This is a genomic window from Amycolatopsis melonis (genome assembly GCF_040064235.1).
GTDB classification, from domain to species: domain Bacteria; phylum Actinomycetota; class Actinomycetes; order Mycobacteriales; family Pseudonocardiaceae; genus Amycolatopsis; species Amycolatopsis melonis.
This window is the reverse complement of record NZ_JBDZYD010000009.1, coordinates 265,337-379,020: the sequence shown is the minus strand read 5'-3', so window position 1 is coordinate 379,020 and position 113,684 is coordinate 265,337. Positions and strand designations below refer to the sequence as shown.

96 protein-coding genes, 1 tRNA gene and 1 pseudogene (1 of these 98 cut by a window edge) are annotated in these 113,684 nt (G+C 71.1%); 38 read left to right on the top strand and 60 right to left on the bottom strand.

Annotation, left to right across the window (positions count from 1 at the left end):
• Nucleotides 1-1,674, bottom strand: partial view of a phenylacetic acid degradation bifunctional protein PaaZ gene (paaZ, locus tag ABJI51_RS25500; RefSeq protein ID WP_348953933.1) — the 5' portion only. 354 nt of this gene lie to the left of the window's left edge; 1,674 of the gene's 2,028 nt are visible here — the first part of the coding sequence; its start codon is at nt 1,672-1,674; its stop codon lies off the left edge, out of view.
• A 165-nt stretch (nt 1,675-1,839) separates the two neighbouring features.
• Here paaZ and paaI point away from each other — a divergent pair, with 165 nt between their 5' ends.
• The 3 genes from paaI to ABJI51_RS25485 are packed head-to-tail and all read left to right on the top strand — an operon-like array spanning nt 1,840 to nt 4,117.
• Entirely contained in the window at nt 1,840-2,256 is a 417-nt protein-coding gene (paaI, locus tag ABJI51_RS25495; protein WP_348953932.1) for a hydroxyphenylacetyl-CoA thioesterase PaaI, read from the top strand.
• Entirely contained in the window at nt 2,253-3,530 is a 1,278-nt protein-coding gene (gene paaK, locus ABJI51_RS25490) for a phenylacetate--CoA ligase PaaK (protein ID WP_348953931.1), read from the top strand. Before paaI ends, paaK begins: the two co-directional genes overlap by 4 nt.
• Nucleotides 3,527-4,117 (top strand): TetR/AcrR family transcriptional regulator, encoded by a 591-nt coding sequence (locus ABJI51_RS25485; RefSeq protein WP_348953930.1) that lies wholly within the window; start codon nt 3,527-3,529, stop codon nt 4,115-4,117. Before paaK ends, ABJI51_RS25485 begins: the two co-directional genes overlap by 4 nt.
• A 48-nt stretch (nt 4,118-4,165) precedes the next feature.
• Here the strand turns inward: ABJI51_RS25485 and ABJI51_RS25480 are convergent, their stop codons facing one another.
• Together ABJI51_RS25480 and ABJI51_RS25475 are read right to left on the bottom strand one after the other, a co-directional pair.
• Complete coding sequence (locus ABJI51_RS25480) at nt 4,166-4,549, bottom strand: VOC family protein (RefSeq protein ID WP_348953929.1); 384 nt, start codon at nt 4,547-4,549, stop codon at nt 4,166-4,168.
• A 23-nt stretch (nt 4,550-4,572) separates the two neighbouring features.
• Nucleotides 4,573-4,884, bottom strand: coding sequence for a hypothetical protein (locus ABJI51_RS25475; protein WP_348953928.1), 312 nt, complete (start codon nt 4,882-4,884; stop codon nt 4,573-4,575).
• A gap of 191 nt (nt 4,885-5,075) precedes the next feature.
• Between ABJI51_RS25475 and ABJI51_RS25470 the strand changes: the two genes are divergently transcribed.
• A complete protein-coding gene (locus ABJI51_RS25470) occupies nt 5,076-5,747 on the top strand; it encodes a TetR/AcrR family transcriptional regulator (RefSeq protein WP_348953927.1) in 672 nt (223 codons plus the stop codon).
• Here the strand turns inward: ABJI51_RS25470 and ABJI51_RS25465 are convergent.
• A complete protein-coding gene (locus ABJI51_RS25465) occupies nt 5,668-6,723 on the bottom strand; it encodes an AraC family transcriptional regulator (RefSeq protein ID WP_348953926.1) in 1,056 nt (351 codons plus the stop codon). The genes ABJI51_RS25470 and ABJI51_RS25465 overlap by 80 nt on opposite strands.
• Before the next feature lie 79 nt (nt 6,724-6,802).
• Here ABJI51_RS25465 and ABJI51_RS25460 point away from each other — a divergent pair, with 79 nt between their 5' ends.
• The gene (locus ABJI51_RS25460; RefSeq protein WP_348953925.1) at nt 6,803-7,900 is read left to right on the top strand and encodes a winged helix DNA-binding domain-containing protein; all 1,098 of its coding nucleotides are present in this window, start codon (nt 6,803-6,805) and stop codon (nt 7,898-7,900) included.
• Nucleotides 7,901-7,986: 86 nt separating this feature from the next.
• Nucleotides 7,987-9,447 carry a flavin-containing monooxygenase gene (locus ABJI51_RS25455; RefSeq protein ID WP_348953924.1) on the top strand — a complete coding sequence of 487 codons (1,461 nt, stop codon included), beginning with the start codon at nt 7,987-7,989 and terminating at the stop codon, nt 9,445-9,447.
• A 60-nt stretch (nt 9,448-9,507) separates the two neighbouring features.
• Here the strand turns inward: ABJI51_RS25455 and ABJI51_RS25450 are convergent, their stop codons facing one another.
• Nucleotides 9,508-10,980 (bottom strand): chitinase, encoded by a 1,473-nt coding sequence (locus ABJI51_RS25450; protein ID WP_348953923.1) that lies wholly within the window; start codon nt 10,978-10,980, stop codon nt 9,508-9,510.
• Between the two features lie 145 nt (nt 10,981-11,125).
• Between ABJI51_RS25450 and ABJI51_RS25445 the strand changes: the two genes are divergently transcribed.
• Both ABJI51_RS25445 and ABJI51_RS25440 read left to right on the top strand, forming a co-directional pair.
• On the top strand, nt 11,126-13,480 hold the full coding sequence (locus ABJI51_RS25445; RefSeq protein ID WP_348953922.1) for a Tex family protein: 2,355 nt from the start codon (nt 11,126-11,128) through the stop codon (nt 13,478-13,480).
• 128 nt (nt 13,481-13,608) lie between these two features.
• Nucleotides 13,609-14,163, top strand: a complete 555-nt coding sequence (locus ABJI51_RS25440; RefSeq protein ID WP_348953921.1) for a dihydrofolate reductase family protein — start codon at nt 13,609-13,611, stop codon at nt 14,161-14,163.
• Between the two features lie 13 nt (nt 14,164-14,176).
• Here the strand turns inward: ABJI51_RS25440 and ABJI51_RS25435 are convergent, their stop codons facing one another.
• The 3 genes from ABJI51_RS25435 to ABJI51_RS25425 form a co-directional block, all read right to left on the bottom strand.
• On the bottom strand, nt 14,177-14,587 hold the full coding sequence (locus ABJI51_RS25435; RefSeq protein ID WP_348953920.1) for a hypothetical protein: 411 nt from the start codon (nt 14,585-14,587) through the stop codon (nt 14,177-14,179).
• A 133-nt stretch (nt 14,588-14,720) separates the two neighbouring features.
• Complete coding sequence (locus tag ABJI51_RS25430; RefSeq protein WP_348953919.1) at nt 14,721-15,479, bottom strand: 2-keto-4-pentenoate hydratase; 759 nt, start codon at nt 15,477-15,479, stop codon at nt 14,721-14,723.
• A 32-nt stretch (nt 15,480-15,511) separates the two neighbouring features.
• Nucleotides 15,512-17,218 (bottom strand): acyl-CoA dehydrogenase family protein, encoded by a 1,707-nt coding sequence (locus tag ABJI51_RS25425; RefSeq protein WP_348953918.1) that lies wholly within the window; start codon nt 17,216-17,218, stop codon nt 15,512-15,514.
• Between the two features lie 235 nt (nt 17,219-17,453).
• Between ABJI51_RS25425 and ABJI51_RS25420 the strand changes: the two genes are divergently transcribed.
• Nucleotides 17,454-19,010: a DEAD/DEAH box helicase gene (locus ABJI51_RS25420; RefSeq protein ID WP_348953917.1), complete on the top strand. Its 1,557-nt coding sequence runs from the start codon at nt 17,454-17,456 to the stop codon at nt 19,008-19,010.
• Between the two features lie 60 nt (nt 19,011-19,070).
• Here the strand turns inward: ABJI51_RS25420 and ABJI51_RS25415 are convergent, their stop codons facing one another.
• The 3 genes from ABJI51_RS25415 to ABJI51_RS25405 all read right to left on the bottom strand — a co-directional run bounded on the left by ABJI51_RS25415 (nt 19,071) and on the right by ABJI51_RS25405 (nt 21,869).
• Nucleotides 19,071-19,955, bottom strand: a complete 885-nt coding sequence (locus ABJI51_RS25415; RefSeq protein ID WP_348953916.1) for an ABC transporter permease — start codon at nt 19,953-19,955, stop codon at nt 19,071-19,073.
• On the bottom strand, nt 19,942-20,733 hold the full coding sequence (locus ABJI51_RS25410) for an ABC transporter ATP-binding protein (RefSeq protein WP_348953915.1): 792 nt from the start codon (nt 20,731-20,733) through the stop codon (nt 19,942-19,944). Before ABJI51_RS25410 ends, ABJI51_RS25415 begins: the two co-directional genes overlap by 14 nt.
• Nucleotides 20,734-20,810: 77 nt before the next feature.
• The gene (locus ABJI51_RS25405) at nt 20,811-21,869 is read right to left on the bottom strand and encodes an ABC transporter substrate-binding protein (protein WP_348953914.1); all 1,059 of its coding nucleotides are present in this window, start codon (nt 21,867-21,869) and stop codon (nt 20,811-20,813) included.
• A gap of 219 nt (nt 21,870-22,088) precedes the next feature.
• On the opposite strand from ABJI51_RS25405, the gene ABJI51_RS25400 reads away from it, so the two are divergent.
• Nucleotides 22,089-22,469 (top strand): hypothetical protein, encoded by a 381-nt coding sequence (locus ABJI51_RS25400; protein WP_348953913.1) that lies wholly within the window; start codon nt 22,089-22,091, stop codon nt 22,467-22,469.
• 142 nt (nt 22,470-22,611) lie between these two features.
• Here ABJI51_RS25400 and ABJI51_RS25395 read toward each other — a convergent pair whose 3' ends face one another.
• From ABJI51_RS25395 to ABJI51_RS25385, 3 genes are read right to left on the bottom strand one after another with little or no spacing between them, the layout of a single operon-like run.
• A complete protein-coding gene (locus ABJI51_RS25395) occupies nt 22,612-23,613 on the bottom strand; it encodes an S-adenosylmethionine:tRNA ribosyltransferase-isomerase (protein WP_348953912.1) in 1,002 nt (333 codons plus the stop codon).
• On the bottom strand, nt 23,610-24,281 hold the full coding sequence (locus ABJI51_RS25390) for an SDR family NAD(P)-dependent oxidoreductase (protein ID WP_348953911.1): 672 nt from the start codon (nt 24,279-24,281) through the stop codon (nt 23,610-23,612). The genes ABJI51_RS25395 and ABJI51_RS25390 overlap by 4 nt, the downstream gene beginning before the upstream one ends.
• 45 nt (nt 24,282-24,326) lie before the next feature.
• Nucleotides 24,327-25,694: a purine-cytosine permease family protein gene (locus tag ABJI51_RS25385; protein ID WP_348953910.1), complete on the bottom strand. Its 1,368-nt coding sequence runs from the start codon at nt 25,692-25,694 to the stop codon at nt 24,327-24,329.
• A gap of 134 nt (nt 25,695-25,828) precedes the next feature.
• Between ABJI51_RS25385 and ABJI51_RS25380 the strand changes: the two genes are divergently transcribed.
• The gene (locus ABJI51_RS25380; protein WP_348953909.1) at nt 25,829-27,379 is read left to right on the top strand and encodes a sensor histidine kinase; all 1,551 of its coding nucleotides are present in this window, start codon (nt 25,829-25,831) and stop codon (nt 27,377-27,379) included.
• A gap of 59 nt (nt 27,380-27,438) precedes the next feature.
• Here ABJI51_RS25380 and ABJI51_RS25375 read toward each other — a convergent pair whose 3' ends face one another.
• Nucleotides 27,439-29,370 (bottom strand): S53 family peptidase, encoded by a 1,932-nt coding sequence (locus ABJI51_RS25375; protein ID WP_348953908.1) that lies wholly within the window; start codon nt 29,368-29,370, stop codon nt 27,439-27,441.
• A 246-nt stretch (nt 29,371-29,616) separates the two neighbouring features.
• Nucleotides 29,617-30,768 (bottom strand): ROK family transcriptional regulator, encoded by a 1,152-nt coding sequence (locus ABJI51_RS25370; protein WP_348953907.1) that lies wholly within the window; start codon nt 30,766-30,768, stop codon nt 29,617-29,619.
• Between the two features lie 59 nt (nt 30,769-30,827).
• On the opposite strand from ABJI51_RS25370, the gene ABJI51_RS25365 reads away from it, so the two are divergent.
• Complete coding sequence (locus tag ABJI51_RS25365; protein ID WP_348953906.1) at nt 30,828-32,060, top strand: amylo-alpha-1,6-glucosidase; 1,233 nt, start codon at nt 30,828-30,830, stop codon at nt 32,058-32,060.
• Here the strand turns inward: ABJI51_RS25365 and ABJI51_RS25360 are convergent.
• Complete coding sequence (locus tag ABJI51_RS25360) at nt 32,039-33,820, bottom strand: alpha-L-fucosidase (protein ID WP_348953905.1); 1,782 nt, start codon at nt 33,818-33,820, stop codon at nt 32,039-32,041. The genes ABJI51_RS25365 and ABJI51_RS25360 overlap by 22 nt on opposite strands.
• Before the next feature lie 344 nt (nt 33,821-34,164).
• Between ABJI51_RS25360 and ABJI51_RS25355 the strand changes: the two genes are divergently transcribed.
• On the top strand, nt 34,165-35,349 hold the full coding sequence (locus tag ABJI51_RS25355; protein WP_348953904.1) for a glycoside hydrolase family 88/105 protein: 1,185 nt from the start codon (nt 34,165-34,167) through the stop codon (nt 35,347-35,349).
• Between the two features lie 174 nt (nt 35,350-35,523).
• Here the strand turns inward: ABJI51_RS25355 and ABJI51_RS25350 are convergent, their stop codons facing one another.
• From ABJI51_RS25350 to ABJI51_RS25335, 4 genes are all read right to left on the bottom strand, one after another.
• Nucleotides 35,524-36,993, bottom strand: a complete 1,470-nt coding sequence (locus tag ABJI51_RS25350) for a glycoside hydrolase family 28 protein (protein ID WP_348953903.1) — start codon at nt 36,991-36,993, stop codon at nt 35,524-35,526.
• A gap of 234 nt (nt 36,994-37,227) precedes the next feature.
• Entirely contained in the window at nt 37,228-37,854 is a 627-nt protein-coding gene (locus ABJI51_RS25345; protein ID WP_348953902.1) for a TetR/AcrR family transcriptional regulator, read from the bottom strand.
• 24 nt (nt 37,855-37,878) lie between these two features.
• Nucleotides 37,879-39,450 carry an alkaline phosphatase D family protein gene (locus ABJI51_RS25340; RefSeq protein ID WP_348953901.1) on the bottom strand — a complete coding sequence of 524 codons (1,572 nt, stop codon included), beginning with the start codon at nt 39,448-39,450 and terminating at the stop codon, nt 37,879-37,881.
• Between the two features lie 31 nt (nt 39,451-39,481).
• A complete protein-coding gene (locus ABJI51_RS25335) occupies nt 39,482-40,138 on the bottom strand; it encodes a hypothetical protein (RefSeq protein ID WP_348953900.1) in 657 nt (218 codons plus the stop codon).
• 111 nt (nt 40,139-40,249) lie between these two features.
• Between ABJI51_RS25335 and ABJI51_RS25330 the strand changes: the two genes are divergently transcribed.
• From ABJI51_RS25330 to ABJI51_RS25320, 3 genes are all read left to right on the top strand, one after another.
• On the top strand, nt 40,250-43,204 hold the full coding sequence (locus tag ABJI51_RS25330; RefSeq protein WP_348953899.1) for an AfsR/SARP family transcriptional regulator: 2,955 nt from the start codon (nt 40,250-40,252) through the stop codon (nt 43,202-43,204).
• A 196-nt stretch (nt 43,205-43,400) separates the two neighbouring features.
• Nucleotides 43,401-44,627, top strand: coding sequence for a DUF8814 domain-containing protein (locus tag ABJI51_RS25325; protein ID WP_348953898.1), 1,227 nt, complete (start codon nt 43,401-43,403; stop codon nt 44,625-44,627).
• Nucleotides 44,628-44,874: 247 nt separating this feature from the next.
• On the top strand, nt 44,875-46,095 hold the full coding sequence (locus ABJI51_RS25320; RefSeq protein ID WP_348953897.1) for a glucuronyl hydrolase: 1,221 nt from the start codon (nt 44,875-44,877) through the stop codon (nt 46,093-46,095).
• A gap of 3 nt (nt 46,096-46,098) precedes the next feature.
• Here ABJI51_RS25320 and ABJI51_RS25315 read toward each other — a convergent pair.
• A pseudogene (locus ABJI51_RS25315) lies at nt 46,099-46,556 on the bottom strand (DUF4396 domain-containing protein).
• Nucleotides 46,557-46,812: 256 nt separating this feature from the next.
• On the opposite strand from ABJI51_RS25315, the gene ABJI51_RS25310 reads away from it, so the two are divergent.
• Nucleotides 46,813-47,829 carry an autoinducer 2 ABC transporter substrate-binding protein gene (locus ABJI51_RS25310; protein WP_348953896.1) on the top strand — a complete coding sequence of 339 codons (1,017 nt, stop codon included), beginning with the start codon at nt 46,813-46,815 and terminating at the stop codon, nt 47,827-47,829.
• A 4-nt stretch (nt 47,830-47,833) separates the two neighbouring features.
• On the opposite strand, the gene ABJI51_RS25305 is transcribed toward ABJI51_RS25310, so the two are convergent.
• Together ABJI51_RS25305 and ABJI51_RS25300 are read right to left on the bottom strand one after the other, a co-directional pair.
• Entirely contained in the window at nt 47,834-49,069 is a 1,236-nt protein-coding gene (locus tag ABJI51_RS25305; protein WP_348953895.1) for a DUF6923 family protein, read from the bottom strand.
• Entirely contained in the window at nt 49,066-49,833 is a 768-nt protein-coding gene (locus ABJI51_RS25300) for a bestrophin-like domain (protein WP_348953894.1), read from the bottom strand. Before ABJI51_RS25300 ends, ABJI51_RS25305 begins: the two co-directional genes overlap by 4 nt.
• A 412-nt stretch (nt 49,834-50,245) precedes the next feature.
• Between ABJI51_RS25300 and ABJI51_RS25295 the strand changes: the two genes are divergently transcribed.
• From ABJI51_RS25295 to ABJI51_RS25285, 3 genes are all read left to right on the top strand, one after another.
• The gene (locus tag ABJI51_RS25295) at nt 50,246-51,661 is read left to right on the top strand and encodes a family 2B encapsulin nanocompartment shell protein (RefSeq protein WP_348953893.1); all 1,416 of its coding nucleotides are present in this window, start codon (nt 50,246-50,248) and stop codon (nt 51,659-51,661) included.
• Between the two features lie 172 nt (nt 51,662-51,833).
• Complete coding sequence (locus ABJI51_RS25290; protein WP_348953892.1) at nt 51,834-53,225, top strand: family 2B encapsulin nanocompartment shell protein; 1,392 nt, start codon at nt 51,834-51,836, stop codon at nt 53,223-53,225.
• A complete protein-coding gene (locus ABJI51_RS25285) occupies nt 53,222-54,241 on the top strand; it encodes a family 2 encapsulin nanocompartment cargo protein polyprenyl transferase (RefSeq protein WP_348953891.1) in 1,020 nt (339 codons plus the stop codon). The genes ABJI51_RS25290 and ABJI51_RS25285 overlap by 4 nt, the downstream gene beginning before the upstream one ends.
• 128 nt (nt 54,242-54,369) lie before the next feature.
• Here the strand turns inward: ABJI51_RS25285 and ABJI51_RS25280 are convergent, their stop codons facing one another.
• Nucleotides 54,370-55,497 carry a CapA family protein gene (locus ABJI51_RS25280; RefSeq protein ID WP_348953890.1) on the bottom strand — a complete coding sequence of 376 codons (1,128 nt, stop codon included), beginning with the start codon at nt 55,495-55,497 and terminating at the stop codon, nt 54,370-54,372.
• 360 nt (nt 55,498-55,857) lie between these two features.
• Between ABJI51_RS25280 and ABJI51_RS25275 the strand changes: the two genes are divergently transcribed.
• From ABJI51_RS25275 to ABJI51_RS25255, 5 genes are all read left to right on the top strand, one after another.
• Nucleotides 55,858-56,832: a substrate-binding domain-containing protein gene (locus ABJI51_RS25275; RefSeq protein ID WP_348953889.1), complete on the top strand. Its 975-nt coding sequence runs from the start codon at nt 55,858-55,860 to the stop codon at nt 56,830-56,832.
• A gap of 67 nt (nt 56,833-56,899) precedes the next feature.
• Nucleotides 56,900-58,435: a sugar ABC transporter ATP-binding protein gene (locus tag ABJI51_RS25270; RefSeq protein WP_348953888.1), complete on the top strand. Its 1,536-nt coding sequence runs from the start codon at nt 56,900-56,902 to the stop codon at nt 58,433-58,435.
• Entirely contained in the window at nt 58,432-59,457 is a 1,026-nt protein-coding gene (locus tag ABJI51_RS25265) for an ABC transporter permease (RefSeq protein WP_348953887.1), read from the top strand. Before ABJI51_RS25270 ends, ABJI51_RS25265 begins: the two co-directional genes overlap by 4 nt.
• The gene (locus ABJI51_RS25260; RefSeq protein WP_348953886.1) at nt 59,454-60,104 is read left to right on the top strand and encodes a FadR/GntR family transcriptional regulator; all 651 of its coding nucleotides are present in this window, start codon (nt 59,454-59,456) and stop codon (nt 60,102-60,104) included. The genes ABJI51_RS25265 and ABJI51_RS25260 overlap by 4 nt, the downstream gene beginning before the upstream one ends.
• Nucleotides 60,105-60,175: 71 nt before the next feature.
• A complete protein-coding gene (locus ABJI51_RS25255) occupies nt 60,176-61,240 on the top strand; it encodes a glycoside hydrolase family 88 protein (protein ID WP_348953885.1) in 1,065 nt (354 codons plus the stop codon).
• Between the two features lies 1 nt (nt 61,241).
• Here the strand turns inward: ABJI51_RS25255 and ABJI51_RS25250 are convergent, their stop codons facing one another.
• The 6 genes from ABJI51_RS25250 to ABJI51_RS25225 form a co-directional block, all read right to left on the bottom strand.
• Entirely contained in the window at nt 61,242-62,558 is a 1,317-nt protein-coding gene (locus tag ABJI51_RS25250) for a DNA polymerase IV (RefSeq protein ID WP_348953884.1), read from the bottom strand.
• A 1-nt stretch (nt 62,559) separates the two neighbouring features.
• Nucleotides 62,560-62,871, bottom strand: a complete 312-nt coding sequence (locus tag ABJI51_RS25245) for a winged helix-turn-helix domain-containing protein (RefSeq protein ID WP_348953883.1) — start codon at nt 62,869-62,871, stop codon at nt 62,560-62,562.
• Entirely contained in the window at nt 62,871-63,482 is a 612-nt protein-coding gene (locus tag ABJI51_RS25240) for a hypothetical protein (RefSeq protein WP_348953882.1), read from the bottom strand. Before ABJI51_RS25240 ends, ABJI51_RS25245 begins: the two co-directional genes overlap by 1 nt.
• 45 nt (nt 63,483-63,527) lie before the next feature.
• Nucleotides 63,528-64,259, bottom strand: coding sequence for an ABC transporter permease (locus ABJI51_RS25235; protein WP_348953881.1), 732 nt, complete (start codon nt 64,257-64,259; stop codon nt 63,528-63,530).
• The gene (locus ABJI51_RS25230) at nt 64,256-65,155 is read right to left on the bottom strand and encodes an ABC transporter ATP-binding protein (RefSeq protein WP_348953880.1); all 900 of its coding nucleotides are present in this window, start codon (nt 65,153-65,155) and stop codon (nt 64,256-64,258) included. The genes ABJI51_RS25235 and ABJI51_RS25230 overlap by 4 nt, the downstream gene beginning before the upstream one ends.
• Nucleotides 65,156-65,285: 130 nt before the next feature.
• Complete coding sequence (locus ABJI51_RS25225) at nt 65,286-66,872, bottom strand: alpha/beta hydrolase (RefSeq protein ID WP_348953879.1); 1,587 nt, start codon at nt 66,870-66,872, stop codon at nt 65,286-65,288.
• Nucleotides 66,873-67,144: 272 nt separating this feature from the next.
• On the opposite strand from ABJI51_RS25225, the gene ABJI51_RS25220 reads away from it, so the two are divergent.
• Entirely contained in the window at nt 67,145-68,317 is a 1,173-nt protein-coding gene (locus ABJI51_RS25220) for a macrolide family glycosyltransferase (RefSeq protein ID WP_348953878.1), read from the top strand.
• Here the strand turns inward: ABJI51_RS25220 and ABJI51_RS25215 are convergent, their stop codons facing one another.
• Genes ABJI51_RS25215 through ABJI51_RS25190 form a run of 6 tightly spaced genes read right to left on the bottom strand, consistent with a single transcriptional unit; the run spans nt 68,318 to nt 74,597 of the window.
• Nucleotides 68,318-69,880 (bottom strand): caspase family protein, encoded by a 1,563-nt coding sequence (locus tag ABJI51_RS25215; RefSeq protein WP_348953877.1) that lies wholly within the window; start codon nt 69,878-69,880, stop codon nt 68,318-68,320.
• The gene (locus ABJI51_RS25210; RefSeq protein WP_348953876.1) at nt 69,873-70,253 is read right to left on the bottom strand and encodes an effector-associated constant component EACC1; all 381 of its coding nucleotides are present in this window, start codon (nt 70,251-70,253) and stop codon (nt 69,873-69,875) included. Before ABJI51_RS25210 ends, ABJI51_RS25215 begins: the two co-directional genes overlap by 8 nt.
• Before the next feature lie 53 nt (nt 70,254-70,306).
• Nucleotides 70,307-72,025 (bottom strand): aminotransferase class V-fold PLP-dependent enzyme, encoded by a 1,719-nt coding sequence (locus ABJI51_RS25205; RefSeq protein ID WP_348953875.1) that lies wholly within the window; start codon nt 72,023-72,025, stop codon nt 70,307-70,309.
• Nucleotides 72,022-72,789 (bottom strand): amino acid ABC transporter ATP-binding protein, encoded by a 768-nt coding sequence (locus ABJI51_RS25200; protein WP_348953874.1) that lies wholly within the window; start codon nt 72,787-72,789, stop codon nt 72,022-72,024. Before ABJI51_RS25200 ends, ABJI51_RS25205 begins: the two co-directional genes overlap by 4 nt.
• Entirely contained in the window at nt 72,782-73,660 is an 879-nt protein-coding gene (locus ABJI51_RS25195) for an amino acid ABC transporter permease (protein WP_348953873.1), read from the bottom strand. The genes ABJI51_RS25200 and ABJI51_RS25195 overlap by 8 nt, the downstream gene beginning before the upstream one ends.
• Nucleotides 73,647-74,597 carry an ABC transporter substrate-binding protein gene (locus ABJI51_RS25190; protein WP_348953872.1) on the bottom strand — a complete coding sequence of 317 codons (951 nt, stop codon included), beginning with the start codon at nt 74,595-74,597 and terminating at the stop codon, nt 73,647-73,649. The genes ABJI51_RS25195 and ABJI51_RS25190 overlap by 14 nt, the downstream gene beginning before the upstream one ends.
• A gap of 98 nt (nt 74,598-74,695) precedes the next feature.
• Here ABJI51_RS25190 and ABJI51_RS25185 point away from each other — a divergent pair, with 98 nt between their 5' ends.
• Nucleotides 74,696-75,679: a Gfo/Idh/MocA family protein gene (locus tag ABJI51_RS25185; protein WP_348953871.1), complete on the top strand. Its 984-nt coding sequence runs from the start codon at nt 74,696-74,698 to the stop codon at nt 75,677-75,679.
• Here the strand turns inward: ABJI51_RS25185 and ybiA are convergent.
• Nucleotides 75,640-76,221 carry a riboflavin biosynthesis intermediates N-glycosidase gene (gene ybiA, locus ABJI51_RS25180; RefSeq protein WP_348953870.1) on the bottom strand — a complete coding sequence of 194 codons (582 nt, stop codon included), beginning with the start codon at nt 76,219-76,221 and terminating at the stop codon, nt 75,640-75,642. The two genes, ABJI51_RS25185 and ybiA, sit on opposite strands and share 40 nt — an antisense overlap.
• 44 nt (nt 76,222-76,265) lie before the next feature.
• Nucleotides 76,266-77,471 (bottom strand): family 8 glycosyl hydrolase, encoded by a 1,206-nt coding sequence (locus tag ABJI51_RS25175; RefSeq protein ID WP_348953869.1) that lies wholly within the window; start codon nt 77,469-77,471, stop codon nt 76,266-76,268.
• A gap of 155 nt (nt 77,472-77,626) precedes the next feature.
• On the opposite strand from ABJI51_RS25175, the gene ABJI51_RS25170 reads away from it, so the two are divergent.
• On the top strand, nt 77,627-78,028 hold the full coding sequence (locus ABJI51_RS25170) for a PPOX class F420-dependent oxidoreductase (RefSeq protein ID WP_348953868.1): 402 nt from the start codon (nt 77,627-77,629) through the stop codon (nt 78,026-78,028).
• 277 nt (nt 78,029-78,305) lie between these two features.
• On the opposite strand, the gene ABJI51_RS25165 is transcribed toward ABJI51_RS25170, so the two are convergent.
• The 5 genes from ABJI51_RS25165 to ABJI51_RS25145 all read right to left on the bottom strand — a co-directional run bounded on the left by ABJI51_RS25165 (nt 78,306) and on the right by ABJI51_RS25145 (nt 84,761).
• Entirely contained in the window at nt 78,306-79,007 is a 702-nt protein-coding gene (locus ABJI51_RS25165) for a class I SAM-dependent methyltransferase (RefSeq protein WP_348953867.1), read from the bottom strand.
• Nucleotides 79,007-80,560: an acyl-CoA synthetase gene (locus ABJI51_RS25160; RefSeq protein WP_348953866.1), complete on the bottom strand. Its 1,554-nt coding sequence runs from the start codon at nt 80,558-80,560 to the stop codon at nt 79,007-79,009. The genes ABJI51_RS25165 and ABJI51_RS25160 overlap by 1 nt, the downstream gene beginning before the upstream one ends.
• An 87-nt stretch (nt 80,561-80,647) precedes the next feature.
• Nucleotides 80,648-81,850, bottom strand: coding sequence for a GTPase (locus ABJI51_RS25155; RefSeq protein WP_348953865.1), 1,203 nt, complete (start codon nt 81,848-81,850; stop codon nt 80,648-80,650).
• Nucleotides 81,847-83,634, bottom strand: a complete 1,788-nt coding sequence (locus tag ABJI51_RS25150; RefSeq protein WP_348953864.1) for a P-loop NTPase family protein — start codon at nt 83,632-83,634, stop codon at nt 81,847-81,849. The genes ABJI51_RS25155 and ABJI51_RS25150 overlap by 4 nt, the downstream gene beginning before the upstream one ends.
• A 101-nt stretch (nt 83,635-83,735) precedes the next feature.
• The gene (locus ABJI51_RS25145; protein WP_348953863.1) at nt 83,736-84,761 is read right to left on the bottom strand and encodes an IniB N-terminal domain-containing protein; all 1,026 of its coding nucleotides are present in this window, start codon (nt 84,759-84,761) and stop codon (nt 83,736-83,738) included.
• Nucleotides 84,762-85,064: 303 nt separating this feature from the next.
• Here ABJI51_RS25145 and ABJI51_RS25140 point away from each other — a divergent pair, with 303 nt between their 5' ends.
• Nucleotides 85,065-86,621 carry a molecular chaperone DnaK gene (locus tag ABJI51_RS25140; protein ID WP_348953862.1) on the top strand — a complete coding sequence of 519 codons (1,557 nt, stop codon included), beginning with the start codon at nt 85,065-85,067 and terminating at the stop codon, nt 86,619-86,621.
• A gap of 9 nt (nt 86,622-86,630) precedes the next feature.
• Nucleotides 86,631-89,039: a helix-turn-helix transcriptional regulator gene (locus tag ABJI51_RS25135; protein WP_348953861.1), complete on the top strand. Its 2,409-nt coding sequence runs from the start codon at nt 86,631-86,633 to the stop codon at nt 89,037-89,039.
• 322 nt (nt 89,040-89,361) lie between these two features.
• On the opposite strand, the gene ABJI51_RS25130 is transcribed toward ABJI51_RS25135, so the two are convergent.
• The 3 genes from ABJI51_RS25130 to ABJI51_RS25120 are packed head-to-tail and all read right to left on the bottom strand — an operon-like array spanning nt 89,362 to nt 91,310.
• Nucleotides 89,362-90,105 carry a ferredoxin reductase gene (locus ABJI51_RS25130; protein WP_348953860.1) on the bottom strand — a complete coding sequence of 248 codons (744 nt, stop codon included), beginning with the start codon at nt 90,103-90,105 and terminating at the stop codon, nt 89,362-89,364.
• A complete protein-coding gene (locus ABJI51_RS25125) occupies nt 90,075-90,674 on the bottom strand; it encodes a sulfite oxidase-like oxidoreductase (protein WP_348953859.1) in 600 nt (199 codons plus the stop codon). The genes ABJI51_RS25130 and ABJI51_RS25125 overlap by 31 nt, the downstream gene beginning before the upstream one ends.
• A gap of 27 nt (nt 90,675-90,701) precedes the next feature.
• Nucleotides 90,702-91,310, bottom strand: coding sequence for a pentapeptide repeat-containing protein (locus ABJI51_RS25120; protein WP_348953858.1), 609 nt, complete (start codon nt 91,308-91,310; stop codon nt 90,702-90,704).
• 411 nt (nt 91,311-91,721) lie between these two features.
• Here ABJI51_RS25120 and ABJI51_RS25115 point away from each other — a divergent pair, with 411 nt between their 5' ends.
• Both ABJI51_RS25115 and ABJI51_RS25110 read left to right on the top strand, forming a co-directional pair.
• On the top strand, nt 91,722-91,976 hold the full coding sequence (locus ABJI51_RS25115; protein WP_348953857.1) for a hypothetical protein: 255 nt from the start codon (nt 91,722-91,724) through the stop codon (nt 91,974-91,976).
• Nucleotides 91,977-92,058: 82 nt separating this feature from the next.
• A complete protein-coding gene (locus ABJI51_RS25110) occupies nt 92,059-92,889 on the top strand; it encodes a hypothetical protein (RefSeq protein WP_348953856.1) in 831 nt (276 codons plus the stop codon).
• A 106-nt stretch (nt 92,890-92,995) separates the two neighbouring features.
• Here ABJI51_RS25110 and ABJI51_RS25105 read toward each other — a convergent pair whose 3' ends face one another.
• Genes ABJI51_RS25105 through ABJI51_RS25085 form a run of 5 tightly spaced genes read right to left on the bottom strand, consistent with a single transcriptional unit; the run spans nt 92,996 to nt 99,066 of the window.
• Nucleotides 92,996-94,489, bottom strand: coding sequence for a carboxylesterase/lipase family protein (locus ABJI51_RS25105; protein WP_348953855.1), 1,494 nt, complete (start codon nt 94,487-94,489; stop codon nt 92,996-92,998).
• Entirely contained in the window at nt 94,489-95,910 is a 1,422-nt protein-coding gene (locus ABJI51_RS25100; protein ID WP_348953854.1) for an ATP-binding protein, read from the bottom strand. Before ABJI51_RS25100 ends, ABJI51_RS25105 begins: the two co-directional genes overlap by 1 nt.
• Nucleotides 95,907-97,559, bottom strand: coding sequence for an FAD-dependent oxidoreductase (locus ABJI51_RS25095; protein ID WP_348953853.1), 1,653 nt, complete (start codon nt 97,557-97,559; stop codon nt 95,907-95,909). The genes ABJI51_RS25100 and ABJI51_RS25095 overlap by 4 nt, the downstream gene beginning before the upstream one ends.
• Before the next feature lie 9 nt (nt 97,560-97,568).
• Nucleotides 97,569-98,495: a ribonuclease Z gene (locus ABJI51_RS25090; RefSeq protein WP_348953852.1), complete on the bottom strand. Its 927-nt coding sequence runs from the start codon at nt 98,493-98,495 to the stop codon at nt 97,569-97,571.
• Nucleotides 98,496-98,508: 13 nt separating this feature from the next.
• Nucleotides 98,509-99,066 carry an HdeD family acid-resistance protein gene (locus tag ABJI51_RS25085; protein ID WP_348953851.1) on the bottom strand — a complete coding sequence of 186 codons (558 nt, stop codon included), beginning with the start codon at nt 99,064-99,066 and terminating at the stop codon, nt 98,509-98,511.
• 211 nt (nt 99,067-99,277) lie between these two features.
• On the opposite strand from ABJI51_RS25085, the gene ABJI51_RS25080 reads away from it, so the two are divergent.
• A tRNA-Ala gene (locus ABJI51_RS25080) sits at nt 99,278-99,350 on the top strand.
• On the opposite strand, the gene ABJI51_RS25075 is transcribed toward ABJI51_RS25080, so the two are convergent.
• The 8 genes from ABJI51_RS25075 to ABJI51_RS25040 all read right to left on the bottom strand — a co-directional run bounded on the left by ABJI51_RS25075 (nt 99,342) and on the right by ABJI51_RS25040 (nt 107,125).
• Nucleotides 99,342-99,986: a hypothetical protein gene (locus ABJI51_RS25075; protein WP_348953850.1), complete on the bottom strand. Its 645-nt coding sequence runs from the start codon at nt 99,984-99,986 to the stop codon at nt 99,342-99,344. The genes ABJI51_RS25080 and ABJI51_RS25075 overlap by 9 nt on opposite strands.
• On the bottom strand, nt 99,983-100,189 hold the full coding sequence (locus tag ABJI51_RS25070; RefSeq protein ID WP_348953849.1) for a hypothetical protein: 207 nt from the start codon (nt 100,187-100,189) through the stop codon (nt 99,983-99,985). Before ABJI51_RS25070 ends, ABJI51_RS25075 begins: the two co-directional genes overlap by 4 nt.
• Before the next feature lie 199 nt (nt 100,190-100,388).
• On the bottom strand, nt 100,389-102,788 hold the full coding sequence (locus ABJI51_RS25065; protein WP_348953848.1) for a CBM35 domain-containing protein: 2,400 nt from the start codon (nt 102,786-102,788) through the stop codon (nt 100,389-100,391).
• A 626-nt stretch (nt 102,789-103,414) separates the two neighbouring features.
• Complete coding sequence (locus ABJI51_RS25060) at nt 103,415-103,585, bottom strand: hypothetical protein (protein ID WP_348953847.1); 171 nt, start codon at nt 103,583-103,585, stop codon at nt 103,415-103,417.
• 339 nt (nt 103,586-103,924) lie between these two features.
• Nucleotides 103,925-104,866 carry an NADP-dependent oxidoreductase gene (locus ABJI51_RS25055; RefSeq protein ID WP_348953846.1) on the bottom strand — a complete coding sequence of 314 codons (942 nt, stop codon included), beginning with the start codon at nt 104,864-104,866 and terminating at the stop codon, nt 103,925-103,927.
• A 137-nt stretch (nt 104,867-105,003) separates the two neighbouring features.
• On the bottom strand, nt 105,004-106,035 hold the full coding sequence (locus ABJI51_RS25050) for a hypothetical protein (protein ID WP_348953845.1): 1,032 nt from the start codon (nt 106,033-106,035) through the stop codon (nt 105,004-105,006).
• An 11-nt stretch (nt 106,036-106,046) separates the two neighbouring features.
• Nucleotides 106,047-106,601: an RNA polymerase sigma factor gene (locus ABJI51_RS25045; protein ID WP_348953844.1), complete on the bottom strand. Its 555-nt coding sequence runs from the start codon at nt 106,599-106,601 to the stop codon at nt 106,047-106,049.
• 113 nt (nt 106,602-106,714) lie between these two features.
• A complete protein-coding gene (locus ABJI51_RS25040; RefSeq protein WP_348953843.1) occupies nt 106,715-107,125 on the bottom strand; it encodes a hypothetical protein in 411 nt (136 codons plus the stop codon).
• Between the two features lie 221 nt (nt 107,126-107,346).
• Here ABJI51_RS25040 and ABJI51_RS25035 point away from each other — a divergent pair, with 221 nt between their 5' ends.
• From ABJI51_RS25035 to ABJI51_RS25015, 5 genes are all read left to right on the top strand, one after another.
• Complete coding sequence (locus ABJI51_RS25035; RefSeq protein ID WP_348953842.1) at nt 107,347-108,180, top strand: alpha/beta fold hydrolase; 834 nt, start codon at nt 107,347-107,349, stop codon at nt 108,178-108,180.
• 728 nt (nt 108,181-108,908) lie between these two features.
• On the top strand, nt 108,909-109,256 hold the full coding sequence (locus ABJI51_RS25030) for a VOC family protein (RefSeq protein WP_348953841.1): 348 nt from the start codon (nt 108,909-108,911) through the stop codon (nt 109,254-109,256).
• 126 nt (nt 109,257-109,382) lie between these two features.
• Entirely contained in the window at nt 109,383-112,061 is a 2,679-nt protein-coding gene (locus ABJI51_RS25025) for a glycoside hydrolase family 9 protein (RefSeq protein ID WP_348953840.1), read from the top strand.
• Between the two features lie 67 nt (nt 112,062-112,128).
• Entirely contained in the window at nt 112,129-112,842 is a 714-nt protein-coding gene (locus ABJI51_RS25020) for a GntR family transcriptional regulator (RefSeq protein ID WP_348953839.1), read from the top strand.
• On the top strand, nt 112,835-113,684 hold an 850-nt coding region (locus tag ABJI51_RS25015; RefSeq protein ID WP_348953838.1), incomplete at its 3' end, for an arginase family protein. The genes ABJI51_RS25020 and ABJI51_RS25015, both read left to right, overlap by 8 nt.

Below are 113,684 nucleotides of genomic sequence, written 5' to 3'. Positions count from 1 at the left end.
GGCGAAGTGGTCGATGTCGGCCTGCGTGACCGTGCGCGGCCCGGCCACCACCGAGTCCCCGATCTTCAGCTCGGCCAGCGACTTGCGGAACGGGTGGACGCCTTCGGCGCGCGGCGCGCCGGCGACCCAGCGGCCGGTGACCGCGCTCAGCACCGCGGGCGAACCCTGGACGGCCGTGCGCTGCATGTGGTGCAGCACGCCGCGGACGCCGCCCATCTCCTCGCCGCCGCCCGCCCGGCCCGGGCCGCCGTGCACCAGCTGCGGCATCGGCGAGCCGTGACCGGTGGACTCCTTCGCGTCGTCGGCGTCCAGGACCAGCAGGCGGCCGTGGAACGGCGCCGCACCCAGGACGACCTCGCGGACGAACTCCCGGTCCGCCGACACCACCGACCCGGCCAGGCTGCCGCCACCACGCGCGGCGAAGTCGACGACCTGCTCGGTGGAGGTGTACGGCATCAGCGTCGACACCGGGCCGAACGCCTCGACCTCGTGCGGCTCGGAGCGTTCGGGGTCGGCCTTGAGCAGCACCGGCGAGATGAAGGCGCCGCGCTCGGCATCGGCGTCCACGACCTCGACGCGCTCGGGGTCGCCGAACACGACGCTCCCGGCGTCCAGCAGCGCCTTCAGCGACCGCCGGACCTCCTCGCGCTGCTCCAGGCTCGCCAGCGCGCCCATCCGGACGCCCTCGGACGCCGGATTGCCGATGGTGACCTTCGCCAGCCGCTCCGACGCCGCCTGCGCGACGTCGTCCAGCAGCTCGACGGGGACGAACGCGCGGCGGATGGCGGTGCACTTCTGGCCCGCCTTGACCGTCATCTCGGTGACCAGCTGCTTGACGAAGAGGTCGAACTCCGTCGTCCCGGGCCGCGCGTCCGGGCCGAGGATCGAGCAGTTCAGCGAGTCGGCCTCGGCGTTGAAGCGGACGGCGTTGCGGACGATGACCGGGTGCGCGCGCAGCTTCTGCGCCGTCGACGCCGAGCCGGTGAAGGACACCAGGTCCTGCGCGGTGACGTGGTCGAGCAGGTCACCGGCGCTGCCCGCGACGAACTGCAGCGAGCCCTCCGGCAGGATGCCCGACCCGATGATCAGCTCGACCAGCCGCGCGGTCAGGTAGGCGGTCTGGCTCGCGGGCTTGACCAGGCTCGGCACGCCGGCGAGGAACGCGGGCGCGAACTTCTCCAGCGGCCCCCACACCGGGAAGTTGAACGCGTTGATCTGGACGGCGACGCCCCGCAACGGCGTCGCGATGTGCTGCGCGACGAAGGTGCCCCCGCGGCTCAGCGGCTCGACGTTGCCCTCGACGTAGACGGTGTCGTTCGGCAGCTCGCGCTTGCCCTTCGAGGCGTAGCTGAACAGGACGCCGATGCCGCCGTCGACGTCGAACTTCGAGTCGCCCAGCGTCGCGCCGGTCCTGGCGGAGAGGGCGTACAGCTCCTCGCGGTGCTCGCGCAGGTGCGAGGCCAGGGCCTTGAGCAGGGCCGCACGCTGGTGGAACGTCAGCTCGCGCAGCGCCGGGCCGCCCACGCGGCGGCCGTACTCCAGCGCGGCCGCGAAGTCGACGCCCCGCGACGAGATCCGGGCGACCTCCTCGCCCGTGGCCGCGTCGTGCAGCGGGACGCCCTCGTCCGCCGCCGTGTGCCACCCGCCCGAGACGTAGCTGCGCAGCAATGCCATCAGGTCCGACCTCTCCCGCCGAATTACCTACCGGACGTTCAGTTAATCGCATGGTAACCGCTGCCGCCGAAGATCGGAAGGCCGCGCGCTTGACACCGGCCCGGCCCGTGCCTTTACTGAGCGGCACCGCGAGGTGACCGTCCATTCGGTCAGGACGGAGGATGGATGACCAACGCCGCGCACACCATGTTCGCCGCCGACGAGGCGTCGCGTGCGCTGGGCATCGAACTGGTCGAAGCGAGCGGCGGCCGGGCCGTCGCGACCATGACGATCACGCGCGCGATGGTCAACGGCCACGACATCGCCCACGGCGGGTACGTCTTCCTGCTCGCCGACACCGCGTTCGCCTGCGCCTGCAACACCCACGGCCCGGTCACCGTGGCCGCGGGCGCGGAGATCTCCTTCGTCGCGGCCGGACGGCTCGGCGACCGCCTCGTCGCCACGGCCACCGAGCGCACCCGCTACGGCCGCAACGGCATCTACGACGTCACCGTGCACCGGGAGACCCCCGGCGGGCCCGAGGTCGTCGCCGAATTCCGCGGCCGCAGCCGCGTCCTCTCCGCGAAACGGGACCAGGCATGATCGAAACGGACATCGGCGCGGACGAGCTGGCCGCGCTGCAGCTGGACCGTCTGCAGTGGACACTCCGGCACGCCTACGCGAACGTGCCCGCCTACCGGAAGAAGTTCGACGCGGCGGGTGTCCACCCCGACGACTGCCGGGAACTGGCCGACCTGGCGAAGTTCCCGTTCACCACCAAGCAGGACCTGCGCGAGAACTACCCGTTCGGCATGTTCGCCGTGCCGCAGGAGCAGGTCCGCCGCGTCCACGCCTCCAGCGGCACCACCGGCAAGGCCACCGTCGTCGGGTACACCCAGCAGGACCTGGACACGTGGGCGTCGGTGATGGCGCGGTCGATCCACGCGGCGGGCGGGCGGCCGGGGCACAAGGTGCACGTCGCCTACGGCTACGGCCTGTTCACCGGCGGGCTCGGCGCGCACTACGGTGCCGAAAAGCTGGGCTGCACCGTGATCCCGGCCTCCGGCGGGATGACCGCGCGGCAGGTGCAGCTGATCACCGACTTCCGGCCCGAGATCATCATGGTCACCCCGTCGTACCTGCTGACCCTGCTCGACGAATTCGAACGCCAGGGCGTCGACCCGCGGTCGAGTTCGCTCAAGGTGGGCATCTTCGGCGCCGAGCCGTGGACCGAGCAGATGCGCGCGGAGATCGAGGAGCGGTTCGCGCTCGACGCCGTCGACATCTACGGGCTGTCGGAGGTGATGGGCCCCGGCGTCGCGCAGGAGTGCGTCGAGACCAAGGACGGCCTGCACATCTGGGAGGACCACTTCTACCCCGAGGTGATCGACCCGTACTCCGAGGAGGTGCTGGGCGGCGGCGAGACCGGCGAGCTGGTGTTCACGTCGCTGACCAAGCAGGCACTGCCGATCATCCGCTACCGCACGCGCGACCTGACGGCGCTCTCGCCGGGCACCGCGCGGCCGGCGTTCCGGCGGATGGCCAAGGTCACCGGCCGCACCGACGACCTCATCATCCTGCGCGGGGTCAACGTCTTCCCCACGCAGATCGAGGAGATCGTGCTGCGCACGGCCGGGCTGAGCCCGCACTTCCAGCTCGTCCGGTCCACGCGCGGGCGGCTGGACCACCTGACCGTCCGGGTCGAAGCGCGCCAGGACGCTTCCGCCGCGGACCGCGAGCAGGCCGCCGCTTCGCTGGTTTCGCAGGTGAAGGACGGCGTCGGGGTGAGTGTCGAGGTGGACGTCGTCGACCCGGACACCCTGGAGCGGTCGATGGGCAAGATGCGGCGGATCGTGGACCAGCGGGAGAAGCCGTGACCACACCCCGCCGCGGGCGCCCCGGCTACGACCTGGAATCACTGCTGATGGTGGCGGTGAAGCTGTTCAACGAGCGCGGCTACGACGGCACGAGCATGGAGGACCTCTCCCGCAAGCTCGGCATCACGAAGTCGGCGATCTACCACCACGTGCCCAGCAAGGAGGAACTGCTGCGGCTGGCGGTCGACCGGGCACTGGACGGCCTGTTCGAGGTGGCGTCGGAGACCGCGCAGCTGGACGGCCGCGCGATCGACCGGCTGGAGCACCTGGTGCGCGGCAGCGTGCTGGTGCTCGCCGACCGCCTGCCGTTCGTGACGCTGCTGCTGCGCGTCCGCGGCAACACGAAGGTGGAGCGGGCGGCACTGGCCCGGCGGCGCGAGTTCGACCGCCTGGTGACGGACCTGGTGAAGCAGGCCGAAGCCGAGGGCGACATCCGCCCCGACGTCGACCCGGCGGTGACCGCGCGCCTGCTCTTCGGCATGGTGAACTCGCTGATCGAGTGGTACCGCCCCCGGCGCGGCTCGGCGGCCGAGGTCGCGGACGCGGTCTGCAAGGTGGCCTTCGAAGGCCTGCGCACCGGCTCGTGAGTGGTAATTGGGGTTAGAACGCGAATTACCACTCACGAGGCGGTGCGGTCAGTCGAGGCAGAACTCGTTGCCCTCGACGTCCTGCATCACGATGCACGACTCGTTCTCTTCGTCGGCGAGCAGCACCTGCACCTGAGTTGCGCCCAGCGCGATCAGCCGGTCCGACTCTGCTTGAAGCGCGGCGAGGCGCTCCTCCCCTGCCAGCCCGGTGCCGACGCGCACGTCGAGGTGGACGCGGTTCTTGACGACCTTGCCTTCGGGCACGCGCTGGAAGTACAGCCGCGGCCCCGCTCCCGTCGGGTCACTGGCCGCCGCCGACGGGTCGTCGTCCTTCGCCTCCGTCACATAGCCCAGTACCTCGCACCAGAAGCGCGCGACCCGGCCGGGTTGCGCACAGTCGAACGTGATCTGAACCTGCCTGACCGTCCCCATGGGCCCCACCCTAGGCGACGCCGTCACTCCTCGGCGATCTGCGGGGGCCGTCCCGCCTGCCACAGCAGGGCCTCGCGCAGCTGCTCGATGAGCCGCTCGTCGTCCGCTTCGGACGGATCGACACCCAGCGGGATCCAGCGCTCGGAGATCTTCTCGCCCCGGTCGTAGCTGGTGATCACGATGCCGGAGTAGGACAGGGACGCCTCGTCCGCGCAGTCGCCGTCGGGCAGCGGCTCGTCGGCTTCGAAGCCTTCGTCGAAACTGACGTGGCGATGCTGCAGGCGGACGCTCACCCAACGGCCGGACGGCCGGCTCGGCGCGCCTTCGTCGTTCATCCTGCTCCTGCACGGTCGCGGGTCCCTGCCGTCTCGTCGCATCCGGGCCGCGGGAAGTTACCGGCGGGTTGTTCCGGTTGCGTAACGACAAAGGTTGACGCGAAACACCCCTTGCCCGCCACCGGAGCCACTCTTTGACGCAGAGTCAACTACTTGTTGACACCGCGGCACCGCCCCGCGAGGCTGAGCGCATGACCAGTGGGACCCGGCCGCGGCGCCGCCGGCTCGAACCGGCCGAACGGCGCGCGGAGATCCTCGCCGCCGCCCGGCACCTGTTCGGTGCCGGCAGCTACGCCTCGGTGTCCACTTCGGACATCGCGGAGGCGGCAGGGGTGGCACGGCCGCTGATCAACCACTACTTCGGCGGCAAGCGCGAGCTGTACCTGGAAGTGGTGCGGCAAATGATGATCGTGCCCGCGCCGGTCACCGAAGCCCTGCCGGACACCACGATGGAGCAGCGGCTGGCCATCGGCGTCGAACGCTGGATCGAGGTCGTGGACCGCAACCGCGACGCGTGGCTGACCGTGATCGGGCCGGAGGCGGCCGGGCGCGACCCGGAGATCGAGCGGATCATGCTGGAGGCCGACGAGATCGCCGCCGACCGCGTCCTGGAAGCCGCGCTGATGACCGACGTCGCCGAGGGCCGCGAGGAGCTACGCGCGATGATCCGGTCGTTCGGCGGGATGCTGCGGGCGGCGTCGCGCGAATGGCTGATCCGCGGCACGCTCGACCGCGCGGCCCTGCGCACGTTCCTCACCGACTCGATCCTCAACCTGCTGAAGCTCACCTACCCGGCGGTGCTTGCCGAGCGGCGCGGAAACGGCGGGCGAACGCCGCCGGCGTCATCCCGGTCCAGCGCTTGAACGCGTAGATGAAGCTCGACGCCTCGGCGTACCCGAGGCGGCAGGCGACGTCCTCGACCGACAGCACGCCGGTGTCGAGCAGCTCCTCGGCCAGCGTCTGGCGGACCTCGTCGACCAGCGCGCGGTAGCTCGTGCCGGCTTCGGTCAGCCGTCGGCGCAGCGTGCGGGTGCTGAGCGTGAGCTGGCGGGCGATCTCGTCCATCCCGGCGTCGACGCCGCCGAGCCGCACCAGCCGTTCCCGCACCTGCTGCGAGATCCCCGAGCGCTGCCGCCGCCGCGCGACGAGTGCTTCGCACTGCGCGGCACACAACGCGACGGTCTGCTCGTTGGCCTGCGGCAGCGGCCGGGTCAGCAGCGCGGGGTCGAGCGTCGCGCGGCAGGCGCCGGCACCGAACCGCGGCACGACGCCGAACGCGGCCCGGTACGGCTCCGTGGCGGCCGCCTCGTGCCGGAAGGCCAGGTCCGTCAGGGCGATCTCCGGCAGCAGGTCGCGCATCACCGTGAAGATCGCGGCCAGATCGCGCAGGACGAGGAACCGGGCGACGTCGGCGGGCACGCGGCGGTCGTCGAGCTCCAGCGTCAGGCGGTCGCCTTCGAGCGTGACGTGCGGGATGCAGAAGGCGAAGCTGAGGTCGAAGTAGCGCAGGGCGAACAGCATCGCGTCCCGCAGCGTCGGGCTGCTGATGCAGGCGAACCCGAAGATGCCGAAGGTGGTGACGCGGTAGCGGCACCCGAGTTCCAGCGCCGTCGCGTCCGAGCCGTCCAGCCCGGCCAGCGCACGGACGACGGCCAGCTCCTCGCGCGCGTCGACCTGCACGGCGGGGTCCGCCAGCAGGTCCGCGGACACCGTCGTCGCGGCGAGCAGCCGGTCCGCGGGCAGGCCGCGCTCGGCGGCGAACCGGGTCATCAGCTCGATGCTCGCGGTGCCGCGGGGGAAGTCCCAGTCCCCGACGGCGGGGGCGGCGAGCTCGGCCATGGCCGGAAGTATGGATCACGGCCCGGTCGCGGGCAATCGAGGACCGGAACTGTCCGGGGTGATCGTTAGGGTGACGGCTGTGGAGACCTTGAGCCTGCGCGCCCTCAACCGGGCGACCCTGGAGCGCCAGCTGCTGCTGCGCCGCGCGAAGATGTCCGCCCTCGACGCGGTGGAGCACCTGGCCGGGCTGCAGGCACAGGCGCCGTTCCCGCCGTACTACGCGCTGTGGGCGCGGCTGGAGGGATTCCGCCAGGCCGAGCTGGCCGGCCTGCTGGAGAGCAGGCAGGTGGTGCGGATCGCGCTGATGCGCGGCACGGTCCACCTGGTGACGGCGGCGGACGCGCTCGCGTGGCGGCCGGTGGTGCAGGTGCTTTACGACCGGGACATCAAGACGAACAACCAGCACGCCCGCGAGCTGGCCGGGCTGGACCACGAGGCGATCACCGCGGCGGCACGCGAGCTGCTGGCCCGGTCGCCGCTGTCGAGCACGGCGCTGGGTGCAGAGCTGGCCCGCAGCTGGCCGGACGTCCCGGCGGCGTCGCTGACCCACCTGGCCCGCGGCCGGCTGCCGCTGGTACAGGTCCCGCCGCGGGCGATCTGGGGCAAGGCGGGCCAGACGACGTACGCGTGCCTGGAGGAGTGGGTGGGCGCGCCGCTCTCGCCGCCTTCGCCCGCTTCGCTGATTGCGCGGTACCTGCGGGCGTTCGGCCCGGCGTCGGTGGCGGACGTGCAGGCGTGGGCGGGCATCACGCGGCTGGGCGAAGTGGCGGCGGAGATGGAGCTGCGCCGCTACCGCGGCCCGGACGGGCGCGAACTGCTGGACCTGCCGGAGCTGACCATCCCGGACGAGGACGTCCCGGCTCCGCCGCGGTTGATGGGGCCGTTCGACCAGACGATCCTGTCGTACGCCGACCGCACGAGGGTGATTTCCGACGACTACCGCAAGCGGGTGATCTCGCCCAACGGCCTGGCGAAGGGAACGCTGCTGACCGGCGGATTCGTGCGGGGCACCTGGGAGATCAAGACGGCGAAGAAGGCCGCGGCGGTGGAGCTGGCGCCGTTCGAGAAGCTGCCGAAGAAGGACCTGGCGGCGCTGGAGAAGGCCGCGGGAGAGCTGCTGACCTGGGCGGCGCCGGACGCGGAGACGCGGGAGGTCCGGGTACTGCCCGCGGCCTGACCCGGTACCCCGATTGGCCGGAATTCTCGATCGAGTGACCGCTCGTGCCCTGTTGTCACAGGGCACCGGTGGGTAGCTTCCGAAGCATGAGTGGTTCGGCGAAGGGCCCGTCGGTGCTGATCGCCGGCTCCGGGTTCGGCGGCATCGGGACGGCCATCGAGCTGAAGCGGGCCGGATTCACCGGCTTCACCATCCTGGAGAGCGCCGGCGAACCCGGCGGCGTCTGGCGGGACAACACCTATCCCGGGGCCGCCTGCGACATCCCGTCGCCGCTCTACTCCTTCTCCTTCGAGCCGAACCCGCGGTGGCCCAAGCGGTTCTCCCACCAGCCCGACATCCTCGCCTACCTGCGCGGGGTCATCGCCAAGTACGGGCTGGAACCGCACATCCGGTACCACGCCGAGGTCACCGGCGCCGCCTTCGACGAGGCACGCGGGCTGTGGCGCGTCGAAACGAAAGCCGGGGACACCTACGAGGCCACCGTCTTCGTCTCCGCCGTCGGGCAGCTGTCGCGGCCCGTGCTGCCCGACATCCCCGGACGCGACACCTTCGGCGGCGACGCCTTCCACTCCGCGCGGTGGGACCACGATGTCGAGCTGGACGGCAAGCGCGTCGCCGTCGTCGGGACCGGGGCCAGTGCCGTGCAGTTCGTGCCGGAGCTGCGGAAACGGGCGCGGCACGTCACCGTCTTCCAGCGGACGCCGCCGTACGTCCTGGCGAAGTCCGATCCGAGCTACCGGAAGTGGCAGCACTGGCTGTTCGAGCACCTGCCCGCCACCCAGCTGCTCGGACGGCTGCGGATCTTCCTGCTCGCCGAGTACGCCACCTACGCCATGACGCGCCATCCCGTGCTGGCGAAGATGTTCGAGCTGCGGACCGCCCAGCTGCGCCGCCGCCACATCAAGGATCCGCGGCTGCGCGCGAAGCTCACCCCGGACTATCCACTGGGCTGCAAGCGGATCCTGTTCACCAACGACTACCTGCCCGCGCTGGCGCAGCCGAACGTCGACGTCGAAACCCGGCGGATCGCCGCGATCACCGGCACGGGCCTGCGGCTGGCGGACGGGACCGAGATCGGCGCCGACGTCATCGTCTACGGCACCGGGTTCGCCGCGACCGACTTCCTCGGCGGGATCGACGTCCGCGGCCTCGGCGGCCGGTCGCTGCGCGACGCCTGGGCCGGCGGCGCGCGGGCGTACCTGGGCATCACCGTGCCCGGGTTCCCGAACCTGTTCTGCGTCTACGGCCCCAACACCAACCTCGGCGCCGGCTCGATCATCTACATGATCGAGCGCCAGGCCCGCTACATCCGGCAGGCGGTGGAACGGCTCGCGCGGCCGGGAGTGTCCTATCTGGACGTCCGGCCGGAGGTCGAGGAGGCGTACGACCGGGAGGTGCAGCGGCGGCTGGGCCGCAGCGTGTGGAGCGCCTGCACGAGCTGGTACCGCCAGGCCGACGGCCGGGTGACGACCAACTGGCCGGGCCTGGTCACCGAGTACGACCGCCGGACCCGCTGGCTCGATCCCGCGGACTTCCGGGTGGCGTGACGGACTCCGGGAAGGGCCCTCCCGGACCGCGCCGCCGGGAGGGCTTCCTTCAGCGCACGGTCACGGCAGGCCCGCGAGCCCGGCCGACACCGTGTTGGCGAACGCGTACCCCTGCGACGCGTCCCAGTTGATCGACCACGTCATCGCCCCGCGGATCGACGGGTAGGTCGCCGCCGGCTTGAACGAGCCGCACGACGTCCCGCGGGCCAGGCAGTTCAGCGCCGACACCGTGTTCGACGGCGCCTGGTAGCCGCCGCCCGCCGCCTGGGGGCTCGCCGGGAGGCCGAGGCCGACCTGGTCCGCGCGCAGGCCGCCCTGCAGCTGGATGCACGCCAGCGCCGTCAGGAAGTCGACGGTGCCCTGCGAATAGACGTTGCCGTTGCAGCCGTTCATCGACCCCGAGTTGTAGTACTGCATGTTGACGATCGTCAGGATGTCCTTGATGTTGAGCGCCAGCTGGAAGTAGCCGCCCGCCGTGGACTGCATGTCGATCGTCTGCGGCGCCATCGTGATGACCTTGCCGCCGCCGTTGTAGATGCTCCGCAGCGCCTGGCCCATGTACGTGGCGTTGATGCCGTTCTCCAGGTCGATGTCGACGCCGTCGAAGCCGTAGTTCGCGATCAGCGCCTTCACGCTGTTGGCGAAGTTGGTGGCCGACGTCGGGTCGCCGACGCTGATCGTGCCGTTCTGGCCGCCGACGGAGATGATCACCTTCTGGCCGCGGGCCTGCACCGTCTTGACGTCGGCCTTGAACTGCGCGTCCGTGTAGCCCCCGAGCTGGGCCGACAACCCGGAGTCGAGCGTGAAGCTCACCGCGCCCGGCGTGCCGGTGGCGTCCGCGAACGACACCGCGATGATGTTGTACTTCGTCGGCACGTCCGCCAGCTTCAGCGCCTTCGCGCCGTTGTAGAAGTTCTGCCAGTAACCGGTCAGGACGTGCTTGGGCAGGTCACCCTGGGTCGGCGGCGGCGTGGTGGTCGTCGTCGGCGGGGTGGTCGTGGTCGTGCCGGGCGGGGTCGTCGGCACGGTCGTCGTCGGCGGCGGGGTGCCCGGGCCGTCGAGGCTGACGTCGTCGGCGTAGTACACCGGCTGGCCGTACCAGCCGTGCAGGTACACCGTCAGTGACGTGCTCGACCCGGTCGTGAAGCTCAGCGACAACTGCGTGTAGCCGCTCGCGCCCGGGGTCCACGTGCTGGCGCTCGCGGACCCGGAAACGCCGAGGTAGACGTAGCTGCCCTGGACCCAGGCCGACAGCTGGTAGGCGGTGTTCGGCGAGACGGCCAGCGTCTGCGAGCACTGCGCGTTGTCCGACGACGACGGCGTCGCGCTCAGGGCGCGGCTGCCGCTGTGCACCGGCGTGCTCACCGCGGCGGACGTGCCGGTGCACGTCCAGCCCGTGGTGCCGGCCTCGAAACCGGGGTTGGCCAGGATGTTCGCCGCCGAGGCGGAGCCGGCGAGCACGAACGTCACGCCGAGACCCAGCGCGACCACGGACAGTAAGGAAAGCAGAGCGAGACGGACCTTGGGGACCACGGGCGACCTCCACGACACTGGTGAGGCAGGTCACCACAAAATGGACTAGACCAATCTGGTTGTCAAGGAGCCCCATCCGAAAGTCGGGGTGGCGGAAACGGCAGAATGTGGCGATCGGATCCAGGTCAATCGGGAGCGTGTTGCCGTGAGCGTGTCGGTCGAGCAGAAGATCGCCGAAGAACTGGGGGTGCGCGAAGGGCAGGTCAAGGCCGCCGTCGAGCTGCTCGACGGCGGGTCGACCGTGCCGTTCATCGCGCGGTACCGCAAGGAAGTCACCGGCATGCTCGACGACGCGCAGCTGCGCACGCTCGAGGAGCGGCTGCGCTACCTGCGCGAACTCGACGAGCGCCGGCTCGCCGTGCTCGAGTCCATCCGCAGCCAGGGCAAGCTCGACGACGCCCTCGAAGCCCAGATCATGGCCGCGGACACGAAGTCGCGCCTGGAGGACATCTACCTCCCGTACAAGCCGAAGCGCCGCACGAAGGCCCAGATCGCGCGCGAAGCCGGTCTCGAGCCGCTGGCCGACGGCCTGCTCAACGACCCGGACACCGACCCGCAGGCCGCGGCCGCGGTGTTCGTCGACGCCGACAAGGGCGTCGCGGACGCGCAGGCGGCCCTCGACGGGGCCCGCGCGATCCTGGTCGAGCGCTTCGCCGAGGACGCCGACCTCATCGGCGAGCTGCGGGAGAAGATGTGGAACCAGGGCCACCTGGTGGCCAAGGTCCGCGCGGGCAAGGAGGAGGAAGGCGCCAAGTTCGCCGACTACTTCGACTTCTCCGAGCCCTACACCAAGCTCCCCTCGCACCGCATCCTCGCGATGCTGCGCGGCGAGAAGGAGGAGATCCTCGACCTGACGATGGCGCCCGAGGAGCCCTCCGACGAGCCGCAGGTCGGCCCGACCGACTACGAGCAGCGCATCGCCGCGAAGTTCGGCATCACCCAGCAGGGCCGCCCGGCGGACAAGTGGCTCGGCGACACCGTGCGCTGGGCGTGGCGCACCAAGATCCTCCTGCACCTGGGCATCGACCTGCGGATGCGGCTGCGCCAGGCGGCCGAGGACGACGCCGTGCGCGTGTTCGCGGCCAACCTGCGCGACCTGCTGCTGGCCGCGCCCGCCGGCACCCGCGCGACCATGGGCCTCGACCCGGGCTTCCGGACCGGCGTCAAGGTGGCCGTCGTCGACGCGACCGGCAAGGTCGTCGACACGCACGTCATCTACCCGCACCAGCCGGCGAACAAGTGGGACCAGTCGATCGCCGAGCTGGCGGCGCTGTGCGCGCGGCACAAGGTCGAGCTGATCTCCATCGGCAACGGGACGGCCTCGCGCGAGACCGACAAGCTCGCCGTCGAGCTGATCAAGAAGCACCCGGAGCTGAAGCTGACCAAGGCCGTCGTGTCCGAGGCGGGCGCGTCGGTGTACTCGGCGTCGGCCTTCGCTTCGCAGGAACTGCCGAACATGGACGTCTCGCTGCGCGGCGCGGTGTCGATCGCCCGGCGGCTGCAGGACCCGCTGGCCGAGCTGGTGAAGATCGATCCGAAGTCGATCGGCGTCGGGCAGTACCAGCACGACCTGTCCGAGGTTTCGCTGTCGCGCTCGCTGGACGCGGTGGTCGAGGACTGCGTGAACGCCGTCGGCGTCGACGTGAACACCGCTTCGGCGCCGCTGCTGACCCGTGTCTCGGGCATCACGACCAGCCTGGCGGAGAACATCGTGGCCCACCGCGACACGAACGGGCCGTTCCGGTCGCGGATGGCGCTGAAGGAGGTCGCGCGGCTCGGCCCGAAGGCGTTCGAGCAGTGCGCGGGCTTCCTGCGCATCCCGGACGGCGACGACCCGCTGGACTCCTCGGCGGTGCACCCGGAGGCCTACCCGGTGGTGCGGCGGATCCTGTCGAAGACGGGCACGGACATCCGGTCGCTGATCGGCAACACGCGGACGCTGTCGTCGCTGCGTCCCCACGACTTCGTGGACGAGCAGTTCGGTCTCCCGACGGTGACGGACATCTTGGCCGAGCTGGACAAGCCGGGCCGCGACCCGCGTCCGGCGTTCAAGACGGCGACGTTCGCCGAGGGCGTGGACAAGATCTCCGACCTCAAGCCGGGCATGCGCCTGGAGGGCGTGGTGACGAACGTGGCGGCGTTCGGCGCGTTCATCGACGTGGGCGTCCACCAGGACGGGCTGGCCCACGTTTCGGCACTGTCGAAGAACTTCGTGAAGGACCCGCGCGAGGTCGTCAAGCCCGGCGACATCGTGAAGGTGAAGGTCCTCGACGTGGACGTGCCGCGCAAGCGGATCTCCCTGACGCTGCGCCTGGACGACGAGCCGGGAGCCCCGGCGGCCAACCGCGGCGGCGAGCGCCGCGACCGCGGCCAGGGTGGCGGCGGCCAGCGCCGTGGCGGCGGCGACCGTCGTGGCGGTGGCGGCGGCCGGGACCGCGGTGGGAACGCAGCCGGCGGCGCCATGGCGGAAGCGCTGCGGCGGGCCGGGTTCGGCAAGTAGCCCCTCTTCGGCGGACGGCCGTCTCCGGACGGCCGTCCGCTGTTGGCGCTACCGACAAAAATATTTGTCTTGACACTCCGAGTTGTCGGCGTCAGGGTTGACGCATACCTCGACGGAAGGAACTGGGGATGCGCAAGCTGATTCTGGGCTTCTACGTTTCGCTCGACGGCAAGAGCGCCGACGCGGACAACGGGATCCGGGACGTCATGATGAGCATCGACGACCCGGAGCAGGAGAAGTACTTCGTCAGCCGCCTGTGGGAGGCCGGGGCGTTCCTCATGGGGCGGAACACCTACGAGATCATGGCCGGGTACTGGCCCACGTCCGGCCACCCGTCGGCCGAGGCCATGAACGCGATCCCGAAGGTCGTCTTCTCCAGGACCCTGCAATCGGCCGACGACTGGCCGGAAACCCGGATCGCCCGCGGCGACACGGCGGAGGAGATCGCCAGGCTGAAGGCCGAGCCGGGCAAGGACCTCGTCGCGGCAGGCGGCACGGCATTCGTGCACTCGCTGATCCGCCTCGGCGTGGTCGACGAGTACCGGCTGTGGGTACTCCCCGCCGCCACGGGCAAGGGAGCGCCGTTGTTCCCCGAACTGGACCGGCCCCTGAACCTGCGGCTGCTCCAGACGACTTCGTTCCCGTCCGGCGTCGTGGAGATGGTGTACGCCCCGGCCGGGTGAGCCGCGTGCCCGTTCAGCGGAGGGCGGAGAGGGCGACCACGAGCAACCCCACCGGCACGACGGCGGCGGCCAGGCTGACCAGCCACATCCCGCCCCGCCAGCCGGACGGGGAAGCTTCGAGCACCATCCGCCGCACGAGCGCCGCCTCGACGACCGCGGTCAGCAGGAATCCGAGGCCCACACTGAAGATCGCCGCCGCCCCGACGGCGAACAGGCCCGAAGCGGACGCCGACGCGAGTGGCGCCGCGACTTCCCACCGGACGACGCCCGCCGCGGCCGCGAGCAGCGCCAGGAGCAGCACGAAGGCCAGGAGGAAGCCGGTCCGCGCGGTCGTGTGGTGCTGGGCGCCGCTGAACCACCAGAACCCGGCGTCGAGGGCCGCCACCACGACTGCCAGGGTCACGAATCCGGCTCGGAAGGTCATTTGGGGCACCGTAGTTCCACGGCAGCCGACGCGGTCCCCACCACTGCCACCGAACCCGCGCCGAACGTTTCCACGCGGCGGTGGCGGGGTTCGCGGCGATCCTGGGGCTGGTGGCGGCGGGGATGTTGCGGCGTCACTCCGGGAACCGCACTTCCACGCACCCCAGCGCGCCGAAGTCCGCCACCACGTGGCCGCCTGGCCGGATCGGGCAGGGCGGTGTCGCCGTTCCCGTCGTCACGATGTCGCCCGGGCGCAGCGCCAGCCCGTGGCGGGGCAGCTCCCTCGCCAGCCAGTGCAGCGCCAGCCGCGGGTCGCCCAGGACCAGGCTGCCGCTGCCGCGGGCGACCTCCTTGCCGTCCGCGTGCAGGGTCACCGGCTGCCGCGGGAGGTCGAGGTCGCGCCAGGCCGGGACCGCCCCGCCCTCGACGAACCTGCCCGCGCAGGCCGCGTCCGCCAGCAGCTGCGGGCCGCCCGCGTGGCGGTGGTCGGTGTAGCGGCTGTCCGGCATTTCCAGCGCCATCACCATCGTGTCGACCGCGTCGAGCAGCGCCGACAGCGACGGGGACGGGCCTGGGTCGGCCTTCATCCGGAAGGCGAACTCCGGCTCGGCGACCCCCATCGTCATCGTGTCCGCCGGCACCCGCTCGCCCTCAGCGTGGTGGAACCGGGCGAACAACGGGCCCGCCAGCGGGCCGGGGACGTCCAGGTACTGCCGGGCGTACGCGGTGGTCGCCGCGATCTTCCAGCCGGAGACCGGTCCCGCGAGCCCGGCGAGCGCCGCCTGGGCGGCCATGCCCTCGGCGAGGTCGCGCGGGCGGACGTCCGCGGGGAGACCGTCCAGGCGCTTGCCCGTCAGCCACGCGTCCCAGATCAGCTCCGCCGCTCGGTTCACGAACGCGATCTTGCCAACCGGAACCCCGGGTGTCACGGGTTCATGGCGTACACCCCGGACAGCGACCGCACCCGCGCCCAGACGTCGTCGAAACGCTCCGCATTCACCACCGGCTTGCGCAGCGCGCCCAGGGCGATCGCCTGCTGGGCCTCCGTCGAACTCGCCTTGCCGTGCAGGTCCACCGCCGCGACGCTGAAGTCCTGCACCAGCACCGCGAAGATCTGGTCGACGACCGGCTCGTCCAGGCCGGTGATCCGGGCCTGCTCCAGGATCAGCTGGCCGTACACGACCAGCGTGAACAGCTCGGCCAGCGCCAGCCCGAAGTCCAGGTCGGCCTGCTGCGCCTCGTCCGGCGCCGCCTCCGTGAGCAGCCTGACCAGCTCGCCCGCCTGCTCGGTGAACAGCGCGACGTTCGGGATGTGCGCCGCTTCGGCGTAGGCGGTCTTCCAGTCGTGGAACCGGATCTTCGACAGGCCGCGCGCCGGGCCCTGGCGGAAGAGGAACTCGTCGTCCGCCGCGTCGGTGCGCGTCGGCACCGGCGGGTACTCCTGGGGCGCGAACAGGTAGTTCGGCATGAACTTCGCGATCAGCGCGAGGTTGACTGCCACCGTGCCTTCGAGCTTCGGCAGGCCGTCGATGTCGTTCTTGGACATCGCCAGGTAGGTGTCGGCCTCGAAACCCTTGGCCGCCACGACGTCGGCGACCAGGCCGATCACCTTCTGCGCCTCGGTGGTCACCTTCATCTTGGTGATCGGGTTGAACAGCAGGTACCGGCGGTCGTCCGGATTCGCGCTGCGGAAGTAGTCGACGGCACGGTCGGAGAACAGCTTCATCGCGGTCAGCCGCGCGTAGGCCTCGACGAACTCGCGGCGCACGTGCGGGAAATCCGTCACGGGCTTGCCGTACAGGACGCGGTTGTGCGCGTGCGTGATGGCTTCGTACAGCGAGTGCGTCGCCATGCCGATGCCGCCGAAGCAGAGGTTGAACTTGCCGATGTTGACGGTGTTCAGCGCCGCGCTGAAGGCTTCGGCGCCGACGTGCAGGATGTCCTCCGCGCGCACCGGGTAGTCCTCGAGCCGGAACTCGGCGACGAACATCTGCGACGGCACGACGTTCTTGACCACGTGGTAGTTCGGGTGCTCGGAGTCGGCGTAGAAGAAGACGTACTGGTCCGGGCCTTCGACACCGTCGATGCGGCCGAAGACCGACACCGTGCGCGCGCAGTTGCCGTTGCCGATGTAGTACTTCGAGCCGGTCGCGCGGTAGCCGTCGCCGTCCTTCGTCAGCACCATGTCGGACGAGTAGATGTCGGCGCCGTGGTCCTTTTCGGACAGTCCGAACGCGCCGACACCGCCGGCGTCCAGCGCTTCGGCCGCGCGCCTGCGGGCGATCTCGTTGCCGCTCTGCCACACCGGGCCGAGGCCGAGAACGGTGACCTGGAACGGGTACCAGTAGTTCAGGCCGTAGAAGCCGAGGATTTCCGCCAGCGCGGCGATGCGGCTGGTGTCCCAGCGCTTGTCCGGGTTGCCGCCCGCGTCGGCGGACGGCGTCAGGAACGTCGAGAACAGGCCTTCCTTGCCCGCGAACTCGATGAAGTCCGCGTAGAAGGTGCGGTTGTGGTAGTCCTCGGCCAGCTTCGCCTTGCCGCGCTGCTCGAACCAGTCGATGGTGGCGCGCAGCAGGCGCCGGGTCTCGGCGTCGAAGTGCGCCGGGTCGTACTCGCGCGGGTTCAGCAGCATGGTCGTCCTCCTAGATTACCGACCGGTAACTTAGCAAGGCGTTCCGAGTGCGGGCAATCTCACTGGGAGTACGTCACTCCCGTTGGGTACACTGATCACTGCGGGCCGCTCAGTTCTGCCTCGGCCCGCTGCTGTTGTCGACTACCACGCGCCGCGGCCGTTGACCGGTCTGCGCCGGGCAGGACAACCCTTCTCAGGTAACGGAGACCAGGGCGTTTCGCGCGCCCGCAGACTTATGAGCACTTTCAAAGACCTCGGCCTGCCCACCCCGCTCGTGGCCGCGCTGGCCACCCAGGGCGTCACCGAGCCCTTCCCCATCCAGGCGGCGACCCTGCCGCACACCCTCGCCGGACGGGACGTCCTCGGCCGCGGCCGCACCGGCTCGGGCAAGACGTACGGCTTCGTGCTGCCCGTGCTGGCCCGCCTCGCCGCGGGCCCGACGCGGCGCCGTCCCGGCCGTCCCCGCGCGCTGATCCTGGCGCCGACGCGGGAGCTGGCGACGCAGATCGAGGCGTCCATCCTGCCGCTGGCCAGGCCGCTGGGCCTCAAGGCGACCACCATCTTCGGCGGCGTCAGCGCGAACCCGCAGATCACCCGGCTGCGCGACGGCGTCGACATCGTCGTCGCCTGCCCCGGCCGGCTCGCCGACCACATGCGCTCCGGGCACGTCAAGCTCGACGCCGTCGAGATCACCGTGCTCGACGAGGCCGACCACATGGCCGACCTCGGCTTCCTGCCCGAGGTCCGGCGGATCATGGACGCGACGCCCGAGCGCGGGCAGCGGCTGCTGTTCTCGGCGACCCTGGACAACGGCGTCGACGTGCTGGTCAAGCGGTTCATGGACGACCCGGTGCTGCACAGCGTCGACTCGGCGCAGTCGCCGGTCGCGACGATGGAGCACCACGTCCTGCACCTGGAGGAGACCCACCGGCTGCCGGTGCTGGTCGACCTGACCGCGGCGCCGGGCCGCACGCTGGTGTTCACCCGGACCAAGAGCCGCGCGAAGGCGCTGACGCGCAAGCTGGTGGCCTCGGGCGTCCCGGCCGTCGAACTGCACGGCAACCTGGGCCAGAACGCGCGGACCCGCAACCTCGAGGCGTTCTCCTCGGGCACGGCCCGCACGCTGGTGGCCACGGACATCGCGGCGCGGGGCATCCACGTCGACGACGTCCGGCTGGTCATCCACGCGGACCCGCCGGTGGAGCACAAGGCGTACCTGCACCGCTCGGGCCGCACGGCCCGCGCCGGCGCGTCGGGCACGGTGGTGACGCTGATGACGGACGCGCAGGTCCGCGACGTCCGCGACCTGACCCGCAAGGCAGGCATCAAGCCGACGACCACCCAGCTCGGCCCCGGCCACCCGCTGCTGGCGGAGCTGGCCCCTGGCGAGCGGACGTTCTCGACGGCCCCGGCGGTGGACAACCGCCCGAAGAAGGTCTCGGCGACGGGCGCGGCACCGGGCGGCGGCCGCCGGGGCGGAGCCCCGAAGCCGAACCGCGGCGGCCAGCGCGCCCGCGAGGCCCAGCAGTCCCAGTCTCCGGGCGAGCGCGGCAGCGTCCGCCGCTCGGGCTCGGGCTCTGGCGGCGCGGCGGCCAGCGGCAACCGGCGCTCGACCGGCACCGGGGGCACCTCGGCCGCGGGCAACCGCCGCTCCGGCTCGGGTGGCGCGGCAGCCAACGGCAACCGCCGCTCGACCGCAGCCGGGAGCACCCGCCGGTCGGCGGGCTCGGGTTCCGGGGGTGCTGCGGCGTTCTCGTCCGGCACCCGGGCGGGATCCCGCCGCTCCCGCTAGCGCTTTGCCTCTGAAGGCCACCTTCACCCTGAAGGTGGCCTTCAGAGGCATCGGGAACTTCTACAGCGACGAAGTGAGGCCGCGGGCTCGCAGGACCGCGCGCTCCAGCGGGCGGAACACCAGCAGCTCGATGCCCACCCCGACCAGCAGGATCAGGAAGATCGCCGCGATCACCGTCTCGATGCTGTTCAGCGACGAGCCCTGGTTCAGGTACGCGCCGAGGCCGACGCCCAGCTGCGGGGACAGTGCGATCAGCTCGGCCGCCATCAGCGACCGCCACGAGAACGCCCAGCCCTGCTTGAGTCCCGCGAGGAAGCCCGGCAGGGCCGCGGGCAGCAGGATGTGGCGGGCCGACGTCAGGCGGTTCGCGCCCATCACCTGGCCGACGCGGGGCAGGATCGGCGGGATCTGGTCGATGCCGGACACCAGGCCGTTCGCGATCGACGGGACCGAGCCGAGCAGGACGACGAAGTAGATCGCCGCGTCGTTGATGCCGAACCACAGGATCGCGGCAGGCACCCACGCCACCGACGGCAGGCTCTGCAGGCCGGTCAGCAGCGGCCCGATCGCCGCGCGGACCACGCGGACCTTCGCCACGACCAGGCCCAGCGGGGTCCCGATGAGCACCCCGGCGACGAAGCCGAGCGCGGCGCGGTGGACCGACGTCCAGACGAACTCGAACACGTCGCCGGTGACGACGCGGTCCCAGAACTCGTCCCACACCGCCAGTGGCGCGGGCAGCTGGGTCTCCGGCCAGAACGCCGCCGCCCACAGGATCTGCCAGACGACGACCAGCAGCACCAGCGCGAGCACCGGGGGCAGGAAGCCCCACGCGAAGCGGTTCCAGAATCCCGGGCGGCGTTCTCCCGGCGGGGCGTCGAGCGAGTCCAGTCCGGCGCCGACCGCGTCCAGGTCGGTGTCCCCCGCCCGGTCAAGCTGCGGCATGGGTGCTGATCACCTCGCGCAGGTGTCCGGTGATTTCCTCGGTCAGCTCCTCGGCGTCGGCCAGCGGCACGTCGGTCCACTCGCGCACGACGCGCCCGGGCCGCGACGACAGCAGCACGACACGCTGCCCGAGCCGGACCGCTTCGCGCACGTCGTGGGTCACGAACAGCACGGACGTGCCGGTGCTGCGGTAGACGCGCAGCAGCTCGCCCTGCAGGACGTCGCGGGTGATGGCGTCGAGGGCGGCGAACGGCTCGTCCATCAGCAGCAGCGACTGCTCGGGGTCGCCGCCGACGCGCAAGGTCGCGGCCAGCGCGCGGGCCAGCGCGACCCGCTGGCGCATGCCGCCGGACAGCTCGTGCGGCCGCTTGCCACCCGCGCCGTTCAGCCGGACCAGGTCCAGCAGCTCGGCGGCCTTCTCCCGGCGCTCGGCGCGGCCGAACCCGGCCAGCCGCAGCGGCAGCTCGACGTTGCGGGCCGCAGTCAGCCACGGCATCAGCGCGGCCTCCTGGAACATGACCGCGGGCCGCGACGTGTTCAGCGTGATCCGGCCCGCCGACGGCTGGTCCAGCCCCGCGACCAGGTTCAGCAGCGTGCTCTTGCCGCAGCCGGACGCGCCGAGCAGGCAGACGAACTCGCCGGGCGCGACCGTCAGGTCGACGCCGTCGAGGGCGACCACCGCGCGGCCCGCCGGGCCGAACGTCTTGCGCACGCCGTCGAGACGCACCGCGGTCGCGCCCGTGAAACTGGTCCGGCCGGTCGGGAGGGTCGTGGTCATCGCTGGCTGCCTCTCACGATCTCTTCTTTCGGGGGTTCCGGGTGGCGGAGCCCCCGGCCCGGGGCGGAGCCCCGGTATCATTCAGTCAGTTCGGGAGCTACGACGGCGGGCAGGTTCCGGTCCTTCAGAGCCTCGTTGAGCGGGCCGAAGTCGGCGAAGCCCTTGAGCGCGACGGCCGACTTCACGACCCCGGCGGTGACCGAGTCCTGCGCGAGCTGCGGGAACGCGGACGCGACCGGGTCCGTGGTCAGTTCGATCCCGGAGAACGCGCGGTCCAGGACCGCTGCGCTCAGGGTACTTCCGGCCAGCTCCTTGAGCGCGCCGTTGACCACGGTCTTCGCGTCGGCCGGGTTGGCCTTCGCCCAGTCGATCGCGGCCAGCTCGCCCTTGAGCAGCGCGCGGACGGTGTCCGGGTGCTGCTGCAGGAACTCGCTGCGCACGATGACGACGGTGCTCGGGAAGCGCCCGCCCGGCCACAGCGTCTTCTCGTCGACCAGGACCTTGGCGCCGGCGTCGGCGACGAGCCGGGACGCCCACGGCTCGGGCAGCCAGCCGCCGTCGACCTCGCCCTTGCGGAAGGCGTCGAGCGTCTTCGGGTTCTCCAGGTTGGTGATCTTGACCTGGCCGGTCAGCTGCTTCTCGGCGAGGAACTTCTTGAGCGCGACGTCCTGGGTGTTGGCCAGCTGCGGCGTCGCGATGTTCTTGCCCTTGAGCTGCTCGACGGAGGTGATGTCGGGCTTGACGACCAGCTGCGCACCGCCCGAGACGGCGCCGGAGACCAGCTGGATGGCGCCCTTGGACTTGGTGAAGGCGTTGATCGCCGGGCCGGAGCCGATGAACGCGACGTCGAGCGAGTTGCCCAGCAGCGCGTTGACCTCGTCGGGGCCGGCGTTGAAGGTCTGGGTGGTGAGCTTGGTCGAGCCGAGCTCGGTCTTGAAGAAGTCCTTCTTGACGCCGATCAGCGCGGGCGCGTGGGTGACGTTCGGGAAGAACCCGACCCGCACCTCGGCGGCGGCGCCCTGGTTCGCGGCGGGCGCGGCGCTGCTGTCCGCACGCGTACACCCGGCGAGGACGCCCACGACGGTCAGGGCGGCCAGCGCCGAGGCCAGGAAGCGGGTCCGGTGGTGTCTGCGCACGTCACATCGCCTTTCGGGGTCGGTGTCCGGGGCAGGTTCGCACGGTCACCCACTCAGGCGCATAGCCATCCGCATCCCGGGACATCCGGTGAGATTTCTTGACATCGGCGCCGGGCGCCGCTAGCGCTCCCGGTGGTTCCCGGAAGAAGTCGTCATACCGGGCAACCGGCGACGTCACCCGGACGTGGTATCTGTGACCACGGATTTCGGGAGGAAGACATGACGAGCAGGGGCCAGGGCACCGCCGGCGTCCGCGTGGCGCTGGTCGTGCTGTTCATCGGGCTGGGCCAGGCGTCGTTCGAGTGGCTCAGGTCACTGGGCATGGACCTGGTGACGAGCCTGGTCGTCTGGGGGATCCCGGTCGCCGCCGCCGCGGCCGTCGCCTTCGTGCTGTGGCTGGCCTCCGAGCGGGCCTTCACGCTGCGCACCTGGCTGCCGGTGTCGATGTGCATCCCGGTGTACCTCGGCGGGGCGTTCGGGCTGGCCACGGGCACGGCGACCCTGGTGGCCTCGATCGTGAGCGGGGCCGGGCTGGGGATCGCGGTGGTGGCAGTGACCGGGTTCGTCCGGGCGCGGCGGCACGCCGAGGTCTCCCGCTAGCGCCCGAAGGTGGCCTTCGTTGCGCTCAGCCCACCGAAGGCCACATTGGGTGCGCTGGTGAACACAGCGGCGCGAAGCGCCTCCGTTGAGGGCGGGGGTGGGGGCATGGGAGGAGCACCGAAGGCCACCTTGGGGCGCTTAGTCAGCGACGCAGCAGCAGGGACACGTCGCCGAATTCGTGCCACAGGTACCGGCGCCGCACCGCCGCGTCGTAGGCCGCCTGGACCACCGCGGCGCCCGCCACCGCTTCCAGCAGCAGCAGGTGTGAGGCCTCCGGGGCGTGCAGGCCGGTGATGATGCCGTCGACAACCGCCGCCGGGTGGTCCGGGCCCAGCACCAGGTTCGTCCAGCCCTCCGCGGGGCCGGTGACCGCCGACTCCAGGGCGCGGGCCGCCGTTGTGCCGACCGCGATCACCCGGCCGCCGCGGTCGCGGACCCACGAGACCAGCGCTGCCGTCGGCGCGGGGACGCGGAAGCGTTCCGGCTGGGGTGGCTCGCCCGCCTCCGGGGACGACACCCCCGTGTGCAGCAGCAGCGGCGCGAACAGCACCCCCTCGGTCACCAGGCGGGTCACCAGCGACGTCGTGAACGGCCGGGCCGCCGACGGCATCTCCGCGCTGCCCGGTTCGCGGGCGAACACCGTCTGGTAGTCCGCCAGCGGCCACGCCCCCGGCACGTAGCCGTAGCGGATCGGGCGGCCGGCCGCCGCGAGGAAGCCCGTGACCGGGCCCTCGACCGTCACCGCCGCCCGCCACAGCCGGGTCGTGCCCGGTGCCGACGGGGCCAGCAGCGTCAGCGACGCCCCGGACGGCAGCTCCAGGCGCTCCCCCGGCCTGCCGTCGAGCAGCGGCCCGCCGGGTCCGCGCAGCTCGACGACCCAGGCGCCGTCGTCCAGCTCGGTGGCGAAGTGGACGACGACCGGGCGGCCCGCCCGCGTGGCGTCGACCGCCGCGGGTAGCGTGCCCGACGTGTTGACCACCAGCAGGTCACCGGGCCGCAGGTGGTCGCCCAGCGACGAGAACACGGTGTGCTCGACACCCGCCGGTGACGCGACGAGCAGCCGGACGCCGTCGCGGGCGAGGCCGCGGGCTTCCGGTGGAGCCGACGCGGAGAGTTCTTCCGGCAGCTCGAAGCGGACGTTCATGCCGTCACCAGCAGGTCCGCGGCGCGGTACCGGCCGCTGGGCGGGCGCTCGTCGAGCAGGCGGAGGAAGGCCGGGACCACTGTCTCCGGCAGCGGCCGGTCCGAGATGTCCTCGCCGGGGAACGCACGCTGGTGCGTCGCGGTGCGCAGGTCGCCCGGGTCGACCGCGTACACCGCGAGGTCCGGGTTTTCCGCGCCCAGCACGGCGGTCAGCTGGTCGAGCGCGGCCTTCGAAGAACCGTAACCACCCCAGCCTTCGTACGCTTCGACAGCGGCGTCGGAGCTGACGTCGATCACGACGCCCCGCGCCGCCGTCAACGCCGGCAGCAGCAGCTGCGCCAGTGCCAGCGGCGCAAAGACGTTCACGCGGTAGACGTTTTCCAGTTCCGCCAAGGGATACCGCGCCAGCGGCGGCAGCGGGCTGGCGCCGAGCGAGCCCGCGTTGTTGACCAGCAGGTCGAGTCCGGGACAGGCGGCGGCCAGCGCGGCGCGGTGGGCCGGGTCGGCGACGTCGCCGGGAACGGCCGTGAAACCGGCTTCGCGGGCGGCCGACTCCAGCGCGGCCGCGTCCCGGCCGTCGCCGACGACTGTCCAATCACGACTCACCAGGGCCGCGGCGAGCGCCCGGCCCAGACCGGCGGACGCGCCGGTGACGAGTGCGGTGGGCATGGTTCCTCCTCCGAGAGGGTGCCCCACCATCGTGAAACCTCGATATTACTTGAGGTCAACCCGGCGCCGGAGCAGCAGGTACGCCGTCAGCGAAACGACCAGGCCGACGTAGTACGCCAGATCCGCGCCGTGCAGTGCCGCGGCGACCGGTCCGGTGTAGAGGGACGTGTTCATGAACGGCACCGCCGCGCCGAAGCCGGCGGCGAACGCCACCACCGCCGCCCACGGGCGGACGCTGACCGCCGTCAGGACGTCCACGCGCCACCCGCCGCGGGTGCGGGCGAGCCAGTCCGGGACGACCACGCCGAGGAACGGCGGGATCCAGTAGCTGACGAACAGCAGCACGTTCTCGAACTTCGCCGCGAGGTCGCCACTGTGCATCCACAGGATCAGCGCGAACGCCAGCACGGTGACGACCACCGCCGACACCGGGCGCCGCAGCCGGACGCCGACCGTCTGCAGGGCCAGCGAGCCGCTGTAGTCGTTCATCGCGTTGGACGACACCGCGGCGAGCGCGATCACCGCGAGCGCCAGCGCGCCGGGGAACCCGCCGCCGAGCAGGCGGGCCACCCCGGACGCCGTCTGGTCACCCAGCGACGTCCCCAGCGCGAGGCCGAGGCTTTCGCCGATCGCGTACGACGCGACCAGGCCCAGCAGCGTCGCCCGGAAAACGCTGCGCGAAGACGCCGACGCGGGCAGGTAGCGGCTGAAGTCCGAGGCGTAGGGCGCCCACGAGATCGCCAGCGACAGCGTGATCGTCGTGAACAGCACGACCCCGCCCGCGAGGTCGGCACCGGACGCGGTGTCCGCGGTGGCGATCGGGTGTCCGGAAAGGACCTTCACGGCCAGCGCGGCGAACGCGACCGCCAGCAGCACGCTCATCACCGCCTGCACGCGGTGGATCACGGCGTAGCCGAAGACGCCGAGCGCGCACTGCAGCACCAGCACGACCAGCACCGCCGCCCAGAACGGCAGCCCGGTCAGCTCGGCGAGCGCCTCGCCGCCGAACAGGCCGACCAGTGCGTCCCAGGCGATCGAGCCGAGCCACTGCACGAGGCCGGGCAGCACGACGCCGCGGCCGAAGGGCAGCCGGGCCAGCGGCAGCTGGCCGGTGCCGGTGCGCGGGCCCCAGGTCGACAGGTACGCGACCGGCAGCGAGCCGAGCACGGTGCCGGCCAGCATTGCGGCCAGCCCGGTCCAGAACCCCAGGCCCAGCGCCGCGGCGAGGGTGCCGGTGAACACCGCGGTCATGGTCAGGTTGGGCGCGAACCACACGCTGAACAGCCGCCACGGCCGCCCGAACCGGTTGGCCTCGGGCACCGGCCGGATGCCGTGCGTCTCGATCGCCAGGTCCCGGCCGCCCGCCGGCATCCGCCCGCCGAAGACCTCGGCGTCCAGGCCGTGTCCGCTCATCTGCTGCCTCCTGTCGCGATCACCCTAAAGCGCCGCCGCGCGGTGTAACGCGACGGCCCGAACGGGCGAATCACGGTTAGCCGTTGCCGGACCGCTTCACACGCCCGCCAGGGGCACACCGGGAGGGTTGCGAGGTGCAGCATCCGCGGACGGTCGCCATGACCGGCCTGCTGGCCGCCGGCTGCGTGCTGGGCGTCACCGCACTGACGCTGAAGGCCGCCGACGGCGGGCACTCCGCGCTCGACACCGCACTCAGCACGACCACCGGGTTCCTCTTCCTGCTCGCGGGCGCGGTCGCGCACGTGCGGCGCCCTGCCAACCCGATCGGCGTGCTCATCGTGCTCGCCGGCGTCGCGTTGTTCCTCGAAGACCTGCAGTTCACCCCCGACCCGGTGCTGTACACGATCGCCGTGCCGCTGCGCGCCGCGTCCAGCCCGGTGATCGCGCACCTCGTGCTGGCCTTCCCGCACGGCAGGCTGCGCTCGCGGTGGGAACGGCTGCTGGTGGCCGCGGCCTACCTCGTGGTGCTCGGCTCGGGGGTGCTCGGGCTGCTGTTCAACAGCGACCCGCGTGACCTGCTGGCGGTCACCGCGGGCTCGGCGCGCGGCGCGTTCGCCGACCGCGTCCTGGCGCTGGCCGCGACGGCGATCAGTGCCGGGGTGGTCGTCGTCCTGCTCTACCGGTGGCTGTCCGGGCGGCTGCCGCAGCGGCGGCTGCTGTCCCCGGTGATCCTGATCGCCCTGCTCGGGGCGCTGACCTCCGCGGTGGGCACGGCGCTGGGCGACGCGCATCCGCTGTCGGACCCGATGCTGCAGGCCTACCGGATCCTGTTCTGCCTGTGGCCGCTGGCGTTCCTGGTCGGGGTGCTGCGGGCCCGCGTCGGCAACGCCGAGATGATCCGGCTGCTGCTGGAGCGCGACGGCACCGGGCTGGCCGCGCTGGTGCAGGACGACGAGGTGTGGAAGGACAGCCGCTCGATCGACGCGCTCAGCGCGGCGGCCGGGCTGGTGCTGGACAACCAGCGGCTGGCGGCCGAGCTGGAGCAGCGGCTGGCCGAGGTGCGGGCGTCGCGCGCGCGGCTGGTCGCGGCGGGCGACGAGGAGCGCCGCCGCATCGAGCGCGACCTGCACGACGGCGCCCAGCAGCGGCTGGTGAGCGTGGTCCTGCTGCTGCGGATGGCGGACCGGAGGTTCGGCACCGAGCTGCCGCCGGAGGTCCGCGCACTGCTCACTCGCACAGTCGAGGAGCTCCAGACGGCGATCACCGAGCTGCGCGAGCTGGCCCGCGGCATCCGCCCGGCGATCCTCACCGAAGCCGGGCTGGTCGCGGCGGTCCGGTCGCTGGCCGACCGCATCCCGATGGAGGTCGCGCTGTCGGTCGGGACGGTGCCCCGCCTGGACGGCGCGGTGGAGGCGACGGCGTACTTCGTGACGTCGGAGGCGCTGACGAACGCGTTGAAGCACGCCCAGACCGACCACGCGCACGTCCGCATCGCGGTCGAGGACGGCAGGCTGCGGGTCACGGTGACCGACACCGGCGTCGGCGGCGCGGACACCGAAGCGGGCTCCGGGCTGGCCGGGCTGCGCGACCGCGTCCAGGCACTGGGCGGGGAACTCGACGTGACCAGCGGGCCGGGCGGGACGAAGGTCTGCGCGGTCATCCCGCTGGGAGCAGGAAAGCCGTAGGGCTCCTGCGGCCCGGAGGTCCTGAATGAGTCATTCAGGACCTCCGGGCCGGACCTGACCTAGACGAGCAGCAGGAACAGCAGGCCGTTCGGCGTGCCGAGGCCGGTCACGTCGTCGTAGCCGGGGGCCGTGTGGATCGTCAGGCCCTGGTAGTCCAGCGTGCGGACCGAGTGGATCAGGCCTGCCGACGCGTCGACCTGGTTCGCGTAGTCCACGCGGGCCACCGCGCCGTCGACGTGCTTCACGTCGGTGATCGCCGAGGTGCGGGACGTCAGCTTGTAGATCACCGGGTTGATGAAGCCGTGGTGGAAGTGGTCGAAGCTGTCGGCCACCGCCATGATGCCGGCGAACACCGGCGACGCGAGGCTCGTGCCGCCGATCCGGTACTGGTCGTAGTAGGCGCCGTCCGGGAAGGTCTGCGTCTGGCCGACCAGGAAGCCGGTGTTCGGGTCGCCGATCGCGGCGATGTCCGGGACCACGCGGCCCTTCTTCTTGCCGGTCTGGTTCTTCGTCGACAGCGCGTCCGGCACGACACCCTTCTGGTAGAAGGGCTGCTCGAACAGCCTGCTCGTGCCGCCGCCGGAACCGCTGGTGTAGTTGGCCGGGCCGTAGACACCGTTGGCCAGCACCGACTTGCTGGTCTCCCAGCCGGTCTCGAAGATCCGCTTGCCGTCCTTGCCGATCGCGATGGACGTGCCGCCGACCGCGGTGATCCACGGCGCCGAGGCGGAGAAGTCCGGCGACGGCGTGCCGAGGCGCGCGACCTCGTCGCCGTTGTCGCCCGAGGAGAAGTACACGCCGATGCCCTCGAGGACCGCCTGCAGCGAGATCTGGTTGAACACCTTGACCTCGTCGGCCGGGATGTCCTCGCCGGTGTCGCCGTAGGAGTTCGACACGATGTCGGCCTTGTGGCCGGCGACGACGTAGTTCAGCGCGACGTCGAGGGAGTTGTCCTGGCAGTCGGACCCGCCGACGTACAGGATGTTCGCGCCCGGCGCCAGGCCGTGCGCGGCTTCGACGTCGAGGGTTTCCTCGCCGTACCAGCCCGCCGCGTCACACTGGTCCGGCGGCTCCATGTCGGGGTTCACCGGGAAGATGTGCTGCGAGAACTGGCTCTGCTTCAGCGGGTGCGCGGGGTCGTTGCGGCGCGCGTACTCGCTCGCGTCGGCGTAGATGGTCGGCGAGGCGAACGCGTCGACGATGGCGATCGTGGTGCCCTTGCCGTCGGCGCCGACCTTGTCGATGCCGTAGGCCGAACGCAGCTGCGCCGGGGTGTAGCCGCAGGGCGCGTACGGCAGCTGCTGGCCGTTGTAGGCGGGGTCGGTGGTGTCGATCTTCTCGCCGTAGTAGGCACTGCACGGCCGCGCGTTGCGGAAGCCGGGGCCGGGCGCGACGTCGGACGGCGTGCCCGAACCGGTGCTGTGGTCCGGCTTGAACAGGTTGGTCGCCTGGTCGACGCCGACGACGCCGAGGACGTCGCCCGCCAGGTTCGCCGGCACGGACAGGTTCTTGTCGGCGGCACGCAGCGTCTGGCCCTTGACCCGGTACTTGCCCAGGTCGACCGCGAACGCCTTTTCGGTCTGCTCGGCGGTGCCGGTTGCTTCGACGTAGGCGCGGTTCGACGGCACCTCGCCGATGGTGAAGCCGTTGCCGGCCAGCCACGTCTTGACGGCGTTCACCGTGGCGTCGCTCGCGGCGAACCGGTCGCGCACCTGGTCCGGGTTCAGGAACTGGCGGTAGGTGGGGCTGTCGGGGTCGGACACGGCCTGGGCCAGCGCCTCGGCACCGGCGTTGTCCCGCTGGTTCAGGTAGACCCGGAAGCTCAGCTTCGCGGCGGGCGCCGTGTCGGCGACCTTCGCCTGCGCGTTCGCCCACAACGGGTGCGACTGCGGAATGTCCTGACGCCCCTGCGCGGACGCCGTCGACGGCAGGGCGCCGGTCAGGCCACCCACCACCGCGAGCGAAAGGAGCAGGGTGGAGCTTCTTCGCACGGAAATCTCCCTCTCGGAAAAGCGGCCCCCAGTGACGGGCCTGCAATACCGGGTGAGACTAGATCGGCACCCCGGGCCTGGGGAGGTGCCTGCGAAACCGTTATCTGGGCGCGAATTCACCGACCGCTCGACGTGGTACGGAAATCCGATTTGTCGGCCGGAAAACGCGAGGATTGGGTCACTATGCGCGGTACGTCCGGTTCCCTGCGACGGCAATGGTGAAACGAAAGGCGGTTGCACCACCTACTAAAGTCGGTTCGTCAGTCCACTCGGGACAGTCAGCGCCCTGTCCACCGCGGCCGGGGCGAACACCGTGTCCACGACCAGCGCGACCGCGCCGCCGAGCGCGTCACCGCGGCCGCCGATTTCCACCCGCAGGCTCGACGTCGCCCGCGGCAGCGCCCGCCGGTAGAGCACTTCGCGGACACCGGCGACGAAATGCGGTTCGGCGAGGTCTCCGGCAATCACCAGCACACCGGGGTTGACGACGCAGACGAGCGTCGCGAGCACCTCCCCGACCTGGCGTCCGGCGACCTCCGCCAGCCGCACCGCGGCGGGCTCACCGGCCACGATCCGCTCGCGCACCCCCGAACCCGACGTCGTCGGCAGCCCCATTTTCGTCAGCCGCGCGGCCAGCGCGCCGCCGCCGGCGACGGCCGCGAGACAGCCGAGCGAGCCGCACAGGCAGCGCGCTTCGGGGTGCCCGGGCAGCCGGATGTGCCCGATGTCGCCCGCGCCGCCGTCGATTCCGCGGTACACCTGCCCGCCGATGACCAGCCCGGCACCGATGCCGGTGGACACCTTGACCGCGACCAGCGCCGCCGAGTCCGGGTACCGGGCGCGGTGCTCGCCGAGCGCCAGCAGGTTCGCGTCGTTGTCGACCAGCACCGGGGCGCCGAAGCGCGGCTCCAGGAAGCCGCCGATCGGGTAGCCGTCCCAGCCCGGCATGAGCGGCGGCTGCTTGACGCGGCCGCCGTCGACCGGGCCCGGCACCGAGATGCCCACGCCGCAGACCGGCCGGTCCTCCGCCGCCAGCAGCTCCTCGAACCACTGCGCGATCCGGCCGAGCACCGGTTCCGGGCCGTCGGCGACGCGCAGCGCGCCCGAGCGGTGGCCCAGCCGCCGTCCCGCGAGGTCGGTGAGCGCGGCTTCGGCGTGCATCGTGTCGATGCTCGCGGCGAGGACGACGGCGTGCCGGTCGTCGAACCGCAGGTGGCGCGCGGGACGGCCGCCGGTGGAGTCGTCCTGGCCGCCCTCGGCGAGCAGGCCAGCCGCCTGCAGCTGGTCCAGGCGGGCGGTCAGCGTGGTGCGCGAGAGCCCGGTGTGTTCCTGGAGGGCCTTACGCGTGGTCGCCTGCCCGGTGCGGACCAGCTGGAGCAGCTCTCCGGCACTGGGCATCGGGCCTCCCTCGAACTTTTGTCCATTGACAATACACAAGCTGGAGATAGATTGGACATATGGATGTAACACGGGCCGCCGCGATCCTCGACCGGAACTGGCTCGGCTCGTCGACCGTGCCGTCACGCTCGCTCTACCCGCACCAGTGGAGCTGGGACTCGGCGTTCATCGCGCTCGGCCTGCGTCACCTCTCGCCTGCGCGGGCACGGCGCGAGCTGCGGACGCTGTTCGCCGCGCAGTGGGCGGACGGCCGCGTCCCGCACATCGTCTTCGACCCGGGCACGCCGCCCGAGGCGTACTTCCCCGGGCCGGGCTTCTGGCGTGCCGGGCGGACGTCGGGGCTGGTCCAGCCGCCGGTGCATGCGCGGGCGGTGCTCGCGGTGCACGAAGCCGAGCCGGACCAGGAGTTCCTCGCCGCGCTGTACCCGAAGCTCGTGGCCTGGCACGACTACCTGCGGACCCGCCGGGACGCGGGCGGGCGCGGGCTGGTGGCGATCGTGCACCCGTGGGAGTCGGGGATGGACAACAGCCCGGCCTGGGACGGCCCGCTGGCGCGCGTCACGCCGTCGACCGGGTTCGTCCGCCGCGACCTGGCACACGGCGACGCCGCCGACCGGCCGAGCGACGAGGACTACGGCCGGTACGTCCGGCTCGCGGCGGACTACCGGGACAGCGGCTATCGCGCCTTCGGCGAGTTCGTCGTGGAGGACCCGGGGTTCAACGCGCTGCTGGCCGACGCGGAACTGGCGATGGCCGAGATCGCGGACGCTCTCGGGCTGCCGTCGTCCGGGCACCGCGAAGCCGCCGCCCGCGTCGCGAAGGCGTTGCAGGAGACGCTGTGGGACAGCGCGGCCGGCTTCTTCTTCGCACGCGACGTCCGGACCGGCGCGCTCACCCCCGCGTACACGTGCGCGGGCCTGCTGCCGCTGGTGCTGCCGGACCTCGGCGTCGCCCCGGCCCTCCTCGCGACGGCGACCGGCCCGCGGTTCCGCCTCGGGCAGGTGCACGGCGTCCCGAGCCACGACCTGACGGCAGCGGACTTCGACCCGGCGCGCTACTGGCGCGGGCCGTCGTGGTTCAACGTCGGCTGGCTGGTCCGCCAGGGCCTCCTGCACCACGGCGAGCACGCCCTCGCCGACCGGCTGCGCGACGACCTCCTCGCCACGGCGGAAGAGACGGGCTTCGCGGAGTACTGCGACCCGTTCACCGGCGAGGGCCACGGCACCCGCTCGTTCAGCTGGACCGCGGCCCTCACCGTCGACCTGCTCGCTCAGCCCGCCGCAGTCGCGTAGGCCGAGCCGAGCCAGGCCTCGTCGATCCGCAGCCGCTTGTAACGCGTGCTGTCACTCGACGCCGCGTACGTGCTCGTCACCCGCAGGCGGACGTACCTGGCCGTCACCGCGGACAGGTCGACGAACTGGACCGCGCGGTGGCTCGGCAGCGTCCCGGACTTCACCGCGCTCCCCCAGTTCTGGCCGTCGCTCGACACAAAGACCTGGTAGCCCTTGATCCGCGCGGACTGCTCGGTGTCCGAGCGGGCGTAGCTGACCGAGTCCTCGCGCTGGTTGATCCCGAGGTACTGGACGCGCTCCGCCGTCCCGAGGTCGAAGTCGAGGTTGACGGGCAGCGTCTTGTTGTTGTCGAAGTACGTGAGGTAGCTGCGGTCGCTCAGCGACTGCCCACTGTGTCCGCTTGTGGACGCGCTCGCCTTGACCGTCACGGTCTTCGGGTCGACGATGCCGGTGCGGCCCGCCGTTTCGACCTTGAACACCGTGTCGTAAGTGTCCCAAGAGGACAGACCGGTGAGCGTCAAGCTACCGCCTGCCTGGGAGAACGCGATCGCCGCGCCGGTACGCAGGTTCGTCACCTTCCGGACACGGTAGCCGTTGTCGCGGATCTTCAAGGTGCTGCCGGACGGCTTGGTCAGGACGTGCACGTACTGCAGGTCCGGGTCGGCCTTGCTGATCGTGATGACGCCGTGGGCGCCGTCGTTCCAGAAGCCCGGCTGCATGCCGCCGTACATGTACCCGGCGCCTTCGGTGCCGCCGAGGGACTCCCAGATCGCGTCCAGATAGGACTTGGCGAAGGTGTTGAAGGCCTCCTGGTTCGCCGGGAACTTCCCGTTCACCATCGCCGTTTCCGCCATCAGGGACTTGATCGACGACCCGGAATTCGTGATCAGCCGTCCGAGGTTGAGCATCCGGTTCACCGGCGGGTTCGAGCCGCCGTACCACCACGATCCCGTGTCAGGCAGCTTGAAGCACGCTTCGGTGAGCCTCGGCATCGGCGTGTACGTCGCCTGCGGGTAGTCGTAGGACGGGGTCATGCCGGTCTTCTGCTCGTTGCTGATCGTGTCCATGATCGGCGTGTCTTCGTTGTTGTTGCTCAGCAGGTAGTCCGGGCGCTGCTGGTAGATCTGCCGGTAGAGGTCGTGGGACTCCCAGTAGGCGTTGTCGTTGTCGATCCAGAACCCGCCGAGGTCGGGGTAGTTCTTCATGACCTCGAAGAAGTTGTCGTAGCTGAACTGGCCGAAGCCGTCCTGGCTGTCGAGGTTCACGGTCTTGCCCTTGTACTTCGAGTAGCCTGCCGAGTCGAGCCACTCGTGGCCGCCCTCGTCGTGCCACTGGGCGTCGTTGGTCATGTAGAGGATGACCTTGAGGCCGCGGGACTTCGCGGCCGCGACCAGCTCGCCGAGGAAGTCCCGGTGAGTGGTACAGCTGCCCGGGATCTTCGACGGCCAGGCACGCGCGTAGCCCAGCCTGCTGTGGAACGACGCGAGCACGAGGTAGGACGCGTGCAGCTTCTCGGCTTCGGTGACCCAGTAGGCGGGACTCCACCCGCCGTCGGTGATCGCCTTTTCCCAGGCGCTGCAACTGGTGTAGCCGGGCGAGGTGCGCATGCCCCAGTGCAGGAACAGGCCGGCCTGGCTGTCACGCAGCCACTGCTGGGACGGTTTCTGCAGATCGGCCGACGCCGGTGCGGCGGCGAGCCCGGACAGCAGCAGCATCGACGCGCACGCGGTGCCGACGCGGCGCAGGAACTTGGCTGGCATGCGACCCTCCAGTGGTCTGGTCCACCCGGTGGTGTACTCCTGCTTTCGCCCGGCGGTCAAGGCGCAGGTCCGCCCGCCGGGGCACGTTTCGCTGACCGGGACAGCCGTTCGGGTTAAATATCTGATATATGACACGAGAGATCCGATCTGCCTTGACGCGGTGTCCGCGGGGCGAGTAGATGTTCTGCACGGGAGAGCGCTTTCGCTCCCCGGCCATCGCTCCGGCGACACGGGTTGCACGCCGCGCCCCCCCAGAGCCGGCCGGGATGCCGACGGACGGCGGATCGGCATCCCGGCCACCTCACCACCCGCGTTCCGGGGCCAGTGCACGAAAGGGACGACGCATGTCCGAGCACCCCCTTCGCCCGACCCGGCGCGCGGTCCTGGCCGGCACCCTCGGCGCGCTCGGCGCCCTCGCCGCGGCGGGACCCGTCGCGCGGGCGGCCGACCGGCTGCCCCCGATCGGCGGCGCCGCGCCGCCGGACTGGTCCCGCGCGGTGATCGACTCGACGATGCACCGCTACACCCCGGACAAGCTCGGCGGGTGGGGGTACACCCTCGGGCTGTACCTCTACGGCCAGTACCTGTTCTACAAGCGGACCGGCGAGAAGAAGTACCTCGACTACATCGTCGCGTGGTACGACCGCTTCGTCACCGACAGCGGGATCTCGAACAGCTTCAGCAACCTCGACTCGATGCGCTCCTGCCAGATGCTGCCGCTGCTGTATGCGGAAACCGGCCGCAAGAAGTACAAGACGGCGGCCGACCAGCTGCGCAAGCGGTTCCCGTCCTACCCGCGCACGTCCGACGGCGGCATGTTCCACGCCACGAGCAAGGTCGGCCAGCTGTGGGGCGACGGCGTCTACATGGCCCAGCCGTTCCTCGCGCTCTACGGCGCCGCGTTCGGCGACGGCGGCTACTGCTTCGAGGAAGCGGCGAAGAACATCGTCGTCTACTTCAGCCACCTTCGCGAACCGGCGAAGGGCCTGCTGTACCACGCCTACGACGAGGACGGCTCCGAGTCGTGGGCGTCCGGGACCGGGCACCACTCGAAGTACCACTGGGCCCGCGCGATCGGCTGGTTCGGCATGGCCACCATCGACATCCTCGAGGTGCTGCCGGCCGGCCACCCGCGGCGGGCGGCGCTGATCGACGTCGTCCGGTTCCTGGCCGCGGGCTACCAGCGGTACCAGGACCAGGCGACGGGCCGCTGGTACCAGGTCGTCGACCGCGGCGGTGACCCGAAGAACTGGCTGGAGACGTCGGCGTCGTCGATGTACACGTTCACGCTGGCCCGCGGCGTCCAGCGCGGCTACCTGCCGTCGTCGTACCAGGCGGTCGCGGACCGCGGCTACGCGGGCGTGCTGCAGAAGGTGTCACTCGGCTCCGACGGCCTGACGAACATCACGGACATCTGCGAAGGAACCAACGTCGGCGACCTGTCCTATTACTACGCCCGGGCCCGCCGCACCAACGACTTCCACGGCCTGGGCGCGTTCCTGATCATGAACGAGCAGTACTCCCACTGACCATCAGGCGCGCCGCAGAAGGGGCCCCGGCTCACCGCCGGGGCCCCTTCGTCCGTGATTGAGCCCGGAACTCGCGTGATCCAGCCCGGAACTCGCGTGATTGAAGCCGGAACTCGCGAGTTACGGCTCTGATCACGCGAGTTCCGGCTTCCATCACAGGAGATACGGGGAACGTCAGCAGGTGGAGGTCGAGTTTGTTGCGTTGATGCGGAGGGCGGAGCCCGAGTTCTTGACGCAGTAGCCGGTTACCGACTGGAAGCCGAGGTCGTACGGGCTCTTGGTGCCTCGCTCGGCCGTGAAGTGGTCGAACGTGATGTCCGTGCTGTTGTTGACGATGCTCGCCGGGCGGCCGTCGTCGGTGACGAACTCCACCGAGCTGTCGACGAAGCGGATGCCAGACGCGTAGTGCACGTACCAGCCGTACGACGGGCGGGTGCCGATGCTCTTCGGGTTGTAGTCCGTGGGCGTGTTGCTCGGCACGCCGGTGCTCATCGTCCCGGTGCCGCCGGGCACCTTGAGCTTCACGCCGGTGAACGTCACGTCGGACACGCGGTGGCCGCTGTCCGCGCCCCAGATCGTCGGGCTGAAGTTCGTGCCCGTGTGCGTTCCGGTGACGTTGTCGAACGTGATCCCGCTGATCGAGCCGACGCCCGGGTTGTTGCCGCACCGCTTCCGCGTGCCGATCTTCATCATCACCGGCGAATACGTGCCGGACATCGTGATGTTGCGGTAGTGGACGTCGGAGATCTTCGCGCCGTCCATCGAAACGATCCCGATTCCCGATTTGTGGGCGCCGGTGATCGTGATGTCCGAGAAGTGGTAGCCGGTGAAGTCGCCGCACGTCTCCGACCCGAACATCAGCGCGTTGCAGCACACCGCGGACAGTTTCGCGTTGGTCACCGTGACATTGCCGTTCGGCAGTTTCGCGCCGAGCGCGTAGTCGCTCTTGAACACCAGCGCGTCGTCGTTCGCCGCGATCGACGCGTTGGTGATCGTGACGTTCGTCGTGCTGATGATGTTCCAGCCGTCGCGGTCGCTCGCCGTGTCGATGGTCAGGCGGTCGGAAACGACGTTCTTGCAGCCGTTGATCAGGGCCGCGAAGTGCCCGCCGCGGCGCAGCTTGATCCCGGACAGCGTGAGCCCGTCACACCGGGTGAGCGAAAGGATCTTGTCGGCCTCGCCGGAATCGGGATTGCCGGTGATGAGGTGGCCGCCACCGTCGATCGTTCCCGCGCCGGTGAAGGCGATGTTCGTCAGCCTGTCGCCGAAGAACATCGCGTTGTGGAAGTGGCTGTGGCCGTAGTCCTGGTAGTCGTCCCAGGGATTCGACTCGGGTTTGTCGTAGGTGTCGGCCCCGGATCCGGTGATCGTCGCGCCCGCGTCGAGCTGGATCGTCACGTTGCTCTTGAGGTGCACGGTGTTCGCCGACTTGTACGTCCCCGCGGTGAACCGGACGGTGCCGCCGCCCGCCGCGTTGGCCGCCGTGATCGCCTTGTCGATGGCGGCGGAATCGTTGGCCGACCCGTTTCCCTTGGCGCCGTAGTCGTGGACGTCGTAAACGCCGCCGGGCGCGGCAGCGGTGACGCCAGCGCCGGCCACGACCAAACCCGCCACCGCACAGGAGATCAGGAGGAATCTTTTCACGCCAGAACCGCCTTGTCATGGAGTGGAATCGAACATGACGGCGGAACAGCCAGATTACGAGTATCCCCAATGCATTGTCAAGATCACGGGGACCCGCGCCACCCCCAGCGGGGCGCGGGTCCCCGTGTCGAGCGGGGGTGTCCATTGAGGACTCCCGAAGTCTACCTGCACGAGGCCCGGGAGCCCCGTGCGTTTTTCATGGTCCACACCGTGAATCCGGCACGACCGGGACGGTCAGGCGAACCCTACTCCGGACGCCAGCAGCGTGAACGCCCGTTCGGCCGCCGCGACGGCCTCCGAAAGCCGCCGCGCGGCGGGCACGCCCTCGGCGACCGCGGCCATGTTCGCCGTGGCCAGCGTCCGGCGGACGGCCACGATCTGCGCCGCGGCGAGGCTCGCGTCCAGCGGGCCGACACCGGCCTCGGTCAGCGCCGCGGCCAGCGCCACCTCGCCCGCGCCGACGAACTCCGCCAGCCGCGCCGCCAGCGTCGGCGTCCCGGTGACCAGCCGGAACACCGCGAGGACGGCGGGCTCGTCACACAGGCCGGTCACCGGTTCCCGCGCCTGGAGCCCCCGCAGGAACGCCTCCCGCAGGGCCGCCAGGGGCCCCTGCCCGGCGGGCCGGGCGCGGACGACGTCCGCCGCGTCGGTCTCGTGGTCGGCGAACCGGTGCAGCACCAGGTCCTCCTTGGCCGGGAAGTAGGCGAAGAGCGTCCGCTTGGACACCTCCGCCTCCCGCGCCACCTCGGCGACGCCGACGGCGTCGAACCCGCGTTCCAGGAAGAGCCGGATCGCCGCCGCCGAGATCGCCGCCCGCGTGCGGAGCTTCTTGCGCTCCCGCAGACCTGGTTCGTCGTTCACCTGACGCAGCGTAACGTCCGGGGCTCAGGCCTTCTGCAAACCCGCCTTGCCCGCTTGCACCACGTAACTGACGTCGTTCTTGATCACCACCGACGCGGGGTCGTACACGCTGACGTCGGAGGTCGTCATGAAGTCCGCCCGCATCTGCGACGGCGTGGTCGTGACGCGGACGTACCCGCGCTCGCCCTTGCAGTACTTGACGTGCGGGTTGTTGGCGTACCAGGCCGCACTCGGTGCCGACGCGTTGTCGCTGTTGCTCGTCACCGACGTCGTGACCAGCTCCGAGCCGATGACCGGGGCGCTGTGGTCGAAGTAGTCGAGCCGCAGGTCGGCGGCCCAGTGCCGGTGGACGTCGCCGGTGAGCACGACCGGGTTGGCGACCTTGCGGTCCACCCAGCCCTGCTGGATGCGGTTGCGGGAGGCCTCGTAGCCCTGCCACGCGTCGGGGCTTTCGCAGGTGGCCTTGTTGCCGTCGCCGTCCCGGGTGGCGAAGAAGACCTGCTGGCCGAGGAAGTCCCAGGTGGCCGGGTGCGATTCGAACTGCTTGAGCAGCCACGCCTCTTCCGTGCTGCCGAGGATGCTGCGCGAGGTGCTGCGCATGTCGGTGCAGGCCGGGCCCGCGTCGCCGGACGGGTCGGCGACCTGCGCGCTGCGGTACTGGCGCGTGTCGAGCATGTGGAAGCGGGCCAGGTTGCCCCAGGTGAACTGACGGTAGAGCTGGATCGACGCGCCGTTCGGCTTGGCCGTCGAGCGGATCGGGGTGTTCTCGTAGAAGGCCTGGAACCCGGCTGCCTTTCGGGCCGCCGACGCGGGCGAGGTGGTGCCGTTCCAGTTGTTCATGACCTCGTGGTCGTCGAAGACGACGATCCAGGGCGCGATCGCGTGCGCGGCCTGCAGGTCGGCGTCGGTCTTGTGCTGCGCGTGGCGGGCGCGGTACTGCGCGAGCGTCGTGACGTCCTCGGAGAAGGCAAGGCTGCGCGGATTGCGCTCCTGCGCGGTGCGGCCGGACTTCTTCTCGTAGATGTAGTCGCCCAGGAACAGCACCAGGTCCGGGTCGTCGGCCACGATGCCCTTGTACGCGTGGAAGTAGCCCTCCTCCCAGTGCTGGCAGGAGCTGAAGCAGTACTTGAGCTGGTTGACCGCGGCGCCGGCGGCGGGCGCGGTGCGCGTCCGCCCGACCGGCGAGATGTAACCGCCCGCCTTGAAGCGGTAGAAGTACTCGCGCGCGGGCTGCAGCCCGGCCGGTTCGATGTGGACACTGTGCGCGGACGCGCGGTCCGCGCTCACCGAGCCGCTCTGCACGATCGAGCTGAACGCCTGGTCGTTCGCGATTTCCCAGTCGACGGCGTACGTCGCGTCCGGCATGCCGCCGAAGCCGTCCGGGCTCAGCGGCGCCGGCGCGAGTCTCGTCCACAGCACGACACTGTCGGGCAGCGGATCGCCGGAGGCGACGCCGAGCTGGAAGGGGTCGTGGATGGTCGGGGCGGCGACCGCGGTGCGCGCGTTCGCCCACGACGGCAGTGCCGCCGAAGCCGCGGTGGCGGTGACCGCGGCGAGCCCGCCGAGGAGCACCTTGCGCCTGCTGACCTGGCCCATGGGGGAAGCCTTTCGTTCGGAGGGGACGCGGTCAGGCCGCGAAGTCGGTGATGCCGTCACTGCAGGACTTCAGGTCCGGCTTGCCGGTCGTGTAGTTCGCGACGCAGACCTTGTAGAAGACCCAGCCGCCGCGCGGGACGCTCACGGCTTTGTCCACAGAGGACCCTTCGCCGCCGGAGTTCCAGACGTAGAACGGCCCGGCGCCGCCCTTGAGCCAGTAGGCGACCACGGCCGAGTAGCCGTCCGCGTTCTTGTCGTAGACCAGGAAGTGCGAGTCCGACGCGCGGTACTGCGCCTCGCCTGCGCAGGCGTCGGCGCACTGGCCACTGCCCGAGCCGACGCCGCAGTCGGGCGCGACCCGCGTGTCCTGTCCGGTGTAGACGTAGGTGTCCGAAATGTACCCGCCGAGCGCGGGCACGTAGTCCCACAGCGTGCCCGTGCCGTAGGGCCCGGTCACCGACGCGCCGTTGATCTGGCAGTCGATGGTCACGGCGGCGCCGTTCGCGACGGTCCGGACGGCCGTGGCACTCGTGGTGGGCGCGCGGCGGACGTTGAGCGGGTCACCCGCGGTCTTCACGGTCCCGGTCGCCGCGGCCGACGCCTCCAGCGCGCCGCCGACCACGAGCGTGCCGACCGCCGTCAGGATCACCCCTAAGCCGGCGATACGCCGGAGATTCGAACGCTTCATGGCGGCAGCGTGACGCCGGGCCGTACACGTCCCGTACAAAGCCACCCGTGTGGGCCCGGACACTCCGAATGGATCTATCGCCCGAGGTCGGAGCGGCCCTAGCATCCGGATATGGGGGAACTCATCGGGCAGGTTGAGACCACCTCGCTGACCATCCGCGTCCTCGGACCCCTGGAGGTCACCGCCGCCGGGCAGGTGATCGCCCTCGGCGGCCCGAAGCCCCGGCTGCTGCTGGCCGCACTGGCCCTGCAGCCGAACGTCGTCGTGTCGACCGACGTGCTGGTGGAAGTGCTGTGGCCGGAATCGGCGCCGCGGTCGGCCGCGGCGAACATCCGCACGTATGTCCATTCCCTCCGAAGACGCTTCGCCGAAATCCACCCCGGCCTGGGCGAGCGGATCAGCAGCCGGGCCTCCGGCTACCTGCTGACCGCGGCGCCGGACGAACTCGACCACCTGGACTTCGCCGCACTCGCCGCCGAAGCGCAGGAGACGCTCGACCGCGGCGAAGCCGAGACCGCCCTCAAGCTCCTCGACCGGGCCGACGCGCTGTGGCGCGGCGAAGTCCTCGAAGGGCTGCCGCACGACCACAGCTGGGGCGCCACCGTCGCCCGGCTCGCCGAACTCCGCCTTTCCGTGCAGGAACAGCGCCTGCGCGCGCGGATCGGCCTCGGCCGCAGCGGCGAGGCCATCGCCGAGCTGCGCGGCCTGGTCACCGAGCACCCGCTGCGCGAAGAGCTCTGGGCGCAGCTGATCGTCGCGCTGCGTGCCGCCGGCCGCACCGGCGACGCGATCGAGGCGTACGAAGCCGCCGAGCGCGTCCTGCGCGAAGAACTCGACGCCGAACCGGGCGCCCGGCTGCGCGAACTGCGTGCGACGCTGGTGCCGGAAAGCGTGGCCGCGCCGCGCCCGGCCGACGTCGCGCCGGTCTGCCAGCTGCCGCTCGACCTGCCGGACTTCACCGGCCGCGACGCCGTGCTCCGCGAAGTCGTCACCCTGGTCCGCGAGCGCGCGGACGCGGGCACGCCCGCCGTGGTCGTGCTCTCCGGCGCGCCCGGCGTCGGCAAGTCGTCGCTCGCGGTCCGGATCGCGCACGCGGTCCGCGAGGATTTCCCCGACGGCCAGCTGCACGTCGACCTGGCAGGCACGTCGTCGTCGCCGCGGGCGCCGATGAACGTGCTCGCCGAGCTGCTGCGCACGCTGGGCATCCCCGACGCGGGCCTGCCGCGCGAGCCTGCCGAGCGGTCGGCGCTGCTGCGGTCGCGGCTGGCCGGGCGGCGGATGTGCATCGTGCTCGACGACGCCGGCAGCGCCGCCCAGGTGCGGCCGCTGCTGCCCGGCGCCGGGGCCTGCGCGGTGCTGGTGACCAGCCGGATCCGGCTGCCGGGACTGCCCGGTGCCACGCCGGTCGACGTCGACCTGCTGCCCGAGGCCGAGGCCGCGCGCCTGCTGGAGGGCATCGTCGGGGCCGAGCGGGTGGCCGCCGAGCCGGAGAGCGCGGCGGCGATCCTGCGCCAGTGCGGGCACCTGCCGCTGGCCATCCGGGTGGCCGGGGCGAAGCTGACCCACCGGCCGGGCTGGACGCTGCGGCTGCTGGCCGGACGGCTGCACGACGAGCACCGGCGCCTCGACGAGCTGCGCGTCGGCGACCTGGCCGTCCGGGCGAGCGTGACGCTGTCCTACGACCTGCTGCCGATGTCGGCGGCGACCGCGTTCCGCGGGCTCGGGCTGCTCGGGCCGGTCCAGTTCCCCGGCTGGGCGGTGGCGGCCGTGCTGGGCCGCCGCGAGGCCGACGACGTCCTCGACGTGCTGGTCGACGGCCACCTCGTCGAGCTGGTCGGCTCCGACCCGGCCGGGCAGCCGCGCTACCGGCTGCACGACCTGCTGCGCGTGTATGCGGTCGAGCTGGCCGAGCAGAGCGACGCGGCGAAGACGCGCGCGGGGCTTCGCCGGGTCCTCGAGGGGTACCTGGCGCTCGCGCTGGAAGCCGCGCGCCGCATGCCGCTGCACTTCTTCGGCATGTACTACGACGAGGAGCTGCCGCGGCCGGCGCTGCCCGCCGACGTGCTTCCCGCCGACCCGGCGGCGTGGTTCGCCGCCGAGCGGCACACCACGGTCGCGGCGGTGTCGCTGGCGGCCGAGCACGGGTTCGACGACCTGTGCTGGCAGCTGGCGTCGGCGCTGACGCCGTACTTCGACCTGCGCGGCCCCCAGGACGACTGGTACAGCACCCACGTGCTGGCGCTGGCGGCGGCGCGGCGGACCGGCTCGCTGCGCGCACAGGCGATCGTCCAGCGCAACCTCGGGCAGTATCTGCTCTACCAGGACGAGTACGTCGAGTCGCGGGTGGCGTTCGAGGAGTCGAAGAAGCTGTTCGAGCAGGTCGGCGACGCGCAGGGGGTCGGCGTCGCGCTGACCGGGCTCGCGACGTTCCTGCGCATCGAAGGCGAGGACGACCTCGCCCTCGACCACTGCCACGAGGCACTCAAGCTGTTCGCCGAAGCCGGCGACCCGCACGGCGAAGCGGTGGCCCGCCTCGGCGCGGGCGCGGTGTGGATGTCCCGCGGCTGCTACGCGGCGGCGAAGCGCTGGTTCACCGACGCACTGGAGCTGTCGGCGGAGATCGGCGACCGCCACCGCGAAGCCCACGCGTTCAAGCGGCTGGGCCTGCTGTTCCAGCACCAGGGCAACCTGGCGGCGGCCCGCGAGCACGTGGACCGCGCAATCGCGATCTTCACCGACCTCGGCGACGACCACTGCGTGGGCTACGCCAACCAGAACCTCGGCGAGCTGTGCCTGCACAGCGGCGACTTCGCGCACGCGCAGCTGCTGCTGGTCAACTCCCTGGCGGTCCACCGCCGCAACGGCGACCGGCGCTCGGAGGCCGAAGTGTCGCAGCTGCTGGGCGAGCTGCACCGGGCGCTGTCCCAGCCGGAGCGGTCCCGGGACTATTCGGAGCGCGCGCTGGCGTTGTGGCGCGAGCTGTCGAACCGGCCCCAGCCCGCTTCCGCCGCCTCCACCGCCTCGACCGCCTCGGCTGCCGAGCCGCCGCACATCGTTTCCGCCTGACCCGTTTCCGCTCGACCCTCACGGCTCGCGAGACCCCAAGCGCCCCAATGTGGCCTTCGGTGCGCTCAACGCACCCAAGGTGCCCTTCAGCGCGCTCCGGCACAAGACCGCGGTGATCTCCTTGTACGGATCGTGTACGCCGTCCGGTCAGTCTTTCGCCACGTTCGAGTGAACAGGTGCGAAGGGAGAACCGGGGATGATCCGGAGTTGGAAGGCCGGCCGCGTGACCGCGGCGGTTCTGGCCGCGGGGGCGGTGACGGCGCTGGCCGGAGCCCCCGCCCAGGCTGCGTCCGCGCCGTCGGGCAGCGCGAGCTGGACCGCCGATTTGTCCACTGTGGACACAGATGACGTCAACGTCGCCGCCGCGGGCGGGGCGCTGACGCTGGCCGACGCCGCCTGGCACAGAACCGCGCGGGTCTTCGCCGGCAGTGAGGGCAGCCTCGTCACCGCCGAGCACCGGCTCGGCTCGCCCGCGAACCGCGTCAGCGCGGAACTGAACGCCGACGCTCCCAAGGGAACTTCGGTCGACGTCGACGTCCGCGGCCGGACCGGCGCGAACGACTGGACCGAGTGGACGCCCGCCGGCACGACGCTGAAGAGCGCCGTCAGCTCCGTGCAGGTGCGCATCAGCCTGCACAGCACCACCGACGGCGTGCGCCCGGCCGTCAAGAGCGTCACACTGAACGCCGACAGCGCCCCGCAGGCCAGCGCGCTGGCCGCCGGGACCGAGCTGACCTACAAGGTCTACGGCACCCGCGAAGGCCTGACCGGCGGGACCACCGCCAACGGCCACGTCATCACCAGCCGCGACCACTTCGTCGCGCTGCCGTCCGGCAAGGCACTGGCGCCCAAGGGCACCGGCAACTACTCCGTGCGTGTCTGCCGCACCGACGGCAGCAAGTGCGAGTACGCGCCGGTGTGGGACGTCGGCCCGTGGAACGAGCAGGACGACTACTGGAACCCGGCGTCGGTGCGGACCAAGTTCAAGGACCTGCCGCAGGGCCAGCCCGAGGCGTACGCCGCGTACTACAACGGCTACAACGGCGGCAAGAGCGGCCTCGGCTACAAGGTGCAGAACCCGGCGGGCATCGACCTGGCCGACGGCGTCTTCTGGGACGGGCTCGGCATGTCGGACAACGGCAACGTCAACGTCACCTACCTGTGGACCGGCTCCGGCCCGACCGGTGTCGTCAGCACCGCCGGCGACCCGATGAACGTCCGGGCGAGCGCCAGCACCACGGCCGCCATCAAGGGGCTCGCGGCGAACTACGCCAAGGTGAACATCGAGTGCTACGTCGAGGGTGACACCGTCACCGGCAAGTTCGGCACCAGCAACATCTGGGACCGGATCGGCCCCGGCCACTACGTGTCGGACACCTACCTGCAGACGGGCTCGGACCTGCCGGTCGCCCCGCACTGCTGAGTTCCCGGCTCGAGCGAGCCACGATCGTCGCGTGGTTGACTGCCCTCACCCCCGCGATACAAGCGAAGGCCCGGTGTCCCCCGCCGGGCCTTCGCCCTTTTCGAGCCGGGCCGCGGTCGTGAATGGTAATTCGCGTCAAATGTTCCGCCCATCGGGACCTGAATTCACAACCGTGAACAAGGTGTACATTCGCGGCACCACTGTGCAAAACTCGGGACATTCGCCTCCCACGGAAACGGCGGTCCCTGTGCACGTCACCCGGAGAACCCTGCTGACCACCGCGGCCGGTGCCGCGGTGGCCGTGAGCACCAGCGCTTCCCCTGCCGCAGCCGAGGTTTCCGGCGCGGCGACGCTCGGGACCCTGCGCCGGGCCGCCGACTACGCGGTGGCCAAGCTGCGCGCGGTGGCGCCCGGCGTCACCGGGTTCCCGGTCGGCACGAAGTTCGAGAAATGGACCTATTCGCAGAACGGCGACTGGGTCGGCGGATTCTGGCCCGGCCAGTTGTGGCTGGCGTGGCTGTACAGCGGCGAAGAGCAATTCAAAACCCTCGCGCTGGCGTCCGCGGAGAAACTCGCGCCGCGCCGGACGGACACGGGCACGCACGACCTCGGGTTCCTCTTCTACCCGTCGTGGGTGACGGCGTGGCGGCTCACCGGCGACCCGAAGTGGCGTGACGGCGCGATCCAGGCGGCGTCGTCGCTGATCAAGCGCTACAACCCGGCGGGGCGGTTCATCCGCGCCTGGGGCGCGCTCGACGACCCGAAGAACGCGGGCCGGGTCATCATGGACACGATCATGAACCTCGACCTGCTGGCCTTCGCGAGCCGGGAGACGGCGGACCCGCGGTACCTGGACATCGCGGTCGCGCACGCGAAGACGGCCCAGCGGAACTTCCTGCGCCCGGACGGGTCGACGCCGCACGTCTTCGACTTCGACCCGGTCACCGGCGCCCCGCTCGGGCCGAACACGGTGCAGGGCTACAGCCCGGCGTCGTGCTGGTCGCGCGGGCAGGCGTGGGGCATCTACGGGTTCACCACGATCCACCGGCGCACCGGCGACCCGGAGTTCCTGGCCACCGCCCGCCGGCTCGCGGACTTCGCGCTGGACCGGCTGACGCCCGACCACGTCCCGGTGTGGGACTACCTGGCCCCGCAGGCACCGGACGACGTCAAGGACGCCTCCGCCGGGGTGATCACCGCGTGCGGCCTGCTGGACCTGGCCGAGCTGACCCACCACCGCCGGTACCGGGACAGCGCACTGCGCATCCTCACCGCGGTGTCCCGGACGTGCCTGACGGCGAAGTCGGCACGGGCGGAGGCGAGCGTCGCGCGCTGCACCCGCAACCGCCCGGCCGAGGACGGCGTCGAGGTGTCCCTGCCGTATGCCGACTACTACCTGCTGGAAGGCATCCTGCGGGTCCTCGACCGGAGCAAGGTCGACCAGGCCATCGACCTGTCGAGCGTCTAGCGGTCAGTGATGGTGGTGGTGCGCGTGCACCTTGGCGTGGCCGAGGCCGCGCCCGATCATCCACTTGTTGACGGGCACCGTGACGACGAAGGCGATCGCCAGCGAGAGCGCCAGTGCCACCCAGAACAGGACGCTGGCCAGCCCCGCGTCCATGGCCCCCGGGTCGCCACGACCACGGTGTTGTCGATCAGCTCCATGACGGCGATCGACACGGTGTCCGCGGCCAGCGCGACCTTGAACGCGGCCCCGAGCGCCAGCCCCGACTTCAGCACGCCCCGCATGGTCAGGCCGTAGCCGAAGACGAAGGCCAGCGCGATCGACAGGACCACAGTGGCCGCGTTGTGCAGGCCGAACGCCGTGCCCAGCACCATGCCGAGCACCTCACCGATGGCGCAGCCGGTCAGGCAGTGCAGAGTCGCCTGGATCGCCGTCGCCCACGAAGCCCCGTGCTGTTCGTTCATGACTCGGACTATACCCCCTGGGGGTACCACGCGCCTGTTCCGCGCGTCACACCCCGTTTCGCAGCGTCGGATCGATGTCACGCGTGGTAGCGAACACCGCCGACCAGGGGATCTTCCGGTCAAGACCGCCGAGACAGAACTCACTTCCGTAACCCTTTGCGCACATCCCGTTGACCACAGTTACCCGGACCCCTACGTTCGCCCTTGGTCTCCACCGTGCGTAGACCGATCGAACGTGCCTGAGGAATGGGTGGGGATGCGAAGGCCGACGAAGACCTTCCGGCTGGTCGTGACACTGCTGCTGGGAGCGGTGCTGGCACTCGGGGGCTGCTCGGACCAGCTGGGCAGCACATCCGCGCCGGCGCCGACCCGGATCGCGTTCGTGCCCAAGGTCGTGGGGATCCCGTACTTCGAGGCGATGAACACCGGCGGCGTCGAAGCGGCGAAGCAGCTCGGCGTGGAGTGGCGGCTCACCGGCCCGGCGACCGTCGACCCGGCCGCGCAGGTGACGATCCTGCGTGACCTGATCCGGCAGAAGGTCGACGTCATCGTCGTGGCGCCCAACGACCCCGCCGCGCTCGCGGAGGTGATCGCCGAGGCCAGGGCCAAGGGCATCCACGTGATCACCTCGGACACCGACGCGCCGGGCACCCAGCGTGAGGTGTTCGTCAACCAGGCCAGCGCCCAGGGCATCGGCACCGCGCTCGTCGACGCGCTGATGGCGAAGACCGGCGGCGCCGGCCAGTACGCGATCGTCTCCTGCGGCCCGGCCGCGGCGAACCTCAACACGTGGATCGCGGTCCAGAAGGAGTACGCGGCCCGGCGGTACCCGAAGGCCGAGCTCGTCGAAACCGTGTACGCGGGCGAAGACCGCGAGACGGCGGCGAACCTGGCCAAGGAGCTGATGGCCCGCCACCCCGGCCTCACCGGCCTGATCGGCGAGTGCACGACGTCGGCGCCCGGAGTGGCCGAGGCCGTGCGGGACCTGCAGAAGATCGGCCGGGTGTTCACCGTCGGCGTCGGCACACCGCAGGCGATCAAGCCGTTCCTGCTCGACGGCTCGTGCTCGCAGTCGGTGCTGTGGAACGTCGAGTCGCTGGGCTACCTGACGGCGTGGACGGCCAAGCAGGTGGCCGACGGCAAGCCGCTGGGCCCGGTCAACAAGGTGAGCCTGGAGCTGCCCGCGGTGAAGTACGACGCCGCGTCGAAGACCATCCTGCTCGGCGACCCGCTGCTCATCACCGCCGACAACGTCGACCAGTTCAAGTACTGACGCTTCAGCGGTGCCGCCGCACGTGGGCGACCGCCGCTCCCCCGCCGAGCACGAGGATCAGCGCCGTCACGCCCCAGCGGCGTTTCGCCTCCGTCGTCAGCCCGGTGCCCGTGGCCACCGAAACCGGCTTGTCCGGCGTCCGCGCGTGCCGTGACGGCGACGGGTGCGTCGCGCCCGGCACCGTCGGCGGTACCACGACCGGCTGCTGCGCGCCCGGCGACGTCGGGGACGTCGACGGGGACGTCGGCTGCCCGGCCGATGACGGCGGCAGCTGCGTGCCCGGCAGCGGAGACTGCGGCGCCGGGAAAGGCCCGTCACCCCGCGGCGGCGGGTTCGGCGGCGGGTTCGGCGGCGGGTTCGGCGGCGGTTCCTGGGGCGGCGGAGGCGGCGGGGCGGGCACGCCGGGGTAGCACCCGGCGGCGTCACTGCTCGCCAGCGCCGGTCCGGCCGACACCGCCTCGGGCTGCCCCGAGCCGTCGCGCGGAAGGCGGTAGGTGACGCTCCGGCCGCCGTCGTGGTTGGCCGTCGCGTAGATCGTGTCCGCCGTGAGCGCGACCGAGCCGTACGAGCCGCCCTCGGGGAACCGCAGGCCCGGGACCACCTCGACCCTGCCGCTGCCCGGGTCGAGCGTGACCACCGAGTTCCCGCCGCGGGATGACGCCGAGACGCCGTAGAGCAGCCCGTCCGCCGGGTCGTAGGCGAAGTCGTCGACGCCGATCGCGAGCGAGACCGGCCGCAACGCCGTCCGGTGCACCACGCGCAGGTAGTCCGCGCTCGCCGGGTCGGTGTCCACTGTGTACAGATCGCCGTCCTGCCGCACGTACCAGCGGGTGCCCGCGATAGTCCCGGCCGTCGCGCCGGTGACCAGGCTCCACACGGAGTGCCGCGCGCCGGCCCGGCCGATCACGCCGAGGTCGGTGACCTCGCCGTCCGCGTCGATCCGCACCGCGTGCGCACCGTGGTAACGGCCGCCGCGGGTGCCGTCGGCGACGCCGTAGACCACGCCCTGCCCGGCCGAGTACCCCATCGCGTTGATCCAGAAGGCGGTCCGGGTCACCCGCTGCGTCACGCCGTCCGGCAGGGAGAGCAGCCGCAACGTCGTCGGGCCGCCGTCGCGCTCGGTCTCCGCCTGCAGGATCGTGCAGCCCGCGGCCTGCGCCGTGGCAGCGGGCGGGAGCCACACCGACAGCACCGCGGCGACGCCGAGCACCGCGGCCCAGCGGGCCGGGGTGCCGGTCAAGCCAGCCTGGCCAGCGCCGAGCCGAACGCGTCGGGGGCCACGCTCACCCCGCCGCTGAACGGGTTCTGCAGCTGGTAGATCGCGAACAGCAGCAACGTGATCGTGCCGGCCAGGGTGGACACGATGACGATGTGCGCGGCGAGCCGGGTGCCGCCGAAGAGGTTGGGCAGCAGGACGGCGGTGATCAGGCTGCCGAGGATCAGCGCGAACCACACGACCGTGCCGACCCCGCCGGCACCGGAGTGGGCCAGCCGCTGCTGGCGGGCCTGGTAGACCGACCACAGCTGGTTGCTCGCCTCGGTCTTGCGGTCCACCTCCCAGTCACCGTCGGCCGGTGCGGCCGCCACCACCCGGCGCAGCTGGTCGAGCTGGGTCGCGCCGGTGGCGGGCACCGGGCCGCCGTCGGCCAGGCGCGGCCACTCCTGCTCCTGGACCGTCCGCGCGTAGTCGGCCGCGAGGCGGTGCACCTGGTCCTTGGTGTCGCCGGGCAGCGCGTCGGCCGCCCAGCTCGCCGCGACGAGGCTGTCCGCTTCGGTCTGCGCGTTCTGGCTCACCGCGCCCACCGAGTCGTACAGCGAGATGAGCACGAAGGCGACGAGGACCGCGTGCAGCCCGCCGACGATGGTGAACACCTGGCCCGCCGCGTCGTTGTTGCCCGCCCTGCCCTCGTCGGCCCGGCCGAACCGGCGGACCAGGTAGGCGATCACGCCGCCGGCGCAGGCCGCACCCACCACCCAGAGCCCGCCGGCCACGAAGATGTTCATCCATGTCCTTTCGCCGCGAAGTGCCGCCGTCGGGCATTCCGCCGCCGGGGACCGCTCAAGTTAGTCATCAATTTCACCGCCCACAACCGCGAATACCGAATTCATCCGAGTGGCCGTACACCCGGCACCCCTGTCGCCGATTCGGCCCAGCTATTACACATGTCCACCCGTTCTCTCCACACCGCAGGCGACCGGGTATTCCGCCACCGAGCTGCCATCTTCACGACCGGGTGACGGCCAGAAACAGGCCGTGACCGGTTTTGGTGTAAATGATCAAGTAACGAAACGGAGATTATCCCGGTAACCCGATCGTGTCATTGTGCGGCCGAGCGCGGTTGCTAGGTTGAATTCGCGGGGGTCGTGAAACCGCGTAAATTCCAGTGCCGAAGCGAACGATGGGGTGGTTTTCGCTGTGACTGTCACCGACCCGGTGGACTCCGTGAACGTGGACGAGCAGGAGCCGCTGAGCCTGAGCCGGGCCGCGGCCCGGACGCTGGCCACGACGACGAAGTCCGTCCCGCAGATGCAGGGCATTTCCTCCCGGTGGCTGCTGAAGCTGCTGCCCTGGGTGGAGGTTTCCGGTGGCGCGTACCGGGTGAACCGGCGGCTGAGCTACGCGGTCGGCGACGGCCGCGTCACGTTCACCACCACCGGCGCCCAGGTCCGGGTGATCCCGCCGGAACTCGGCGAACTGGCGCCGCTGCGCGGATTCGACGACGAAGAGGTCCTCACCGAGCTGGCGGACCGGTTCACCCAGCACGAATACGAGCCGGGCGACGCGCTCGTCGAGTTCGGCAGCCAGGCCGACCAGGTCTTCCTCATCGCCCACGGCAAGGTCACCAAGGTCGGCACCGGCGCCTACGGCGACCAGGTCGTGCTCGGCACGCTCGCCGACGGCGACCACTTCGGCGAAGCCGCGCTCGTCGACGGCGACGGGATCTGGGAGTTCACCGCCAAGGCCGTCACCGCGTGTACCGTGCTTTCCTTGCCCCGCCGCGACTTCGAAGAAATCGTGTCCCGTTCGGATGCCCTGCGCGAGCACCTCGACGCGTACGTGGCGCTGGGTTCGGCGGCCAGCAACGAGCACGGCGAGGCGGAGATCGCGCTGGCCTCGGGCCACGACGGCGAGCCGGTGCTGCCCGGCACGTTCGTCGACTACGAGGCCCGGCCGCGCGAGTACGAGCTGTCCGTGGCGCAGACGGTGCTGCGGGTCCACTCCCGCGTCGCCGACCTCTACAACCAGCCGATGAACCAGATCGAGCAGCAGCTGCGGCTGACCGTGGAAGCGTTGCGGGAGCGGCAGGAACACGAGCTGATCAACAACACCGACTTCGGGCTGCTGCACAACGCCGACTTCGCGCAGCGCATCCCGACCCGCACCGGCCCGCCGACCCCGGACGACCTCGACGAGCTGCTTTCCCTGGTGTGGAAGGATCCCGGCTTCTTCCTCGCCCACCCGAAGACGATCGCGGCGTTCGGGCGCGAGTGCACGAAGGCCGGCGTCTACCCCGACGCCGTCGACCTCGGCGGGCACCACGTCCCGGCGTGGCGTGGCGTGCCGATCCTGCCGTGCAACAAGATCCCGGTCTCGGAGACGCGGACCAGTTCGATCCTGCTGATGCGTACCGGCGAAGAGGCACAGGGCGTGGTCGGGCTGCACCAGACCGGGCTGCCGGACGAGTACCAGCCGGGGCTGAACGTGCGGTTCATGGGGATCAGCGAGCAGGCGATCATCTCCTACCTGGTGTCCGCGTACTACTCCGCCGCCGTGCTGGTGCCGGACGCGCTGGCCGTGCTGGAGGCCGCCGAGCTCGGCCGGGAGGGGTAGTGCCCGAGCCGGTCACCCCGCCCCGGAAGCCGGAACCACCCGGGCGTCCGCCCGCCCTGCCCGCGTCGGCCTTCGGGCCGACCGGGCTCGGCACGGCCGCCGCCCGGGTCGTCCCCAAGCCCGCGGGCACCCGTCCCCCTGAGCCTCCCGAACCCGATCGGCGCGTGAAACCTTGACAGTCACCGAAGAAACGGCGTCACTGCAGCTGTCGCTGAGCGTCACGGCGGCACGGACGCTGACCACCACGACCAAGACGGTGCCGCAGATGCGCGGCATCACCAGCCGCTGGCTGCTCTCCCAGCTGCCGTGGGTCGACGTCCCGGCGGGCAGCTACCGGGTCAACCGGCGGCTCACCTACACCGTCGGCGACGGCAAGGTCAGCTTCTACAGCACCGGCGCGCGCGTCCAGGTCGTGCCCGCCGAACTCACCGAACTGGCGCTGCTGCGCGGGTTCGGCGACGACCAGGCGCTGCGCTCGCTGGCCGACGCGTTCGAGCAACGCGAGTACGAACCGGGCGCGACGCTGTTCGCCGAAGGCGCGCCGCGGGACACGATCGTCCTCGTCGCCCACGGCAAGGTCGGCCGGTACCAGGTAGGCGAGTACGGCGACGAGGTCCACCTCGGCACGTCCACCGACGGCGACCACTTCGGCGAGGAACTCCTCGGCGGCGCCACCGGCACCTGGCCGTTCACCGCGCGGGCCGCCACCCGCGTCATCGCGCTGGTGCTGCCCGCCGCGGCCTACGCCCGGCTCAACGGCCGGTCCGAAGCCCTCCGCACGCACGTCGCGGAAGCCCTTGCGCGGCCGAGGAAACCGCAGAACAAGGCCGGTGAGGCGAGCATCGACCTGACCGCCGGGCACGACGGCGAACCCGTCCTGCCCGGCACCTACGTCGACTACGACCCCGCGCCGCGGGAGTACGACCTCGCCGTCGCGCAGACCGTGCTGCGGGTGCACAACCGCGTCACCGACCTCTACAACCAGCCGATGAACCAGCTCGAACAGCAGCTGCGGCTGACCGTGGAAGCGTTGCGGGAGCGGCAGGAACACGAGCTGATCAACAACACCGAGTTCGGCCTGCTGCACAACGCCGACCTCAAGCACCGGCTGACCACGCGCACCGGCCCGCCGAGCCCGCTGGACCTGGACGACCTGCTCAGCCGCCGCCGCAAGACGCGCTTCTTCCTCGCGCACCCGCGGGCGATCGCCGCGTTCGGCCGCGAGTGCACCGCGCACCGCGTCTATCCGGACACGACGGTGGTGGACGGCAAGCGCGTCCTGGCCTGGCGGGGCGTGCCGATCCTGCCGTGCGACAAGCTCCCGATCAGCCCCGCGGGCACGACGTCGATCCTGGCCATGCGCACCGGCGAGGACGACTCCGGCGTCATCGGCCTGCGCCCGAAGGACCTGCCCGACGAGTACCAGCCGGGACTGAACGTCCGGTTCATGGGGGTCAGCGACCGCGCGGTGACGTCGTACCTGGTCAGCGCGTACCACTCCGCGGCCGTGCTCGTCCCGGACGCCCTCGGCGTGCTCGACGACGTCGAGATCGGCCACCCATGACGACCATGAACACGCGGACCGCGGCCCGTCCGCTCGCCGACGTCCTCGCGTGGAGCCGCGGACTGGTCGACCCGGCACTGCGCGCCGCCGCCGACCGGCTGCCGGAAACGATGCGGCAGATCGCCTGCTACCACTTCGGCTGGCGGGACGCGCACGGCAGGCCGTCGACGGCGAGCGGCGGCAAGGCGCTGCGGCCGGCGTTGGTGCTGCTGTGCGCCGAGGCGGCGGGCGGCGATCCCGCCGACGCCGTCCCGGCCGCGGTGGCCGTCGAGCTGGTGCACAACTTCTCGCTTCTGCACGACGACGTCATGGACGGCGACACCACGCGACGTCACCGCGCCACGGCGTGGACGGTGTTCGGCACCGGGCCCGCGGTGCTCGCCGGGGACGCGTTGCTGAACCTGGCGTTCGACGTGCTGGCCCCGCGCGGGGCGCCGGACGCGCGGCTGCTGTCGGACGCGGTACTGGCGTTGCTGGAGGGACAGGCTGCGGACCTCGACTTCGAGCAGCGCGACGACGTCACCCCCGCCGAGTGCGTCCGGATGGCGGAGGGCAAGACGGCGGCCCTGCTGGGAGCGGCGTGCACGCTGGGGGCACGTTCCGGGCAGCGCGACGCGGACCGTTTCGGCGCGTTCGGCCGCGCGGTCGGGCTGGCGTTCCAGCACATCGACGACCTGCTCGGCATCTGGGGCGACCCGGCGGTCACCGGCAAGCCGGTGTACTCGGACCTGCAGAACCGCAAGAAGTCCCTGCCGGTGGTGACGGCACTGTGCTCGGGCACTCCCGCGGGCACGGACCTGGCCGCGCTCTACGCCCAGCCGTCACCGCTCGACGACGCCACGCTGGCCCGCGCGGCGACGCTGGTGGAGACGGCAGGCGGACGCCAGTGGAGCCAGTCCCAGGCGGACGCGTTGCAGGCCAAGGCATTACGCGAACTCGCGGCAGTCAACCCGGTCCCGCGAGCGGGAGCCGAACTCGCCGCCCTGGCCCGCCTGATCACCACCCGCACCCACTGAAACCCGTAACTCGCGTGATCGGGGACCGAACTCGCGTGATTGAAGCCGTAACTCGCGAGATCCGGCTTCAATCACGCGAGTTACGGCGCTAATCACGCGAGTTACGGCTCTGATCACGCGAGTTCGGCCTACTTGCCGGGGCGGGTGAGGCCGTCCTTGTCGGCTCCTAGGCTCAGGATGTTCTTGTCCGTGTCCTCGAGGGCTTTGGTGACCTGGGCGGACTTCTCGGCTGTCGACAAGTCGATCAGGCGGATCGGGGAGTCGAGCTTGATCAGGGTCGGGACGTACTCGGCCTTGCCGACCTTCCAGCGGTCGCCGTCGCGGACGAAACGGAAGCGGGCCGCCGCGCCTTCTTCCGTGTCGCCCTTCGGCTCCGAATGGCGGGCGACGCTGTTGCCGAGCCCGTAGGCCACCCACTTGTCCCCGATCTTCTCGAACGGCTGGACCACGTGGGCGTGGTGGCCGACGATCAGGTCGACGTCGTCCGACGCCAGGATCCGCTTCGCCTGCGACCGCTGCTCGGTCGTCGGCTCGTGCTGGTACTCCACACCCCAGTGCAGGCTCGCGATGACGACCTGCGCGCCGGCCGCCCGCGCCTTCCGGGCCGCCGCGAGGACGTCGTCGACGTCGATCTGGTTGGCCAGCCACGGTTTCCCGGACGGCACCTTGATGCCGTTGAACCCGAAGCTGTACGACACCTGCGCGACCTTGACGCCGTGGACGTCGAGGATCAGCGGTTTCGCCGCCTCGGCCGCCGAGCGGGCGGAGCCGGTGTGCTTGACGCCGACGGCGTCGAGCTTGTCCAGCGTCCGCGTGACACCTTCGGCGCCCTGGTCGATGGTGTGGTTGGACGCCGTCGAGCACGTGTCGTAGCCGGTGTCCTTCACCGCGTCCGCGATTTCCGGCGGCGCGCTGAACGACGGATACCCGCTGTACGGGCCGCCTTCCTTCGCCAGCGGCGTCTCCAGGTGGCAGATCCCGAGGTCCGCGCCGGAAACCAGCGGCTTGATCCCGGCCAGCAGCGGCCGGTAGTCGAGCTTGCCGCCGCCGTCGGCCTCGGCCTGCTCGGTCAGCGCCGGGTGGATCAGGACGTCGCCGGTGGCGACGACAGTGAACGACCCCTCCGGCGCGGCGGCGGAACCCGAGGACGCCGCCTCGGGGAACGGCGTCGGCGCCGGCCCCTGCTGGGGCGGGCTGCTGCAGGCGGCCGCCAGGACGGCGATTCCGGCGAGCGCGGCGACGCGGTGCTTGGTCATCGATCCCCCTCGGACGTCGTCCGGCCATCCTGCCAGCCGGGCGAATCGGACGGAGACGGCGTCCCCCAGCCATGTCCGAATCGCACCACAGTCGACAACACCGATCAGAACATCGTCACCGGACAAAACCCGGACAACGCCCAGTCCAGGGCCGAAAAAATACGATAAATGCCTGGGCGGACGCCCCCAAGTGGTCACGCAGAGTAGGTCTCGCTCCGCTAACTCCGCCTTGACGCTCCACGAATGGGTGTTTTGTAATACGAGTCACTTCAGAGCCCCATCCCCGTCTCCGGCCCCTGGGAGCCCTTGATGTCCACACACCCGCACAGGTCACGGACCTGGAGCGTTGTTGGTTGTTGTTTGATTTCCGGCGTGCTGCTGGCTTCCTGCTCGTCCGGGAAGGACACCGCGGCGCCGCAGCAGCAGGCGCCGGCCAACGGCAAGATCACCCTCTACTACCTGCAGAAACAGGGTGACCAGCAGTACTTCGTCGAGCAGGCCCAAGGGGCGCAGGAGAAGGCGAAGGAACTCGGCGTCGAGCTCAAGGTGGTCAACCTCGGCCAGGACGCCAACAAGGCCATCACCGAACTCGACGCCGCGGTCGCCCAGGGCGCGAACGGGGTCGCCATCGTCGTCCCCGACCAGGCGATCGGCCCGCAGGTGATCGACAAGGCCAAGAGCGCGGGCATCCCGCTGGTCGCCTCGGACGACGTCATCAAGGACGGCTCGGGCCAGAAGGCGCCGTTCGTCGGCTTCAACGGCAGCCAGATGGGCGACTCGGTCGGCACCGAAGCCGGGAAGCTGTTCAAGGCCGCGGGCTGGTCCCCCGCCGACACGAAGATCATCAGTGCCTACAAGCAGGACCTGACCGTCTGCACCGACCGCGTCAACGCCGCGAATGCCGCGTTCGCCAAGGCCGCGGGCGCGGACGTCCCGGTGATCGACGTCGGCACCGACAACTCCCCGGTCGACGCGCAGAACCGCTCCGGCGCGGTGATCGGCTCCAACCCGGGCGTCAAGCACTGGGTGGTCTGGGGCTGCAACGACGAGAACGAAACCGGCGTCGTGACCGCGCTGGCCAACTCCGGCGTGCAGCCCGCCAACATCATCGGCGTCGGGCTCGGCGCGTACCTCGACTGCAAGGACTGGGCCGCGGGCAAGGACACCGGCAACAAGGCCGCGCTGTACATCTCCGGCGCCGAGGTCGGCCGCTCGGCGATCCAGGTGCTGGTCGACAAGATCAAGAACGGCAAGGAACTGCCCGCGGAAACGATCGCCAAGACCACGATCGTCAACAAGGACAACTACAAGCAGGCCGGCGTCAACTGCACCTGACCGCTCTCCCCGGGACCGGCACTTTCACGTGAAAGTGCCGGTCCTGCCGCCGTATGGAAGGGACACCATGTCCGGCTCTCCTCCCGCGCTCGCCGTCGAGGGCATCGGCAAGCGCTTCTCCGGCGTCACCGCCCTCGACGACGTCTCGCTGGAGTTCCGCTCCGGCGAGGTCCTCGCGCTGATGGGCGAGAACGGGGCCGGGAAGTCGACGCTGCTGCGCGTGCTGTCCGGCGACCAGGGCCCGGACGACGGGCGGCTCCTCCTGGACGGCACCGAGGTCACCTTCGACACCCCGCGCGCGGCGATGGCCGCCGGGGTGCGCGTGATCTACCAGGAGCCCGAGATCATCCCGCACGTTTCGGTGGCGGAGAACGTCTTCGTCGGCGAACTCCCCGCCAAGGCCAGGGTCTTCAGCCGCCGCACGCTCATGAAGGCCACGCACGACGCCCTCGTCGAGTACGGCTTCGAAGGCGTGCTCAACCCGGCGACGCTCGGTGTCGCGCTGTCCGCCGCGCAACGCCAGCTCGTCGAGATCCTGCGGGTGCTCACCGCGGCCACGCCACCGCGGGTGATCGCCTTCGACGAGCCGACGTCGTCGCTGTCGGAACACGAGGTGGAGGCGCTCTTCCGGCTGATCGGGCGGCTGCGGGACAGCGGCGTCGCCGTCGTCTACGTCTCGCACCGGATGAAGGAGATCTTCCAGCTCGCCGACCGCGTCGCCGTGCTGCGCGACGGCAAGCTCGTCGGCGTCCAGCAGGCCGCGGAGACCGACGAGCCCAGCCTGGTGCGGATGATGATCGGCCGCGACCTCTCGGCCCTGGAGCGGCGCGTCACGCAGGACACCGGGGACGTGGTCCTGAAGCTCGACGACGTCACGACCGACGACGTCACCGGCATCTCGCTGCAGGTCCGCGCGGGCGAGGTGGTCTGCCTGGCCGGGCTGGTCGGCGCGGGACGGTCCGAGCTGGCCCGCGCGATCGTCGGCGACCTGCCGATCCGGTCCGGGACCGTCGAACTCGACGGGAAGCCGCTTCGCGCGCACAACCCCGGCGACGCCGTGAAGGCGGGGATCGGCTTCGCGCCCGAAGAACGCAAGACGGACGCGTTGCTCATGCAGCGGTCCGTACGCGACAACGTCTCCATCGCCGTCCTCGACCGCCTTCGCCGCTTCCGTGTCGTGAAGCGCGCGAAGGAGCGCGCGCTCGTCGAGGAGTACGTACGCGAGCTTCGCGTGCGGACGCCGTCGATGGAACAGGAAGTCCGGAAGCTCTCCGGCGGCAACCAGCAGAAGGCCGTCCTCGCGCGCTGGCTCGCGCGGCGGCCGAAGCTGCTGATCCTCGACGAGCCGACGCGCGGGGTCGACGTCGGCGCGAAGGCCGAGATCTACCGGATCATCGACGGCCTGGCCGCCGAGGGCATCGCGCTGCTGGTCATCTCCTCCGACCTGCCCGAGGTGCTGACGCTGGCCGACCGCATCCTCGTGATGCGTGCCGGGCGGCTCGCGGGTGAACTCGGCCGCGAAGAGGCGACCGAGGAAGCCGTGCTGACCCTCGCCATCCCCGAAACCGAACCCGCCGTGGAAGACCAGGAGATCGGCGCATGAGCACCCCCACCAAGGAAACGTCGGCCCCCGCCGCCCCGGCTCAGCCGAGCGCCGCGCGCCGCGTGCTGACCGGCATCGGCGTGCAGAACTCCAGCCTGATCATCACGCTGATCGCGCTGGTCGTCCTGCTGAGCGCGCTGAACGAGAACTTCTTCCGCACCAACAACCTGCTGCTCATCGGCAGCGCGATCACCATCATGGGCCTGCTCGCGCTGGTCCAGACCCTGGTGATCATCCTGGGCGCGCTGGACATCTCGGTCGGGTCGATGGCCGGGCTCGCCTCGGTCGTCTCGGCGATGGTGTTCACCTCGACCGGCAACTCGGAGGTAGGCATCCTCGCCGCGGTCGGCGTCGGCATCCTGTGCGGCCTGGTCAACGGCATGATCATCATCTTCGGCCGGGTCAACCCGGTGGTCGCGACGCTGGCGATGCTGGCCACCTACAAGGGCATCGCGCAGGTGATCTCCGACGGCAAGGCGCAGGGCTACACCGGCGGCGACGACCTGTTCATCTTCCTGGCCAAGGGATCCGTGCTCGGGCTGCCGTCGCTGGTGTGGGTGTTCCTCATCGTCGCGGCGCTGCTGCACTTCCTGCTCAAGTACACCGACATCGGCCGCAACGTCTACGCGATCGGCGGCAACGACACCGCCGCGCGCCTGGCAGGCATCAACATCAACCGGTACATCATCGGCGTGTACGCCCTCGTCGGCGTGGTCGCGGCGATCGCGGGCGTGCTGATCACCGCGCGCACCGGCTCCGGGCAGCCGACGTCCGGATCGGAAGGCCTGGAACTGCAGGCCGTCACCGGCGCCGCGCTCGGCGGCACGATGCTCAAGGGCGGCCGCGGATCGATCATCTCGACCGTGCTCGCGGTGATCATCCTTGGCGTGCTCGACAACGGCATGTCGGGGCTGGGCATCAACCCGTTCTGGCAGAACGTCGCCCACGGCGCCCTGCTGGTGATCGCGGTCGTGCTGCAGCAGCTGCGCAGCGGGGAGCGGCGCGTCGGCCTGCCGGAGTGAACCTCCACGCGCGCATCGTCGACGAACTCGGGCGGCTCATCGTCGAAGGCGTCCTCGGGGACGGGCAGCCGCTCGTCCCCGAGGAGCTCGGCCGCCGCTTCTCCGCGTCCCGCACGGTGGTCCGCGAGGCGCTGCGCGTGCTGGAGTCCAAGGGCATGGTCACCGCCCGCCCGCGCGTCGGCACCTGGACGCTGCCGCCGGAGGCGTGGGACGCGATCGACCCGGACGTCATCGCCTGGCGCGTCAACGGTCCCGACGGCCGCAAGCACCTGCGCGAGCTGTTCGAGCTGCGGCTGGCGATCGAGCCCCAGGCGGCGCGGATGGCCGCGCGGCACCGGTGTCCCGACGAGCTGTCCACGATGGCGGCGGCGTACGCGCTGATGGCGGACGCCCCCGACCCGGCGGTGTTCCAGGACGCGGACGCGCGGTTCCACGCGGCGCTGATCCGCGCGTCCGGGAACCCGCTCATCGCGCAGCTGCAGGTGCCCGTGGTGGCGGCACTGCGGGCGCAGGGCGAACCGGCGGACACGCTCGTCGCGCACTCCCGCGTGCTGACGCTGGTGCTGGCGAAGAACGCCGACGGCGCCGAATCCGCGGCCCGCCGTCTGCTGGAAACCGTTGCGCCGTACCGCTCATCGGCACCTTGACACGGTTACCGGGAAGCGCTTCACTCGCTGCGGACGACCCGCCGCCCTGACGTGCTGAGGAGGACGCTTCCATGCGTTTCCCGGGAATCTCGGGCGTGCTCGTGGCGCTCGTCGGCGGCCTGCTGACGGCCCCGGCGGCGACGGCGGCGGACTGCGCGGTGGCGAGCGAAATGGTGGCCGCGGGCAACTACTGGGTGGCGAACGGAACCGGGCTCGACGCCCCGGACTGGCAGAACGCGACGTTCCACGTCGGCAACCTCGCGTTGGTCCGGACCACCGGCCAGTCGAACCACAAGACGTACCCATGGGCCAAGGCGAACGGCTACCAGCTCCCCTCCGACCCGGAGCGCCCGTTCTTCCCGGACAACCAGGCGGCGGGCGAGGCTTATCTGGACCTGTACACGTATTTCCATCCGGAGATCCCGCTGGACTCGATCCGCACGCGGATCAGGGACGAGGTCGCGTCGGTGCGGGCGGGACACCGGGACTACTGGAACTACGTGGACGCGCTGAACATGGCGATGCCGTCGTTCGCGCGGATGAGCCTGATCGACCACGATCCGTCCTATTTGGACGTCATGCACACACTGTTTTCCACTGCGGAACGGAAGTTGTTCAGCGAAGCCACCGGTCTCTGGTACCGCGACGCGCGGTTCGCCGGCACGGGGGTGTTCTGGTCCCGCGGCAACGGCTGGGCACTGGCTGCGCTGGCGAAGGTGTTGCAGGTCCTGCCGTCCGACGACCCGCGCCGTCCGGAATACCTGCGGGTGTACCGGAAGATGGCCGCGACGCTGGCCTTGGTGCAGCGCCGCGACGGGTTCTGGAACGTGGACCTGCTGAACCCGTGGCACCACGGCGGCCCGGAGTCCAGCGGCACGGCGCTGTTCGCGTTCGGCCTCGGCTGGGGCGTCAACGCGGGAATCCTGCCCGCCGCACGCTTCCGCCCGGTGGTCGACAAGGCGTGGACGGCGTTGTCGGCAACCGCTCTGCAGCCGAACGGCCTGGTGGGGTATGTCCAGCCGGTCGGCGACCGCCCGGCCGCGGCTCACGTGACCGACACCGCTGCCTACGGCGTCGGCGCGTTCCTGCTGGCGGGTCAGGAAGTGGCGAAGCTGCAGGGCTGCTCGGCCGGGTAGATCAGCGCAGGCAGTCGCCCGGGTCGCCGCGGCGCAGGGCCGGGTCGTCCTGGGGGAACGTGCGGGCCGCGCCCGGGCCCGTCGAACGGGACTCGAAGCGGACCGTCACCCGGCCGTGGCCCGCGCCCTGGACCCAGCCCGTGCCGAACTCCTCGTGGACCACGTCGTCGCCCTGGCGCCACGTCGACGGAGCCGGCGCGGCAGCGGCCACGGCAACCGGCGCCGCGGAAACGACCGTCGAAGGGGTCTCGGGGACCGCCAGGCTGAACAGTGCGTCCTGGTGGGGCACCGACAGCCCGCTGAACGCCACCCCCGCCAGCCGGATCCCGCCGAACTCCGCCGGGTCCAGCAGGAGCCGCTCCGCCGTGGCCGACAGGGCGGCCAGGTCGTCCGTCGGGGCGGACATCGTCTCCGAGCGGGTCACCGTGTGCATGTCCGTGTGCCGCAGCTTGACCACCACCGTGCGGGCCACCCGCCCGGCCTTCACCAGCCGCTGGTGCGCCCCCACCGCGATCCGGCGCACTTCCGCCCGCAGCGAGGCCAGGTCGATGATGTCCGTGTCGAACGTCGTCTCGGCGCTGACCTGCTTGGTCTCGCCGCGGCCGGTGACCGGGCGGTCGTCGAATCCCGTCGCGAGCCGTCGCAGGTCGCGGCCGACCACCCCGCCCAGCGTGGCGACAGCGTCCTTTTCGGACAGTGCGGCCAGTTGCCCGAGCGTCTGGACGCCGATGAAGCGCAGCTTGCCCTCCGCGACCGGGCCGATCCCCCACAGCGCGCGCACCGGCAGCGGCGCGAGGAACTCGCGTTCGGTGCCCTGCGGCACGACCAGCAGCCCGTCCGGCTTGGCTTCGTCGGAGGCGATCTTCGCGATCTGCTTGCCGTTGCCCGCCCCGATCGACGCCACCAGCCCGGTTTCCGCGCGGATCCGCGCCCGCAGCGAGGCACAGAACGCCGTCACGTCTTCCAGCGACGCGCCCGCGAGCGACGGCGGTTCGGCGAACGCCTCGTCGAGGGAGATCTTCTCCAGCACCGGCGCCACCTCGGCGACGACGGTGAAGACCTCCTGGCTGAGCCGTTCGTACACGCGGAAGCGCGGCGGCACGATCACGCCGTTCGCCGGCAGCAGCCGCCGCGCCTGGGACATCGGCATCGCCGAGCGGATGCCGAACGCCCGCGACTCGTAGCTCGCCCCGGCAACGACACCGCGCGGCCCGGTGCCGCCGACGAGCACCGGACGGCCCGCCAGCGTCGGGCGGGTGAGCTGCTCGGCCGACGCGTAGAAGGCGTCAAGGTCCAGGTGGATCACCCAGCGGGCCACGTCAGCCCCCGCCGGTGGCGTCCAGCAACCGGTGCAGCGCCTGGGTGTAGCTCTCGAACGCCGCCCGCCCGTGCGCGGTCAGCCGGACCAGGGTGACCGGCGTGCGGTGCTCGTAGGCCTTGGTGATCTCGACGTACCCGGCGTCTTCGAGCTTGCGCAGGTGCGTCGAGAGGTTGCCCGCCGTCATGTCCAGCAGCTGCTGCAGCCGCGGGAAGGTGATCTGGTCGCCGCTGCGCAGCCCGGCGAGCGCGACCGTGACCCGCAGCCGGGCCTGGGCGTGGATGACGGGGTCGAGCTGCGGCAGTTCGCTCATCAGCGGTTCTCGCGCACGAAGTAGACGACCGACGCGAGCAGGAACCCGCCGCCTCCGCACGCCGCGAGGACCAGGAAGTTGGCCGGGAAGCCGACCAGCACGCTCAGCGCGGCCGACACGATCATCCACGCGCCGAGGCCGTACATCAGCCTGTCCTGCCAGACCATGCCGCCCGCCAGGTACAGCACGCCGGTGAGCAGCAGCCAGGAGCCGGACCACAGCAGCGAGACCTGGCCGGGCGACAGCGCCTGGAACTGCGTGATCCGGAGGTCGACGACCATCAGGCCGGCGGAGCCGAGCAGCCAGCTCCAGCCGTACATCGCGCCGGTCGTGCGGGACGGGCCGCGGATGCCGCGCGCGGCACGGGCGCTGACGTAGGCGGTGTAGGCGATCGCGGCGACGAACAACACCCCGGTGACGACCCCGCCGACCCAGCCGGGCACGTCCTCGGCCTGCGTCGCGTAGTAGGTGAAGCCCCAGCCTGCGATCCACGCGAAGGCCCAGGCGGCGAGCATCCGCGCCGGGCCGCCGCCCAGTTCCCGGCGGGTCCGCCGGTGCTGCCGGGCGATCAGGTCCAGCGATTCCTCCGCCGACAACGGCTCGTCGTCCACCCGGCCCGGCCTCCTCCCCTGCGCTGCACGGAAGTTAACACGCATTCACAGCCGGGCGGTGTCCAGCCGGAACCGGCGCACCACGACCAGGGCGGGCACGACCAGCCAGCCCGCCAGCACCAGCGCGGCCGGGCCCAGCCCGCCCGCGTGGGCGAGGGGCTCGACGCCGAGGCGGCCCAGCCAGTACGTCGGGAAGAAGTGCGCGAGCGTGGCCATCCAGTCCGGGAGGACGTAGAGCGGGATCCACAGGCCGCCGAGCATGCCCAGCGGCATCATCAGCGCGCCGGTGACCGCGCCGACGGTGTCACCCTTGCCGAACAGGCCGATGGCCAGGCCCAGGACGGCGAACGGGAGCACGCCGAGCCACAGCGACCCCAGCACCAGGCCCCACTGCGCGGCCGTCAGGTGCACGCCCAGCGCGAGCCCGGCGACGAAGACCGTCACGAGGACCGGCAGGGCCACCGCCATCGCGGAGACGACCTTGACGGCCAGGTAGCCGGGGCCGCGCATCGGCGTGAGCCGCAGCTGCCGCTGCCAGCCGTCGGTGCGTTCCTGCGCGACGCGGGTGCCGGTGAACAGCGCGCCGCCGCTCGCGCCGTACGCGGCCAGGTTGATCATGGTCTGGACGTCGGCGGGCAGGCCGTTGGGCGCGACGAGCTTGCCGAAGATCGAGCCGAACAGCAGGAACATGGCCACCGGCATGCCGATGGTGAAGATCGTGAACTGGGGGCTGCGGAGGATCCGCTTGATCTCCAGGCCCAGGTAGGTCGTGTTCACGCGGCGGCCTCCTCGCTGGTCAGCGCCAGGAAGGCCTCTTCGAGGCCGAGCGCGGTGATCTCGATGTCGGCCGCCCGCGGGTGCGCGGCGAGCAGGGCGCGGACGGCGGCGTCGGAGTCGGCGCAGGCCAGTTCGGCGCGGCCGGCCCGCAACTGGACGCCGGTGACACCGGGCAGGGAGGCGAGGTCCGCCTCGGTCGCGCCCGGGACGACGGCCTTGAGCACCCGCCCGGACACCGCGGCCCGGACGTCGGCGACCGGGCCGTCGGCGACGACCACGCCGTGGCGCATCAGCACCACGCGGTCGGCGTAGTCCTCGGCCTCGGCGAGGTAGTGGGTGGCGAACAGGACGGTCCGGCCGCCGTCGGCGAACTCGCGGATGGCGGCCCAGAAGGCCCGCCTGCCGTCGACGTCCATCGCCGCGGTCGGCTCGTCGAGCACGAGCAGCTGCGGGTCGCCTGCCAGGGCGAGCGCGAACCGGACGCGTTGCCGTTCCCCGCCGGAAAGCTTGCCGCAGCGGCGTTTCACGAGGTGCCCGAGGCCCGCGCGGGCAATCACCTCGGCCGCGGGCAGCGGCTGGACGTGCGTCGAGACGACCAGACCGACGATCTCGCCGACGGTGACGTCGGGCAGCAGCGCGCCGTTCTGCATCATCGCGCCGACGAGCCCCCGGTCGACGGCTTCGCGCGGGCTGCCCCCGGCGACGATGACCTCCCCCGCGTCGGGCTTGCTCAGGCCGAGCAGCAGGTCGACGGTGGTCGACTTGCCCGCGCCGTTCGGCCCGAGCAGCGCGACGACCTCGCCGGGCGCGACCTCGACGGTCACCCCGCCGACGGCGGTGACGGACCCGAACCGCTTGGTCAGGCCGCGCAGTGCGAACGCCGGTCCCCCAGTCATGGCGTCCTCCCCTCCTGGACTTGGTGAGCCTACTTTGTAACACAAAGTCCACGGTTCCGGAGAGTCCGCGCCCAGAAAACGGGGTGCCGGGCACTGGCCCGACACCCCGCTCCTCAGGGGTTTCTGCAGGTCAGCCGAGGAACCGGCCGGAGAGGAGACCGTCGGCGAGACCGGTGTCGGCCCGTGCCGCGGCTGCCGTCGGTGCCGGGGGTGTCGGCTGGGGCAGCGGGGCGCACTCGACGTCGGCCGTGCGGCCCGGCTTGCGGGCCGGGAGTGCGCCCGTCGCCAGGTAGTCGGCGATCTTGGTGTCGACGCACGCGTTGCCGCGCGGGGTGATCGCGTGGCTCGTGCCGCCCGGCTCCGCGATCAGCGACGCACCCGGGAAGCGGCTGCGGACCTCGAGGCTGCCCTCGTACGGCGTCGCCGCGTCGAGGGTCTCGTCGATCATCAGCACGCTCTGCACGCCACGCCCGTCGACCTTCACCGGCTTGCCCGGCTTCGCCGGCCAGTACAGGCACGGCGCGTTGAACCAGGCGTTCTGCCACGTGAAGTACGGCGCCTTCGCGAACGTCTTCCAGTTGTCGCGCTTCCACTTCTGCCAGCTCTGCGGCCACTGGACGTCGGTGCACTGGACGGCGAGGTAGACCGCGTAGCCGTTGTCGTCGCCGCGGCCGCCGAAGGCCTCGAACAGCGTCTTCCAGTTCTGCCAGTCGCCCTTGTTGACGAACCGGGACAGCGCGTCGCCCAGGAGCGTCCAGCGGAGCTGGTAGTACGACGCCTGCTGGATGACGTCGAGGATCTCGTCCGGCCCGATCACGCCGCCCGCCGGGGTGAACGACGTCTTGAGCAGCTGCTCGTCGACGACGTGCCGCACCGCCGCCTGCGTCTTGCCGAGGTGGTAGACGTCGTCGTGCTGGGCGAGCCAGCCGAACCAGATCAGGATGTTCTTGTCGAACGCGATGTCCTGGTTGAGGTTGTCGCCGTACCAGACGCCGCGCGGGTCGACCGTCGAGTCGAGCACCATCCGGCGCACGTTCTGCGGGTACAGCGTGCCGTACACCTGGCCGAGGTAGGTGCCGTAGGAGTAGCCGTAGAAGTTCAGCTGCTTCTGGCCGAGCGCCTGCCGGATGGAGTCCATGTCCCGGACCGTGTCGGTCGTCTTCATGTTCTCCAGCAGCGCCCGCGAGTTGTTCTTCGCGCAGGCTTCGGCGTACCCCTTGGAGCGGTCGAGCCAGGTCTTCTCCAGCTGCGGGGTGAACGGCACGTACTGCGGCCGGTTGTAGTCCATGTAGTTCGGGTCGCAGCTGAGCGCGGGCTTGCTGTCGCCGACGCCGCGCGGGTCGAACCCGACCCAGTCGTAGGCGTCGCCGGCGTGGTTGGGCACCCGCGGGCCGCGGGTGGCCAGCAGCAGGCCGGACCCGCCGGGGCCGCCCGGGTTGGTCAGCATGACGCCCTGGTACTGCGCGTCGGGCACCTTGTGCTTGACGCGGCTCACGGCGAGCTGGATCTGCTCCCCGCCGGGCTTCGAGTAGTCGAGCGGCACACCGAGGAACCCGCATTCGGCGCCGGCGGCGACGAGGGTGGGGTTGGTGCACGGGCCCCAGGCGATCGCCGCCGGGCTCGCGGGCGCGGCCGGCGCGGCGGTCGCGGCCGGCGCGGTGACGAGCGCGGACGTCACCGCGGCGGCGGCCACCGCGGCGAGAACGGCACCTCTCACTGTTTTCTCCCTTTCCCTGGCGACTTCGGGCGGATGAACCCTAGACCCGCGCGGGGCTTCACGGGGACGGCAACCGGCCGCGTGCCCGGAATGCCCTACGAAAGATGGAAATCGGGTGGCGCGGGGCATCCCGGATCGCGTACGGTCCCGAACATGATCTTCTTCATCCGGCTCCGCCTCGTCTGAGACGGCGTGACCGCCGGGCTCCCCGCCATCGGTGAGTCCCTTTTCTGCGCGCCGTCCTTCTTCTTTCTCTTCCTTGAAGGAGCATCATGCTGCGCAAACACATCGTCATGGTCGGCTGCACGGCACCGAGCCACATCTACCCGTCGCTGGGGGTGATCCGCGAGCTGGTGCGCCGCGGCCACCGGGTGTCCTACGTCGTCGGCTCGCCACTGGCCTCGCTGGCCGCGTCCACCGGCGCCACGGTGGTCGAGCACCCGACGATCTTCCCGCTCGGCGAAGCCGCGGTCTGGCCGGAGGAGCCGGCGGAGGCGATGCGCGTCTTCCTCGACGAGGCGATCGCGATCCACCCGTCGCTGACCGGGCGGTTCGACACCGACCGGCCCGACCTGCTGCTGTACGACATCGGCGGACTGGGCGCGCCGCTGCTGGGGGTGCGGTACGACGTCCCGGCCGTGCAACTGTCGCCGACCCTGGTGGCGTGGGATGGCTACGACGAGGACATGGCCGAGGTCCTGACCCCGATCCGGACGTCACCGTCCGGTGTGGACTATGCCGAGACGTACGCCGCCTGGCTGCGGACGGAAGGGATTTCGGCGGATCCGTGGGAGTGGATCAGCCATCCGCCGCGGGTGCTGTCGCTGATCCCGCGGGCCATGCAGCCGAACGCCGAACGCGTCGGCCCGCACGTGCGGTTCGTCGGGCCGTGCCTGGATCCGGAGCGCCTGGCGGACCGTTCGTGGACGCCACCGCCGTCGGGCCGCCCGGTCCTGCTGGTCTCGTTCGGGACGGCGTTCACCGACCAGCTGCCGGTGTACCGGGCGTGCGTCGAGGCGTTCGCCGCGGACTGGCATGTGGTGATGTCGCTGGGAAAGCACGTGTCGCCGTCGGATCTCGGGCCGTTGCCGCCTTCGGTGGAGGTGTCCGAGAGCGTCCCGCAGCTGGCGGTGCTGGAGGCGGCATCGGCGTTCATCACGCACGCGGGGATGGGCGGGGCAACGGAGGCGCTGTGGTTCGGCGTCCCGACGGTGGCCATCCCCCAGGCGGCGGACCAGTTCGGCAACGCGGCCCAGCTGGAGGCGCTGGGAGCCGGGCGGCAACTGGCGGCTGAGTCGGTGACGGCGTCATCGCTGCGGGAGGCGGTGGACGAGGTGACGTCGTCGGCTTCGGTGGCGTCCCAGCTGGCGGAGCTGAAGGCGGAGATCCGTAGCCACGGCGGTATTGCGGCGGCGGCCGACGCGGTGGAGTCCTTTTTGGAGTGATCAGCCCCAGGAATGGTTGTCGAAGCTGCCGCTGCTGTTGCCGCTGCTCACGGAGAGCAGGACGATGAGCAGGACGGTCCCGGCGATCACGAGCACGACTGCCACCGAGAGCCAGATCTTCGCCCGGCGGGAGAGCTTCTTCTTGGGTGTTTCCGGCTCGTCGGAGGTGGCGGGGTCGCTCGGAGCGGGCTCGGGTTCCGGGACGACCGGCCGTTCGGATCCGGCAACAGCCGGTCCGGGCGGCCGACGGTCCGGTTCCGGAACGGCCTGCTCGGCCACAGCAGCGACCGGCTCCGGCTCCGGCTCAGCGGTGACCGGCTCGGAAACCGTTCCCGCGGCAACCGGCTCCGCCGCACTGCTCTCTGGGCCGGAAGCCACCGGCTCCACCACCTCCGGCACCGCAGGCTCAGCGGCAACCGGCTCCTCCGGCACCGCAGCTACCGGCTCCGCCGCACCACCCTCCGGCCCCGGAGCCACTGGCGCCACCACCTCCGGCACCGCAGGCTCAGCGGCAACCGGCTCCGCCACAGCACCCTCCGGTCCCGGCGCCACCGGCTCCACCACCTCCGGCACCGCAGCAGCAACCGGCTCGGCCCCACCCTTCGGTCCCGCAGCCACCCCGTCGACCTCCGCCACCCAGGCGGCCGCGGCCCCGGACACCCTCCGACTGTCGTCGTCCACCAACCGCCGGATCTCGGCTGCCGTTGCTTCCCTCACCACCTCGTTGCCCACCCGGTTCAGCCGCTTCAGGCCTTCCAGGGCCGTCAGCCGGTCGGCCGCGATCGGGCTTGCCAGTCCGTGTCTCAAATACTCCGGCAGCCGCCACCTCGGGTTCCGGGCCAGGACGATGCGTCCCTCCACATCGGACTGGTGCTTCGGCCGCTGGCGGGGCATCTCCGCCACCACCCGCTCGTGAACGTAGCTGTACAGCTCGTCGACCGTCACATCCCCGTCGCCGTCGAGGTCCGCGCTTCCGTCGCGGAGGCCCGCCACCAGGTGGCGAGTGAACACCGAACGGGCCGCCGAACCCACGACCTCGTTGCCCTCGAACGAATACTGCGTGGCGTCCGAGGCCGTCAGCACCGCCCGGCCGCGGCCCTGGAACCGCTCCAGCGTGTGCACGTCCGTGCCCGCCTTGGCCAGCTTGCCCGCCGGGAACGCGCCGCTGTAACAGCAGTCCAGCACCAGCACCTTCTGGCGGGACGCGCAGCCCGCCATCGCGCGGTCGACCAGCTCCGCCGCCAGCGCCGTGAACATCAGGCTGTCGCGGCGCGTGTTGGCCATCGCCAGGTACAGGCTCCCGTCGTCGTCCTTGACGCCGTGGCCGGTGAAATACAACAGCGTCAGCTCGTCGCGACGGCGGCCGCGGTAGAACTCGCCGATGGCCTCGCCCACCACGTGGTGCGGCTCGTCGACCAGGGTTGTCACCTCGAACCCCGCGATCGCCGGGTCGCTCAGCACCGCCGCCAGCTCCCGCGCGTCGCCGCCGGGTGCGGTCAGGCTCCGCAGCGCCGGGTCGGCGTACGTCTCGGTCGCGATCAGGAGCGCGTGACGGCTAGCCATGGCGCCGGACGAAGGCGTCGATCAGCTGCTGCCGCTCCGCCGACGTCGCCCGCTCCAGCTCGACCGTGTCGCCGTCGACCGTCACCTTGATCCGGTGCCTGCCGCCCTGCCTGCCCAGCCATTCGCGCAGCGTGTCGACCAGGCCGGGGAACACCCCGCCCGCCGCGCTGAACGCCACCAGCAGCGACCCGATCGTCACCGGGTCCGCCGCCTTCGCGCCCTCCGGCAGCTCGGCCGGGACCGGCAGCACGTCGACGTCCAGCTCGCGCAGCTCGGCACGCAGCCTGCGGGCGAGCCGGTCCAGCTCTTCGGCGTCGGCCTCGGCGTCCGCTTCGAGCCGCACCAGCGCCCGCTGCGTGTCCGGTTCGGTCATGCGCGCCATGATCCGCCGGGGCGGCGCCGGGGACAAGGTCCGTTCGGGCAGCGTCAGGCCCGGATCTCGTTGAGGTAGTTGTAGATCGTGTAGCGGGTGACGTCCAGGCGGCCGGCCAGGTGGTCGACCGCGTCCTTGATGAGAAAATAACCGGCTTCGTCGAGCTCCCGCACCACCGCCGCCTTGTGCCGCTTCTTCATGAGATCCACCGGGATTCCCGCCTTCGCGACCGCGCGGTCGACGAGGAACCGCTGCAGGCTGTCGACGTCCGGGGGGAAAGTCTCCGGCTCGCCGTTGCCGCCGGGGGAAGAAGCCGTGTCGACACTGTTGACGCACAGGCAGCCGACCGCCACGCCGTCGGCGTCGCGCAGGAACAGCGTCGACGAGCGGATCGGGCGGCCGTCCGGGCCGTGGGTGCGGTAGTTCGTCAGGTCCTGGGTGGTGCCGCGGCGGACCAGGCCGAGCAGCAGGTCCGTCATCGGCCCGCCGACGCTGCGGCCGGTCACCTCGCCCGCGATGGCGATGATCGAGTCCGGCAGCCTGCTGAGGTCGTGCAGCAGGACCTCGTTGCCCGGACCGAGCATCGCCGCCAGCCCCGGGATAGCCGGGACCAGCGCGGTGAGCACCTCGTGCGTGGTCGCGCCCGCGGCCGGGACGGCCAGGGGCTCGCGCGGCCGGGTCAGCGTCTCCAGGGCGTCGCGGAGCAGGTCCGCGGCCGCCGCCGGGGTCGACGCGTGCGGGGAGAGCCGGACGTGCTCGGGCCGCACGGTCGCGGCGATGCCTGCGGCGGCCAGCGCCGCGCCGACCTGCTCGGCGGGGTGGCCGGGCAGCGTGAACGCCAGGATTCCGGCGCGGCGATCGACCGCCGAGACGACTTCGGCGCCACAGGCGGCCAGCACCTCCTCGAAGGCGGCCAGCCGCTCGGCGATCCGGGCCGCGATGGCGCCGACGCCGGCGTCTTCGACCAGTTCGAGGGCCTCGGCGAACGCGCCGGAGGTGATCGGGCTGAGGTTGGAGAGCGACCACGCCTGCGCGGTGCCGTCCGGCGGGTGGATCTCGTCGTCGAACAGGCCGGGGTCGCGGGCGCCGGTCCAGCCGGACAGCACCGGGTCCATCCGCTCCAGCGCGCGGTCGGACAGCACGGCGAACCCGGTGCCCCAGCCCGCGCGCAGCCACTTCTGCCCGCCGACGACCAGGATGTCGGCGACCTCCCAGGGTTCCTCGGTCACGCCGAAGCCCTGGATGCCGTCGACGACCAGCAGCCGGTCGCCGACGACGTCCCGCAGCGCCGCGAGGTCCGCCCGGTAGCCGGTGCGGAAGTCGACCGCGCTGACGCTGACCGTCGTGATCTCCGGAGTCAACGCGGACGCGACCCGCTCGGGCGTCACGTGACCGCCGGTCAGGCGGCGGACGCGCAGGCGTCCGGCCTGCTCGGCGCGGGCCCACGGGTAGGTGTTGGCGGGGAACTCCGCCGCGGACACCAGCACCTCGCCCGAGCTGTGGAAGGCGGCCTGGAACAGCCCGAGGCTGGTGTGCGGCAGCAGCACGGTGTGGTCGGTGTCCGAACCGGACAGCCGCGCCGCGGCGGCCTTGGCCCGGATCTCCTGCCGCATCAGCTCGTCCACAGTGGACGGACCGGCCGTGGTGGCCTGGTGCAGCAGGGCGGCGGTCGTGTCGAGCACCGCGTGCGACGGCGGCCCGAAGCGGGCGAAGTCGAGGTAGCCCGCCGGCTCGTCGAACTGGAGCAGGTACCGGGGCGAAATGCGCGTCACGCGAGGATCCTCGCCAGGAACTGCCAGGTGCGGTCGTGCTTCGGCGCGCTCAATACCTCCGACGGCGGCCCGGTCTCGACGACCGCGCCGTCGGCCAGGAACACCACCTCGTCGGCGGCCTCCGCGGCGAAGCTCATCTCGTGCGTCACGACGACCATGGTCATCCCCTCCCCCGCCAACGTACTCATCACCTCGAGGACCTCGCCGACCAGCTCCGGGTCGAGCGCCGACGTCGGCTCGTCGAACAGCATCAGCTTCGGTTTCATCGCCAGCGACCGGGCGATCGCGACGCGCTGCTGCTGCCCGCCGGACAGCTGCGCCGGGTAGGCGTCGGCGCGGTGCGCGAGCCCGACCCGGTCCAGCAGCTCCAGGCCCTGCCTGCGAGCCTCGTCGGGCCGCACGCCAAGTACCCGGATCGGCCCCTCGACGACGTTCTCCAGCGCGGTCCGGTGCGCGAACAGGTTGAACCGCTGGAACACCATCCCGATGTCCCGCCGCTGGCGCGCCACCTCGCGTTCGCGCAGCTCGTACAGCTTCCCGCCGCGCTGCCGGAACCCGATCGGCTCGCCGTCGACCCAGATCTGGCCGGCGTCGATCGTCTCCAGGTGGTTGATGCAGCGCAGGAACGTGCTCTTCCCGGCACCGGACGGCCCGAGCAGGCAGACGACCTGTCCCTTGTGGACGTCCAGGTCGATCCCGCCGAGGACTTCGGTGTGGCCGTAGGACTTCCGGACACCCACGGCACGCAGCAACGGCTCAGACACGGGCACTCCTCACCAGCGGCACCCCGCGCAACGCCTTGCCCGCGCGGGCGAGCGGCCCGCGGTCGGCCTGCCCGAACGCGCGTTCCAGGTAGTGCTGGCCGACGCCGGCGACGGTCACCACGACCATGTACCAGACGGCCGCGGCCAGCAGCGTCTCCATGACCAGCAGGTTGTTGGACGAGATGTTGTTGGCCGCGTGGATCAGCTCGGTCACGCCGATCACCGACGCCATCGACGTGCCCTTGAGCATGTTGATGAAGTCGTTGCCGGTCGGCGGGATGATCACGCGCATGGCCTGGGGCAGCACGACCCGGCGCAGCGTCGCGGCCGGCGTCATGCCGATCGACTTCGCCGCCTCGGTCTGTCCGGAGTCGACGCTGTTCAGCCCGGCGCGGACGATTTCGGCCATGTACGCGCTTTCGTTGAGCGCCAGGCCGAGGAACGCGGCGGTGAACGCGCTGATCAGGACGTTCGTCTGCTCGTGGACCAGGAACGGGATGTCGATCACCGGGAAGACCAGCGCCAGGTTGTACCAGAGCAGGATCTGCAGCAGCACCGGCAGGCCGCGGAAGATCCAGATGTAGCCCGCGGCGAACCAGCGGGCGACCGGGTTGGCGCTGCGCCGCAGCAGGGCGATGACGATGCCGAGCACGATCGCGACGGCCTGGGACAGCACGGCCAGCACGACGGTGTTGAGCAGGCCGGTCGCCATCACCTTGTAGAAGACGAAGTCCGGGACCTGGTCCCACGCGATCTGCGCGTTGCCGAGGGCGATGCCCAGCAGCACGAGCAGGGCGACGATGACCGCGGCGGCGACCCAGCGGCCCCAGTGCCGCAGCCGGACGATCGGGAGCGGTTCAGGAGCCGCCATTGATCGCGGCCTCCTTGATCGCCCCCTGCTCGACGCCCCAGGCCTGCAGGATCTTGCCGTAGGTGCCGTCGGCGATCAGGGCCTGCAAGGCCTTCTGCACGGCGTCGCGCAGGGCCGTGTTGGCCTTGTTGACGCCGATGCCGTACGGGCCGCCGTCGATCGGCTCACCCGGGACGACCTCGAAGAACTTGCCCTCGCCCGCGGTGCGCGAGATGTAGACGGCGCTGGGCAGGTCGTTGAGGATGGCCTGCACGCGGCCGGTGCGCAGCTGGTTCTGGTTCTGGTTGTCGCTGTCGGTCGCGGTGACGTCGACCGCGGGCTTGCCGGACTGCGTGCACTTCGTGCTCTGCTCGGCGGCGAACTTCTGGTGGCTGGTGCCCTGGACGACGGCGACCTTCTTGCCGCAGAGGGTGTCCGGGCCGGTGATGCCGTCGGGATTGCCCTTGCGGATCATGATCGTGATGCCCGAGGTGAAGTAGTCGACGAAGTCGATCTGTGCCTGGCGCGCCTTCGTGTCGTTCATCCCGGCCATGGTCAGGTCGATGCGGCCGGACTGGAGGCTGGTGATGAGCGAGCCGAACGCCATGTCCTGGTGGGCCACGGTGACGCCGAGCTTGGCGGCGATCGCCTTGGCGAGGTCGACCTCGTAGCCGATCGGGGTCTTGCCGTCGGCGGCGTAGAAGTTGTTGGGCGCGGACTGCAGGTTCGACGCCAGGTGCAGCACGCCCGCCTGCTTGATGTTCGCCGGGAGGGCCGCGTTGAGCTGCGCGTCCTTCTGCACACCCTGGACGATCGCGGCGGTGTCCGGAATGCCCGACGCGGGACTGCCGGCGGCCTGCGACGTCCCGCCCGCGCCGTCCGGACCGCCCCCGCAGGCGGTCACGAGGACGGCCAGGCTCGCCAGCACCACCGCCTGCACGGCACGAAAACGGGACATAACGGACCTCCACTGTTCGGCTGGCCGGAACGCTACAACTCGGTGTTGAAGAGGTCAACTGGCTGTTGAAGTTTTGTCCTGGTGCTAGCTTCGCGGTCATGAGCCTGCGGATCGGCATCCTGGGGGCGGCCCGCATCGCCCCGGCGGCCCTGGTCAGCCCCGCTTCTGCGCAACCCTCGGTGTCCGTGACGGCGATCGCGGCACGCTCACCCGAGCGCGCGCAAGCGTTTGCCTCCCGGCACGGCATCCCGAAGGTCCACTCGTCGTACGAGGACCTGCTCGCCGATCCGGACGTCGACGCCGTCTACAACCCGCTGCCGAACGGCCTCCACGGCCGCTGGACCCGGGCGGCGGTGGCGGCGGGCAAGCACGTGCTGTGCGAAAAGCCGTTCACGGCCAACGCGGCGGAGGCGCGGGAGATCGCGGCACTGGCCGACGCGTCGGACCGGGTGGTGATGGAGGCGTTCCACTACCGCTACCACCCCCTGGCGCTGCGGGTGGAGGAGATCGTCGCGTCGGGCGAGCTGGGGACGCTGGAGCGGGTCGAGACGGCGTTGTGCTTTCCGCTGCCGAAGTTCTCGGACATCCGCTACGACTACGCCCTGGCGGGCGGCGCGACGATGGACGCAGGATGCTACGCGGTCCACATGGCCCGCACCTTCGGCGGCGAGACCCCGTCGGTGGTTTCGGCGTCGGCGAAGCTGCGTTCTCGCGACGTCGACCGGGCGATGGTGGCCGAGCTGCGCTACCCGTCGGGCCACACGGGACGGATCGAGTGCTCGATGTGGTCGTCGTCGCTGCTCAAGATCAGCGCGAAGGTGACCGGCTCCCGCGGGTCGCTGTCGGTGCTGAATCCGGTGATGCCCCAGGCGTTCCACCGGCTTTCGGTCCGCGTCGGCGGAAACCGGCGGACGGAGAAGTTCCCGCGGCGGGCGTCGTACGCCTACCAGCTGGACGCGTTCGCCGCGGCGGTCCTCGACGGTGCTCCGGTCAAGACGTCGGCGAGGGACGCGGTGGAGACGATGACGGTGATCGACGAGATCTACCGCGCCGCGGGACTCCCGCTGCGCGAACCCAGCTGAGCCCGGACGTCGGCGAGGGCGAAGCCGAGCAGGTTGAGCCCCCGCCAGGCCCGCGGCTTCCCGGCCCGCGGGTCGTCGGCGGCGAGGCCGATGCCCCAGACCCGGTCGACCGGGCTCGCTTCGACGAGGACGCGGTTCCCCGTTCCGGCCAGGTACTGCCCGAGTTCGGGGTTCCCGCCGAACTTCGCGGCGTTGCCCTCGACCACGATCTCGTACCGGTGCACCACCCACGTCCGCTCGTCGAACCCCCGCACGCGGCGGCCGAAGTCCTTGGCTTGCTTCGGATGGACCGCGGTGAGCACCTGCGCGGCGACCTCGTCGTCCCCGAAGAGTTTCGCCTTCCGCCACATCATGTAGTGCTCGGCGGTGGCGAACCGGACACCGTCCACCTCGAACGGCGACGGCCACCACTGGCTGAAGCAACCCGCACCGACACCGCCCCCACGCGGCGGCTGGTGCCCCCAGAAGTACACGTACTTGAACCGCTTCCCCGCGTCGAGGGCGCGGGTCAGCTCCTCGACACTGCGCGGGTGACCGGTCATGCGCATCAGTCTCACGCACGAACCGGCCACCCGCACCCGAATTCCTACGCGGCCACGTAGTTGCCGCTCAGTACCAGCAGGACCTGGATCGTGATGCCCGTCCCGTAGTAGTCCGTCGCGTCCGGGGACCACGTCGAGACCGCCGTCCACAGCCGGTCCAGCCAGGCCTGGCTGCCCGGGTCCGTCATCGCCGCCACCGCGAACGGGGCCGTGAAGCACGGGTGCTGCCCGCTTTCGGTCTTCGAGCCCGACAGCGAGTAGCCGCTCTGGATCTTTGCCGGGTCGCCGCCCGTTGCGGACTTGATCCACGTGTTCATCTTGCGCACCTGGTTCGCCGCCGCGCTGCCGGGCGCGGTGATCGCGTCCACGCCGAGGCGCCACGGGTCGCGGCAGGCGTTCCAGCTGTACTTGCCGTCGTACGGACCCTCGAGGAAGCCCGACGGCGCCGGCTTGGGCGTCGAGTTCGTGTTGACCACGAAGTCCGGCAGCAGGCCCGTGTTCGGCGCGTACTGCGACTGCAGCTGGCTCACCGCGGTCTCCGACCGGCTGCGGACGGAGTCCCAGAAGCTGTCGCCGGTCGCCTTCGCGAACGCGCGCAGGTGGCCCGGCATCCAGTCCGAGGAGCGCGAGCTGTTGCGGTAGTCCGCGTCGTCGGCCCAGTCGCCGAGCAGCGTGAACTTCGTGGTGCCGTTGACCTCGCTGCGCTTGATCGCGTTGATGATCCGGACGGCTTCGGCCTTGTAGTTGACCGTGCCGGAGCTGCCCCACTTCTTGTCCGCGATCAGCAGGCCGTAGGCGATTTCCAGGTCGCCGTCGGTGGCGGAGTCGCTGCCGTTGACGCTGCGGCAGCTCGAGTCCTGCTCGGCCGCGTGCAGGTCGCGGTCGTTCACCGACGGGTGTGCCTTGACGAACTTGAGTATCCCGTCGACGATCGCGCGGGCCTGCGGGTCCTTCTCGGCCATCATCGCCGAGATCGTGATGCCGTATCCTTCACCCTCGGCGACGAAGGCGTGGTCGGCGTCCTTGGACAGCACCGCGTAGGTGCCGGTGCCGCACTTGGTCGTCAGGAAGTTCTGCTTCCAGAAGTCGTAGTACTTCTGGAGTGCCTGGTCCTGAGTGGCCTGCGAGACGCTGGGCCGCAGGGTGCCCGGCACGTACGGCGTGCCCGCCGCGGACGCGGACGCCGGCACGCTCACCAGCCCGGCGGCGAGCGCGGCCGTGGCCACCACCGCCCGGACGATCTTTCTCATCGCTCCTCCGTAGGACATCGTTGGCTGCGGCGAGGGCGATCAGAGCCTGACACGCGGTTCAAGACCAGGTCAAGACTGTTAGGAAAGTTTCCTTACTATCACTGTGGGTGGGTCTCCCGGCGGCCCCGCCACCCGGACGGGCTAGCGTGGACGTCATGAAGATCGACCTCGACGCCCGCGGCGCGGACTTCCGCGCGTTCTGGACCGAGCGCCACCTGGCCACGCTGACGACGGTCCGCCCGGACGGCACCCCGCACGTCGTCGCGGTCGGCGTGACGGTGGACTTCGAGGCCGGGCTGGCCCGCGTGATCACGTTCGCCTCGTCGGTCAAGGCCCGCATGGTCCGCGCGGCGGGCGAGGCGGGCATCCCGGCCGCGGTCTGCCAGCTCGACGGCCCCCGCTGGTCCACTTTGGAGGGACGAGCGGTCCTGCGCGACGACCCGGAATCGGTGCGGGACGCGGAAAACCGCTACGCCGCCCGCTACCGGCAGCCCAAGCCGAACCCGCAGCGGGTGGTGCTGGAGATCACCGTGACCCGGGTCCTCGGCAACGCCTGAGTCCCGGATCTGCCGCAGCTCGCAGGCGGCCGGTATCGCCCGCCGCCGGTCGTGAGTGAGAAACAGGGTTAGAACACTGTTTCTCACTCACGACCCCTATCGGCGGCGCCCCGGCCCTCTGGAACCGCTCCGGACACCGGCGGAGTGCGCCCGGGTGGGTTGAAAGGCGCTTTCGTCTCGTCTGGTGCAGCGAAAGGGACTTTCCTCGCATCAAACGCCAGGAAAGTCCCTTTCAGCAGGCGCCGATCGGTGGGAGCCAGGCCTGACGTACCGAAACTCACGAGGCTTCCAGGACGAAGAACAGGTAGCTCGGGAACGTGTCCAGGATGGGGAAATCCTCCAGATAGAGCTCCCGGGCCTCGGGCACCGGCCGGGGTTCGTGCAGTGCGGTGATCCGGAACCCGGCCGCGGTGACGGCGTCGGTCATCGCGTGCAGCGGGCGGTTCCAGAAGCTCAGCCGGGTCGTGTGGCCGCCCATCGTCCAGTCCTCGGACCACTGGTAGGTCGCGAAGTAGTCCGGCCGCGGCCCGTTCATGCGGTGCATGACGTTGATCGCCATGGGGTGGTCGACCGAGAAGAGGAACCGGCCGCCCGGGACGAGCACGCGCCGCACCTCGGCCAGCGTCGGTCCCCAGTCCTGCAGGTAGTGCAGCACGAGGGACGACACGACGTCGTCGAACGCGTCGTCGGGGAACGGCAGCGGTTCGGCCAGGTCGGCGACCCGCAGGTCCGCGTCCGGGCCGAGGCGCCGGCGGGCGAGGTCCAGGATGCCGGCGCTCGCGTCGACACCGGTCACGATCGCGCCCCGCTCGCGCAGGGCCGCGGACAGCGGGCCCGCGCCGCAGCCCGCGTCGAGGATCCGCCGCCCGGTCACCTCCCCGGCGAGCGCCAGCATCGCGGGCCGCTCGTACCACGCGTTCATCAGGCTGGTTTCGTTCTCGGCGGCGTAGGCCTCGGCGAAGCCGTCGTAATCGGCCATCAGACGTTCCGGTCCCGGTCCCGCCAGTACGGTTCGCGCAACGACCGCTTGAGGATCTTGCCGGTCGCGTTGCGTGGCAAGGCTTCCAGGACGTCGACACTGCGCGGGCACTTGTAGTGGGCCAGCCGCTCGCGGCAGAACTCCACCAGCTTGCCCGGGTCGAGCTGCTCGCCGGGCTCGGGCGCGACGACGGCCTTGACCTGCTCGCCCCACCGGTCGTCCGGCACGCCGATCACGGCCACCTCGGCGACGCCGGGGAACTCCGCGACCACGCGCTCGACCTCGGGCGAGTAGACGTTCTCCCCACCGGTGATGATCATGTCCTTGACCCGGTCCTCGAGGAACAGGAACCCGCCGTCGTCGAGACGTCCGACGTCGCCCGTGCGCACCCAGCCGTCCACAATGGTCTCCGCGGTCGCCTCGGGTTTGCCGAGGTAGCCCGCCATCCGCTGCTCGGTGCGCACCCAGACCTCGCCTGTCTCGGCATCCTCGCCGGTGACCGGGTCGACGATCCGGATGTCCACTCCGGACAGTGCGGTGCCCGCCGAGGCCAGCCGTTCGGGGCGGCTTTCGTCCCGGTGGGCCTCCGGGGTGAGCGCGGTGACCGCGCCGGACAGCTCGGTCATGCCGTAGACCTGGGCGAACCGGACGTCCGGCCAGGCCGCGAGTACCGTGCGCAGCAACGGAAGCGGCATCGGCGATGCGCCGTAACAGAGGTACTTCAGCCGGGAGAACGCCTTGAGCGCGGCCTCGCCTCCCTGCACGATCCCGGCGACGACGGCGGGCACGAGGAAGGCGTGCGTGATCCCGGCCTGCAGCGCGGCGAACAGCGAAGCCGCGTCGGGCTCGCGCGTCAGGTAGGACGGCTCGCCGTAGAGGAACCCGGAAACCGCGTAGCAGCTGCCGCCGACGTGGAACAGCGGCATGGCGACGAGGTTGACGTCGCCCGGGCCGATCGGGAACGCGGTGCCGGCGGCGAGGCCGTGGGCGAGGACGCTGCGATGCGTCAGGACGGCGCCCTTCGGGAAACCAGTGGTACCACTGGTGTACAGGACGAGGACGCCGTCGCCGGGGTCGACGTCGGCGCCGGGGTGCGGCGCGGCGGAGGTCAGGAAGGACTCGTATTCGTCGGAGTCCCCGCCGACGACGATCACACGTTCGAGGGCGGGCAGCCGGTCGCGGATCGCGTCGAGGGCGGGCCGCAGTTCGGCGCCGACGAAGACGACCCTGGCGCCCGCGTCGTTGAGCACGTAGGCGAGTTCGTCGCCGGAGAGCCGCCAGTTCACGACGGCGTTCGCGGCGCCGAGCCCGGCCGCGGCGAAGGTCGTCTCCAGGCAGGCGGGGTGGTTCTTGTCGACGAAGGCCACGCGGTCGCCGCGGGCGATCCCGGCGGCCGCGAGGGCGCCCGAGAGCCGCCGGACGCGCTCGTCGAACTCCGCCCAGGTCCAGCTCCGGTCCCCGAAGATCAGCGCGGTGTCCTGCGGACGTTCCCGCGCCCAGTGCCCCAGCAGCTCGCCGAACAGCCGGACCCGCGGGCGGTGGTCTTCGGGCATGGTGGAGTCCCTTCGGGCCGGCGCCGGACCATGGCCCGGCCTATCGTGCGCCGCACCCCGGCGAAGGTCAACACCGGGCCGCAAGAGCTACGCGAAGAGCGCCAGCAAGCCTTCCGTGGATCGGACGACCACGTGCGCGGCCGCCCGCTCGGCATGCGGCCGGTCCGGCCGCTCCGCCTCGTGCCGCCACCGCCGCAGCGCGTCGAGACCGGCCTCGTAGATGTCCTCCGGGTCCGCGTCCGGCTCCAGGCCCAGCCGGTCCGCCGGGGCCGTGCCCTGGGCACCCAGCAGCCGGACCGCCTCCTCCGCCGGCTCGCCCGACAGCGCCGTGCGGCCGCCGCGGATGTCGGCGATCAGGCGCAGCTCGCGGAAGTCGTGCGCGGCCGCCGCGAACCGCTCGACCCGGGACACCAGGCGGTCGCCGCCCGGGCGGGGGTGGGCGGCCAGCAGCGTCTCCAGGCGGATGATCGCCGTGCGCGCCTTCAGTGCCTCGGCGCGGGCGACGAAACAGCCGGCCAGCGTGTCGCGGAGTTCGCCGAGACCGCTGCGGCGCACCAGTTCCGCCGACAGCTTGACGCGGTCGTCGCAGCCGGTGCGGATCAGCGTCAGCGCCAGCCGGACGCCGAACATCCCGAAGCGCTCCACCAGCGACCGGCGTGTCTCGACCGGGATCGGGCCGGGGAACGCCGGATCGGTGAACGAGTCCACCGACAGCACGTGCCGTTCCAGCTCTTCGCGCGGCACCGCGGCGAACGCCGCGAGGAGGTCGAACTCGTCGTCGCGCAGCGAGCGGCCGCCGTAGGCCAGCTGCCCGGCCACCGCGATCACGCCAAGGAATCCCGTGCACAGCGGGTCTTCGCGCCAGGCGCGGCGCGCCAGCTGCTTGGCCGTCAGCAGCGCGTCGATCCGGCCCGCGCCGACCTCGTCGGCCCGCGACAGCACCAGCACCGAGTTGACCGCGCTCTGCCGCGCGAACGCCGAGCCGCCCGGCGGGTGCGCCGCCGCCAGCTCGTCCGGTTCGAGGTGCCGCACCAGCCGCACGGTCGCGTCCGGGACCTCGTCGGCCGGGCCGGGATCGTCGAGCAGCACCAGGTCGCGCAGCGCGCGGGTCGGCCACTCGCCGAGCGCCGCGGCGAGCGTCGTCTTGCCCGACGACGGCGCGCCGGCGAACGCCACGCGCAGCGGCTGCTCCAGCCGGTCGAGGCAGTCGTGCAGGACCGCCGAAGCCCGCGGGTCGTCCCGGTAGAGCCCGGCCGCGGCGGACACCAGGTCGCGGACGTCCTGCGTCACGCCGAAAGCTCCCGCCGCCGCTGCCGCCCGGCGATCGTGCCCAGCTCGCCCGCGCGCGAGTGCAGCGCGGCGAGCCGGTCGATCTCGCGGCGGATGTGCCCGGTCCGCCGCTCGCGCTCGGCCGTGCCTGCCAGGATCGTCTCGCGTTCGCGGGTCAGCTCGTCGGCGAGTTCCTCGGCCAGGCCGGTGAAGTGGTCGCGCAGCCGCCGCTGCACCACGCGGATCGCGTCGCGGAACTCCTTGCTGTAGCGCAGGAAGACGTCGTCGACGTGCCGCTGCGCGGCCTGCTTCGCCACGGCCTGCCGCCGCTGCAGCCGCATGCCGCCCTCGTCGCGGATCGTCTTCACGGCGAAGGCGGCACCCGCGCCGAGCGACACCGGGTTGATCAGCGGCAGCCCGAGCCACGGCAGGCTCGTGATCAGGCCGAACATCAGCACACCGCCGTAGGAGCCGCGCAGGCCGGTGAAGGCCTGCTGCCCGATCTTGAACTTCTCGATCTTCGGCCGCCGGACGTCGTCGAGGTGTTCGGCACCCGAACCGTCGAGCGGCAGTTCGGGCAGCGCGTTGTCGTACTGGGCGCCGAAACACGCCGCGACCGCCTGCGCGGTCCACTGCGCCCGCTCGGTCAGCCACGAGTAGTTGGTTTCGACCGCTTCGGTCAGTGCCTCGTCGAGCCACGCCGCGAAGTCGTCCCACACCTTCACCGGGTCGCCCTCGTCGAAGGTCTGGTCGATGGTGGTGACGATCTTGCGGGTGCGCTCGCGCAGGTCGTATTCGACGTCCGCCATGAGATCGGCGATCTCGTCGGAAAGCAGGTTCTGCCAGCGGGTGTTCTGCCGCCGCAGGTCGTCGGCGCGGCGCTGCGCCCGCTGCAGCAGCGCGGCCTGGCCGAGCCCGGCGTCCTGACCCGCGGCCTCGACCCGGTCGCGCAGCGACTCCACGAGTTCCGCGGCGGCGGCCCGCACGCCGACCGCGGCGAGCAGCGCGCGGGACTGCTCCGGCGGCCGCGCGGCCTGCTCGGCGATCCAGGCCAGCAGCTCCGGGAAGCCCGAGCGGGCATTGAGTTCCGGGTCACCCGCCTTCGCGGCGGCCTGGCGGACGACGGCGGAAACCGGCAGGACGGCGGCGTCGATCCCGGTTTCGGCGAGCATCGAGCGGTTCTTCTCGGCGACGGCACGCCACCCGGGGCAGGCGTCGATCTTCGTGAGCGCCAGCACGACGTGCGGGCACCACGTGCGGACGTGCCGGGCGAGCGCCAGCTCGGCGGCGGTCAGCGGCGCGGTCGCGTCCGAGACGAGGATCACCGCGTCGGCTTCGGCGAGCAGGTCGAGGGCGGCGGCGGTCCGTGGTGACCGCGGGTCACCGACCGGCGGGGTGTCGACGAGGACCAGCCCGGCGGAAAGAAGTTCGCGGGGCACCCCGACCTCGACGCGGGTCAGCGTGCCGGCGGGCCGGGCCCCCAGCTCGCCGGGCAGCCGTTCGACCGCGACGGGAATGCGTTCGCGGGACCGGCCGACGAGGGTGGCGGCGGGTTCGGCGGAGTAGGCGATTTCGGTGGGCACCGCGGGGGTCGGCGCGTCGCCGACCGCGCACACGGGCGCGTTCAGCACCGCGTTGAGCAGGTATCCCTTGCCCTGTTTGGGGAAGCCGAGCACGCCGAGCCGGGTCTGCCCGGCGGGGGCGTCCCGGCGTCTGCGCAGGCGCTCGGCGAGATCGGCGCGGCCGTGCGTGCGGCACGCGTCCAGCGTCTCGTTGAGCACTTCGAGCCATGCCGGTGCGGTCACGATGGTCGAGTGTCCCCGGTTCACTCCCCGTGCGCACACCGGGTGCCCGTCCCGCGGCTGCACCCAGACCGCGGGACGGGCACCGGTGACCGGTTCGGGGATCAGTGCCCGAGGATGTGGATCTCGTTGCCCGAGGCCACGTCGCCGATGTGCAGGTTGCCCAGCGCATTGTGGCTGACGTCGGCAACGTCGGAGACGACGTCGTGCACGGCGGTCGCGTTGCCGCCGGCCAGCTCGCCGACCTGGCCGACGGCGTTGTGGTCGACGTCGACGTTGATGCCGGTGGCGTTGGTCACGACGTTGGAGACCTCGCCGAGCGCGCCGTGGCCGCCGTGGTGGTGCTCGCCACCACCGGCGTGGCCGAGGCCGGCGCCCTGCAGGACACCGCTGAAGTCGCCGACCTGGCCGACGATGCCGTCGACCGTGTGGGTCAGGTCACCGCTGACGTCGCCGACGTGCGAGGCGACCTCGTTGGCCGGGCCCGACGCGGTGCTGAGCACCTCGGTGCCGATGGTGTGCGCGGTGCCCACGCCGCCGACGACCGGCTGCTCGGCCAGCGTGGCCAGCGGCGCGATCGAGTTGGCGTCGGTCAGGTAGCCCGGGGCCGCGGTCAGGTTGGCCAGCGCCTGCGAGTCGAGGCCGTTGGCCAGGTCGCCACCGAAGATGGCGCCGGTCACGTTGCCGGCGAGCGCGGTGACGTTGGCGGCGTTGGTGACCTCGTTCACGGCCGGCAGCGAGCCGACACCCGCGACGGCGGGCAGCTCGCCGACACCCGGCAGCTCGCCGACACCCGGGAGCTCGCCGGCACCCGGCAGCGCCGGGACGGCCGGCAGGCCGAGGCCCTGGGTCAGCGCGGTGAGCTGGTCGATGGCGCCCTGGATGCCGGTGGCGTCGGTGCCCACGTTGGTGAGGTCGCCGACCTGCGGCAGCGAGCCGACGGCCGGGAGGCTGTCGACCGGCACGAAGTCGAGCACCAGCGGGATGACCTCGTGCACGTCGGCGGCGCTGACGTCGCCGAGACCGGCGGCAGCGAGGGCGCCCTGCGGGTCCGTCCCGAAGGCCGCGAGCGCGGTCGGGTCGTTGAGCAGGTTCAGGGCGAAGTCGTGCAAGGTCTGCACGGATTCCATGGAGTTTCTCCTGGTCCGGTGGTTCGGGGGACAGCAGCGACCGCAAGGACCGCTGCTCCGCACTCAAGGTAGGGAGACGGTCCCCCAGCGCACATCGGGGATCACTCCGAGTCGCAGTCCGGTCAGCCGATAGGGGATCGATATGTCATCGTTAGGGAGTTAGGGGCTCATCCGAGACGCGCTCAGTTGGGTTAAATCCCTCCAGCCCCTTGCTTGACTAACCCGTTTGGGTGAGGATTCCCCGAGCCCTAGGGGGAATGCCCATACCCCGTTCGGACCCCGAGAGGTGAGGAGGAAGCGCCGTTGCCCTACGTCCTCGGGATCGATGTGGCTCAGGGACGGACCCACGCCGCGACCTGCCGCCGCCAAGGCCCCGGCTGGAGCGAGCCCGAGCCCCTGTGGCTCGGTGAGCGGACGCCCGCGGCGGCGTCCGCGCTGTTCCTCGACGACGAGGGCTACCTGCTGACCGGCGACGCGGCGGCCCAGGCGGGCGCCCAGGTCCCGTCCCGGCTGCTCACCGGCTTCCACCGCCGCATCGGCGACGACGTCCCGATGATGGTCGAAGGCGAGGCGTTCCCGCCCGAGACGCTGACGACGGTGCTGGTCGAGGGCATCGCCGAGCACGCGGCGAACCTCTTCGGCGGTGCCCCGCACCACCTGGTCCTCACGCACCCGGGCGACTGGGGCGGCTACCGCCGCGACGTCCTGCGCAGGGCACTGGCCGACGCGGGCTTCACGGCGGTCACGCTGGTGCCCGGTTCGATCGCCGCCCTCGGCGCGCACCTGCCCCTCCCGGGCCCGGGAACCCAGGTGGCGGGGGTGTGCGAGTTCGGCGCGGACGGCGTGAACGTGACGCTGGCAACGGCCACCGGAGCCGGCGGCTGGCAACTGGGCCAGAGCGCCGAGGGAGTGGCCCCGGCGGCGGCGCTGAGCACGCTGTTCGCGCTGGCCGGAGCGGCGTCGACACCCCCGAAGGGCCTGGCGGGAGTGGTGTTCTGCGGCGACGTCCCCCCGCACGCGGTCCCGCCGCGTCCCCCGTGCCCGATGTTCGCGGGCCCGGTGCCCCCGGCCACGGCGGCCCTCGGCGCGGCAGCGCTCGCGACGTTGCGCGCGGACCACCGGGTGACGCCCCAGGAGCCCCCGGCGGTCGAGACGACGTTGCTGCCGAAGGTGGACACGCTCGGCGAGCTGGGCGAGCGCCCACCCCGGCCCCCGGTGGAGATCACCCCGTTCGAGCTGCCCGAGCGGACGGGCCCGCTGAGCTTGTTCCGCCGCAAGCGCCCCCTCGCGGCGGCGATTCTGGTGCTGGCGACGGCTGCTTCGGCGGGTTTGATCACGTTCACGGCCCGCGAGGCCAATGCGGGGTCGGGGACGGCGCCTCCTGCGCCCACGCCGGTTTCGGGCACGGTGCCGGGTGCTGGCGCTACGCGGCATGCCGGGGGTTCCGCGCCCGGCAGCGTTGCGCCTGCCCACGCCGCGGGGGCCTCACGCGGCACCGCCCCAGCCATCGACGGCTCTGCATCCGGCGGCGGCCTTGCGCCTGCTCACGCCGCGGCCGCCCCACGCGACACCGCGCTGCCTCCCGGCGCCACCCCAGCCACCGGCGGCTCCGCACCCGGCAGCAGCCCAGCGCCTGCCCACGCCGCGGCGCCGCTCCCCGGCAGGGCAGCCACACCCGGGCCCCCGCTGGCCCCCGGCGCCACCCCTGCCCCCGGCAGCGGCCCTGCACCTGCCCACGCCGCGGCCGCCACCGGCGCCAGAGCGTTTCCTGGTCCGGCGCCCGCCCCCGGCTACTTCCCCGCCCCGTCCTCCTCCCCCCGCTCCGAGCCACTGCGCCCGCCCCGGCGCCCCCTCCGGTGAAGGTCACTGTTGAACACACTGCTCACGCAGGTCACCCCGCTCCACTCCGTCCCCGTGCATCCGGCGGCGCGGCAGCTGCTCGACCGGGTCTCCGCCGATCCCGGTGCTCCGCTGCGGCTGGCCGTCGTTGCTCCCGGCGGGTACGGCAAGAGCGTCCTGCTCGCCGCTCTCGACCGCTGTTACCGGGATGCCGGGGTCGAGGCCGTGCTCGTCGACGATGCCGACCGGCTCGGGCCCGACCAGCTCGAAGAACTGCTCGCCGGGGCGGATGGGCCGATCGTCGTCGCGCACCGGCCCGCCGCGGTGGCGCCCGGGTGGACCTTGCTGCAGCTCGGCCCGCTCGGCGTCGACGACATCGCGCGGCTGATGACCGCCGTGACGGGTGCTCCCGCCGATCCGGCCGCCGCCGCGGAGCTGCATGCCCGCAGCGGGGGCGTGCCGCGGCTGGCCGAACGGGCGCTGCTCGGGCGGCTGGAGGAGTTCCGGCCGGAGCTGGACGAACTCGACGACGATGTCCTGCGCTACCTCATCGCGGCCGAAGCGGGCGCCGGACGCAACCTCGACCTGCTGTGTGCGCTGCTGGACCGTGGGCCCGAGCAGCTGCCCGGCATCGTCGAAGGCGCCCGCGCGACCGGCCTGCTCGCCCCGGACGACACGCTGCTGCCCCTGGCCGCGGCCGCCGTCCGGGACTTCGGGCCGCCCGCCCGGCGGCTGACCACCGTGCAGCGGCTGGTCGAACTGCAGCTGGCCGACGGCCTCCCGGTGCTCGAGCTGGCCCAGTCCCTGCTGGGCACGGGCAGTTCCGGCACGTCGGCGGCGGCCGCGTTCGCCGCCGCGGCGGGGGAAGCGCTTCCGACGGACGCTCGGCTCGCGACCCGGTTGTTCGAAGCCGCCGCCGAGGCGGGTGACCGCTCGTCCGCCGTCATGACCGGCTGGGCACGCGCCGCGGCGCTGTCCGGCGACCTCGACACGGCGCTGCGCCTCGGCGACGGGATGCTCGGCGACGCCGACGCGGAAACCCGCGCGGCGGGCGCCGCGATCGCCGCGACCGTGCTGGCCCACCGCGGCGAACTGGCCCGCAGCGCCGAGCTGTACCACTGGGCGTCCCGCACCGCCGCCCAGCCGACGGCGAACTGGGCGGGCGCCGACGCGTTCGCGGCGATCGCGCTGGCCGGCACCGGCGACGTCGACGGCGCCCGCCGTCTGCTCGACGCGCCGGCGCCGGGTGTCGCGCCGACGCTGTTCGCGGGCGCGGCCACCCGGATGGCGCGCGGCATCACCGACTCGGTGTCCGGCTGCGCGACGGAGACGTTGTCCACGCTGCTCGGCGCGGCGGCGATGCTGGAACCCGCACTGGGCGGCACGCTGCTGCCGGACAGCCCGGCCGCGCTGGCCGCGCTCACCGCGCTGCACACCGGCGAGCTGGCGCTGGCGGAGTCGGTGCTGACCCGCGCGCTGGACGGGCGGATCGGCGGCGACCTCCTGGCCGTCCGGCACCGGCTGCTGCTGGGCTGGGTGGCGATGACGGCAGGCGACCTCGCCACGGCGGCCGAGCACCGCGACGCGGTTGCGGGCCGTCCGCTGGAAGCCCGCGACGAGCTGTTCTTCGCGACGCTGGAGCTGGGCCTGGCGCGGCGGGCGAGCGACCTCGTCGGGCTGCAGCGGTCGTGGAACCGCGCGTACCAGGCGTCGATGCGCCAGCAGACGGACCTGTTCTCGCTGCTGCCGCTGGGCGAGCTGGCGATCGCCGCGGCCCGCACGGGCGCCTTCGCGAAACTGGCGGGACAGCTGGAACGGGCCCACGGCTTGCTTTCCCGGCTGTCCGAGCCTCCACTGTGGACGGTCTCGCTGGTCTGGCACGAGCTGCACGCGGCCATCACACTGGAGGACGCGGAGGCGGCCGAGACCCACCTGGCAACGTTGAGCAGGCACGCCCACTGCGGCCGCCACCCCCAGGCCCTGGCCACCGCGGCCGAGTGCTGGCTGGCGGTCCTGGGCGGCAGCTTCGCCCCGGACGCGATCGCGGCCGCGGCGGCCGAGCTGCACGACCTGGGCCTCCGCTGGGACGCGGCCCGCCTGGCCGGCCAGGCGGCGATCCGGACATCCGACCGCAAGGCAATGGTCCAGCTCCTGGAGGCGGCCCGCCAGTTCCAGGGAACGGCGGCCCGCCGCGACCCGGGAACGACGGAACCCTCGGCGGCGGGCGCGGGCCTGGCGGCCCTGAGCGAGCGAGAGCTGGAAGTGGCCCGGCTGGTGGTCGACGGCCTGACGTACAAGCAGGCGGGCAGCAAGCTGTTCATTTCGGGCAAGGCGGTGGAGCACCACATGGCCCGCATCCGCGGCAAGCTCGGCGCGGCGGACCGGCGGGAGCTGCTGGCCACGCTGCGCGAACTGCTGTCCCGGCCGGACGCACCCTGAGGTCTCGCACGTACGGCCGGGACAATTTGGGACGGTGACGATCTCCGAAGACCAGGACCGCCTGCTCGCAGGGCCGCGACGGGCAATGGAGCGGATCGGCTGCTCGAGCATCTGGCGCAGTACCGCCTGACGGACGCCGACGTGGAAACGCCCTCAGAACGCTGGGCGAGGAAGTGCTGCGCAGCGGGACGGCCTGGTGGATGAACGGCGCGCTCGAAGCTGCCGGGCATCTGGGTGACACCGACCTTCTCGAGCGAGGCCGGGAGCTGCACCGGGCGGCCGACGAGGCAACAACGCCGACCCCGCTCCGGACGGGCAACCGTCAGTCGCGGCTGGGGCCGAAGCGTTCCGTGCGGATGCGGTGCGGGTCGTGGCCGAGGGCCAGCAGGATGTCCGCCGCCGTTTCGACGAAACCTGTTGGGCCGCAGACGAAGCACGATGCGCCGAACTCTGCCGGCCAGCCTGCCGTGTTGAGCGTCGCCACGTCGATGCGCCGTGGGATTCCCGGGCGGCCTTCCGGCAGCTCTCGCGTGTACACATACGTGACGTCCAGGCCCGCCACCGGTTTGCGCAGCTCGTCCGCGTAGTACTGCTCCGCCGGGGTGCGCAGCGAGTAGATCAGCTTGAACGGGGTGCGGACGCCCGCCGCGCGGCGGGCGCGGATCATCGCCATCAGGGGCACGATGCCCGAGCCGCCCGCGATGAGCAGGACGGGGGCCGGGTCCGTGGGTCGCCAGACGAACCAGCCGCCCACCGGGCCGCGGACCTCGACCGGGTCGCCGATCGCGTACGGGCCGGTGAGGTGCTCGGACACCTCGCCGTCGGCGACGCGCTGGACCGTCAGCTCCACCCGGTCGCCGTCGGCAGGCGCGGCGAGCGAGTAGCTGCGCTGCGCGCGGTAGCCGTCCGCGGCCGTGAGCCGGACGTCGACGTGCTGGCCCGCCAGGTGTCCCGGCCAGCCGGGCAGGTCGAAGACGAGCGTGCGCGCCGTCGGCGTCTCGTCGCGGAATCCGGCCAGGCGGGCGACCCGCCAGGCTAGTCGCCCTGATACCGCTGTTCGCGCCATGGATCCCCGTAGTCGTGGTAGCCGGCGTTTTCCCAGAAGCCCGGCTCGTCCCGGGTCTTCAGCTCCAGCCCGCGCACCCACTTCGCGGACTTCCAGAAGTACAGGTGCGGCACGAGCAGCCGCGCCGGGCCGCCGTGCTCGGGCGTGAGCGGCTTGCCGCCGTACTCGTAGGCGATCCAGGCCTGGCCGTCGAGCAGGTCGGCCAGCGGCAGGTTCGTCGTGTAGCCGCCATAGGAGTGCACCATGACGTAGTCGGCTTCGGTGTCGAGCCCGCCGACCAGCGTGTCCACCGGGACGCCGCGCCACCGGGTGTCCAGTTTGGACCACTGGGTGACGCAGTGGATGTCCACTGTGGGCTTCTCGCTCGGCAGGGCCATCAGCTCGGCCCAGCTCCAGCTGTGCTTCTCGCCCGTCTCGGTGGTGACGGTGAATTCCCACGTCTCCGTGCGCACGCGCGGCGTCGGGCCAGCCGACAGCACCGGGAAGTCCTGCGCCAGGTACTGCCCGGGTGGCAGGCGCGAGTCGCCGCTGCGGGCCCGGCCCTGGAAACCCGGTGTCACGACACCCATGCGCACTCCTTCCGGATCCTGCCGAGCCTACGCGCGGACCTGCAGCCCCAGCGACGTGACGAGCACCGCAGCCTGTTCGGGTGACACGATCGCCCCGGCCAGCTCGGCGTCGAGCGGGTCGAGCGCCGAGAGGTCACTGCCCCGCAGATCGGCGCGCGCCAGCTTGACGGCGTGCAGCACCGCCGCCGACAGGTCGACGTCGGCGAACACCGCCCCGGCGCAGTCCGCCCCGCTGAGGTCGGCTTCCCGCATCCGCACACCGTGGAAGGCGACCGCACGCAGGTCGGCCCCCGCCAGCCCGGCGAACGACCAGTCCCCACCGGTGACCCGCAGCGGCCGCAGCTCGCACTCGCTGAAGGTGGCACCGACAAGCTTGCACCCGGTGAACTCGGCGTCGAAGAAGTTGCACCGCTTGAAGGCGCAGCCGGTGAAGGCCGAGTCCGTGTGCCGCGAAGCGTTGAAGCGCACGTTGCCGAACACGCAGTCGGTGAACACGGAGTTCCGGGTGACCGCCTCCGAGAAGTCGGTCTCGTGGAACTCGCACCGCACGTAGTGGCGGCCGGTGATCTCCTCTCCGTACCAGTCGTCGCGGACGAACCGTTGCTCCTCGACGGGGTCTTGCGTGGCCTCCGGCATCCCGCCAGGTTAGTGGCCGGACCGGCTTTCCGGGCGGTGCCGTCCGGGCCGGACCTACCTGCCGTCATCGGGACGAGATGGGTGGCCACGGTGGGTGGCTCGCGGTCGGTGGCTTGCGGTCGGTGGCTAGGGGTGGGTGGCTGGGAACGGGTGGCTCGCGGTGGGTGGCCGCGGCGGGTGGCTCGCGGTCGGTGGCTCGGGGTGGGTTGCTCGCGGTCGGTGGCTAGGGGCGGGTGGCTCGCGGCGGCTGGCCGGGGACGGGCGGCCACCGTGGGTGGCTGGGAGTGGCCGGAGAGCAACGGGAGCGGCCGAACGGCGCAATCTTCTGCCTGGCGCGTTTGATCAGTCACCCGATACGGGAATTTTCGGGGCATGTCTCCTTGGCGAACCACCACCAGACGGAACACGGCCGTGCGGGTCATCACGGCGATCGGCGCGATCTTCGCGGGGATCGAAGTTCTCTACATGATCATGGTGCTCGCCGGTGCCAATGCCGGCAACGCCTTCTTCCAGTTCATCAAGTCACTGGCGGTTCCTCTCGCGTTGTTCTTCCCGGGCCTGTTCCCGGTGGACAGCCCCAGCCTGGCCGTCATTCTCGACTTCGGCCTGGCCGCGGTGTTCTGGCTGGTCGTGACCGGCATCATCGCCCGCTTCGCGGGCCGGTGACCCGGCTGCGATCCGCTGCGCAGGCCCGCCGCGGGACCACCCGCCGTCGGCGCCGCCCGTGTCCTTCGGCGACACTGGGCGGATGAGCGACGGCAGGTGGTTCGACGGCTGGTCCCCCTGGCCCGAGCTGGCCGGGCTGGCCGCGGCCGGGCGTTCCCTGCTGCCCAACGTCCCGGTCACGCCGGCCGCCTTGGCGCGCACGGTCACCGAGCAGCTCGTCGGCCGCAGGCTGACCGCCACCGTGGGCGACCGCGAAGTCGGCCTCACCCTCACCGAACTCGACTACCCGGCCGACAGCCTCCGGCTGGCCACCGGCCGCCTCGGCGACGTCCGGATCGTCGCCGAGGACATCGACTGGCCGGAACCTGCGCCGGACAGCGATGAAGACAGCGGCAGCATTCCGCTGCGCCGCGTCACCGTGCTCGCCGAAGACGTCCGCCTCCGTTCGCTGCCCACGCCGGCCGCCAAGCCCGCGCGCGTGCAGCTGCAGATCGCGGTGTCCGCCGATGTGCTGCGGGAGCGGGTGGCGAAAGCCCGCCCCGGCATCGTCGCGGACCCGGCCGGTTCCGGGCTGCTGCAGATCCGCTGGGCCAAGCACCCGCGCTGGGGCCACCTGACCCTGCGGCCGCAGGTGGCGGACGACGCCGTGGTGCTCGTGCCGCAGACCCTCCACATCGGACAGCGGAAGCTGCGCCCGCCTCGGGCCTTCCATCCCATCGTGCTTCCCCTGCCGGAACTCCCGACGGGGATAACTCTGACCAAAGTGGAGCCACGGCACGGCGAACTCGTGCTGCACGCAGTGGCGGCGGAATGGCCGGACCGGCTTTCCCGCATTCCCCTGACGGATCTGCTGACCTGGCTGACCACGGCAGCCGTGACCCTGACTCTGCCGAAACTCGGTACGCGCCCATAGCTCTTCCCTTCGTGCAGTGCGAGCCGCGGTCGGCCCGCACCCACGAAGCTACTCGAACGCGCGTTCGACAGTCATCACTCACACGGGTACAGCTCGGAAAGTCTTGCTACACAACGGGAAACCAGGTCCCGGACGCCCATTCGGCGTCACCCCAGGCCGCCCGCTCGTCCGCACGCGGGTCGAGCACGAGGTCCGTGTCCTCCCGGAACACCATGACCGGCCGCAGTTCCGGCCCGTACACCGGCCATTCCGGACCGTCCGCGGAGGCGGCACCGTCGTGGACGAACCGCACCCAGCACCGGTGGATGAGCAGCGCCGCGCGTTCCCGGGCCGGGTTCACCGAGGTCGCCTGCGCGGCGAGCGGCAGCGGAACCTTCCACGCCATCGTGGTTTCCGTGCCGTGGCCGCCGTCGAGCTGTTCGGGCACGCCGGGTGCGGCGATGTCGATCCGGTAGCGGTACACGGGCGCGTGCGCGGACTGCGCGTCGGCCAGCCGCTGCGTCGGAATGCCGTACCGCTCGTCCCCCAGTGCGGCGATCTTCGCGGCCTTAAGGTCGGGAACGCGGCGAAGGTACGTCTCGAGAAGCCGCGAAGCGCCGTCGTCGCCGAGAATCCCCGCGAGGACATCGGACGCCGGAGCCGTCGCGACGTCGTCGCCGAGCATCATCGCGTACGTGCTGCCTTCGTTGCTGTTGCAGCCGATCAGCAGCGGGATCCCCGCCGCGCTCCCCCGGCGGATCGGCTCGATCGGCACCTCCGGCAGCACGCGCGGGTGCAGTGTCGGGCGCCAGAGCCACAGCGCCTGGAAGCCGGTGAGAATCCGTTCCTGCGCCTCGACGAACTCCTTGGCGGGCATCGATCGCAGCGTGGCGATGTCGTGGCAGCCGACTTCGTCCAGGAACCGCCGCGCCAGCGCCGTCCCGGCTTCCGGCGTCGCCACGTGATCGGCACCGCCGGAACTGCTGATGGCCTGCGCGAACAACCCCCTGCCGAGCGGGCTGCCCATCAGGTTCCCGACGCTCTTCGCGCCCGCGGACACGCCGTAGACGGTGATCCGCGCCGGATCGCCGCCGAACGCGGAGATGTTGCGGCGCACCCATTTCAGGGCCTCGATCTGGTCCAGCAGGCCGCACACGCCGGCGTCCGTTTCGGACTCGCCGAAGATCACACCCAGGTGCAGGAAACCCAGCGAGCCGAGCCGGTAGTTGATCGTGACGACGACGATCCCGGCGCGCGTGAACTCCTCGCCGTCGCCGAGCTGCTCGCCGTGCCCGACGCGGTAACCGCCGCCGTGCAGCCAGAACAGCACCGGCCACCCGCGCTCGGGCGCGGGCCCTTCCGGCGTGCAGACGTTGAGGTACAGGCAGTCCTCGTCGCACGCGGCCGACGGGTTCATCGGATCCGGCGGCTGCATCGCGTGCGGGCCGTACTCCGTCACGACGTGCACGCCCCCGGACAGCGACGGCGGCTGCGGCGCCCGCCACCGCAGCTCGCCGACCGGCGGGCGGGCGTACGGGATGCCGCGCCAGACGCGGACGCCGTCGCCCGCCAGCCCCACCAGCGTCCCGAGCTCGGTCGTGACCGCCGGGACGGACGCCATCAGAGCGAGGCCTGCTCGGCCGTCGGCAGGCAGACCTCGAACCGGGTGTTCCCCGGCTCCGATTCGACGCGCAGGTCACCCTGGTGGCGTTCGACGACGATCTTCCACGAGATGTCCAGGCCGAGGCCGGTGCCTTCGCCGACCGGCTTGGTCGTGAAGAACGGCTCGAAGATCCGCGGCTTGATGTCGGCGGGGATGCCGGGACCGGTGTCGCCGATTTCGACGCGGACCTGATCATTGACGCGCCATGTGCGCAGCGTCAGCGTGCCCTCGCCGTGCATCGCGCCGAGCGCGTTGTCGATGATGTTCGTCCAGACCTGGTTCAGCTCGGCCGGGTACGCCGGGATCTTCGGCAGGTCGCGGTCGTACTCCTTGACGACGCGGATGCCGTCGCCGATCTTGCCCGAGAGCATCACCAGCGTGGAGTCGAGCCCGTCGTGGACGTCGATCCACTGGTGCGGCGCGCGGTCCATCTGGGAGTACTGCTTGGCCTTGCCGACCAGCGCCGAAATGCGGGTCGTGGAGTCCTCGATCTCGCCCATCAGCATCTCGGTCTCGAGCGCGTAGGCGAGCCAGCGGACGGCGCCGTCCATGAAGGTGTCGCCGACCTGCTCCAGCACGTTGTCCAGGTCGGACGTGGTCAGCCCGGCGCGGACGTAGATGTCGGCGAGGTCCCAGCCGCCGTCGATGCCGTGGTCGTCGAACCAGTCGCCGATCTCGTCCTCGCGGTCGGCCTGCTGCATGGCGGTCAGCTTCTCCGCCTGCGCGACCTGCTTGACGAGGCGTTCCTGGACGTCGATGAGCTGGTGGAGCAGCTCCGGCTCGATGTCCTTCTTCGCCAGGAAGGCCAGCTTGTGCCGCATCCCGGCGACCCGCTCGCGCAGCGACGCCGTGGCCCGCACGGCCGCGGCCGCCGGGTTGTTCAGCTCGTGCGTCAGGCCCGCCGAGAGTTCGCCGAGGGCGAGCAGGCGACGGCGGGAGCCGATCACGGTGTCGCTGTTGCGCCAGCCGAGGTACATGCCCTCCAGCAGGTGCGTGGCCATCGGGAACCACTTACGGAACTCGACGGAGAACTCCGCGGCGGGCAGCGCGAGCAACGTCAGGTCGCTCAGCGCCTGCACCGACGCGCCGTAGCGGTGCTCGGCTTCCTGGTGGACGAAGAACTGCGTCGCGCCGAAGTAGGCGCCGCGCTGGTCGGAGCGGTTGGTTTCGATCTCGGTGCCGCTGACCAGCCGGGTCATCCGGACGGCGCCGTTGAGGATCACGTAGAAGCAGGTCGCCTCGTCGCCCTCGCGGATGACCGTGGTGTCGCCCGCGTACTCCTCGAGCACGGCGTTGGCGGCGACCCAGTCGAGCTGCTCCTCGGAAAGGTGTTCGAACAGGAAGAGGCCGCGAAGCTCTTCCCGCGGCAGTGCGCTCATTGTTCCTCCAGGTACCGGTGTACCAGGGTGACGGCCATCGCGCCCTCGCCGACCGCGGAGGCCACCCGCTTGACCGACTGGGACCGCACGTCGCCTGCCACGAACACGCCGGGGATCGACGACTCCAGGTAGTGCGGATCACGGTCGAGCGGCCAGCCCGGCGGCCGCTGCCCCGCGGTCAGCAGGTCAGGGCCGGTGCGGACGAAGCCGTGGTCGTCGCGCAGGATCGCCTCGCCGAGCCAGTCGGTGCGCGGCGCGGCGCCGATGAAGATGAACAGGTGGCCGGTCTCGACCGTCTCGGTGACGCCGTTCTCGCAGAGCGTGATGCGCTCGAGGTGGTCGTCGCCGTGTGCCGCCTTGACCGTGGTGTGCGTGCGGACGTGGATGTTCCCGATGCCGGCGATCTGCTCGATCAGGTAGTGCGACATCGACGCCTCCAGCGACGCGCCGCGCACCAGGATCGTGACGTCGCTGGCGTGCTTGGCGAAGAACACCGCGGCCTGCCCGGCGGAGTTCGCGCCGCCGACGATGTAGACGTGCTCGCCCTTGCACTCGGGCGCCTCGGTCGCGGCCGAGCCGTAGTAGACGCCGCGGCCGGTCAGCTCGGCGACGCCGTCGGCCTCCAGCGCGCGGTAGGTGACGCCGCTGGCCAGGATCACCGCGTGCGCGGCGATCTCGGTGCCGTCGCCGAAGGTGATCACCCGGGACGAGCCGCGGGCCTCCAGGCCCACGACGTCACGGGCGGTCAGCACCTCGGCGCCGAACTTCTGGGCCTGGCGCCGCGCCCGGTCGGTCAGCTGCGCGCCGGAGACGCCGTCGGGGAAGCCGAGGTAGTTCTCGATGCGTGAGCTGGTCCCGGCCTGGCCGCCGGTGGCCTTCTTCTCGACCAGGACCGTGCGCAGGCCCTCGGACGCGCCGTACACCGCGGCGCCGAGCCCGGCCGGGCCGCCGCCGATCACGACCAGGTCGTAGAACTCCTGCGCCGGGCGGGTCGACAGGCCGACCGCGTCGGCGATCTCGCTGCCGGTCGGCTGCTTGAGGACGGTGCCGTCCGGCGTGACGACCACCGGGATGTCGGTCTCGGTGGCCTCGGCGGCCTGGAGCAGGCGCCTGCCCTCGTCCTCGTCGACGGAGTACCAGCGATACGGCACGGCGTTGCGCGCGAGGAAGTCGCGCATGTGGAACGACGGCGACGAGTACTTGTGGCCGAGAAGCTTGACCTCCTCGACCGGCCGGTCCCCGACCGCCTTCCAGGTCTCGACCAGTGCGTCGATCACCGGGTAGAGCTTCTCCTCCGGCGGGTCCCACGGCTTGAGCAGGTAGTGGTCGACGTCGACGACGTTGATCGCCTGGATGGCGGCGTCGGTGTCGGCGTAGGCGGTCAGCAGGGCACGGCGGGCGTGCGGGAACAGGTCCATCGCCTTCTCGAGGAAGGCGATCCCGTCCATCTGCGGCATCCGGTAGTCGGCGAGGATCGCCGCGACGGCGTCGCCGCGCAGCTTGATCTCGCGCAGCGCGTCGAGGGCGTCCGGGCCGGAGTCGGCGCGGATGACGCGGTAGTCCTTCCCGTAGCGCCGGCGCAGGTCACGGGCGACCGAGCGGGACACGGCGGGATCGTCGTCGACGGTCATCAGGATCGGCTGGCTCACGGATGCAGCCTACGGCTCGCGGTGCCCGGCCGGGGAGGACCGCCGTTTCGGCACCGGGACCCGCTCCAGGTCCTCGGCGACGACGATCTCGCCGTCGAACTCGGCCTTCGCCTCGTCCAGGAAGCGCGCCGGATCGGGGTAGCGCTGCGAGAAGTGGGTCAGCACGAGCTGCCGGACCCCGCTTTCGGCGGCGACGCGGGCGGCCTGCTGAGCCGTCAGATGCCCGAAGTCGCGGGCGAGCTTGGTGTCCTCGGCGAGGAACGTCGCCTCGATGACGAGCATGTCGGCGTCCTCGGCGAGCGCGTACACGGCGTCGCAGAGCCGGGTGTCCATCACGAACGCGAACCGCTGCCCGCGACGCGGCTCGCTGACGTCCTCGATGCGGACGTCGCCGAGCCGCCCTTCCCGCTGCAGCCTGCCGACGTCGGGTCCGCTGATGCCACGTTCGCGCAGCCGGTCGGGGAGCATGGTGCGGCCGTCGGGCTCGGTCAGCCGGTAGCCGAAGGCCTCGACCGGATGGCTGAGCCGCCGGGCTTCGAGGGTGAGCTTGCCGGCCGCGATCGGCCCGTCTTCGGCGATCGGGTGTTCCCGCAGGTCGGCCTGCTCGAAGAAGGCCGTCGCGTGCCGCATCCGGTCGAAGTAGTGCGCGCCGGACGCCGGGAAGTGGGCGTGCACCGGGTGCTGGACCTTGTCCAGGGACAGCCGCTGGATGACGCCGGGGAGCCCGAGGCTGTGGTCGCCGTGGAAGTGGGTGATGCAGATGCGCGTGATGTCCGTGGCCGCCACGCCCGCGCGCAGCATCTGGCGCTGGGTGCCTTCGCCGGGGTCGAAGAGGATCCCCTCGCCGTCCCAGCGGAGGAGGTAGCCGTTCTGGTTGCGGTGGCGCGTGGGCACCTGGCTCGCGGTGCCCAGCACCACCAGTTCGCGGGTCGACACACCCGCACGGTACTCAGTCCCGCAGTTTGCGTAGCCGGAATGCCAGCACGAGCAGCATGATCCCGTAGAGCAGCGCGTAGATCCCGACGAGCAGGGCGATGCCGTACGCGCCGGCGATCGGGTTGATCACGATCAGGACGCCGGCGAGGACGGAGATCGCGCCGGCCGCGATGAGGAACGCCTCGCCCTGGATCTGCTTGCGCAGCCGGACCGCCGCGGCGATCTCGGCGATCCCGGTGACGATCGCCCAGAAGCCGACCAGCAGGGCCAGCAGCAGCACGGTGATGCCCGGCCAGACCAGGACGAGGATGCCGGCGACGATGCCGAGCGCGCCGAGAATGCCGTAGGCGACGCGATGGGCGGTGTCGCCCGGGCGGAAGGCCTGCATCAGGCCGCCGATGCCGTCGACGATCGCGTACACGCCGTAGAGAATGGCCAGCACGAGCACGGTGGCACCGGGCCAGATCAGCGCGAAGAGGCCGAACAGCACGGCGAACGCCCCCCGCACGGCGGCGATCGGCCACGCCCGGCGCGGTTCGACGACGGTGAACGCTGCGAAGGAGGAGGTCATCTGCCGCTCCCGGATCGTTGGGGACCTCAGTATCCCGGCGACTACCCGGCGTCGGCCTCCCGAACACCCCGTTCGGGGGTATCCACAAGCGTAAAATTGCTGGTCAGAGGCTTTTGCGAGGCGGGAAGTTGATGAAGGGACCCCCGTGCGAAGGCGCCCGGGGCGGGGTGTACTGTATGGGCATACGAGATGCGGAGTTCAACTCCGCTCCGGGGCTATGGCGCAGCTGGTAGCGCACCTCACTGGCAGTGAGGGGGTCAGGGGTTCGAGTCCCCTTAGCTCCACCTTAGTGGTCTTACTAGAACAAGTGCCTGAATGAAGGCCACGAAGTAGGACCCCGACGCCAGAAGGCGTGCAAGGACCATCCGCATCGCGGGTGGTCCTTTTGCTTGCGCCCTCCATGTGGTTGCTGCGGCCCGCTGATCTTGGATGGCGTGGAGCTCACCGTCTGTGATCTTGTCGTCCTCGATGTAGCGGGTGTGGAAGATCGCCTGGTTGGGGAGGCGCCGCTGTTGGTCGTTGCAGCGTCGGTACAGCTGGTCGGGCTGTTCGAGGAGGGCAAGGCCGGCGTTGACGAGTTGAGCGCTGTCGGTGAGGTCGGCGTTGGCTGTGTCGAGGCGTTCCTCCAGCCGGCGGCGTTCGCGGGCGATGTCGCGTAGCTTCTCCTTGACCTGGGTCCGAGGCAGTGTGCTGTCGGCAGCAGGGTCGATCAAGTTCTCCTCCTTCGTGTCGAGTTCCTTGAGCTGTGCGGTGATCTGCTTGCGCGGCAGGCGTGCGGAGTCAGCGATGAACGGCTGGCTGAAGCAAATCGCGGAGTAGTGGCGCTCAACCGCATCCGCAACGAGCGTGACGTTGACGTGGGGTGATTGGCACAGCCCCTTGTAGTGGTGGTGGACGCGACGGCGTTCTTGTGCCGTCATGCGAGATTCGAGGATCTCCTGGACGGTGTCGAAGAGGTGTAGCCGATCTTCGCGCGGCCGAGTGTGCCGCCGTTGCGGGCCTTCTGGCCCATCTTGTAGGCGATGTCGGCACCGGACTGGCGGGATTGGTACTCGTTGAACGTGGCCAGGATGCCGTGCATCAGCTGGCCGACCGTGGTGTCGTCGATGGCCGAGGTCTTCACCGACTTGCGGTAGCCGACTACCGCGTTACCGAAGGTAACGGTGTACTTCGCGTGCGGTGCCCGTTGTCGGCGGACGCGTGATGATCCGGGTGGGCGGACATGAAAACTCCGGGTTGACGGACTTGGTGTGAGGGCGCGACACGCCCTGTTGATCAATGCGGTGAGGGGTCCCTGCCGCCGGTCACGCTCTGGTAGCGGGCTAACGGGTGATGGTCAAGGTAGCCGTGGACACGCCGGCCGCCGGGGTGAGCCGGGCGGAGAACAGGTGCGTCGTGGCGTGGTAGACGACCTGGTCGACCGTCGCACCCGCGGCGACCGCGGTCACCGCCGTCGGCGAGTAACCGTGGACGGTGACCGGCCCGTCCCCGGCCGCGAACGCGACCGTGGCATGGACCGCGCCGTCGTCGGACAGCGACCGGATCCGCTGCTGCCCCAGGGAAACGAACTTGCCCGCATCACCGAGGAAGCCGATGCCGGAGGCACCGATTGGCACCACCTGGTAGTACGTACCATCGCTGGTCACGTGCCCGGTGTACGTCGTGGTGGCGTTGACGACCGAGCCGGCGTCCGCGAAGTAGTCGTACACGTACGCGGTGCCGCTGATACCGAAGTCCGCCGCCGTGAACGGGGCGTTCTGCCGGGCGTCGCCCGCGCTGACCCCGAGGTTGTCGATGTTGGGACCGGGCACGCCGGTGGCGCTGAGCCGTACGGTGTGCGCGCCGGCGGAGAGCTGAACCATCATCGACTTCGCCTGCCACGTGTTCCACCCGATCGTCGTGGAGAACGGCTCGGTGGTGGGTGCGCCGCCGTCGACGGTGACGGCAAGCGGCCGATCGACGGTGTCGCCGTTGGCGTACCTGAAGAACAGGGTGTACTTGCCCGAGGTCGGCGCGTTGACGTTCCACTGGATGTAGTCGCCGGTGTTGTGCTGGTAGTCGACGTAGCCGGTGCCCGTGAAGCCCGAGCCGGTGTGCGCCACAGCGGCACCGGACACGGTGGCCGTCTCGGCTTCGAGGACGGTGTCCGGCGTCACCGGCCGCGCATAGGCGTAGACATAGCCGGCGTTCATCGCGCCATGCCGGCTGCTCGTCGTGGCGACCATCGCACCGGAGGTTCCGGAGGCATCGCGTACGTAGGTGGCGTCGTTGGGAACAATCGGAGTGTCCGGCTTGACGATCGTCCCGTCCGCCTCGGCGACCTTGGTGAGGTTGGCGACGCTCTCCGCGCCGATGGGGTCACCGACCCCGACCGGGCCGGCGGACAGGTTCGACATCAGGAGATTGCGGGTCTCCGTGCTCATCATCACATCGGCGAACGGCCACAAACCGACCGCGCTGGCCAGCCGCGAGCTGTAGAGAAACTCGTCCCAGCGCGGCCGCCCGAACCGGTCGAAGGACGTGCGGATGTTGGTCACGGCGTCGTACTTCGTGCTCTCCAGGAAGTCCTGCGGAAGCGCCATGCAGTACTGCACGTCCATGCTGTTGGCCTTCGCGGCGGCGGCCATGTTGCCCAGGAACGCCTCGCGGTCGGTGAGGTTCAAGTTCGGCTGGGCCTTCAGGCACAGCCAGTCCTGCTCGTACGTCCGGACTCCTGACGACTTGAGGTACGCCATGCGATCGTTCCAGTACGCCGGGTCGATGCTCACCGTGTTCGACATCTGGTACTGCTGAACGTACGGGCTGGCCGGGTCGATCCAGCGCGTGTGCGTGATCAACGGAATCCCGACACTCTTCTGGAACGCCGCCAGACCCTGGGGGAACAGCGTCGGATCGGCGGTGAGCTGATACTGCCCGTCCTGCTTGTCCTGCCAGGATTTGTTGGGCCCCTTCGGGTACCACCAGCTGTCGATTTGCAAGTTGCCCATCGGCAGGCCCTTGCGGCGCCAGTCCTGCTGCACCGCCTGCAGCGTGCCCTGGTAGCCGAGCGCGTTGTCGAACTTGTAGTAGTAGGCCGCGCCGTTGTCGGTCCAGTAACCCAGCTTGGCCAGCGTGGGCGAGGCATTCTGCGCGGGACGGTGCTTGCCGGACCAGCTGGTCAACGCGTGGCCCCACGTGTCGTACACCTTGTTGATGCTCGTGCCGTAGGCGAGCACTGTCTTGTATGTGAAGCCGGCCGGCAGCGAGTCGATGCGGGGGGTGACCCCGCTGACCAGGGCGCCGTTGTCGAATCGCACCGTGCCGGTGGTGAGATTGTTGGCCGCCGACACCAGGTAGCCGCTGCCCGAGGCGTCGAAAGCCAGGTACGGGCTCATCCCCGCGTCACCGGCCAGGTTGATCTTGGGGTTGGCCCAGCAACTGCTGAAGTGCTCCCGGCTGGGCAAGGCGGGCCGCTGCGCCAGCACGGGGAACGGGTTGGCATTCGCCGATGCCTGCACGTACGTGGTGCCGAAGAGAATGACCTGGGTGCTGTCGTAGGCGCGAATGCTGCTACTGCGATCCACCCCACCGACGGTGTAGTCGAAGTCGGTCTCATGATAGGCGCCGACCGCGTCGTTCCCGGCCAACGTCGTCACTTTCCTGACGGGGACGCCCACCGAACCGGCAAAGTGATAGGCCGGTGCGGCCACCTCGACGCTGTAGCTGCCGTCCGCGTTCACCACGACCGTCCCGGCCGTGGCGGCGTCGGCCGGCAGCGCGGCGACCGCCACGGGGACCGCTGCGACCACACCGAACACGGCGCTGAGGAAGCGCCAGCGGCACACTCTCGCACTCGACCTGCCCACAGTCTCTCCTTCGACACAGGAAGACCCGGGGGCCGGTAGCAGCGCCCGAGATTCACCGATTCGCCAATCTATTCACATATGCCACGCCGAGGTATTCACATATGTGATATATGTGGCGGCCACGACCCTCGGGGATGTTACCCACCGAAGGCAGGCACGTGTCAACGGTCACCGCGGCTTCGATTGATTCGATTGTCACGTCGCGGAAACAATCGTCTGCAACCGCGGGTGCCGTGAACGTCCTGCAATCCGGTGCGGGCTCGTTGCCAGGGTGATGTGTACCTGCCCGCGACATCGGAGGAGGTCCCGGTGCTGCCCGTACGGTGTGCATCGACACGATCAGCCATGAGGAACCGGTGACCCGATCAGGGCCGCGACCCGCGCGAGTTCTTCGCCCGCGCCGCCATCGCTTGCCTGGAGGCGCGTGAGGAATGGGTCGTTCCGGACGGCGCAAAAGACATCGAGTGCGCCTCGGGGAAGCTGTACCCGGAGAACGCGTGGATTTACTCGAAGATCCGCATGCTCAGTTCCCGATCGAGGCCGTTGGTGGCGCAGCTGTCGAAGAAGCGGGCCATGATGGCTTTTCTTTCGCCGAGGAGCGTTTGGCGCCCATGGCCGGCCCGGCGCAGCTGGTCGGCTTCGGCCGCGGCGAAGGAGGCGGAGTCGACGGCCATCTGCATCACCTATTCCTGGAACAGTGACACCCCGAGCATTCTGTCCATTGGACTTCAGCAGTGGAGGTGCGTGCTGCCAGTCCTCCTCCCCGCGGCGCGCGGAACCGGCGCGACCCGGCGCATGTGCCGCAAGAAAGCCCAGCTGCCCAACGGAAAAACGCTCTCGTCCTGGCGTCCGGAGGAGTCCTCGATCAGCGAGGCCACCCAGAACGCACTGATCACCCTGGCATCGTGGCCACGCCCATCGGAAGTGCCAGGATGCCGGAGAGTTCGAAGCCGTCATCGGCGGCGACGATCGTGACGGCCATGGTTCTCCTTCTGCGCCTCGTTGTGGCGGCGTCAGCCGGCCGTGATGATCAGCTTGCCGCGCTTGCCGAGGCGGTTCTGTTCGAGTTCGGTGAGGGCCGGTATGGCCTCGGAGAGCGGGACCGTGCGGGCGATCGGCAGCCGCAACGTTCCCGCGGCGGCGGTCTCCACGACGGTTTCGAGGTCGGCCACGTTCGGCTGGGTGGCGAAGACGTGGAAGGGACCGGGCAACGCGCTACGCAGGTAGTTGCCGGGTGAAGGGTGGACGCCGACGATCCGGCCGCCGGGCCGGAGCATTTTCCGCGCCTCGCCGGGCGGGAGCGTGCCAGGGACGCCCGCGGCATCGAGGACGAGGTCGAATCGGCCGGTCAGTGCCTTGGGGGCGAAGCCGAAAGCGACGACCGGGTCGACACCGAGTTCCTGTGCCTCGGTCGCCGCGGTGTCGCGGCAGCTGCCGCCGACTCTTGCTCCGCGCGCCAGGGCGATCTGCGCGGCGCAGCGGCCCACCGCGCCCAGGCAGCCGTGGATGAACACGGCCTGTCCCCGCTGCAGCTTCCCCCTCGTGACCAAGGCCTGCAGGGCCGTGACGCCCACGATCGGAAGCGTGGCGCCCTGTTCGAAGGACAGGTCTTCCGGTTTGCGCACGACGTCGTCCTCGTGCGCGACGATGACGTCGGCGAACGCGCCCGACGCCTTGATCCGGGTACCGCCGACGACCGGGTCCCCGACGCGCACCCGGGTCACCCGCTCACCGACCGCCTCGACGACGCCGGCGAAGTCGTAGCCGAGCCCCCGCGGGAACTTGCGGCCGGTCACGAGTTTCAGACGGCCGGCGCGGATGCCCCAGTCCATCGGGTTGGCCGAGGCAGCCCGCATCCGGACCAGGACCTGGTTCGCCCCAAGCGGTGCGGGCTCGAACTCCTCCAGCCGCATGACCTCTGGCCCGCCGTACTCGTGGTACTGGATGCGCTTCATGATCGACCTCCTTTGATGAGACTTGGTCCCATCACTCTAGCACCGGTGACGGGACCAAGTCTCATCAAAGGGGACGCACAGAAAGAACCGTCCTGGGAAGGCCGAGAAGCCCTCCCAGGACGGTTCGGGGCGGAGGATCAGATCTTGCCCGCGGCCACGTCGGCGAGCGTCACGCGGGAGGCCTTGTAGTTCACCACATAGCGCTTGCCGGAGTCCGCCGAGGTGATCTCCTCACGGATCGGCAGGCCGTTGCCGGCGTTGATGGTGAGGACATCCGCGCCGCCGCCCAGGACGGCGGGGGGTACCGTGATCGTCAGTGCGGCCTGGCCGTCGACAGTGGTCTTGCCGACGGTCATGTCCGGGATGGTCGCGTACAGCTTCAGCACGCCCGCGCGGACCTCCGCGTCGGCGGCGTTGGCGAACAGCGCGTGCTGGGTGTTGCTCCACAGGTGGTTGTTGATCAGGTTCTCCAGCTCCTTGCCCGTCGGACGCGGCTTGGGGGCGGGAACCGGCTTGCCGTACTTGCGGAACATCTCCGCGGTCTCCGCCTGGGCGTCCGCCCAGGCCTTTTCGGCCTCGGCGGGACTCAGGCCGACGCCCAGAGCGTTGTTGGCCGCGGTGATCATCGCGATCCTGGCCTGGTCGACGTCGCCGGTCGCGGCGAGGCGGGCCGCCGCCATCACCTTCCCGTCGTACGGCGTGGGAGGCTGGGCGTCGCCCTTGGCGACTGCTTCCGCCAGGGTCTTCGTCGAGTCGCCGGTGAACTGCCTGCCGTCGTCGGCGTAGATGGTGTAGTAGAGGTCCGGTTTGCCGTTCAGCCCGAACTTCGTGTTGATGATCAGCGACGCGTCTCCTGGCTGCGTGCCGGCCGCGTGGACCGCGGAGGCCAGCTTCACCAGCGGTCCCTCGACCGCCTGCGGGGCGGCGGCGGGCGGGGCGGCCGGGACGCTGCCGCCGGAGGTGCTCACCATCACCACCGCCGCCGCGACGGCTGCCGCGCCCACGGCGGCGACGCTCGCCTTGGGCCAGGAGAACCAGCGCTTCGGGCGCACGACCGTGGCCGCAGGCTCCGCCATCGCCGTCCGCAGTGCCGCGCGGGCACTGTCGTAGGCCTCGGGACCGGGGGACGGCACGTCACGCAGCTTCTTCATGAGATCCATTTCGTCCATGGGGCTGTCTTTCACGTTGTCGGGACTTGCAGCAGCGCCACCACTTCGGGAGCTTCACGCAACGCCTTGCGCGCCTGGTGCAGCAGGCGGCGGGCCGTGCCGGCCGGAATGTCGAGCACCCGCGCGGCCTCGGCGACCGTCAGGTCCTCCCAGGCGACCAGGCCCAGCACTTCCCGCTCTTCCGGTTTGAGCCGAGCCAGCGCCCTGCTCAGCAGCGCCTGCGTGTCGACGCGGACGTCCACCGCAGGCCAGGGATCCCAGCCACTCGCCACACCGGTCAGATCCGAGGCAGGCTCCTCGGCCGGCGCGGACCGCCAGTGCCGGCGCAGCCTGTTCAACGCGACGCCGTACAACCAGGGTCTGGCTTCGGGGTACGAAAGGTCGTAGTTCGCGCGGGACTCGTAAGCCGCCACCCACACGTCGCCGAGCACGTCCTCGGCTGCCTGCCGCCCCACTCTGCGCGCCAGATAGTTCCCGATCGCGGTCTCGTGCCGGCTGATCACTTCCACGAAGGCATCGGCGTCCCCGCGCAGCGACCTACCGATCAGTTCCGCGTCTGACGACATGAAGCTCCTCGGGTTCGCTTCGCCCTGACACCCCGTCTTTGCCGTCGCGGGCCCAAAGCGTTCAGGCTAGGTCGCCCGAGGACGAACATCGCTGGTCAGAGGCCGTGCGGTCCTCACTGTCGCCGATCAGCGACGAGTCGCTTACGCACCGTCTCCCTGACACGATCCCAGGAATCGTTTCGGAGGTACTCCAAGGTTTCACGTGAAGTATTCCTGTGCATGGCCACCCTCAGCCTGATGGATTCGTCCTCATCCAAAGCCAAGTGCGCAAGCAGCATCGGCGTCAATTTTCGTTTCATCGCAACCGCATACCGGACCCTGACATCGGAATCATCGACGAGATCTTCGAGGATCTCCATGGGGACGGTCTTGTTCCGCACCACCCACACCCGCGCATCGGGATACCGCTCGATGACTTCCAGCCACACCGCAAGAGGAGCACTCTCACTGGCGGCTCTTCGGTAGTCCTCCGGATCCTCGGCGTAGCGAAGCCTGACGAACTCGTCAGCCGAAAGAATGGTCACCCGATCCCCCTCACGGCCGGCCAACGAACTGAATTCCCCGACACTACCCTGTGCAACACCCCACTGTTCGCCCATAAGCTCTCGCTCATGACGTCGAGAGACGACCTGCCCGGCCGAACCGCTGACCGATGCTCGGCCTCCGCTCTTGAGACACCGCGGGAGTGTCGTGCTGCGGCAATCCCGTTCGTCGGTCGTGTGACCGGACAACTCGGAGGTTGACGATGCGATCGACGAATGGCGTCACGCTCGGGATGGAACGCTTCGGCGACCCGGCGGCGCCGGTGGTGCTGCTCGCCGGAGGGCCGACCATGCTCTCGTGGCCCGACGCGCTGTGCGAAGCGCTCGCCCGCGGCGGCCGTCACGTCGTGCGCTACGACCTGCGCGACGCCGGTGCGTCGACGACCGTCGACCCCGAAGCGCCGGCGTACACGCTGCGCGACCTCGCCGCGGACGCCGTCGCGCTGGCTCGTCGGCTCGACGACCGGCCCGTGCACCTGGCGGGCATCGGTGTCGGCGGGATGGTCGCCCAGGTCGCCGCGCTGGACCACCCGGATGCCTTCTCGGCGCTCACCCTCGCCGGAACCCGGCCTGTCGCGCCCGGGCCCGTCGACGACGACCTGCCCGACCACGACGCGGCAGCGATGGGCCGGCTGTTCGCGCTGCCGGCGCCGGACTGGTCCGACCGCGCCGCCGTGGCGGAACGGGCCGCCGCCGCGGCGGTGATCCTCGGCGATGACCCCGCCGCAGCCCGCGCACGGGCCGAGCGCGTCTTCGACCGCACGCCGGGCACCGAGCCCGCGGTCCAGATGGCCAACCAGCTGGGCATGGTGTTCTCCCGGCTGGACTGCCGGCCGCGCTGGCGTGAGCGCCTGCCACAGCTCGCGATGCCGACGCTCGTGGTGCACGGCCGCCACGACCGGTTCTTCCCCGTCGGCAACGGCGAAGCGCTCGCGCGGGAGATCCCCGGTGCGCGGTTGCTCGTGCTCGACCACGCCGCCACCGCCATCCCCGATGCAGCCGCCGCTGACGTCGCCACGGCGATGCTCGCGCTGTAGCCGCTGATCGCACAGTGCCCGCTACTGCGGGCGTGCGGGCAGGCCGGCGAGGAACGTCGCGGGCACAGCTCGCGGAAGACGCATGAGCGGCCCGTGCCGCCGGCCCACGCAGGCTGCGCGCGATCGAACGCCGACGGCGGCGGCCACCCGCTCCAGTTCGCGAGCCAGATCCGCCTCCATCACCCCAGCGTACAAACCTCGCCGACGTCGAAGCCGCCACGAAACTTCCGGCCGGCGTCGCGGGTACCGGCTGGGTACCGGCAGGGAACCGGGCGCCGACATGCTGACCGAGGTCGGCCGGGAATACCCGGTTCGCTCGGTGAATTCGTTGTCTGTCGAGAATTGGGGAATCGATGAAGAACGCTTCCAGGTTCGTCCGCCGGGTCGCTGCCGCCCTCGGGATCGCTGCCGTTGTCCTGACCGGGGTCACGGTCGGGGATGCGGGCGCCGCGGGGCTCGTCAAGCGCGTCGACACGGCCAGTGGGACGCTCGAGATCTTCGATGGGGCCGCACCGCAGGGCGTGACGCCGCATTCGTCCACCGGCTGCGCTGGTTCCGACCCGCGGGTCTGCCCCGGGGCTACGTCGCCGGCGGATACTACTGCGCCACCACTTATGCCGGCAGTGGCCACGAAGGTGCCTGCAACACGGTCCACAACTGAGCGACACTGAAGAGGGCCGCGGCAGACACCGCGGCCCTCTTCAGGGTTGCCGGGCGGAGTGATCAGGGTGGACTTGTACAGCGTCATGTGCGTCAGCGACCTGGCCGGGGCACTTCAGTGGTACAGCGCGTTCTTCGGGCGGGCGGCGGACGAGGTCATCGGGGAGGAGCACCTCTGGCAGGTCGGTGAGAACGCCTGGGTCGTCGTCGACGCGCGGGACGTGCGGGCGGCACGGGTCGGCGGGGCGATGGTCACGCTCGGGGTGACCGGGCTCGACGACATCCTCGCCCGCCTTGCCGCGCACGGCATCGGGCACGAACCGGTGGAGACCTACCGCAACGGGGTGCGTCACGTCGTGGTGCTCGACCCCGACGGGAACAGCCTGTCGCTCGCCGAGGCTCCCGGCGACGCTTGAGAGCGCTCCCAGGATCCGGGACGGGCACACCTACGGATTTACCTGTAGCAGAAATGGATGCTTTACACGGCCGACCCGGCTCCTTACCCTGCTTTCTGGAAGCGCTCCCAGAACCGAGGAGGCGGAGTGCGCACTTCGACGACGAAGTCGATGTCCTGGGCCGTCGTGGCACTGCTGGTCGCCGGGCTGACGCTCGCGGTCCCGTGGTCGTCCGCCGGAGCCGCCGGCGGGAAGTTCAACTACGGCGAGGCGCTGCAGAAGGCCGTCTGGTTCTACGATGCCCAGCGCTCCGGTGCCCTCCCCGCCGGCAACCGGGTCTCCTGGCGCGGGCCGTCCGCCCTCGGCGACGGCAAGGATGCCGGGCTGGATCTCACCGGTGGCTTCTACGACGCCGGTGACCACGTGAAGTTCGGGCTGCCGTTCGAGTTCAGCATGACCATGCTCAGCTGGGGTGCGCTGGAGAACCGCGCCGCCTACCGGAATTCCGGGCAGTGGCAGTACCTGCTGGACAACCTGCGCTGGGGCGACGACTGGCTGCTCAAGGCGCACCCCCAGCCCGACGTGCTCTACGGCCAGGTCGGCAAGGGCGACGACGACCACAAGTGGTGGGGTCCCGCCGAGACGATGACCATGGCGCGGCCCGCCTACCGCATCGACGACTCCTGCCCCGGCTCGGACCTCGCCGGCGAGGCCGCCGCGCAGCTGGCCGCCGGCTCGATGGTGTTCCAGTCCGACGATCCGGCCTATGCGGCCACCCTGCTCACCCACGCGAAGCAGCTGTACTCCTTCGCCGACAACCACCGCGGCGTCTACTCCAACTGCATCACCGACGCCCAGAGCTTCTACAAGTCCTGGAGCGGCTACCAGGACGAGCTGGTGTGGGGCGCGATCTGGCTCTACAAGGCCACCGGCGACGCCGGCTACCTGACCAAGGCACGGACCGAGTACGAGAAGCTGTCCACCGAACCGCAGACCACCACCCGCTCCTACCGCTGGACGCTGGCCTGGGACGACAAGTCCTACGGCGCCTACGTCCTGCTCGCCCAGCTCACCCACGACCCCGAGTACGTCGCCGACGCCAACCGCTGGCTGGACTGGTGGACCACCGGCGTCAACGGCCAGCACGTGCCCTACTCCCCCGGCGGCCAGGCCGTGCTCGACCAGTGGGGCTCGCTGCGGTACGCGGCGAACACGGCGTTCGTGGCGCTCACCTACTCGGACTGGCTGCGCGCCACCGACCCCGCCCGCGCCACCACCTACCACGACTTCGCCGTCCGGCAGATCAACTACGCGCTGGGCGACAACCCGCGCGGCGCGAGCTTCGAAGTCGGGTTCGGCGTCAACCCGCCGCGCAACCCGCACCACCGCACCGCACACGGCTCCTGGGCCGACAACATCAACGAACCGGCACTGAGCCGGCACACGCTGTACGGCGCGCTCGTCGGCGGCCCTTCCTCCCCCAACGACGCCTACACCGACGACCGCACCAACTACACGATGAACGAGGTGGCGCTCGACTACAACGCCGGCTTCACCGGCGCGCTTGCGCGCCTCTACGGCGAGTACGGCGGCACGCCCCTGGCGAACTTCCCGCCGAAGGAAACCCCGGACGGCCCGGAAATCCTGGCGCAGGGCGCGCTCAACCAGCCCGACGGCGGCACGTTCACCGAAGTCAAGGCGTACGTGCTGAACAAGTCGGCGTGGCCGGCCCGTACGTTCACCGGCTCGCTGCGGTACTACTTCACGCTCGACGGAAGCACCACGCCGGGCCAGATTTCGGTCACCTCCGCCTACAACCAGTGCGACGCGCCCACCGTGCACCAGTACTCCGGCGCGGTGTACTACGTCGAGGTGCCGTGCTCCGGCGGCGTCGCGCCCGGCGGGCAGTCGCGTTACCGCAAGGAAGTGCAGTTCCGGATCTCCAGCACCGGCACCTGGGACGCCGGCAACGACTGGTCGCACACCGGTCTCGCCGCCGCCGGAAGCTCCCCTGTGGACAGTCCACGGCTGGTGCTCGCCCAGGGTTCCACTGTGCTGTGGGGCACTACACCTGGACCGTCCACAGCGGACACAACGCCGCCGAGTGCACCCACGGCAGTCAGCGCCACTCCCGCGAGCACCAGTGTGACCCTGAGCTGGACCGCCGCCACCGACGACGTCGGCGTCGCCGGGTACGACGTGCTGGACTCCGCCGGGAAGGTGGTCGGCAGCACCACCGCCACCAGCTACCAGGTCACCGGCCTCACCCCCAGCACCGCGTACACCTTCTCGGTGCGAGCCAGGGACGCCGCCGGGAACCAGTCCGCGGCCAGCAGCCCGGTGGCGGTCACCACCACCACGGGCGGCAGCACCGGCACCGGCTCACTCGCCGTCCAGCAGCGCGGCGGCAGCGGCGCGACCGACAACCAGATCCGCACCGGCCTGCAGATCGTCAACCGGGGCAGCACGTCCGTCGCGCTGACCGGCGTCACCGCGCGCTACTGGTTCACCGGCGACGCCACCAGCCCGAGCTACCAGGTCTGGTGCGACTACGCGGTCGCCGGCTGCGCCAACGTCACCCTGCGCGTGGTGAAGCTGAGCACGCCGCGCCCGGGAGCCGACGCCTACGTCGAGGTCGGATTCACCGGCGGCAGCCTGGCCGCGGGCGCGAGCACCGGCGAGGTCCAGGTGCGGGTGGCGAAGGCCGACTGGTCCGCGTTCACCCAGACCGACGACTACAGCTACCGCACGGCCGCGTCGTTCGCCGACCTCGCCACGGTCACCGCCTACCAGTCCGGCACCCTCGCCTGGGGCACCGAACCCTGAGTTGCCAGATTGTCGGACAATCTGGCAATGTGGGTGCCGCGGCCGGTCGAACGGAGGAGGCGAGGCGGTGTCCCGGATCCTGGACGGCGATGACGGGAGCTTCGGCATCCAGCGGCTGAGCACCACCGAGCAGGCCGCCGAGGCGATCCGGCAGGCCGTCCTGTCCGGCCGGCTGCCACCCGGCACGCCGCTGCGCGAAACGGCGGTCGCCGCCGAACTCGGCGTCTCCCGCAGCACCGTTCGCGAAGCCGCGCGGACCCTCGAAAGCGAAGGACTGGTCCGGTACCGGATGAACCGCGGCATCGTCGTCGCGGACGTCACCGCGGCGGACGTCGCCGACATCTACGCTGCCCGGACCGCGGTGGAGCTGGCTGCCGCCGACGCACTGACCAGCCACCGCGACCCGGCGGTGTACGCGCGCCTCGCCGAGCTGGTCGACCGGATCGAGCACGCCTTCGACCGCGGCGACACCGCCGCGGTGCTCGAGGCCGACCGGCTCTTCCACGCCACCCTGGTCGCGGCCGCCGGCAGCGCGCGGCTGCGCCGTTTCCACGAGCAGCTCCAGCAGGAACAGCGGCTGGCACTGGCGCTGGCCGAGCGCTCCCGCCACGAACTCGGCCGCACGGCCGACGACCACCGCCGGCTGCTGGACGCGCTGCGCGGCAGCCCGGACCAGGCCAGGGCCGAACTCACCGCGCACCTGCAGGACGGCGCCGCCGAGCTGCGCCGGCTGCTCGACCTGCTCGCGCGACGGAACGAAGGAGAGCCACCCCGTGACTGACCGCACGTGGGACCCGATCGTCACGCCCTGGCACCTCGACGAGGACATCCCGGACTTCCCGGTCCCGGCCACGGCAACGCCGGTCGCCCGCCCGGCCCTGCCGGACGGCCCGGTCCCCGCCCGGATGAGCCTGCTGCACCGCGCCGCCTTCGACGTGGCGACGCGGGCTGCCCGGCCCCTGCTGCTGTCCGGCGACTGCCCGACCGCCCGTGCCGTGGTGGCCGCGATGCAGCGCCGTCACGACGACCTGGCCGTGGTGTGGCTGGACGCGCACGGCGACTTCAACACGCCCGCCATCTCGACCAGCGGCTACGTCGGCGGCATGGCACTGGCCATGCTGACCGGCCGCACCCCCGGCCTGTTCGACGACCCGCTCGGCCTGCGGCCCGTCCCGGACACCAGCGTGGTGCTCGCCGACGCCCGCGACCTCGACCCCGCCGAGCGCGCCGCCCTCACTGCCAGCGACGTCCGCAGGGTGCGGGCCGACCCCGAGGCGATCACCGCCGCACTCGAACGGCTCGGCCCCGTTCACCTCCACCTCGACATCGACGTCATCGACGGCGCCGAGCTGCCCGGCGCGCGCTTCCCCACCGGCTCCGGGCCGTCCCTCGCGCGGATCGAGGAATGCCTGACCGCGGTGTGTGCGACCGCCGACGTCGTCTCTGCCTCGATCGCGTGCGCGTGGCTTCCCGAGTACATCGGGGAGGAGGTCATCCGCGAGACGATGAGCCGGCTCGGTGCGGCACTGGGCGCGGAGCTGCGGTGGTCTGCCGCGGCTTGTCGTGAGTGCGTAAAAGTGTTTTCAAAAAATGTAAAAAAAACAAACCCGGCGATGGGGGGCC

What these genes read in the sequence shown, in the direction of transcription:
- paaI (WP_348953932.1), top strand. Translation starts at nt 1,840, where the DNA reads ATGACCAACGCCGCGCACACCATGTTCGCCGCCGACGAGGCGTCGCGT.
- paaK (WP_348953931.1), top strand. Translation starts at nt 2,253, where the DNA reads ATGATCGAAACGGACATCGGCGCGGACGAGCTGGCCGCGCTGCAGCTG.
- ABJI51_RS25480 (WP_348953929.1), bottom strand. Translation starts at nt 4,549, where the DNA reads ATGGGGACGGTCAGGCAGGTTCAGATCACGTTCGACTGTGCGCAACCC.
- ABJI51_RS25475 (WP_348953928.1), bottom strand. Translation starts at nt 4,884, where the DNA reads ATGAACGACGAAGGCGCGCCGAGCCGGCCGTCCGGCCGTTGGGTGAGC.
- ABJI51_RS25470 (WP_348953927.1), top strand. Translation starts at nt 5,076, where the DNA reads ATGACCAGTGGGACCCGGCCGCGGCGCCGCCGGCTCGAACCGGCCGAA.
- ABJI51_RS25465 (WP_348953926.1), bottom strand. Translation starts at nt 6,723, where the DNA reads ATGGCCGAGCTCGCCGCCCCCGCCGTCGGGGACTGGGACTTCCCCCGC.
- ABJI51_RS25455 (WP_348953924.1), top strand. Translation starts at nt 7,987, where the DNA reads ATGAGTGGTTCGGCGAAGGGCCCGTCGGTGCTGATCGCCGGCTCCGGG.
- ABJI51_RS25440 (WP_348953921.1), top strand. Translation starts at nt 13,609, where the DNA reads ATGCGCAAGCTGATTCTGGGCTTCTACGTTTCGCTCGACGGCAAGAGC.
- ABJI51_RS25435 (WP_348953920.1), bottom strand. Translation starts at nt 14,587, where the DNA reads ATGACCTTCCGAGCCGGATTCGTGACCCTGGCAGTCGTGGTGGCGGCC.
- ABJI51_RS25425 (WP_348953918.1), bottom strand. Translation starts at nt 17,218, where the DNA reads ATGCTGCTGAACCCGCGCGAGTACGACCCGGCGCACTTCGACGCCGAG.
- ABJI51_RS25420 (WP_348953917.1), top strand. Translation starts at nt 17,454, where the DNA reads ATGAGCACTTTCAAAGACCTCGGCCTGCCCACCCCGCTCGTGGCCGCG.
- ABJI51_RS25415 (WP_348953916.1), bottom strand. Translation starts at nt 19,955, where the DNA reads ATGCCGCAGCTTGACCGGGCGGGGGACACCGACCTGGACGCGGTCGGC.
- ABJI51_RS25410 (WP_348953915.1), bottom strand. Translation starts at nt 20,733, where the DNA reads ATGACCACGACCCTCCCGACCGGCCGGACCAGTTTCACGGGCGCGACC.
- ABJI51_RS25400 (WP_348953913.1), top strand. Translation starts at nt 22,089, where the DNA reads ATGACGAGCAGGGGCCAGGGCACCGCCGGCGTCCGCGTGGCGCTGGTC.
- ABJI51_RS25395 (WP_348953912.1), bottom strand. Translation starts at nt 23,613, where the DNA reads ATGAACGTCCGCTTCGAGCTGCCGGAAGAACTCTCCGCGTCGGCTCCA.
- ABJI51_RS25390 (WP_348953911.1), bottom strand. Translation starts at nt 24,281, where the DNA reads ATGCCCACCGCACTCGTCACCGGCGCGTCCGCCGGTCTGGGCCGGGCG.
- ABJI51_RS25385 (WP_348953910.1), bottom strand. Translation starts at nt 25,694, where the DNA reads ATGAGCGGACACGGCCTGGACGCCGAGGTCTTCGGCGGGCGGATGCCG.
- ABJI51_RS25370 (WP_348953907.1), bottom strand. Translation starts at nt 30,768, where the DNA reads ATGCCCAGTGCCGGAGAGCTGCTCCAGCTGGTCCGCACCGGGCAGGCG.
- ABJI51_RS25365 (WP_348953906.1), top strand. Translation starts at nt 30,828, where the DNA reads ATGGATGTAACACGGGCCGCCGCGATCCTCGACCGGAACTGGCTCGGC.
- ABJI51_RS25360 (WP_348953905.1), bottom strand. Translation starts at nt 33,820, where the DNA reads ATGCCAGCCAAGTTCCTGCGCCGCGTCGGCACCGCGTGCGCGTCGATG.
- ABJI51_RS25355 (WP_348953904.1), top strand. Translation starts at nt 34,165, where the DNA reads ATGTCCGAGCACCCCCTTCGCCCGACCCGGCGCGCGGTCCTGGCCGGC.
- ABJI51_RS25340 (WP_348953901.1), bottom strand. Translation starts at nt 39,450, where the DNA reads ATGGGCCAGGTCAGCAGGCGCAAGGTGCTCCTCGGCGGGCTCGCCGCG.
- ABJI51_RS25335 (WP_348953900.1), bottom strand. Translation starts at nt 40,138, where the DNA reads ATGAAGCGTTCGAATCTCCGGCGTATCGCCGGCTTAGGGGTGATCCTG.
- ABJI51_RS25330 (WP_348953899.1), top strand. Translation starts at nt 40,250, where the DNA reads ATGGGGGAACTCATCGGGCAGGTTGAGACCACCTCGCTGACCATCCGC.
- ABJI51_RS25325 (WP_348953898.1), top strand. Translation starts at nt 43,401, where the DNA reads ATGATCCGGAGTTGGAAGGCCGGCCGCGTGACCGCGGCGGTTCTGGCC.
- ABJI51_RS25310 (WP_348953896.1), top strand. Translation starts at nt 46,813, where the DNA reads ATGCGAAGGCCGACGAAGACCTTCCGGCTGGTCGTGACACTGCTGCTG.
- ABJI51_RS25300 (WP_348953894.1), bottom strand. Translation starts at nt 49,833, where the DNA reads ATGAACATCTTCGTGGCCGGCGGGCTCTGGGTGGTGGGTGCGGCCTGC.
- ABJI51_RS25285 (WP_348953891.1), top strand. Translation starts at nt 53,222, where the DNA reads ATGACGACCATGAACACGCGGACCGCGGCCCGTCCGCTCGCCGACGTC.
- ABJI51_RS25280 (WP_348953890.1), bottom strand. Translation starts at nt 55,497, where the DNA reads ATGACCAAGCACCGCGTCGCCGCGCTCGCCGGAATCGCCGTCCTGGCG.
- ABJI51_RS25270 (WP_348953888.1), top strand. Translation starts at nt 56,900, where the DNA reads ATGTCCGGCTCTCCTCCCGCGCTCGCCGTCGAGGGCATCGGCAAGCGC.
- ABJI51_RS25265 (WP_348953887.1), top strand. Translation starts at nt 58,432, where the DNA reads ATGAGCACCCCCACCAAGGAAACGTCGGCCCCCGCCGCCCCGGCTCAG.
- ABJI51_RS25255 (WP_348953885.1), top strand. Translation starts at nt 60,176, where the DNA reads ATGCGTTTCCCGGGAATCTCGGGCGTGCTCGTGGCGCTCGTCGGCGGC.
- ABJI51_RS25245 (WP_348953883.1), bottom strand. Translation starts at nt 62,871, where the DNA reads ATGAGCGAACTGCCGCAGCTCGACCCCGTCATCCACGCCCAGGCCCGG.
- ABJI51_RS25230 (WP_348953880.1), bottom strand. Translation starts at nt 65,155, where the DNA reads ATGACTGGGGGACCGGCGTTCGCACTGCGCGGCCTGACCAAGCGGTTC.
- ABJI51_RS25220 (WP_348953878.1), top strand. Translation starts at nt 67,145, where the DNA reads ATGCTGCGCAAACACATCGTCATGGTCGGCTGCACGGCACCGAGCCAC.
- ABJI51_RS25215 (WP_348953877.1), bottom strand. Translation starts at nt 69,880, where the DNA reads ATGGCTAGCCGTCACGCGCTCCTGATCGCGACCGAGACGTACGCCGAC.
- ABJI51_RS25210 (WP_348953876.1), bottom strand. Translation starts at nt 70,253, where the DNA reads ATGACCGAACCGGACACGCAGCGGGCGCTGGTGCGGCTCGAAGCGGAC.
- ABJI51_RS25195 (WP_348953873.1), bottom strand. Translation starts at nt 73,660, where the DNA reads ATGGCGGCTCCTGAACCGCTCCCGATCGTCCGGCTGCGGCACTGGGGC.
- ABJI51_RS25190 (WP_348953872.1), bottom strand. Translation starts at nt 74,597, where the DNA reads ATGTCCCGTTTTCGTGCCGTGCAGGCGGTGGTGCTGGCGAGCCTGGCC.
- ABJI51_RS25185 (WP_348953871.1), top strand. Translation starts at nt 74,696, where the DNA reads ATGAGCCTGCGGATCGGCATCCTGGGGGCGGCCCGCATCGCCCCGGCG.
- ybiA (WP_348953870.1), bottom strand. Translation starts at nt 76,221, where the DNA reads ATGACCGGTCACCCGCGCAGTGTCGAGGAGCTGACCCGCGCCCTCGAC.
- ABJI51_RS25175 (WP_348953869.1), bottom strand. Translation starts at nt 77,471, where the DNA reads ATGAGAAAGATCGTCCGGGCGGTGGTGGCCACGGCCGCGCTCGCCGCC.
- ABJI51_RS25170 (WP_348953868.1), top strand. Translation starts at nt 77,627, where the DNA reads ATGAAGATCGACCTCGACGCCCGCGGCGCGGACTTCCGCGCGTTCTGG.
- ABJI51_RS25165 (WP_348953867.1), bottom strand. Translation starts at nt 79,007, where the DNA reads ATGGCCGATTACGACGGCTTCGCCGAGGCCTACGCCGCCGAGAACGAA.
- ABJI51_RS25160 (WP_348953866.1), bottom strand. Translation starts at nt 80,560, where the DNA reads ATGCCCGAAGACCACCGCCCGCGGGTCCGGCTGTTCGGCGAGCTGCTG.
- ABJI51_RS25145 (WP_348953863.1), bottom strand. Translation starts at nt 84,761, where the DNA reads ATGGAATCCGTGCAGACCTTGCACGACTTCGCCCTGAACCTGCTCAAC.
- ABJI51_RS25130 (WP_348953860.1), bottom strand. Translation starts at nt 90,105, where the DNA reads ATGGCGCGAACAGCGGTATCAGGGCGACTAGCCTGGCGGGTCGCCCGC.
- ABJI51_RS25125 (WP_348953859.1), bottom strand. Translation starts at nt 90,674, where the DNA reads ATGGGTGTCGTGACACCGGGTTTCCAGGGCCGGGCCCGCAGCGGCGAC.
- ABJI51_RS25120 (WP_348953858.1), bottom strand. Translation starts at nt 91,310, where the DNA reads ATGCCGGAGGCCACGCAAGACCCCGTCGAGGAGCAACGGTTCGTCCGC.
- ABJI51_RS25110 (WP_348953856.1), top strand. Translation starts at nt 92,059, where the DNA reads ATGAGCGACGGCAGGTGGTTCGACGGCTGGTCCCCCTGGCCCGAGCTG.
- ABJI51_RS25105 (WP_348953855.1), bottom strand. Translation starts at nt 94,489, where the DNA reads ATGGCGTCCGTCCCGGCGGTCACGACCGAGCTCGGGACGCTGGTGGGG.
- ABJI51_RS25100 (WP_348953854.1), bottom strand. Translation starts at nt 95,910, where the DNA reads ATGAGCGCACTGCCGCGGGAAGAGCTTCGCGGCCTCTTCCTGTTCGAA.
- ABJI51_RS25085 (WP_348953851.1), bottom strand. Translation starts at nt 99,066, where the DNA reads ATGACCTCCTCCTTCGCAGCGTTCACCGTCGTCGAACCGCGCCGGGCG.
- ABJI51_RS25075 (WP_348953850.1), bottom strand. Translation starts at nt 99,986, where the DNA reads ATGACGGCACAAGAACGCCGTCGCGTCCACCACCACTACAAGGGGCTG.
- ABJI51_RS25060 (WP_348953847.1), bottom strand. Translation starts at nt 103,585, where the DNA reads ATGGCCGTCGACTCCGCCTCCTTCGCCGCGGCCGAAGCCGACCAGCTG.
- ABJI51_RS25055 (WP_348953846.1), bottom strand. Translation starts at nt 104,866, where the DNA reads ATGAAGCGCATCCAGTACCACGAGTACGGCGGGCCAGAGGTCATGCGG.
- ABJI51_RS25050 (WP_348953845.1), bottom strand. Translation starts at nt 106,035, where the DNA reads ATGGACGAAATGGATCTCATGAAGAAGCTGCGTGACGTGCCGTCCCCC.
- ABJI51_RS25045 (WP_348953844.1), bottom strand. Translation starts at nt 106,601, where the DNA reads ATGTCGTCAGACGCGGAACTGATCGGTAGGTCGCTGCGCGGGGACGCC.
- ABJI51_RS25035 (WP_348953842.1), top strand. Translation starts at nt 107,347, where the DNA reads ATGCGATCGACGAATGGCGTCACGCTCGGGATGGAACGCTTCGGCGAC.